We start from the raw sequence: 115,343 nt of genomic DNA on the forward strand, positions 1-115,343 counted from the left end.
AGCAGCAGGGTGAGCGCGGAGGCCGAGCCGACGATGGTCCGGGTGACGGGGTCGGGGCCCCGCACGTCGGGGGAGACACCGCCGTCCGCGGCGCGGGCCGCGCGGGCGTAGGCGTCCGGATCGGTGCCGTCACGCAGGCCCACGTGGTAGGCGATGGGCTTCTCGTCGGGCGCCAGCGCCGTCAGCGTGGACCAGTCGGCGACCACGACCCTGGCGTTGCTCTGCATGAACTCCCCGACCACACGGACCCGTTCGGTACGCCCGCCGTGCTCCAGGCCGACCCGGTCACCGACCCGTACGCCGTTCTGGCGCAGGAAGGCCGAACCGGCCACGACCTCACCGCTGTCGCGTGTCCAACGGCCCCGGGTGAGCACGCTGTCCAGCTGCGGCCGGTCACCGCGGCGCCCCTCCAGCATCACCGGGTGCGCGGAGCCGGCCAGGCGTACGTCGATGTTCCCTCGGGCGGTGACCGCGCTCGCGCCCGGCAACCGGCGCAGGAGCGAGGCGAGTTCGCGGTCGTCGTGCTCCGGCTGGATCTCCTTGCCGTCCTGGTGGCGGGAGGCGTACACCGTCACCTGGTAGGCGTCCGTTCCGGCCTCCCCGAACCGGGTCATCGTGGTGGCCAGTCCGGAGGCGAACGTCACGGTCGTCACACCGAGGACGACGGCGGCGAGCGTCAGGACGCTGCGTCCGGGCCGGGCGAACGGCAGTCCCATGCCGAGGCTCACCGAGCGCGGCAGCCGGCTGCCCGCCAGCCGGCGCTGGACGCGCAGGGCGCGGCCGGCACGCGGGGCGCTGCCCGTGCTGATCGCGCGTGCCGCCGACATCCGGTGGGCCCGCAGCGCGGGCACCAGCGCGGCGAGCACGCAGACGCCGGGCATCCCGAGCAGGGTGAGGGCGTCGATCCAGGGCGCGACGGTGACGGTGTCGTGGAAGACCCCCGCGTCGGGGCCGGTGAACACGGCACCGAACAAGGGCCGTGCGAGCAGGTTGCCCATGACGGTGCCGAGCGCGCAGCCGAGCACCGCGGGCACGCAGACCATCGTGAGGTGGACGGCGACGACCTGCCACGGAGTGAACCCCAGGGCCTTCAGCACGCCGATGTGCCGGAACCCGGAGATCACAGCACCGCTGACGACATGGGCGATGATGAGGACCGCCACCGCGATCCCGAGGATGCCGAAGGCCATCAGGTAGGGCGTGTACGCCCGGGCCGCGGCGCTCACCTGGTGCTTGAGGGCGAGATACGACCGTGAGGCCGTGAGCGCGCCCGACGGGAGCCCTTCGGTCACGGCGGCCGTCTGTGCGCGCAGCCGGCCGTCCGAGGAGGCGTCGGGGAACCGCAGCAGCAGCTGGGCGGCCGTGGGGTGCAGGGCGTCGATCTGTGCGGGCGCGACCCAGGCGTCCGCGGTCCGGCTCAGGTCGAAGGCGAAGCCGACGATGGTGAGGGCGGGGCCGCCCGACGCCGGCCTGAGCTGCTTGCCCAGGTCGTCGGGCGCCCAGTCGGGCTGCCGGTGCAGGACGACCTCGCCGGGACGGGTCGCCCAGCGGCCCGCCCACAGGTCCAGCCGGCCCACGGGGCCGCCGGGACCCGCGCGGCCGACGACCGTGATCTCACTGCCGATGCCGAGGCCGAAGTTCGGTGTGTCGTCGGGGAGTCGGACGGTGGCCTGTGCGAAGGGCCCGGCGCCCGCCTCGACGCCGGGCCGCCGTACCGTCTCGGCCAGCCGGGCGTCCGAGACCTTCGCGGGATCGAACAGGGCCACGACGTGGGGGCCCCGCTGATCGGCGAACGTCTTGTCGAAGGGGGCGGAGGCCGCGTCGATCAGGCCCAGGGCGACCACCATGGCCGTCGTGGAGGTCAGGGTGACCAGTGCGATCACGAGGGTCTGGAGCCTGCGTCGCCGTACCGCCGCGCGGGCGGCGCGCCACACGGCCCTCATGCGGACGGCTCCAGGGTGTACTCGCCGGTCACCCGGCCGTCGGCGAACTCGAACAGGCGGCTGGCGCAGCGCCGGGCGAGATGCTCGTCATGGGTCACCAGGACCAGCGTCTGCCCTATCTGGTTGAGGTCGAGCAGCAGGTCCATCACCTGCTCTCCGGCGCGGCTGTCGAGGGCACCGGTCGGCTCGTCGGCCAGCAGCAGGGCGGGGCGGTTCATCAACGCGCGTGCCACGGCGACGCGTTGGCGTTCACCACCGCTGAGCACCGCCGGGTAGGCGTTGCGCCGGTCGGCGATGCCGAGTTCCTCGAACAGCTCCAGCGCGCGGCGCCGGGCCGGCCGGGCGGGCGTGCCGGTCAGCTGGGCGGCCAGGGCGACGTTGTCGAGCGCCGAGAGGTCGTCGATGAGGTTGAAGAACTGGAAGATCATGCCGATCCGGCGCCGCCGGTACAGGGCGAGTTGCTTCTCGCTCAACTCCCCCACGTTCTCCCCGTGGACGACGACCGTGCCGCCCGTCGGCCGGTCCAGCCCGGCGATCATGTTGAGGAGCGTGGACTTCCCGCACCCGGAGGGCCCCATCACCGCGACCGCCTCCCCGGCGCGGATCCGCAGCGACACCCCGGCCAGCGCCGTCGTCTCGCCGTACTCCTTGCGCACGCCGTCGAGCCGTACGACGACTTCTTCCCCGTCGTGCACGTGTGACCTGTTGTCCTCAGTGACCATGGGCAGGACGCTACGAGGCGGGCCGGGGGCGGGGCATCCCCCGGCGGATGGCAACCGGCGCCGCGTCTCATCCCGCAGATGCAGCACCTGCATCCCGGGGCTGATGCGGACCCGGTGATCGTCTGCCAAGGTGAACCCCATGGGGGACTGGGAGACGAGCGGGCTCGCGGCGGCACTGGCCGTGGCGTGCGCGGCCGTGGTGGCGCTGACCGCGGCCCTGCTGCGGACGCGGCGGCGCTGGCGGGAGGCCGTCGGGGAGCGCGGCTGGCTGCTGGAACGGGAACGGGAGAGCGCGACCCGTGCCGCGATCGCCGCCGAACGCGACCGCATCGCCCGCGAGTTGCACGACATCGTCAGCCACAACGTCAGCCTCATGGTCGTCCAGGCGGGTGCCGCCCGGGAGGTGCTGGGCACCATGCCGGACGAGGCCGTGACGGCCCTGCGGGCGGTCGAGGACGCGGGACGCGGCGCGATGACGGACCTGCGTCATCTGCTGGGGCTGTTGGCGCCGTCGCCCAGCGGCGCGGACGACGACCTCGACGAGGGGCCGCGGAAGGGCCCGGGCCCCTACGGCGACGACACCACCGCCGACCTGACCCCGCAGCCGGGCCTCGACCGGCTCGGCCAACTCGTCGACCGGGTGTCCTTCGCGGGGCTGCCGGTCGAGGTCCGGATCTCCGGAGACCCGCGCCCCCTGCCCCAGGGGATCGGCGTGACGGCGTACCGCATCGTCCAGGAGGCGCTCACCAACGCGCTCAAGCACGGCGACGGAGGCAGCGCCGAGGTCACCGTGCGGTACGCGGACCACGCGCTGCGCGTGGAGGTGCTGAACAGCGGGCCGAGCGTGCTCACCGGCGGCACGCCGTCCGCGGGGCCGCGCCCGGCCCCGCAGCACCGGGACGGCGCCGGGCGCGGCCTGCTCGGGCTGCGCGAACGGGTCGCGGTCTACGGCGGTGACCTGGACGCCCGGCGCCGGCTCGGCGGCGGCTACCGGGTGCGGGCACGCATCCCCCTGGACCGGCCGTGACGACGGCCGGGCCGCCCACGGCGGCGCCCCTGCCCGAGCGGTCTCCTCGTGTGCTCGTCGTCGACGACCAGACGCTGATCAGGACCGGGTTCCGGCTGATCCTGACCGTACGCGGCATCGAGGTGGTCGGTGAGGCGGCGGACGGGGTGGAGGCGGTGGCGAAGGCGCGTGAACTCGTCCCGGACGTCGTGCTGATGGACATCCGCATGCCGGCCATGGACGGCCTGGACGCCACCCGCCGCATCCTCCGGGAGATTCCGGGCTGCCGGGTGCTGATGCTCACCACCTTCGACCTGGACCGCTACGTCTACACGGCCCTGTCGATCGGCGCGAGCGGCTTCCTGCTCAAGGACGTCACGCCCGAGCATCTGGCGGCGGCCGTACGCCTGGTCAGCACGGGTGACGCCCTGCTGGCTCCCTCCATCACCCGCCGCCTGGTGGAGCGCTTCGCCCCGGACCCCGCGGCGGGACCCTCCGCCGTCCCCGTCGACCTGGAGTCCCTGACCCCCCGCGAACGGGAGGTCCTCACGCTCCTGGGCCGTGGCCTGTCCAACACGGAACTCGCGGCGCACCTCACGCTGAGCGAGGCCACGGTGAAGTCGCACGTGGCACGGATCTTCGCCAAGCTGTCCCTGCGCGACCGCGCCCAGGCCGTCGTACTGGCGTATGAGACGGGGCTGGTCCGCCCCGGCCACGGCGGCGGGGCCGGGGGCGGGCATTAGCATCCTGCCCAGTCATCCCAGGTTTCCCCGGCCGGAAGGACCCCATGGCCCGCGCAGGACTGACCGCCGACCGCCTCACCGCGGCCGCCGCGGAACTCGCCGACGAGGTCGGGTTCGAGAACGTCAGCCTGTCCGCGCTGGCCCGGCACTTCGGCGTGAAGGACGCGAGCCTGTACTCGCACGTGCGGAACCTGCAGGACCTGCGGACGCGGGTCGCCCTGCTGGCCGGCGGCGAGATGATCGACCGGATCGCCGCCGCCGTCGCCGGACGCGCCGGCAAGGACGCGCTCACCGCCTTCGCGGACGCCTACCGGGACTACGCCCTGGCGCATCCCGGGCGGTACGCGGCGACCCAGATCCGGATCGACCAGGCCCTCGTCGCCGACTCCCCGGCCGTGCGCCGCACCGCGGAAATCACCTACGGCATGCTGCGCGCCTACGGCCTGGAGGAACCCGACCTCACCGACGCCGTCCGTCTGCTGCGCAGCACCTTCCACGGCTACTGCTCCCTGGAGTCGACCGGTGCCTTCGGCGCCCCCCGTGACGTACGGCGGTCCTGGGAGCGTGCAGTCGACGCGCTGCACACGGCGCTCGTGAACTGGCCCCGCAAGGAGCACGGTGTGCGGCCGCCCCAGCCGACCCGCTGACGACGCGCACTGCGAGCCGCGCCCGTATCTCCTGGTTCCCGCCTCCGACGAGGACTCGCGGCGGCTCGCCTCCGGCGGGTTCGCCGCCCGGGGCCCGCACCCAGAACGTCAGAGGAAGGGACCTCGGTGAGGTCCCCTCCCCTCCCCCACGCCTACGCCCTTGCGGTCCGCCCCGTCGGCTCGGTGACCGGCCGGTCCTCGGCCGCTGCCCCCGGCCGGACCAGCACCTCGCGTCCCGTGCTCCAGCGGACATGGACCTCACCGGACCGCACGAGACGCACCTGCGCCAGCTCGTGAAGCGGTGCGGGGTCGGTCTCGGCCGTGAGGCGGGCGAGGACGACGAACACGGTGGGCCCGTCGGCGGTGACGCCGGCCGGCTCCCCGTCCCCCGACAGACCGAGGACGGGGGCGATCTCGGCGTGCACGCCCTCACCCGCCGCCCACCCGGTGACGCGCACGGGCGTCCCGGGGGCGGCGCCCTCGACCTGGTGGACACGCACCTCCACCGCGCCCTCGACCACCACCACACTGGTGACGCGGACCCCGTCACCGGCCGAGTGCCGGGACGCCACCCAGCCCTCCCCCACCCCCAGCGGCACGATGTCCGTGCGGCTCGGGTCGTCGCCGACGATCACGCTGTTGTCGTACGACGGCGAGGGCGCCGTCGCGGTCGAGTAGGCGAGCCGCGTGTAGTACGGGTCGTAGCGGACGTCCTCGCTGCCGTGGTTGTGGAGGCGGACCAGACCGTCCGTACGCGTGGACTGCACCAGCCAGTTGGGGGCGGCGATCGCGGTGACGGCGTCCGCGCGCTCGACGGGGGCCGGTTCCTCCGGTGCCGTCCACACCTCGTGGTCCGGCGGCAGCAGCAGTCCGAGGAAGCCCTTGCTCGCCCAGTACGGGGACGCCGGGCCCGAATAGCCTTGCAGGACCGTCTCGTCGGGGCCGTGCCAGCCGAGGGTCAGCAGCCCGTCGGCATCCACCGCGCCCCGCTCCAGGAAGTACTTCAGCGCGCCGGAGGCCAGTCGCCGGGTCTCTCCCGGCGTGAGCGGCGTGCGACCCGTCAGGGCGCCGAGCCACAGCGGGGCCGTGGTCGCGAAACGGTAGGTCAGGGAGCGGCCCTGGTGCATGGGGGCGCCGTCGGCGCCGAACAGGCGGGCGTAGTCCTCCAGGTGGCGGGAGAGGCGGCCCCCGTACAGCTCCAGCAGCCGCTCGTCCCGCGCCAGCCAGGCGTGCAGCACCGGGTACAGGTGCATCGCCCAGCCGTTGTAGTAGTCGAACTTGCGGCCGTCGCCGTCGGTGTACCAGCCACCGCCGACGTACCAGTCCTCGATGCGCTCCAGTCCTCGGTCGATCGCCTTGCGGGACTCCTCGGCCGCGTGGCCGATCTCCTGGAGGAAGCCGCCCACCGTCACCGGGAACAACTCCCAGTTACAGGGCCAGGCTTCGGCGGTCACGGCGTCGGTGAGCCAGGCCGCCGCCCGCTGTCGCACCCCGTCGTCCAGCCGGTCCCACAGCAGTGGCCGGGTCAGCCGCAGCGCGAGGGCGATCGACGCGGCCTCGACCAGAGGCTGGCTGCGGTCCTCGATGCGGGGCCAGACCCCCGAGACGCCGGCCGCGAGTCCGTCGGCGTAGCGCTGCAACGCCGTCTCGTCCCGGCGGAAGGCGGCCAGGAGCAGCGTGCGGGCGTAGCCCTCCAGTCCGTCGGAGAGGCGTCCCGACCAGCTCTGGCGGTCACCGGGGAAGTGGTAGAGGGCCCGGTCCTCGGTGGCGTACGGCTCCACGGCGGCGAGCAGGGCGTCGGCCGCCGCATCCCAGTGGGCGCGGGTGCAGCCGGTGCGAGGGCTGAGGGTGCGGTCGTCGGGGGGCAGGTGCATCGGTTCTCTTTCTCACCGGCTCGGCTCGGACCTGGGACGCCCCGGTTCCGGTCGGGGCGCCCCAGGGGTTTCATCCCACCCGTACCAGGCCCTCGGGCACCAGACGCCGGGCGAGGAGTTCGTCGCGGACCAGGCCCGCGTACACCGTGGCGCCGTGCACCGAGGTGTGGGTGTTGTCCCGCTTCTCGTTGTAGAGGTACAGCGCCTTGGAGGCCTCGACGCCCAGGGACTCCACCAGCGCCTTCGTCTTCGCCGTCAGGTCGATCAGCGGGACGTCCTCGGCGGCGGCGACGGAGCGGATGACGGCCGGGTGGTCCACGCCCAGGCCGTTCACCAGCAGGGCCGTGCCGTTGTTGAGCGTGCCGTCGGCGTTGAACCAGCGGCGCACGATCGGGGTGACGAGGACCGGCTCGCCGCCCTTCTCGCGCACGCCTGCCACCAGGGTCTCCAGGTTGGCGCGGTAGGTCGCCTCGTCGGTCGTCTTGTCGTTGTGGGCGAGTTGGATCAGGACCAGGTCGCCGCGGCGGATCTGCGGCTGGACGGTGGCCCAGAGCTGCGGGTTCCCCAAGTAGGTGACCGTACTCTCGCCGGAGTCGGCGTAGTTGGCGACGGACACGCCCTTGCGGAGGTACTGCGGCAACTGCTGGCCCCAGCCGGAGTACGGGTCGCCGGGCTGGTCGCAGACCGTGGAGTCGCCGACGAGGAAGATCTGGCGTGCGTGCCGGGCCGGGGTGACCCTGATGTCGGCGAGTGCGGGCGCCGAGCCGCCGAGGGCCAGGTCCAGGCCGGGGGCGCCTGCGGGGCCCGTCGGCTCGCCCTCGGGTGTGCGGACGTTCACGGTGAAGCTGCGGGCGACGCGCTCCCCGGCGGGGGCCGCCGTCTCCTGGAGCAGCGCGCGGCGCGTCTCGCCGGTGACGCTCGTGCTGGACGCGGCCTCGCCGCCGAGGAGGACCTTCACGTCGTACGTGCCGGGTGGGACGTCGAAGTGGCAGGCGGTGGCGGTGCAGTTCTCGATGCCGAGGGGACGCTGAGCGCCGTACGGCTCATGGGCCTGAGCCGGTACGGCCGTCAGGACCGACAGGCCGGTGCTCAGCGTCACCGCCGCCAGGACGGCGCGGTTGAAACGTCTCATTCGTCGGCTCCTCCACAGGACGACATGGCCTGGCGCTGGACCGTACCCGTTTCTGCAAGCGCTTTCTAGACCTCAGTCCGGTTTCACAAGACTGCCAACTCCTCGGCGACGAAAGCCCTTTCGCGAAATCGATTCAACTGTCACCCTCGCTCTCACCCGCACCACCCCCACGTCTTCGAGCACCTCTCGAAGGAGGCACCCCCCATGTCCGGATCCACCCCCAGACCGGTCCGCCGCCGTACCTTCGTGCTCGGCACCGCGGCCGCCGCAGGCACGGCCGCGCTGAGCGGCACGGCCTCCGCCGCGGCCTTCGGCTGGAGTGACGACGGCTCGAACTACGTCGTCGACACCGGCGCCGACCTCGTCTTCAAGGTCAGCAAGACCAACGGCGACCTGACGTCGCTGGTCTACCGCGGCACGGAGTACCAGGGCTACGGCGGCATGAACTCGCACATCGAGTCGGGGCTCGGCACCTCCACCGTGTCGATCCGGCAGTCAGGGCCGACCATCCTGATCTCGGTCGCGTACGGCACGCTCAGGCACTACTACGCGGCCCGCAGCGGCGAGAACAACATCTACCTGTGGACCGACAAGGCCGACACGTCGGTCTCCGCGACCCGCTACATCCTGCGCGTGAAGAAGGGCCTGTTCCTCAACGACGAGCCCGACTCCTACACGTACACGAACAGGACCATCGAGGCCTCGGACGTCTTCGCGAAATCCGACGGCCAGACCCGCTCGAAGCACTACTCCAAGCTCCGGGTGATGGACTACGACTACGTCGGCTGGACATCGGGCGGCGTCGGCCTGTGGATCGTGCGCAGCAACCACGAGAAGGCGTCCGGCGGCCCGTTCTACCGCTCCCTGCTGCGGCACCAGAGCGCGGACGGCGGTGGCCTGTACGAGATCCTCCACTACGGACAGAACCAGACCGAGGCCCAGCGCTTCGGCCTGCAGGGCCCGTACGTCATCGCCCTCACGGACGGCGGGGCGCCCTCCTCGTCGCTGTTCCCGGGCACGCTCACCACCTCCTGGGCGGACTCGCTCGGCATGTCCGGGTACGTCGGCGCGAGCGGGCGCGGCAAGGTGGCCGGGGTCGGGATCTCCGGGCGCAACACGGCGTACCCGTACACGGTCGGGCTCGCCAACCCGGCGGCCCAGTACTGGGGTTCGGCGCGCTCCTCGGACGGCCACTTCTCCATCGGGGGTGTGCTGCCGGGGACGTACACCCTCACCGTCTTCAAGGGTGAACTCGCCGTCCACACGACCTCGGTGTCGGTCACGGCCGGTGGCACGACCACCCTCAACACGATCGCCATCCCGTCCTCGAACGACCCGAGCAACGCCACCGCCATCTGGCGGATCGGCGACTGGAACGGCACGCCGGGCGGCTTCAAGAACGCCGACCTGATGACGTACGCGCACCCCTCGGACGTCCGGGCGGCATCCTGGACCGGCAACGTGGTGATCGGCAACAACGAGACGGCGTCCTTCCCCTGCTACCTCTGGAAGGACGTCAACAGCGGGATCCTGGTGTACTTCAAGCTGACGGCGGCCCAGGCGGCGGCCGCGCACACCCTGCGGATAGGGGTGACGACGGCGTACGCCAACGGACGACCGCAGGTGTCGGTCAACGGCGCCTGGACGTCCGCCATCCCCTCCCCGCCCACCCAGCCGAACACCCGCTCGCTGACCAACGGTTCGTACCGGGGCAACAACCACACGTTCACGTACAGCGTGCCGGCGTCCGCCTGGCTGACGGACACCGGCCGGTACAACGTGCTGAAGATCGACGTGGTGAGCGGTTCGGGGACGACGGGCTATCTCAGCGCGGGCACGGCGATCGACGCGATCGACCTGCTCGCCTGACGACACCTCATGTCCCGCGCGCCCACTGCTGGTTCGTGCCGCCGTTGCACGTGTACGTGATGATGGCGGCGGAGTTGGCGGTGGACGCGCCGTTCACGTCCAGGCATTCGCCGGTCGCACGGGACTTGACGTTCACGTAGGAGCCGGTGGTGGTGAGCGACCACTGCTGACTGGTCGAGGAGGCGTTGCAGTTCTCCTGCGTCACCGTGTTCGCGTTCTCCTGGACGCACAGGGAGCTGCTCCTGACCATCAGTTGGTAGGAGCCGCTGCCCACCGACTTGAACCAGTACTTCTGGTTGTTGCCGCCGTTGCAGTCGTACTGCTTGATCTGCGCGCCGGCCCACAGCGACTGACTGGTGACATCGGCGCACCTGCCGCTGTGCCGAGCGACGAGCGTGTTGTACGTGGCGTTCGTCCCGCTGATCGACCCGGTGGCCGTGTCGATGGTGACCTCCGGGGACCAGGACATGGACATCGAGGTCGAGGAGGGGAAGGTCAGCGGCAGCCAGACGTAACGGGAGTCGTTGACGGTGCCGCCGAAGGAGTTGCCCCAGCGGTCGCCCATGTACAGGTACGAGGTCGTGGAGCTGCCCTGCACGGGAAGGACGTAGGCGGTCTGCGAACCGTACGTCGTGGAGTCGCCGATGTTCCTCATGGCCGACCAGGGGCCGGTGATGCTGGTGGCCGTGGCGTACTGCTGCTGGTTGGGGTTCCAGCCGGTGGCGCCCGAGGTCAGCATGAAGTAGACGCCGTTCCGCTTGAACAGCGCGGGCGCCTCGCGGTGACCGCCCGGCCAGGGGTTGGCGACCAGGCTCGCGATGCCGGTGTAGTCGGCGGTGAGGCGGTAGATCTGCAGGTCGTAGTTCTCGCGGGCCGCGGAGATCATGTAGCCGGCGCCGTCGGTGTCGACGAAGACCGTGATGTCCCGGGACATGTGCTGGCCGAGCGGCCGGAAGCTGCCCTTCCAGGTGTAGTTCCCGTCGACGGTGTCGGAGACGGCGACCGCGGCGCGGGCCTCGCTGTAGTCGGTGCCGTTCTCCTTGTGCATCCACATCACGAACTTGCCGGTGGCCGCGTTGTACATGACCTTCGGCCGCTCGATGTTGGCCGTCGCCAGCTCGGGGTCACTGGCCTCGGTCAGGACGTGGTTGCGGAACTCCCAGTTCTTCAGGTCGGTCGAGCGGTAGGCGTCCACGTACCGGAAGGTGTTGTCGGGGTTGCGGTGCTCGCCGAACCAGTAGTAGTAGGTGCCGACCTTGATGACACCGCCGCCGTGGGCGTGCACGGGATTGCCCGCGGTGTCCTTGAACTGCGCGCCGTTGGTGAGTGTCTGCGGCGCGGCCTGGGCGGGGCCGGCGGTGGCGAGGGCGCCGAACAGGCCGAGGCACACGGCGAGAAGAGTGGCGTACGCGCGTCTCATGTCATGCTCCTGCCTGCGCGGTATCGGCGACCGGGATGCCGAAGTCCGGTGTTCCGTCCGGCTTCCAGCCGAGCTTCTGGACACGGGTGTGGCGGTTGGGGTCGTTCAGGGGATCGCCGTCGATCTCCTTGTACTGGCGGGCGTGGTAGACGAGGACGTCGGTGCGGCCGTCCTCGGCGACGGTGAAGCAGTTGTGGCCGGGGCCGTACTGCTTGGTCGTGTCGTTGCTGGTGAAGACCGGCGTCGGCGACTTGGTCCAGCTCATCGGGTCCAGGAGGTGGCTGTCGGCGTCGGCGGTCAGCAGGCCCACGCAGTAGTTGAAGTCGGTGGCGCTGGCCGAGTACGTCATGAACAGGCGGCCGTTGCGCTTGAGGACGTACGGGCCCTCGTTGACCTTGAAGCCGATGCACTCCCAGTCGTACTCCGGTGTGGACAGGCGCACCTGAGGTCCCTTCAGGGTCCATGGGTTGGCCATCTCGGACAGGAAGATGCCGGTGTTGTTGGCCATGCCGGGCTCGTGCTGCGCCCAGGCGAGGTAGCGCCTGCCCCGGTGGGTGAAGGTGGTGGCGTCCAGGGAGAAGGTCTCCCAGGCCGTCTTGACCTGGCCCTTCTCCACCCAGGTGCCCTTGAAGGGGTTGGGGTGGGCGTTCTCCAGCACCCATATGCGGATCGCCCAGACGTCCTCGGCGGGCGCGGAGGCGAAGTAGATGTACCACTTGCCGCCGATGCGGTGCAGTTCGGGCGCCCAGATGTGGGCGCCCATGGGACCGGTGGGGTGGGCCCTCCAGAGGACGGACTCGTCCGCCGTGCCGAGTCCGCCCAGGGTGCGGGAGCGGCGCAGGATGATCCGGTCGTACTCGGGTGCGGTCGCGGTGAAGTAGTAGAAACCGTCCTTGTGCCGGTGGATGTGCGGGTCGGCCCGGTTGCGGACGAGCGGGTTGACGCAGGGGGCCGGCTCGGGCCGTCCGGCCGGGGTGGCCGCCGGGGCGGCTGTTGCGGCGGTGGCGGCACCGGGGACGGCGGCGAGGACACCGGCGGCTGCGGCGCCCATCAACAGCGCCCTACGGCTGGGGGGTTCGGGCAGAGCGTGGTCGCGGTCGCGGCTCATGCGGGGGGCCTGCCTCTCCATGGGGGGAAACACACGGCGTAATCACCTGATGCTTCGCCAGACATCAGCGATCGTCTGGTATTTCGAACACCATCTGTGATTACGAACGCCGAAAAGGTAAGGGGGTGGCACAAGGAGGTCAACGGGTCCGACGGTATGAACACGACTCGACCCGGCGGCCCTACGGCCGCTGGTGGTCGGCGGAGCCCATCGCTTCCACCCACCACGAACCCGGAGCCCGGTCGGCCGTCCGATTTTCTGTTTTTCTGTTATCCGTCACCCCGGTCCGCGTCTCCGGTACGTGCGCAGCCTCATCCACACCGCAGCAGCGGCCGTCGGCGCTCTCGCCGCGGTCGCCGCCCTGACCGTGGCCGCTCCCCCGGCGGCCGCCGCCACCCGCGACGCGACCGCCGACGTACTCGCCGGCCGGGACGTGACGCTCGACGGCGACACAGTGATCACCGTCCCACCGGGTACCACCACCTACGACGGCGTCCTGAGCGGCCGGGGCACGCTCACCGTCCGGGGCACCGGGACGCTGATCCTGACCAGGGACGGCGACTTCACGCTGCCCCGGTCCCGGCAGCGGCAGCACGTACGGATCCAGGGCGGGAACCACCCGTACGTCACCACGACGGACCCGGACCCGCCCGCGATCACGGTCGCGCGCGGGGCGACCCTCCAGTACGGCGACGGCGGCACGACCGGGCTGATCGGCCACTTCCCGTACGGCACCCCGGCGTTCCGGCTCAACCAGAACAACATCCGGGTCGACGGCACACTGCGCCTGGCCCTGAGGAGCGCCTACAACCTGGGCACCATCAGCGGCTCCGGCCTGATCACCCAGCCGCGGTTCCTGTGGGGCACGTGGGACCTGGCGGGCGCCCATCCCTTCTCCGGGGTGATCGACAACGGCACCCAGACGAACGCCGGGCGGCCCGAGTACGCGACCGCGCTGCCCCACGTCCGCAAGGTCCTCAACCAGGGGACCTGGACCGTGGACACCCCGCTGGGCAAGACCGTCACCCTGGGCATGGACTTCTACCAGCGCGAGTACGGCAGCGACATCAACGTCCAGTCCCGGCCGGGCGGCAAGGTCGTGCTGACCGGGCAGTACAGCTGGTCGGACCGGGGCGGGGACACCGACCCCTCGCTCAGCGACCCGTCCCTGAACTGGACGCCCGCGCGGAAGAACGTCAACAAGCGCGGCACCAACATCAAGGGCGCCGACGTCCAGTGGGGCGACGGGACGACCGACAGGATCTTCATGCCGGGCACGGCCGAGACGGTCTACATCAACCTGCTGGCGGCGCGCTCCCGGTCCCGCCTGACGTTCGACTACAACGGCCCGGTGACGCTGGGCGCCCCCATCGGCGGCGGCCGGTTCCACGACACGCTCGCGGCACCCGGCGCGGGGGACGTCGTCATCAAGGGGACACAGGGCAACGACGTCACCTTCGCCGCCGTCCAGTACTACGACGGATCGACGACCGTCGAGAAGGGCGCCGTGCTGCGGCTGGGCAGCGGCAGGCCCGGCGGAGACGGCGGGCTCTACACGCGCGGCGGGCACCACAGGGTCGTCAACGACGGCTCGCTGGTGCTGAACAACACCCGCAGGGCGCTGTCGCTGTCGCGGATCAGCGGCGGCGGGTCGCTCACGCAGGCGGGCACGGCGACGACGACCCTGACCGGGAGCGCGGTGACGTACACCGGCCCGACCACGGTCAGGAAGGGCACGCTGGCACTGCGCGCCGGGGCGACCCTCGGCCACAGCAGGGCGATCCGGCTGACGTCGGCTCGGTCGCGTCTGGACGCGGGCGCCTCGGGACTGCGGGTGACCTCGGCACTGACCGGCAAGGGCACCGTGAAGGGTGCGGTGACGAACGACGGCGCGGTGACGGGCGGACTGACCGTGTCCGGCTCGTACGCGCAGTCGGCGCGGGGCGAACTGGTACTGCGTGACGCTCCGTTGACGGTGACGGGAGCGGTCCGGCTGGCCGGGGACCTGGACCTCGCGTCCGTCGCGACCGCGTCGCGGCCCGCCGGGAGGATCACCATCCTGGACCACAGGGGCCGGTCGAGGACGACCGGCGCCTTCGACGGCCTGGCGGAGGGCGAGCGGCTGAAGCTGAACGACACGACGTACCGGATCAGCTATCGGGGCGGCGACGGCAACGACGTGGTCCTGACCGCCGTCAGCGCGAGCCCCTCCTCCGGCGCGCCCCGCGGAGCGGCGGACACCCTCGTCTCCCCCGACGCCCGGACCGCGGGCACTGCGACCGGCGGCCTCGGCTGGTGGCCGTATGTCCTGGCCTCGGGGCTGCTGGTGGGGCTCGCGGTACCGGCGACGAGGCTGGGCAGGAGACGACGCGGTGGCCATCGGGGCGGACGGCACGCGGCCTAGGGTGCCCGGTGGTCCGTCCCGCGTTCCGGGCACCGGTCCCGTCTCGACTACCGTCGTCAGCATGACCAGCACCATCACCCTCGCCGAAGCCCTCACCGCCGGGACCGTCGTACTCGACGGCGGCATGTCCAACCAGCTGGAAGCCGCGGGGCACGATCTCAGCGACGAACTGTGGTCGGCGCGGCTGCTCGCGGAGCGGCCCGAGGCGATCACCGAGGCGCACCTGGCGTACTTCCAGGCGGGGGCGGACGTGGCGATCACGTCCAGTTACCAGGCCACCTTCGAGGGCTTCGCGAAGCGCGGGATCGGGCCGGAGCGGGCGGCGGAGCTCCTCGCCCTGAGCGTGGAGCTGGCGCGCGAGGCGGTACGGCAGGCGGGCGCCGCTGGTGTCACCCGGCCGCTGTGGGTGGCCGCGTCCGTCGGGCCGTACGGGGCGATGCTGGCGGACGGCTCCGAGTACCGGGGGCGGTACGGCCTCGGCGTCGACGAGCTGGAGCGCTTCCACCGGCCCCGTCTGGAGGTACTGGCCGGCGCCCGGCCCGACGTGCTGGCCCTGGAGACGGTCCCGGACACCGACGAGGCCGAGGCACTGCTGCGGGCGGTGCGCGGGCTCGGCGTCCCGGCCTGGCTGTCGTACTCCGTCGCCGGTGACCGTACCCGTGCGGGGCAGCCGCTGGAGCAGGCGTTCGCCCTGGCCGCTAACGCCGACGAGGTGATCGCGGTCGGCGTGAACTGCTGTGCCCCCGAGGACGTCGACGGTGCGATCGCCACCGCGGCGCGCGTCACGGGCAAGCCGGTCGTCGTCTACCCCAACAGCGGCGAGGCCTGGAACGCCGAGGCCCGTGCGTGGGACGGGCGTTCCTCCTTCGCCACCGAGCAGGTGCGCGGATGGCGGCAGTCCGGGGCCCGGCTGATCGGCGGGTGCTGCCGGGTGGGTCCGGAGGCCATCGGCTCCATCGCGCGTACGTTGACTCAGGCGCCGTAGCCGCCGGCGGGCGTGACGCGCCCGGAGCCGGGTGCCCTGCCGGATCCGGCGCCGGCCCGGACGCGCGTCGTGCCGGCAACCGGCCGGATCGGCGGTGAGGCTGCCGCCACGTCAGTTTCCGGACATCGCCGACCGCGCCTCGCCGTCGTTCTCGAACGGTGATCGGATACTCTGACCGCGCCGTCGTGTGACGATCGCCGGGCAAACCCTGGGGGCCACTGATCGCCCGGCGGAACCACCGGCATCTGCGTCAGGACGCGTGACGTGCCCGTCCACCCGTCCCTTGGGGATGCATGTGTCGCGAGCGCGCACGAAGGAGACAGCCATGGGGGACCGAACGCCCGACACCAGCGTCCTCGGCCAGGACGACCCACCGACGCAGCGCTCCCGCGCGCAAGGCGATCAGGCCCGCACTCCGGCCGGCCCGGACACCGACCGCCCGTCGGACGATCCGGCGTCGGACTCGGCACCTGCGGAGACGCCGGGTGAGGCGACCGAGTCGGGGGATTCGGACGAGTCCGCGCCGGGGGAGCCGACAGGGACGCGGGAGACAGCCGCGGGAGCGGCACGGCCTGATGATCCGGAGGGGTCCGAGGCAGCGGGTATATCCGACGGGCCGCAAGAACCCGAGGCAACAAGCACCGCCGACGAGCCGCAAGAACCCGAGGCAGCAAGCACCGCCGACGGGCCGCAAGAACCCGAGGCAGCAAGCACCGCCGACGGGCCGCAAGAACCCGAGGCAGCGGATGCGTCGGGAGCTGCGGAGGAACCTCAGCGGACGACGGACTCCGTGGACGAGCCCTCGGACGTCGACGACGCCGACCAAGCGGACACGGCGCCCCGCCAAGGCACCGACGTCACCGAAGCCACCGCCGAAGACGACACCATCCCGCCACAGGCGGGCATCGACACGGCTGCCCGAAGCGGCGCCGCGACCTCGGACGAGACCGCCGAACCGACCGCCCGGGACGAGGACACGGCACCGGACGGGGGCGCCGAAGCCACCGCCGAGGGCGACGACACGGAGCCGGGCAAGGACGCCGAACCGGACACCGACGACGACGGCACCGCGACGGACAACGATGCCCAAGCAGCCCCCGACGGCGGCACGAAGTCCGGCCAGGACACCGAACCGGCCACCGAAGACGACGGCACCGCGACGGACAACGATGCCCAAGCAGCCCCCGACGGCGGCACGAAGTCCGGCGAGGACACCGAACCGGCCACCGAAGACGACGGCACCGCGACGGACAACGATGCCCAGGCAACCCCCGAGGGCGGCACGAAGTCCGGCCAGGACGCCGAAGCGGACGACTCCGAGCCGGGTGACGAAGCCGGACCGGCCCCTGAGGGCGACGGCGCGGAGCCGGACAAGGACACCGAACGCCCCGCCGAGGACAAGAGCTCCGGTTCGGCTGCCGCCGACGAGCCCGGCGACGCCACCCCGGCGGAGTCCTCCGAGAGCACGCGGACGGTCGCGTTGCGGCCGCCGAAGGACGTGGCCGGATCCGACAGGACGATGACGCTCGGCGTCGCCGACCTGCCGCCCGTGGAGCCGCGCACTCCCCCGGCCTCGCCCATCGACCTGCTCGCGCAGCTCACCAACACGCCGCCGCCACCGAACACTCCGGCCCGCACGGCCCTGCGCCGGGTCAAGATCTGGTCGCCCCTCGTGGCGCTGCTGGTGCTGGTCGCGCTGGTCGTGCAGGTGGTGCGCCCGTTGCCCGAGCCGAGCCTCGTGGTCGACACGAAGGCGGCGTCGTTCACCGTGGGCGGCGGTACGTTCAGCATGCCGTGGCCCGAGAAGGGGCAGGCCGCGGTCATGGTCGCGGGCTCGGGCAGCATCGGGGCGTTCGGGGAGCAGAAGCCCGTCCCGACGGCGAGCGTCGCCAAGATCATGACGGCGTACGTGATCCTCCGCGAGCACCCGATCGAGCGGGACGAGCCCGGCCCGACCGTCACGGTCGACGCCAGGACCGTGGAGGAAGGCAACGCCAAGCACGAGTCACGCATCGTGGGACTGCGGGTCGGACAGAAGTACAGCCTGCAGGACATGCTGAAGATGCTGATGATCCCGTCGGGCAACAACGTGGCCCGGCTGCTCGCCCGGTGGGCCACCGGAGCAGCGGACGAGACCGCGTTCGTCCGGAAGATGAACGAGGCAGCCAGGTCGCTCGGCATGAAGAACACGACGTACACCGACCCCAGCGGGCTGGACAAGGGGACCGTCAGCACGGCCGTCGACCAGCTCAAGCTGGCCGAGGCGGTCATGAGGTTCGACTCCTTCCGGATGGTCGTCGCCCTGCCGGACGCCGAGATACCCGGGGTCGGGCGCATCTACAACAACAACAGTCTGACCACGGCCGGACTGAGCGTCAGAGGTATCAAGACCGGCTCCAACACCCCCGCCGGCGGCACGCTGTCCTGGGCGGCGTACAAGACGGTGGACGGCGAGGACCGGCTGATCCTGGGCACGATGATGGACCAGCACGTCACGGGTCCGGACCCCAACGGCTCGAACAGCCTCGCGCTGGTGCTGGCCAACAGCAAGAAGGTCATCAAGGCGGTCCGTGACGCCCTCACGTCCGCGACGGCGGTGCGCAAGGGCCAGGTCGTCGGACACGTCGACGACGGCCTGGGCGGCCGTACACCGGTGGTGGCCACCAAGGACCTGAAGGTGGTCGGAACTCCGGGACAGAAGCTGAAGCTCACGTTCCGCGAGGGGGACAAGGACATCGTCGGCGGGATGAAGGCCGGGACCGTCGTCGGCGAACTCACCCTGGGGGGCGTCACGGGGGCGGAACGCGTCCCGGTGGCACTGCAGTCGGAGCTCCAGGAACCGTCTCTCGGGGCGAAGTTGACCCGGATCGGCTGAGGCGGGCCGGACGGCCGAAGCCGGCGGCCGGTTTCCTCGGGGAACCGGCCGCCCGGCAGCGGCGGAGTGCCGGCCCGCTTCCCCGCCGCCGCTCTTCATGCGCCGTCTGCGCGGGCATCGCCCACGGACCCGGCGCCCGACGGCCCCCCGTGTGAGGGGGCCGTCGCGGCCGACGCCGGACGTTCCTCAGTTCACTTCTGCAGGACCGCCGTCATGACGTCCCGCGCGATGGGTCCGGCCAGGCTGCCACCGGAGATGTCCTCACGCGAGATGTCCATGTCGGTGGGGTCGATGAAGACGGCCACCGCGACGGACTGGCCGTCGGGCTTCACGCCGTACGAGACGAACCAGCCGAAGGGGACCTGGTCGCGCACGTTCACACCGCGCTGGGCCGTGCCGGTCTTGCCCCCCACCGTGATGCCGTCGATGAGGGCCTTGCGGGCACTGCCCTCCTTGGCGGTGTGCTCCATCATCTCCCGGACCTTCTCGGCCGTGGACTCGGAGACCGCCTCGCTCATGACCTGGGGCTCGTGCTTCTCCAGCGAGGTCAGGTCGGGGGAGCGCAACTCGTCGACGATGTAGGGCTGCATCACCTTGCCGTCGTTGACGATCGCGGCGGTCACCATGGCCATCTGCATCGGGGTGCTGGTGAGGCTGCCCTGGCCCATGCCGGTCAGCGCGGTGCCGGGCTTGTCCAGCACCTCCGGGTAGAGGCTCTTGGTGGCCCGCAGGTCACCGAGGTCGGACGAGTAGACGTCCTCGTTGAACCCGAACTTCTCAGCGGTCTCGCGCATCTTGTCCGCGCCCACCTTCACGGCCGCGTCGAGGAAGACGTTGTTGCAGGAGTACTGCATGGCGGTCTTCATGGACGCCTTGTCGCAGACGCCGTCACCGGCCTGGCTGCCGATCCTGTTGGTCGACTGCGGCAGTTTGTACGGCGAGGCGGCGTCCGAGGCGGCGTCGATGTCCGTGACCACGCCGTGCTCCAGCGCCGCGGCGGCGGTGAGGATCTTGAAGGTCGAGCCGGGCGGGAAGGTCTCCCGCAGCGCGCGGTTGGCCAGCGGCTTCGCCTTGTCGGCGCCGAGTGCGCGGAACCTCTCGCTCTCCTTGAGGGAGTTGCCGGCGAACGTCGAGGGGTCGTAGGACGGAGTCGAGACGAGGGCGAGCACCTTGCCCGTCGCCGGGTCCAGTGCCACGACCGAGCCGCGGGCACCCAGTTCCACGAGGCCCTTGTATCCGGCTTCCTGAGCCCGGGGGTCGATCGTCGTGATCACGTCCCCACCGCGCCGCTCCTTGCCGGTGACGACGTCCGTGAAGCGTTCGAACGCCAACCGGTCGTCCTGGCCGCTGAGCACGCTGTCGTACGTGCCCTCCAGGAAGGTCATCCCCATGGACTGGGAGGCGTATCCGGTGACCGGCGCGTACATGGGGCCGTTCTTGTACTTGCGTACGAACTTCAGGTCCGACCCCTCGGACTCCACCGAGTCCGTGATGGCCTTCGCACCCACGATGATGTCGCCACGCTCCGCGGCGTACCGGTCGATCAGCACGCGGCGGTTCTCGTCGTCGGTGGCGAGTTCGTCCGCCTGCACGTACTGGAGCCAGTTGGCCCGGATCAGCAGCGCGAGCATCAGCAGCCCACAGAAGATGGCTATGCGTCTCAACGGCTTGTTCACGCGGGAGCACCTCCAGCGTCGGGCCCGCGGCCCGTCTGCCGGGCGGCGTTCGCGACCGGCTGAAGCCCTCTGGGCGGCGTCGACCGGGCGAAGGTCGGAGTGGGAATTACCATGGCAGCACCATAGTTGAGCGCATTGACGCAATCCTCGTCGACGGATCAGAACCAGCAAACCGAAGCCGCCGTGGCGGTGGGCGGAACACCTCGAAGGCGACCGGGCGTCGATGCCCCGGGTCCCCGACGTGCCCGACCTCTGCTCCGCACACGGCACGGGGGAAGACGAGGAGCGGTCGCCGACGGTTGCCGTGACTGCCGTACGACGAGGAGCACGAGCCGAAGCTCTCGCTGATGCGCGAGGCGCCGAAGCGGGGGGGGGGGGCTGGACCTCACGGCGGTCGTCGTCGCCACCGACATGGCCGCCGACGCGCGGACCCGCCTGCCTCCGGTGACCGCCGCTCGCGTCGTCGACGGATTGCGGGCCGCCGCGGACCGCTCGCCCGCCGCCTCGAAGACTCGGAACCGAGCCTCCGCGCCGTGGAGTCGACCGAGCCGTGGCCGCGGGGCGGGGCGACCGTCGTCAGCGCCGGCGCACTGAGCCGGGCAGCCGCAACCGCCGTACGACCGACCGCACATCCGCACTGCGCAGGGGTGAACCGTCGACGAGAGCCGGCGCGGGTACGGGTTGCGCGGGCGGGGCGGTGGCCGCCCACAGGGCGAGCTCCGCGTCGCGCGGGCCGTGCGCCGTATGCGTGTCACCGTCGCCGAAGACCCGCACCGGATGCGCGTCGTCCCACGCCGGCCACCCGGGGTCGCCCTCCGCCACGAACCGCACCCACGCCCCGTGCATCTCGTCCGCCAGTTCCTGCGGGGCGTCCTCACCGGCCAGCTTGCGGGACTCGGGAGCCGTACCGCTGTCGAAGACGAAGCCGAGTTCCAGCGCGTGGCAGGAGCCTAGGCCGGGGAGACCGGAGGGCCAGGCGAACTCGTACAGGTACGACGACCCGGGGCGGGCGTCGGCCAAGCGGTGCAGGGGACGGCGCAGCAGGTGGTCGGTGACCATCTGGCCGACGATCTCGGCGGTGCCGGCGTCGGGGTGCAGGGCGCGGTAGCCGCGGGGCACGTCGGCGCCCGCGCGGCAGCGGGCCATCGCGCCGGCGAGGGCGACGGCGCCGAGCCGGTCGACGCGCTCCTTGAGGCCGCCGGGCACCAGCCACAGCCGGTACTCGTCTCGGGTCCAGCCCATCAGCAGGTCGACGTCCCGGGCCGCGCCGCCCTCCGTGAGCGCTTCCAGGGGGTCGCGGGGGACGAGGTCGCCGTCGACGACGATGCCGAAGGCGGGTCCACCCAGCACGGGGCTGCTGAGCCTGCCCACTTCGGCCTGGGTGCGCAGCAGCAGGTCACGGTCGACCTCGGCGAAGGCGGCGGCGGTGGCCGGCGTCCGCAGCCGGGCGGCCATCCGGCGCACCATCCGCCGTACCTTGTCCCGCTCGGCCGCCTCGGGCGGCCCGCTCTGCAGGACGGCCCGCCGCACCAGGCCCTGGGCCTGCGGGGCGGCGAGCAGGGCGCCGACGCTGATGGCCCCGGCGGACTGCCCGGCGAGGGTGACGCGGCCCGGGTCGCCGCCGAAGGCCGCGACGGCTTCGTGGACCCAGTGCAGGGCGGCGAGCTGGTCGCGCAGCCCGGGGTTGGCGGGGGCGTCCGGGAACAGTCCGTAGCCCTCCACGCCCAGTCGGTAGTTGATCGAGACACAGACGACGCCGTCGCGGGCGAAGGTCTGCCCGTCGTACACGGGTATGCCCGATGATCCCCTGGTCAGGGCGCCGCCGTGCAACCACACCAGGACCGGGAGCCGGGCGCCGGGGCCCGGTTCGGGTGTCCAGACGTTGAGGTTGAGGCAGTCGTCGCCGGGCACGACGGGGTCGGACAGGTACTGCGCGAAGGCATCGGAGTACGGCGGTTTCGGCGCGGTCGGCCCGAAGGACCCGGCGTCGCGCACACCGTCCCACGGCTGGGGCGGCACGGGCGGCCGGAACCGACGGGGGCCGAAGGGGGGCGCCGCGTAGGGGATGCCCCGGAACACCGCGACGCCGTTCTCGTACCGGCCCCGTACGGCCCCGTACGGCGTGTTCACCACGGGGTCTGTCCGGACTGCTGCCATACGTCCACCAGCCTCCTCACCGCGCTCGTGCACCGTGAAGATCAGAGCACTTCATTGTGGCCCGATATTCCGGCGCACGGGCTGATGTGAGGGGCCGTTCGGCGTACCCGGCTCCTTCGCGGCCGGGCGGGCGTGGGTACGCACGTCGGTCCGGCGCCGGACTTCACCCGGCTCGCCGACGACCGCGGTCCCAAGCCGCGGGTGACCGGGCGACGGCCGGGATCGTGCCGTGGATCCCGTCGACTCCGCCTGCACGGCGGGTTCACGGGAGTCCGCCTCACCTGCTGGTGGCCGGGCGCCTGTTCGACGTTTCGAGAACCTTGGGCTGCGTCGGCGGCCCGTGCCGTCCCGCGAACTCGGCCCCTTCCGGAGCCATCCCGGCGAACCTAGGATAGGAAGCGCTTACTGTTTGCGCGCCGGTCGAAACTTTTCATGGCCCTCGGGCGGGCCGGAGAGGTGGTTCCCGATGGTCCGTACGGGCAGTGCGAGCGGGGCGGCCGGGCCGACCCTGGCGGTCGTCGCCCGCGAGGCCGGGGTGTCCGTGCCGACCGCGTCCAAGGTGGTCAACGGCCGCGAGGACGTGGCGCCCGAGACCCGTCGCCGGGTCACCGAGGCGCTGGACCGGCTCGGTTACGTCCGCAGACCCCGCTTCGACGTGGCGAAGGCCCCCGGGCTGGTCGACCTCGTCGTGCACTCACTGGACAGCTCCTGGTCGGGGGCGGTGCTGCACGGAGTGGAGGAGGCGGCGCACGACGCGGGACTGGAGGTGGTGGTCTCCGCGGGTCTGACCCGTACCAGGGGCGGGCGTCCCGAACGCGGCTGGCTGGACAAGCTGATCGCCCGGGGCTCGTCCGGCGTGCTGTTCAACCTGGCCGAGCTGACGGCCTCTCAGTACGCGTGGCTGGAGCAGCACCGCATCCCGTTCGTGATGATCGACCCGGTGCTGGAGCCCCCGCCCGGGGTGGTGTCGGTGGGCGCGGCGAACTGGCACGGCGGGGTGACGGCGACGGAGCACCTGCTCTCGCTCGGCCACGAGCGCATCGCGGTCGTGGCCGGGCACCAGCGCAAGATGTGCAGCGTCGCCCGCGTGGCCGGCTACCGCTCGGCGCTCGCCTCGGCCGGGATACGGCACCGTCCCGAGTACGTCCGGCACGCGGGCTTCGACGAGGACGTCGCCCACCGCCGGATGCTGGAACTGCTCGATCTGCCCGAGCCGCCGACGGCCGTCTTCGTGTGCTCGGACGGGATGGCCCTCGGGGTCTACGAGGCGCTGGCGGAACGGCGTATGCGCGTGCCGGACGACATGAGCGTCGTCGGCTTCGACGACCTGCCCGAGGCCCGCTGGATCACCCCGGCGCTCACCACGGTCCGCCAGCCGCTGTCGGAGATGGCGGCGACGGCGCTGCGGCTGCTGGTGCGGATGATGGACGGGGAGCGGCCGGAGAGTACGCGGACGGAGTTGTCGACGCGGCTGGTGGAGCGGTCCAGCACGGCCGTCCCGCACGACGGCTCCGGTTGAGGTGCCGTCGGCGATGCCGGCCGCCCGGATCGCGGTGTCGGGGAGCGACTGTCTCCGGGTATGTCGACGACGAGCGTGATCGACGCGTGGTGTCCGCTCTCGGTGTCCGGCAGGCGGTTGGTCGGCGAAGACCGGTGCGGCACCGAGTTCGCGCGGAGGGCGTGGACCGTGCCACGTCCGGTTCGGGGGCGTCGATGTCGAGGGGGACGGGCAGGGCCTCCTGGGCTGGTTCGACGGCTCCTGTCGCACGGTGGGTCCGGGCTCCTACGGACCCGCCGTCCCTGCCTCGTCGTAGCGGTGCCCAGGGCGCGGTCGAGTTCCAGGCCGTGCTGACAGCCGTCGTCGACGACGGACCGTCGCAACCGGCGGCCGTCCCGCGCGGCCGCCGTCGCGCCCTGCGGCGCACGGGTGTTCCGTGCGGGGCCCGGCCTGCGTAGCCTCGGCTGCGATGAACGCCATCCCCGCGCTCCTGGACCATCTCGTCCTCGCGACCCCCGATCTGGCCGCCACCGTCGCCGACTTCGCCCGGCGCACCGGCGTGACGCCCGCCCCGGGCGGTGTGCATGTCGGGCTCGGCACACGCAACCACCTGGTGTCGCTGGGCGGCAGCAGCTATCTGGAGATCATCGGCCCCGATCCCGAGCAGTGCCCGCCCGGATCGCCCCGCCCGTTCGCCGTCGACGGGCTCACCGCGGCGCGCACGGTCACCTGGGCGATCAGCCCGCCCGACCTGGACGCGGCGATCGCGCACGCGCGGGCGCACGGCTACGACCCCGGGCCGGCCCAGGCGATGAGCCGCCGCCGGCCCGACGGCACGCTGCTGGAATGGCGCCTCACCGACGGCGACGACGCCCACCCCTCCGGCCTCGTCCCCTTCCTCATCGACTGGGGCAGCTCGGTGCACCCCACCGCCACGGGCCTGCCCACCACTCCCCTGCTCTCCCTGTCGGCCCGCGCCCCCGACCCGGACGAGGTCCGGCCCCTGCTGGCGGCACTGGGCACGGACCTCGGCCTCACGACGGGCCCGGTGGGCTTTTCCTACACGCTGGACACACCGCTGGGGCCGGTGACCTTCCACTGACGTCTGTCCGAAACCTTCAAGACCGGCCGGTTCCCCGGTGCCTACGGTGGCGGCATGACTCCACGATTCGACGCCATCGGCCTCGTCGTCTCCGACATGGCCGCCTCCGTCGCCTTCTACCGCCGCCTCGGCTTCGCCTTCCCCGAGGGCTCCGAGGGCGAGCCGCACGCCGAGGCCGCGCTGCCGGGCGGGCTGCGGCTGATGCTCGACACCGAGGAGACCGTGCGGTCCTTCCTCCCCCGGTGGCAGCCCCCGACGGGCGACGGCCGGCACTCGCTGGCGTTGCGGTGCGAGAGCCCGGCGGAGGTCGACGAAGTGTACGAGGCGCTGGTGGCCTCCGGCTGCCACGGCGAACTCAAGCCGTGGGACGCCTTCTGGGGCCAGCGGTACGCCAGTGTGCGGGACCCGGACGGCAACGGCGTCGACCTGTTCGCGCCGCTAGCCACCCCGCCGGCCGAGTAGCTCACCCAGCGGCACACCCGCCAACTCCTTGACGTCCCGCGCCAGGTGGGCCTGGTCGGCGAACCCGGCACGGGCGGCCGCGTCCGCGTACGGCACACCCCGGCGGGCGAGGTCGAGAGCCCGCTGCATCCGCAGGATCCGCGCCAGCGTCTTGGGGCCGTACCCGAAGGCGCCGAGGCATCGACGGTGCAACTGCCGTGCCCCGAGGCGGAGTTCGTCGGCCGTGGCGGCGACGGGGCGGCCCGAGTCGAGAGCGGCGACGACCCGCCGCAGCAGCGGGTCGGGCGGTTCGGCGTCGGCGGCGCGCTCCAATGCCACGTCTTCGAGCGCGGTGACCGGGTCGACCGCGGCCGCGACACGGTCACGCAGGCGCCGTACCTCCGAGGCCGGCCAGAGCTCGGCGAGATCCACGCGTCGGTCGCGCAGTTCATGCGCCGGAAGACCCAGGAAGGCCGGCGCGGTACCGGGGTAGAAGCGGATGCCGGTCCAGGTGCCGCCGTCGCCCGGCGTGACGTATGCGCGCGTGTCGGGCCCGGCGACGAGCAGCCGCCCGTCCTTCCAGAGCAGGTCCATGCACCCGTCGGGCAGCACACGCCCCGCGCCGGGACCCTCAGGGGTGTTCGTCCACAGGACGGCACCCGGCAGCCGGGACGCCCGCTCCTCGTACACAGGGGCCAGGCTACCGCGACGCCCTCAGGGGGCCTGCCCCGCCGCCATCCGCCCCCGGTGCTCCTGCGGGCTGACCCCGTACACCCGCTTGAACGCGCTGGACAGCGCGAACGCGCTCCCGTAACCCACCCTCCGGGCGATGGCTTCCAGGGTGTCGTCGCCGTCCCGCAAGGCGTCCGCAGCCAGTCCCAGCCGCCACCCCGTCAGATACGTCATCGGCGGCTCCCCCACCAGGTCCGTGAACCGCCGGCCCAGCGCGGCCCGCGACACCCCGGCCTTCGCCGCCAGCGAGCCCACCGTCCAGGGATGCGCGGGGTCGTCGTGCACGAGCCGCAACACACGGCCGACGACCGGGTCCGCCATCGCCCGGTACCAGGCGGGCGCCTCCGCCTGCGGACGGGCGAACCAGGTCCTGAGCGCGGCGATGACCAGCAGATCGAGCAGCCGGTCCAGGACGACCTCCTGGCCGGGCTCGTCGCGGACGATCTCCTCCATGAGGTACGGCGTGAGCGGGCAGTCCCAGGCCTCGGCAGGAAGGGACAGCAGCGGCGGCAGCGCGTTCAGCAGCCGCCCGCTGATCTCGCCCTGCCACAGATACGTGCCGATCAGCATGACGGCCGAGCCGTCCGGCCGGTCGCCCCAGGTGCGTACGCCGAGGTCCATGGAGCCGTTGAGGGGGCGGCCGTCGGGGTAGCGGCACTCGGCGCCGGGGAGGACGAGGGCCTGGGGTGCGGTGCCGGGGTCGTCGGCGCAGGTGTAGGGGTCAGGGCCGCGGGCGATCGCGATGTCGCCGGGACGCAGCCGGATCCTCCCCCGGCCTTCGGCCGGGGGGACCCCCGTCTCGCTGCGCTCACCCCGGTCCGGGATCACCCAGGCGTCGCCGCGGACCATGACCATGACGGAGAGCGGGGCACGGTCCTCGACGCGGACGGCCCAGGGCGGCTCGAAGCACGCACGGATCATGAAGGCGCCACGCGCGCGTGGGCCCTCCAGCAGAGCTGCGAGAGCGTCCATGGCGTCAGCGTAGACGTCCGCTTATGGGAATGAGCCGTTCAGCGATGGGGCGTCCCGGCGCCGGGCCGTTGACTGGACCCATGACGCAGAACACGGCGGAAACGACGCGGAAGCAAGCGATGACGGTGGTGGTGACCGGTGCCTCGGGTCGTACGGGCAGCCGGGTGGTGGAAGCGGTCCGAGCGGCGGGGCTGACGGTGCGGCCGGCGTCGCGGGCGCGGGGCTTCGCCTGGGAGGACCCGGCGACCTGGTCCAGGGCGCTGCGGGACGCGGACGCCGCGTACCTGGTGTACCCGTCCGACATCGGCTCCCCGGCGGCGGCCGAGGGTGTCGGGGCGCTGGCCCGGGAGGCGGTCGGGCTCGGTGTACGGCGGCTGGTGCTGCTGTCGGCGCGCGGCGAGGACCAGGCGCTGCCGGCCGAGGAGGCGCTGGCGTCGTCCGGCGCGGACTGGACGATCGTGCGGGCCGCGTGGTTCGCGCAGAACTTCGGCGAGGGGCCGCTGGTGGCGGGGATGCGCCGGGGGGAGCTGGTCTTTCCGGCGGCTGAGGTGCGGGAGCCCTTCGTCGACGTACGGGACATCGCGGACGTGGTGGCGGCCGTCCTGACGTCCGGTGACCGGTACGCCGGGCGGATCGTGGAACTGACCGGGCCGCGGCTGCTGACGTGGCGGGAGGCGGTGGCGGAGATCTCCGCGGCGGCCGGAAGGACGCTCACGTACACGCCGGTCCCGACCCGGGCCTACGGCGAGGCGCTGACCGGCTTCGGGGTGCCGTCCGAGGAGGCCGAGCTCCTGATCGAGGTCTTCGAGACCCTCATGGACGGCCGCAACGCCCACGTCACGCACGACGTCCGCGAGGTGCTGGGCCGGGAGCCGCGCGACTTCGCGGACTTCGCCCGGGAGGCCGCGGCGGCCGGTACGTGGCGGGCGTGAGCCGGCGTGCACGCACCGCCTAGGAGTCCTCCGGCCTGTGCGGCGGGTGGTGGTGGTGCGGGTTCTTCACATGGGTGCGCAGCCGGGACGTCACGTCCTCCGGTGGCAGGAAGCGGGACCACCGCTCGGGGAACTCCGACGGCATGTCCGGGTCGTCGGGGTCCGACTCGCGGTGGGCGGCGGCGCGGGCCACGTACTCGGCGACCTGCGCCTCACGCATCCGCTCGTTCGCGGCGCGGGCCGCGGCCGTCGCGGCGGCCGGCCAGACGCGGTCGATCGCGGCGTTGACCGCGGCCCCGACGAGCACGGCGAACGCGGACACGCCGATCCACAGCAGGACGGCGACGGCGGCGGCGAGGGAGCCGTAGATCGTCGCTCCCTCGATGGTGTTGGTCAGGTAGATGCGCAGCAGGAAGCTGCCCAGCACCCACATGCCGAGGGCGACGAGCGCGCCGGGCACGTCCTCGATCCAGGGAGAGCGCACCGGCACGGACACGTGGTACAGCGTCGTCAGGAACGCGATGGACAGCACGATCACGACCGGCCAGTACAGGACCTGGACCACGGTCTCCGACCAGGGCACGATCCGCACCACCGCGTCCGGTCCCGCCACCATCAGCGGCAGCGCCACCGAGCCGATCAGCAGCGCCGCGATGAAGAGCAGGAACGCCACCAGGCGCGTCTTGACGATGCCGCGGACGCCGTCGAGGCCGTACATCACGGTGATCGTGTCTATGAAGACGTTCACCGCGCGCGACCCCGACCACAGCGCGAACAGGAAGCCGACGGAGATCACGTCGGGGCGGCCGCCGTTCATCACGTCGTCCAGGATCGGCTGGGCGATCTGACGCACCCCCTTGTCGGACAGGACGGTGCGCGAGGCTTCGAGGAGGTTGGTCTCCAGGCTGTTGATGGTGTCGGTACCGGTCCAGTCGTCGACGTAGCCGAGGAGGCCGATGAGGCTGAGCAGCAGCGGCGGCACGGACAGCAGCGTGAAGAAGGCGGCCTCGGCCGCGAGGCCCAGGATGCGGTACTCGATGCAGGAGTTGACGGTGTCCTTGAGCAGCAGCCAGGCGGTCCTGCGCTTGGAGACGTTCCGGTAGAGGACACGTGCCCTGTGGAGACGGCCGGAGTGCCGTTGGGGGGATTCACTTGCTGGCTGCACGACCTAACGGTATCCGTCGCGCGGGGGCGCAACCGCCGCGGCGCCGGTCACGCGCCCGCACCACCTGCCGGACCGCCCGCGCCACGGCCGCCAGGAAGGAGAGCACCACCCCGTACCGGGGTAGGTTCACAGCCATGGCAGGCAGCACGCACACCGTGACCAACCAGCCCCCGCCCCTGGTCCAGTACGACGTCTACAGCTCCGACCGGGCCCTGACGGAGGCCGTCGAACGCCATCTCGCCCCCGAGCTGCTGGACGAGGTCCGCTCGGAGCTGGCGGCGCTCGGCCGGTCCTGCGGCTCGGCGCAGCTCCAGGAGTGGGGGGCGCTGGCCAACGCGCACCCGCCGCGGCTGCGCACCCACGACCGTTACGGCCGCCGGGTCGACGAGGTCGAGTTCCACCCGTCCTGGCACCGGCTGCTCGGCAAGGGCGTCGCGGCGGGGATGACCGCGGCCTGGGCGCGGCCGGGCGGGCATGTGCGGCGGGCGGCCGCGTTCTTGATGTGGACGCAGGTGGAGGCCGGCAACGGCTGCCCGCTGTCCATGACCCACGCGGCGGTCCCCGCCCTGCGCACGGACCCCGCGCTGGCCGCCGAGTGGGAGCCGCGGCTGACGTCCATGATCTACGACAGCGACCTGCGGCCGGCCGGGCGGAAGGCCGGGGCGCTGTTCGGGATGGGCATGACGGAGAAGCAGGGCGGCAGTGACGTCCGCGCCAACACGACGGCCGCCACGCCGCTCGCCGAGGCCGGGACGTACACGCTGACCGGGCACAAGTGGTTCTGCTCGGCGCCGATGTCGGACGGCTTCCTGGTGCTGGCGCAGGCCCCGGAAGGCCTCACCTGCTTCCTGGTGCCGCGCGTCCTGGAGGACGGCAGCCGCAACGTGTTCCTCATCCAGCGGCTCAAGGACAAGCTGGGCAACCGTTCGAACGCGTCCGCCGAGGTCGAGTTCGACGGGACGTGGGCCCGCCGGGTCGGCGAGGAGGGCCGCGGGGTGCGCACGATCATCGAGATGGTCGCGGCGACCCGTCTGGACTGTGTGCTGGGTTCCGCGGGCCTGATGCGGCAGGCCGTCGTGCAGGCGGTCCACCACTGCACCTACCGCGAGGCGTTCGGCGGGCGGCTCGTCGACAAGCCGCTCATGCGCAACGTCCTGGCGGACCTGGCCGTCGAGTCCGAGGCGGCGACCACCCTCGCGCTGCGGCTGGCGGCGGCCTACGACGACGGCGGTGATCAGGAGCGGGCGTTGCTGCGGATCGCGGTACCGGCCGCGAAGTACTGGGTGACCAAACGGTGCGCGCCGCTGACGATCGAGGCGTCGGAGTGCCTGGGCGGCAACGGATACGTGGAGGAGTCCGGTATGCCCCGCCTGGTCCGGGAGTCACCGCTGAACTCCATCTGGGAGGGCGCAGGCAACGTCCAGGCCCTGGACGTGCTGCGGGCCCTGCAACGGGAGCCCGCCGCCTTCGACGCCTATCTCCAGGAGGTCGGCCGGGCGCGCGGCGCCGACCACCGCCTGGACGCCGCGATCAAGGCGCTCCTGACCGAACTCGCCGACCTGGAGGGCGTCGAGGCACGAGCCCGCCGCCTCACCGAACGCCTCGCCCTGGTCCTCCAGGGCTCCCTGCTGGTCCGCCACGCCCCACCCGAGGTCGCCGACGCCTTCTGCGCGACCCGACTGGGCGGCGACGGAGGGGCGGCCTTCGGCACCCTGCCCCACACCCTCGCCCTGACGCCGATCGTGGATCGAGCCGCGGTTCGCCTGCCCGCCTAGGGTCTGTCGTTTGGATCAGGTCGGCTGGGAGGAACTGCGCCTCTCGGCCCACCCGAGCGGGGTCTGGTGCGTGCAGCTGCAAGGCGGAGGAGGGCGCCGATGCGGAGCATCGGCAACCGACGACAACGCGGCAGATGCGCGTGCCGGACCCCGCGACGCCGGCATGATCCAAACGACAGACCCTAGGTCGGCAGGGGCCGGCCGCCGGGGTGGGGGTGGTGCTGCGCCGACACGGCACCACCCCCGCTCATGGCCCGTTCGAGGCCGCGAACGCCGCTCGGGACGGCGTTGCTCAAGTTTCAATCAGGTCAGGGCGGTCCACCAGGGTTGCAAGGGGTTGCAACTCGTGGGTTTCTGTGTGCGGACTGCGTCCTTCCGCGAGCGGCGAGCGGCACTATGAAATTGCACAGTCGTTTCGCGCAGCCGCGACGAGTCGAACCGGAGGACCCTTGGCGCTCTCGCCGACAGACGTGACGCAGCTGGCCGCCGTGGACGCGGGGCGGGCGGCGCGGGTGCTCAGCGAGGTCCGCGCCGCCACGCTCTCCGGGGGGCGCGGGCCGGTCCCCCCGCGACCGGTGATCGAGCAGTCCTGGGAACGCATGATGCGCAGCGGGCTCGATCCGGACCTCGACGTCCGCTCGGGTCTGCTGTCCCGCGAGGAGGTGCAGCGGCGCCGGGAGACCACCGCGCTGCGGCATGTGCTGCCGGTGCTGCGTGAGGGGCTGTTGTCGGTCGCGGACGTCGCCCACCACATCATGGTCGTCGCCGACCACGAGGCCCGGGTGCTGTGGCGGGAGGGCCACCCCTCCGTGCTGCGCAAGGCCGACGGCCTGGGCTTCGAACTCGGGGCCGACTGGCGGGAGAGCGTCGTCGGCACGAACGGCGTGGGCACTCCGGCGGTGGTGCGCCGCCCCGTGCAGGTGTTCGCCTCCGAGCACTTCCAGCGCTCCCAGACCTCCTGGACCTGCACCGGCGCGCCGATCACGGATCCACGCGACGGCCGGCTGATCGGCGTGGTGGACGTGAGCGGGCCGCTGGAGACCATGCATCCGGCCACGCTGGCCTGGGTCGACTCGGTGGCCAAGCTCGCCGAGGCCCGGCTGCGCGAGCTGCATCTGACCTCGCTGGAGCGGCTGCGGGCGGTGGCCGCGCCGGTGCTCGCCCGGATCACCGGACGGGCACTGGTGGTGGACCGGGACGGCTGGACGGCCGCGGTGACCGGGATGCCGTACCAGAACCGTGTCGCGCTGCCCAAGTCCCTGTCGCCGGGGCGGCGGTGGCTGCCGCCGCTGGGTCTGTGCGCGGTGGAGCCGCTGGCGGGCGGCTGGCTGCTGCGGGCGGCCGACGAGCCGGTACCGATCGGGGCCACGCGCATCACGCTGGATCTGACGCAGCCGCGCCGCTGGTCGGTGACGGTGTCCGGCGGCGCGGGTTCCTGGAGCCATGAACTGAGTCCCCGGCACGCCGAGTTGCTGTATCTCCTGGCCCTGCACCGCTCCGGCCGCAGCGCCGCGGAGCTGGCCGAGGACATGTTCGGTGACGCGGGCCGCACGGTGACGGTGCGGGCCGAGATGTCCCGTGTACGGCGCTATCTCGGGGCCTTCCTGGAGCACCGCCCGTACCGGTTCCGTGAGGACGCCGAGGTCGGGGTGGCGCTCCCGGACGACCCGCGCGATCTGCTGCCGCACTCCACGGCACCGGCGGTGGCGCGGCGGCGCGCCTCGGTTTGAGCGCCCTGAGCGTGCTGAGCGCCGTGAGTGTCCTGAGCGCGCTGAGCGCAGTGAGCGCCCTGAGCGAGAGTGGCATCTTCCGCATATTTGCGGGGTCTTAGTCCGCAAGGGTGCTCCACTGCCGTAGCATCCCCCTACGGGCCACCCCACCTGCTCTTTTGGTCAACACACAGACCTTTGGCGGCAGTTGGCTCGTCTCGGGAGGTTTGATGAAGCACCGCGGCAGACACCGTCGACGCAAGCAGGGGCGCGCGCTTCGCGCGTTCCTGGCCGGAACCGCCCTCGCACTCACCGCAGCGGCCACGATGATCAGCGCCTCACAGGCCACCGTCGGCGACGACCCGGGGGCGTTGGAACCCCTCACCAGGGCGGGCGAGACGCGCCCGCTGGGACTGCGGGAGCAACTGGTTCCGCAGCCGGCACTCGACGAACTCGCCTCCCGGATGGGCAAGCCGGTCGGGGTACGCGCGGTCCTGGAGAGCGCCGACCGCGGCCTGAGTGCCGGATCCGGCTGTACGGCCGAGGACCGCAAGGCGCTGCCGGTCGCGCCGGCCGCCACGCGCGCGTACTGCTGGGACCCCGCCGACACCGGGTCCTGGCGGGCGGGCGCGGTCACCACCTCGGGCGACGCCGACGACGACGGCTGGTGGAACGACCGTCGGGTGATCCTCTCCGGCTGGAGCCAGGGCGGCGCCGGCCGGGGTCTCGCCCGGGTCGCCTTCGTCGACGCGAACGACATGGATCACCTCCGGTACGCCTCGGCCCTCCTCGTCGTGCCGGTGGACGGGGGGCGGGACTACCGCGCCCTGAGCTCCCGGCTGTCCGGCATGGTCTGGTACCAGGACAAGCTGCTGGTCACCGCCGCGGACGGGCTGTACGTGTACGACATGAACCGCGTCCAGCGCACCACGGTCGACAGCGCTTCGGTGGGCCGGGTCGCGGGCGGCTGGTCGGCCCACGGCGAGCGCTTCGTGCTGCCGGCCGTCGGCTCGTACCGTCTGACCGGCACGGGCGGTGCTCCGCGGCTCGGTGCCGTCTCGCTGGACCGCAGCACGGCGCCGGACAGCCTGGTCGCGGGCGAGTGGACCCCGGCGGACAGTGAGCGGCACGCCCGTCTGTGGCGCTACGACTTCAGCAAGGACCCGGCGCGCCCCGGTCTGCTGGCCACCGACGCCACCGGCTTCTCCCCCGTCGTGGAGGCGTACGAGACGGAGGCCTCCGGCATACGGGGCGTGCTGTCGCGCCGGGCCACCGGGGCGGACCGCGCCGACTGGTATCTGGGCCGGGCCCCGGGCACCACGGACCGGCAGGGCAGCCTGTGGCGCCAGGACACCGAGGGCGCCGAGGCGACCCGCTGCGGTTCGGAGGACGCCCCGCGCTGCTGGGGGGCCCGGGTCGGCCCGCTGTCGTACTGGGAGGCGACCGGCGAAGTGTGGTCCCAGTCGGGGCGAATGCTGTTCGCCGTTCCGCTGACGTCGATCGACCGGGCGCTGGGGTAGCCGGGCGGCTGGGCGATGCCTCGCCGAGCCACCCGCGGACGCCGGTCGACAGATCGGCCACTCGGATGATTCGCTGACGGCCATGAGCAGTGTCCCCGTGACCACCTGGTCCCTTGAGCAGACCTCCGCCATCGACGTCCTCCCGGCCGCCGCTCCGGAGGGCGACGTGCGGATCGTCCGGGCCGAGGTGCCCTCGCCCGAGTTCAGTCGGTTCCTGTACGCCTCGGTCGGCGGGGACATCCGGTGGATCGACCGGCTCGGCTGGACGTACGCGCGGTGGCGGGAGTACCTGGAGCGGCCCGGCGTGGAGACATGGGTCGCCTACGAGCGCGGAACCCCGGCGGGCTACGTGGAGCTGGACCCCCAGGACGACGGGGTCGTGGAGATCGCCTACTTCGGCTTGATTCCGGCTTTCCGTGGCCGGCGCATCGGCGGTCACCTGCTGGCGTACGGCGCCGCCCGCGCCTGGGACCTCGCGGACCGCTGGCCGGGGGTCGCGCAGACGAAGCGAGTGTGGCTGCACACCTGCAGCAAGGACGGCGAGCACGCCATGGACAACTACCTGCGCCGGGGCTTCAAGCTGTTCGACACCAAGGTGGAGGAGGAGACCGAGGTGGCCGCGCCCGGTCCGTGGCCGGGTGCCTACCTCGCCTGAGCTGGACGGACAAGGCCCTGAACGGGCCATGTGACCGACACCACTCCTGTCTCACACCTCGGGACAAAGGTGTCCGCATGGCGGACGAAGCTGGACTGTGTCCAGATCGCCGTGACACGCTTCCGTCATGCCTGGAACTGGAATTGCCTTGGTGAGTCGGCGGCACGTCGACCTCGGCCGCATGTCCAGCGCCATCTGTCCGGCGCGCTGAGCAAGCCAGCTGCGCCCGACCTCCCTTTTTTTTCGCCTCATTCCTGCGCAATGAAGCGCACGTATGCCCATGCGCCCGTACGCGCAGGTCAGAGCCGCTTTCCGCCTGTCCCGAAGGACGTAACAACCATGGCCGCCACCCCGCAGAAGCCTGCCGCCGCGACTCCCCGCCGCAAGGTGAGCCGTCACCGCGGCGAGGGTCAGTGGGCCGCGGGGCACTTCACCCCGCTCAACGGCAACGAACAGTTCAAGAAGGACGATGACGGTCTCAATGTGCGGACACGCATTGAGACGATCTACTCCAAGCGCGGCTTCGACTCCATCGACCCCAACGACCTCCGTGGCCGGATGCGCTGGTGGGGGCTCTACACGCAGCGCCGCCCCGGGATCGACGGCGGCAAGACGGCGATCCTGGAGCCGGAGGAGCTGGACGACGAGTACTTCATGCTGCGGGTGCGGATCGACGGCGGTCGGCTGACCACGCGGCAGCTGCGCGTGATCGGCGAGATCTCGCAGGAGTTCGCGCGGGGCACCGCGGACATCACCGACCGGCAGAACGTCCAGTACCACTGGATCCGGATCGAGGACGTGCCCGAGATCTGGGAGCGGCTGGAGGCCGTGGGCCTGTCCACCACCGAGGCGTGCGGGGACACGCCGCGTGTCGTCATCGGCTCGCCGGTCGCCGGCATCGCCGAGGACGAGATCGTCGACGGCACCCCCGCCATCGACGAGATCCACCGGCGGTACATCGGCAGCAAGGAGTTCTCCAACCTGCCGCGCAAGTTCAAGACGGCGATCTCCGGGTCCCCGCTGCTCGACGTGGCGCACGAGATCAACGACGTCGCCTTCGTCGGCGTCCACCACCCCGAGCACGGCCCCGGCTTCGACCTGTGGGTCGGCGGCGGCCTGTCCACCAACCCGAAGATCGGTGTCCGGCTCGGCGCCTGGGTGCCGCTGGACGAGGTCCCGGACGTCTGGGCGGGCGTGATCGGCATCTTCCGCGACTACGGCTACCGGCGTCTGCGCACCCGCGCCCGCCTGAAGTTCCTGGTCGCCGACTGGGGCGCGGAGAAGTTCCGCCAGGTGCTGGAGGACGAGTACCTCAAGCGCAAGCTCGCCGACGGTCCCGCACCCGCCCAGCCCGTGCAGCGCTGGCGCGACCACGTCGGCGTCCACCGGCAGAACGACGGCCGTTACTACGTCGGCTTCGCCCCGCGCGTCGGCCGTGTCGACGGCACGACCCTGACGAAGATCGCCGACCTGGCGGAGGCACACGGCTCCGGCCGGGTCCGTACCACCGTCGAGCAGAAGATGATCATCCTCGATGTGGAGGAGGGCCGGGTCGACTCGCTCGTCGAGTCCCTGGAGGCGCTGGACCTCACCGCCAAGCCCTCCCCCTTCCGGCGCGGCACCATGGCCTGCACCGGCATCGAGTACTGCAAGCTCGCCATCGTCGAGACCAAGGCGCGCGGCTCCTCGCTCATCGACGAGCTGGAGCGCCGCATCCCGGACTTCGACGAGCCGATCACCATCAACCTCAACGGCTGCCCGAACGCCTGCGCCCGTATCCAGGTGGCGGACATCGGTCTCAAGGGCCAGCTGGTCCTGAACGACCAGGGCGAGCAGGTCGAGGGCTACCAGGTGCACCTGGGCGGCGCGCTCGGCCTGGAGGCCGGGTTCGGCCGCAAGGTGCGCGGCCTGAAGGTCACCGCCGACGAACTGCCCGACTACGTCGAGCGCGTCCTGAAGCGGTTCCAGGCCGAGCGCGAGGACGGCGAGCGGTTCGCCACCTGGGCCGCGCGCGCCTCCGAGGAGGCCCTGTCGTGAGCGAGCGGGCCGCCCCCTTCTACTGCCCCTACTGCGGCGACGAGGACCTCCGTCCGAGCGAGGCCCTCGAAGGCAGCCACGGCGCCTGGGAATGCGCTGCCTGCAACCGCGCATTCCAGTTGAAGTTCCTCGGGCTGCTGGCCCGGGGCCTTCAGCCCGACGACGCAGGGGGAGACGCGATATGACGACGACTCGGAAAGAGCGCACGGCCGAGGAGCTCAAGGCGCTCGCCGAGCAGGCGGGCCGTGACCTGGAGGACGCCTCCGCGCTGGAGATCCTCCAGTGGGCGGCCGACACGTTCGGCAAGCGCTTCTGTGTGACCTCCTCGATGGAGGACGCGGTGGTCGCCCACCTCGCCTCGCGCGCCATGCCCGGCGTCGACGTGGTGTTCCTCGACACCGGCTACCACTTCGAGGAGACCATCGGCACCCGCGACGCGGTCGAGGCCGTGATGGACGTCAACGTCATCACGCTCACCCCGCGCCGGACGGTCGCCGAGCAGGACGCCGAGTACGGCCCCAAGCTGCACGACCGCGACCCGGACCTGTGCTGCAGGCTGCGCAAGGTGGAGCCGCTGGAGCGGGGCCTGAAGGACTACGTGGCCTGGGCGACCGGTCTGCGCCGCGACGAGTCCCCGACCCGGGCGAACACCCCGGTCGTCGGCTGGGACGACAAGCGGCAGAAGGTCAAGGTCTCCCCGATCGCCCGCTGGACCCAGGACGACGTGGACGCGTACGTCGCCGAGCACGGCGTCCTCACCAACCCGCTGCTGATGGACGGCTACGCCTCCGTCGGCTGCGCGCCCTGCACCCGCCGGGTCCTTCAGGGCGAGGACGCGCGCGCCGGCCGCTGGGCGGGCCGCGCCAAGACCGAGTGCGGGCTGCACGGATGACGACGACCACCACGACCACTGCGACTCAGGAGAACCAGGTGACGAGCGGAGCCACCGTCTGGCTCACAGGTCTGCCGAGCGCCGGCAAGACCACCATCGCCCACGAGCTGGCCGGCCGGCTCCGCGCCGAGGGCCACCGCGTGGAGGTGCTCGACGGCGACGAGATCCGCGAGTTCATCTCCGCGGGCCTCGGCTTCAGCCGCGAGGACCGGCACACCAACGTGCAGCGCATCGGCTTCCTCGCCGACCTGCTGGCCCGCAACGGCGTCAAGACGCTCGTCCCGGTCATCGCGCCGTACGCCGACAGCCGGGACGCGGTCCGCAAGCGGCACCAGGACAGCGGCACGCCGTACCTGGAGGTGCACGTGGCCACGCCGGTCGAGGTGTGCTCCGTACGGGATGTGAAGGGCCTGTACGCCAAGCAGGCCGCGGGCGAGCTGTCCGGGCTGACCGGGGTCGACGACCCCTACGAGGAGCCCGAGTCGCCCGATCTGCGGATCGAGTCCCAGGACCAGACCGTGCAGGAGTCCGCGGCGTCGGTGTACGCCCTGCTCAGCGAAAGGGGTTTGGCATGACGACCACGGTTGCCACGGTCAAGGGGGGCGAGGACGGTACGGACTCCCCGTACGCCCTCTCGCACCTGGACGCGCTGGAGTCCGAGGCGGTGCACATCTTCCGCGAGGTGGCGGGCGAGTTCGAGCGGCCGGTGATCCTGTTCTCCGGCGGCAAGGACTCCATCGTCATGCTGCACCTGGCGCTGAAGGCGTTCGCCCCCGCGGCGGTCCCCTTCTCGCTGCTGCACGTGGACACCGGGCACAACTTCCCCGAGGTCATCGACTACCGGGACCGCACCGTCGCCAGGCACAACCTGCGGCTGCACGTCGCCTCGGTGCAGGACTACATCGACCGCGGGGTGCTCAAGGAGCGCCCGGACGGCACCCGCAACCCGCTGCAGACCGTGCCGCTCACCGAGAAGATCCAGAGCGAGAAGTTCGACGCCGTCTTCGGCGGCGGCCGGCGCGACGAGGAGAAGGCGCGGGCCAAGGAGCGCGTGTTCTCGCTGCGGGACGAGTTCTCCCAGTGGGACCCGCGCCGGCAGCGGCCCGAGCTGTGGAACCTGTACAACGGCCGGCACGCGCCCGGCGAGCACGTCCGGGTGTTCCCGCTGTCCAACTGGACCGAGCTGGACGTCTGGCAGTACATCGCCCGTGAGGGCATCGAGCTGCCGGAGATCTACTTCGCGCACGAGCGCGAGGTCTTCAAGCGGTCCGGGATGTGGCTGACCGCCGGGGAGTGGGGCGGGCCCAAGGAGGGCGAGACCGTCGAGAAGCGGCTCGTGCGGTACCGGACGGTGGGCGACATGTCCTGCACCGGGGCCGTCGACTCGGACGCGGTGACGCTGGAGCAGGTCATCACCGAGATCGCCGCCTCCCGGCTCACCGAGCGCGGCGCCACCCGCGCCGACGACAAGCTCTCCGAGGCCGCGATGGAAGACCGTAAGCGCGAGGGGTACTTCTAAGCATGAGCACCATCACGACCGAGGAACTCTCGGCCACGACCCTGCTGCGGTTCGCCACCGCGGGCTCCGTCGACGACGGCAAGTCCACCCTCGTCGGCCGGCTGCTGCACGACTCCAAGTCGGTGCTCGCCGACCAGCTGGAGGCCGTGGAGCGCGCCTCGGCCAGCCGCGGCCAGGACGCCCCCGACCTCGCGCTGCTCACCGACGGTCTGCGGGCCGAGCGGGAGCAGGGCATCACGATCGACGTGGCGTACCGTTACTTCGCCACTCCCCGGCGCCGGTTCATCCTCGCCGACACCCCCGGCCATGTGCAGTACACCCGCAACATGGTCACGGGCGCGTCGACGGCCGAGCTGACGGTGATCCTCGTCGACGCCCGCAACGGCGTCGTCGAGCAGACCCGCCGGCACGCCGCCATCGCGGCCCTGCTGCGGGTGCCGCACGTCGTGCTCGCCGTGAACAAGATGGACCTGGTGGACTACCAGGAGTCCGTGTTCGCCGCGATCGCCGAGGAGTTCACCGCGTACGCGCTCGAACTCGGCGTCCCGGAGATCACCGCGATCCCGATCTCGGCGCTGGCCGGCGACAACGTGGTGGACCCGTCCGCGAACATGGACTGGTACGGCGGACCGACCTTCCTGGAGCACCTGGAGACGGTCCCGGTCAGCCACGACCTGAGCCACTGCCACGCGCGTCTCCCCGTGCAGTACGTGATCCGGCCGCAGACCGCCGAGCACCCCGACTACCGGGGTTACGCCGGGCAGATCGCCGCCGGTTCGTTCCGGGTCGGGGAGTCGGTGACCGTGCTCCCGTCGGGCCGTACCTCGAAGATCTCCGGCATCGACCTGCTGGGTGAAGCGGTCGACGTCGCCTGGACCACGCAGTCGGTGACCGTCCTGCTGGAGGACGACATCGACATCTCGCGCGGCGACCTGATCGTGCCGACCAAGGACGCGCCCGCGACCACGCAGGACATCGAGGCCACGGTCTGCCACGTCGCCGACCAGCCGCTGGTGGTCAACCACCGGGTGCTGCTCAAGCACGGCACCCGCACGGTCAAGGCGATCGTCAAGGACATCCCCTCCCGTCTCACGCTCGACGACCTGTCCCTGCACCCGCACCCCGGACAGCTCGTCGCCAACGACATCGGCCGGGTGAAGATCCGCACCGCCGAGCCGCTGCCCGTCGACTCCTACGCCGACTCCCGCCGCACCGGCTCCTTCATCCTGATCGACCCGAACGACGGCACCACGCTCACCGCGGGCATGGTCGGCGAGTCCTTCGCCTCGCCGGAGCCGGTCAAGGACGAGGCCGAGGACGACGGGTGGGACTTCTGAGATGAGGGCCCTGGACTACTACTCCACGTTCGCGAAGGAGGGCGGCCGCGTCGGCAGCGGCGCCCTCGGGAGCGGGCAGGGCGGAGTGCCGCGATGTGCGCGCTGACCCGCGCGCACCGGATGCGCGCCGCTCCGGACGAACCTGCCGACTCCCCGGCCACGACCTGGTAAGGGCGTGAGAGCCGGGCCACCGAGAGGAACCCCTCCCGTGCCTGCCACCCCCGCCCTGCGACGGACGCTCACCGTCCTGGCCGCGTTCCCGCTGCTCGCCCTCGCGGCCTGCGGCTACGGATCCCAGGCGAAGGAGAACACCGAGCAGGCCATCGCCGGGGCGCCCAAGGTGGACGGCCTGGACTCGGTGAAGATCGGCTACTTCGGGAACCTCACGCACGCCACCGCTCTGGTCGGCCGGCACGAGGGGCTGTTCCAGAAGGAGCTGGGCGGGACGAAGGCGGAGTACTCCACCTTCAACGCCGGGCCGTCGGAGATCGAGGCGCTGAACTCCAAGTCCATTGACATCGGCTGGATCGGCCCCTCCCCCGCCATCAACGGCTACATCAAGTCGGGCGGCCAGAACCTGCGCATCGTCTCCGGCTCGGCCTCCGGTGGTGTGAAGCTGGTCGTCGACCCGGAGAAGATCAAGTCCCTGAAGGACGTCAAGGGCAAGAGGATCGCCACCCCGCAGCTCGGCAACACCCAGGACGTGGCGTTCCTCAACTGGGCCTCCGCACAGGGCTGGAAGGTCGACGCGGAGAGCGGCCAAGGTGACGTCTCGGTCGTCCGCACCGACAACAAGATCACCCCGGACGCCTACCGGTCCGGTTCGATCGACGGTGCCTGGGTTCCCGAGCCGACGGCCTCCAAGCTGGTCGCCGAGGGCGCGAAGGTGCTGCTCGACGAGGCCGACCTGTGGCCGGACAAGAAGTTCGTGATCACGAACGTGATCGTGTCGCAGAGTTTCCTGAAGGAGCACCCGAAGGCCGTGGAGGCCGTGCTGCGGGCCTCGGTGAAGACCAACGCGTGGATCCAGGACCACCCGGAGCGGGCGAAGGCCGCGGCGAACGCCCAGCTGAAGGCCGACACCGGCAAGCCGCTGCCGGCCGACGTCCTCGATCCGGCGTGGCAGTCCATCCAGGTGACCGACGACCCCCTGGCCGGCACGCTCCGCACCGAGGCCGAGCACGCGGTGAAGGCGGGCCTGCTCCAGAAGCCGGATCTGGCCGGCATCTACGACCTGACCCCGCTGAACAGGGTCCTCAAGGCCGAGGGCGAGCCCGAGGTCGACGACGCCGGGCTCGGCGTGACGTCGTGAGCAACGTACTGATCCCGATGAGTTCCAGGAGGTGACGACCATGGCAACCGCCCTCGCCAAGGCCGCCGACACGGATGCGTCCGTGGAGCACGCCGCGCGCATCGAGCATGTCTCGAAGTCCTTCGCCGGCCCTGCCGGGCAGCAGCTCGTCCTCGACGACATCACGCTCGATGTCGCGCCCGGCGAGTTCGTCACCCTCCTCGGGGCGTCCGGCTGCGGCAAGTCGACCCTGCTGAACCTGGTGGCCGGGCTGGACCGGCCCAGCGCGGGCAGCATCACCACCGACGGCCGTCCGGCGCTGATGTTCCAGGAGCACGCGCTGTTCCCGTGGCTGACCGCGGGCAAGAACATCGAACTCGCCCTCAAGCTCCGGGGCGTGGCCAAGGGCGAACGGCGCGGCCGGGCCGAGGAGCTGCTCGAACTCGTCCGGCTGAAGGGCGCCTACGGCAAGCGGGTGCACGAGCTGTCCGGCGGTATGCGGCAGCGGGTCGCCATGGCCCGCGCTCTCGCCCAGGACAGCAAGCTGCTGCTGATGGACGAGCCGTTCGCCGCGCTGGACGCGATCACGCGGGACGTGCTGCACGACGAGCTGACCCGGATCTGGCGCGAGACGCAGCTGTCCGTCCTGTTCGTCACGCACAACGTGCGCGAGGCGGTGCGGCTGGCTCAGCGGGTCGTCCTGCTGTCCTCCCGTCCGGGGCGGATCGCACGCGAGTGGACGGTGGGCATCCCGCAGCCGCGCCGCATCGAGGACGCCGCGGTGGCGGAGTTGTCCAGGGAGATCACCGAAGAACTGCGTGGGGAGATCCGCCGACATGGCCAGCACTGAGACGAGCGCCGCCAAGGACGGCGGCGATCTCGCCGGGCTCGAAGCGGGGCTCGACGCCCTGGAGACGGTCCAGACCGGGCGTACGCCGCTGCGGCGGACCCTGACCCAGAAGGTCCTGCCGCCGGTCGTCGCCGTCGCCCTGGTGCTGGCGGTGTGGCAGTTCCTGGTGTCGTCCGGGATCTCCGGCGACCCGACCAAGCTGCCCGCACCGTCCGACGTGTGGGGCGAGCTGCGCGAGTCCTGGCTTCAGGGCACGCTCCACGAGTACGTGTGGACGTCCGTCTCGCGCGGTCTGCTCGGCTTCCTGCTGGCGCTGGCCCTCGGTACGCCGCTGGGGTTGCTGGTGTCGCGGGTGCGGTTCGTGCGGGCGGCGATCGGGCCGATCCTGTCGGGTCTGCAGTCGCTGCCGTCGGTCGCGTGGGTGCCGCCGGCCGTGATCTGGCTGGGCCTGAACGACAAGATGATGTTCGCGGTGATCCTGCTCGGCGCGGTGCCCTCGATCGCCAACGGGCTGGTGTCCGGTGTCGACCAGGTGCCGCCGCTGTTCCTGCGGGCGGGCCGCACACTGGGCGCGACCGGTCTGAAGGGCACCTGGCACATCGTGATGCCGGCCGCGCTGCCCGGCTATCTGGCGGGTCTGAAGCAGGGCTGGGCCTTCTCGTGGCGTTCGCTGATGGCCGCGGAGATCATCGCGTCCTCGCCCGACCTGGGCGTGGGTCTGGGGCAGTTGCTGGAGAACGGCCGCAACACCAGCTCCATGTCCATGGTCTTCTTCGCGATCCTGCTCATCCTGATCGTCGGTATCGCCATCGACCTGCTGATCTTCAGCCCGCTGGAGCGGTGGGTGCTGCGCAGCCGCGGTCTGCTGGCCAGGAGCTGAGTCACTGTGTTCACCAAGCCGGTCCTTCTCGTCATCGCCCACGGCAGCCGTGACCCGCGGCACGCCGCGACGGTGCACGCCCTGGTACGCCGGGTGCGGTCGATGCGCCCGGACGTGCGGGTGGAAACCGGCTTCCTGGACTTCAACATCCCGTCGGTGCAGGGGGTGCTGGAGTCGCTGGCGGCGCAGGGCGTGCGGGATGTCGTGGCGCTGCCCCTGCTGCTGACGCGGGCCTTCCACGCGAAGGCCGACATCCCGGCCGTGCTGCGGGACGCGCCGCCGCAGCTGCGGATACGGCAGGCGGAGGTGCTGGGGCCGTCGCCGCTGCTGCTGTCCGCCCTGGAACGCCGGCTGTACGAGGCGGGGCTGACGCCCGCCGACAAGTCCTCGACCGGGGTCGTGCTGGCCTCGGCGGGGTCCTCCGACCCGGAGGCGATCGCAGTGATCGCAGAAATCGCGCGGGAGTGGCGGCACACCGGTTGGTGCGCCGTGCGGCCTGCGTTCGCCTCCGCATCTCTGCCCCGCACCCAGGACGCGGTGCGCGCACTGCGGGCGCTGGGCTGCGGGCGTGTCGCCGTCGCCCCGTACGTCCTGGCGCCCGGGTTCCTCCCCGACCGGATCGCCCGCGGCGCGGTGGAGGCGGACGTGTCGGGCGACGTGCTCGGCGCGGCGCCCGAGGTGGCGCGGGTGCTGCTGGAGCGGTACGACACGGCGGCGGTGCCCGTACTGACGGCCGTGGGGGCCTGACAGAGCCTCAGGCCCTGCGGCGCCCTGCCCGGTCGCAGGCGGCGTCCCCGGCTCGGCGCGACCCCCGCGCCGACGCCGGTGCCGACGGAGGGGAACGCCCCGGCAACGGGGCCGACACCGACGGTCGCAGGGACCCGGCAGAGCCCCCGGGACCCCGCCGGAACGGCACAGGTCGGGGTTGGGCGGGGCGCGTCGCGGTCGGACTCCTCCGGATCCGGAGACCGAGGTCGGCCGACACCCGTCGGCAGAGCCCGTGGGGAGTCGCGTGCCGGCGGCGCCGGGATCAGCCGGTGCCCGTCACACGGTGGGAGCCGCGGCGTCCGTCTCCTCCGCCAGCCGCACCACCTGCGCCACCGGCATCGAGCCGGCGGGCCGCCGTTCACGGGCGAAGGTGTTGGCGAGGCGCTGCAGGAGGTCGTTCAGCGGCGTCGGGACGCCGTGCAGGCGGCCCAGGAGGGTGATCTCGCCGTTGAGGTAGTCGGCCTCGATGGTGCCGGTGCCCCGGGCGAGGGACTGCCAGGACGAGCCGCCGCGGTGCGAGGCGCCGTCGAGGGGGACCAGGGTGACCTTGTCGCCGCGTGCCGCCCCCTGTTCCTCGGCGTCCACGTAGGCGATCCCGGCGGCGTCGAGCACGGCGGCACCCTCGGCCCGCACGCGCCGCAGCAGGGCCGCGGCCTCCTCGCTGTCGACGGGACCGGTCACCGCCTCCAGTGCGTTGCCGAGGTTGCCCAGCAGCTTGGCGTACTGCCAGCGGGCCACGTCCGGCACCACCGGTGCCTCGAAGTGCGACTTCTCCAGGTCGGCGGCGATGAGACGGGCGGTCTCGTCGGTGCCGTGCGGGTGGCGGCCGAGGTGCAGGATGCCGGTGAGGGGGCTGCCGGCCGCGGAGACGACGCCGGGTTCGACGTACGTCGACGGGAGCCAGACGCAGACGCCGTACACCCGCCGGAACAGCCGCAGCGCGAGGCGCTGGCTCTCGACGCCGTTCTGCGCGCACACCAGCGGCAGCCGCTCGGCGGCCGTACCCCCGCCCGCGACCGGGACCGGCCCCCAGGTCTGCAGCGCGGCCACGCTGTCCTGGGTCTTCACCGCGAGGACGAGGACGTCGTCGGGGCGCAGTTCCCCGAGTGCGGACGGACCGTCGACGACCGGGAGCCGGTGGGTCAGTTCGCCTTCCGGCACCCTGAGCCGCAGCCCGCGGTCCCGCAGCGCCTCGAAGTGCGCGCCCCGCGCGACCAGGACCACCTCGTGTCCCGAGCCCGCGAGCCGTCCCCCGATGACGCCGCCGACCGCTCCCGCCCCGATGATGATGTAGCGCATACGACGAGCTTCGCACAGACGTACGCCGACTCGGTCACGCTTCCTGGGTGTCGAAGGGCGTCCCCTGGTGGAAGTACATCTGCCACCCGTCGTCGGTCCGCAGCCACAGTGAACTGCGGTGTGCGTGCACGCCGTCGTACTCCGTGTCGAAGGTCAGATGGACGACGTCCGGGGCCAGTCGGACGCCCTGGATCTCGGAGGTGACCACGTATCGGTCCGTGGGATCGGACGGATCGGTGTCCACCGGCAGACGGGCCAGGGTCGACGCCCGGTCCCAACGCCGCCCCGATGAACCGAACTCGTGGAAGTCGGGGTGCAGCAGCGCCCCGAGCAGTTCGGCCGAGCCGCGCACTCGGGGGTCGAGCAGCCTGAGCTCGCCCTCGATGGCTGCCCGCACGGCGGCATCATGTTCACTCACGTGTCATCTCCACGAGTTTCACGACGGTGTTCCAGTTGCGGCTGGTGGCGATCAAACCCTTGTTGAGCCGGGGCCGCGACAGGATTTCCGCGAGCTTGGAGCGGCCCAGGCCGTTCGGGGCGTACAGGTACAGCGCTCGGTCGCCGAGGCGGAACTCCTCCGGGAGGTGGGCGGTCCGGTCGATCTCCGCGAAGCGGTCGGCGTCGACCGGGGCCGAGAAGTAGGTGACGTGGAGTTGCTTCGGCTCCAACTCGACTGCCGGGAAAGGGCAGTTGTCGGCGATGGCCTTGAGGTAGGCGTGGTCGCGCACGATCACGTCCACCGCGAAGCCGAAGTGCTTCTCGATCGCCGACGCGAGTTCCGCGGCCAGTGACTCCTCGTCGCCGTGGTCGGCGGTGAACACCGCCTGGCCGCTCTGGAGGTAGGTGCGTACGCCGTCGTGGCCGAGGCCGGTCAGCAGGGTGCGCAGGTCGGCCATCGGCACTTTCCTGCTGCCGCCCACGTTGATTCCGCGCAGCAGCGCCGCATACGTCGTCGTCATCCGGCCACCTTAGGACGGCCCTGTGACAACCCTCGTCCTCCTCCCTGATCTTCATCCCCGACATGGCCGGATAGATGTAAGGGACCCTCATCCTCCCCAGTGACGAGAAGCCGCGCACCGAGCGGATGAGTTCCGGCCGCCGTACTTCACCGGGCAGCACGACGAGATGGCTTTATCTGCCCCATACCTTCGAACAGAAGGAGGCGGCAGGGGGCCGCCACCGCAACCAAGGGGGCAAGCCCGTCATGGGGAACGGAGACAAGCGAGTGCGGGGTCTCGCCGCCCGCGCCGGCGGCTGGAGCGCCCGCCATCGATGGGCTGCCGTCGGCATCTGGGTGCTGTTCGTCGCCCTGGCGATGGGGCTCGGTTCGGCGGCCGGCCGGGTCGACGTCAAGAACAGCGACCAGCTCAAGGGCGAGACGCACACCGCAGCCAAGATCATCGAGGACGCGGGCATCGAGGAGCCCGCCAGTGAGACCGTCCTGATCCAGGCGAAGGACGGCGGCCCCAAGGCCACGGACGCCGAGTTCAGGGCGGCGGTCACCGCGGTCGTGAAGGCGGTCGAGGGAACCGGCAAGGTCACGGACGTGACGTCGCCGTACGACACACGGACGATCTCCAAGGACGGCCGCAGCGCGCTGGTGCAGTTCGACATGCGCGGCGAGTCGGACACCGCGGGCGAGCGTGTGGAGCCCGTGCTGAAGGCCGTCGAGGACGTCCAGAAGGACCACGAGTCGCTGCGGATCGAGGAGATCGGCGGCGCGAGCATGATGAAGACGTTCGACGACGCGTTCGGGGACGACTTCCAGAAGGCCGAGTACTCCGCGGTGCCGGTGGCCCTCGGCATTCTGCTCATCGCCTTCGGCGCGGTGGTGGCGGCCCTGCTGCCGGTGCTGCTGGCGATCACCGCGATCATGGCGACGATGGGCCTGATGGGTGTCGTCAGCCATGTGATGCCGATGAGCGACACCGCGAACTCGGTGATGCTGCTGGTCGGCCTGGCCGTCGGCGTCGACTACTGCCTGTTCTACCTGCGCCGCGAGCGTGAGGAGCGCGAGGCCGGCCGGGACGCGCAGACCGCCCTGCGGGTCGCCGCCGCCACCAGCGGCCGCGCGATCATCGTCTCCGGTGTCACGGTGTGCGTGGCGATGGCGGGCATGCTGTTCACCGGTCTCGCCGAGTTCGAGGCGATGGGCCTGGCCTCGCTGATGGTCGTGGCGGTCGCCATGGTCGGCTCGGTGACCGTGCTGCCGGCGCTGCTGTCGCTGCTGGGCGAGCGGGTCGAGAAGGGCAAGATCCCCTACCTGCACCCGGAGAGCAAGCTCCGCCGCAAGCGCGGGCGCGGCACCCGCGAGAGCCGGTTCTGGACGGCCGTGCTGAAGGGTGTGCTCGCCAAGCCGGTCATCTCGGTCGTCGTCGCCGCCGGTGCGCTGCTCGCCATCACGGCTCCCGCGCTCGGCATGAAGACGCAGCAGCTCACTCTGGACCAGGAGTTCGGCGACTCGCTGCCCATCGTCCAGACGTACAACCGGCTCAACGAGGCCTTCCCGGGCGGTTCCGAACCGGCCGAGGTCGTCGTCAAGGCGAACGACATCAACACCCCCGAGGTGAAGTCCGCGCTCGCCGACTTCCGTGAGCGGGCGATCAGTTCGGGTGCCTCGCGCGGCCCGGTGGAGATCAAGCTGCACGACGACAAGAACATCGCCTTCGTGTACGTCCCACTGGTGGGCGGCTCCGACCTGGACAAGGCGGGCGAGAGCCTGGAGAAGCTGCGCGACGAGGTGCGGCCGGCCACACTCGGCAAGGTCGCCGGCGTCGAGTCGCCGATCACCGGGCAGGTCGCCGGTTCGAAGGACTTCAACGACCAGGTGGCGGGAGCGGTCGTCCCGGTCTTCGCGTTCGTCGTGGTCTTCGCCTTCGGGCTGATGCTGCTGTCGTTCCGCTCGCTGACCATCGCCGTCACGTCGATCGTGCTGAACCTGCTGTCGGTGGGCGCCGCTTACGGCATCCTCGTCGCCGTCTTCCAGCACGGCTGGGGTGCGTCCCTGGTGGGCGCGGAGGGCGTCGGCGCCATCATCACGTGGCTGCCGCTGTTCCTCTTCGTGATCCTGTTCGGCCTGTCGATGGACTACCACGTGTTCGTGGTCTCGCGGATCCGCGAGGCGCGTCTGCGGGGCCGCAGCACGAAGGACGCGATCCAGCACGGTGTGGTCACCACGGCCGGTGTCGTCACCAGCGCGGCGGTCATCATGGTCGCCGTGTTCGCGATCTTCGGCACCCTGTCCATGCAGTCCATGAAGCAGATGGGCGTCGGCCTGGCGGCCGCGGTCCTCATCGACGCGACGATCATCCGGGGTGTACTGCTCCCGGCGGTCATGGCGCTGCTGGGCGAGCGCAACTGGTATCTGCCGAAGTGGCTGAACCGCCTGCCTGACCTGACGCACGACGAGGCGCCGGAGGCCGTGACGCGGGAGGCCGCCCGGGAGGGTGAGGGCGAGCGGGTGCCCGCCTGATCCCACCCGACCGCAGAGGGGCCCGTCGACTCGGGGAGTCGACGGGCCCCCTGCCGTCCGGCACCGCTTCGCCCGCATCGCGCCGGCTGCTACCAGTCGTCCTCGTCGTCCTGCCCATAGAGGTTTTCCAGGGCGCCGACGCACTTCTCGGCGACGGTTCCCGCGAACCGCGCGCACGTCCACGCCTGCACGCTGTGGGCTCCGCCGGCGGGCGGGAACTCGTCGGGGGCGTAGAAGTGCGGCATCCCGTCGCGGAAATCCCCGGCGTCCAACGGCGGGTGGGCGTCGGTGTGGGCGCACCGCTCGGGGCGGGGAGCGGCGGCGGCCGTACGCATGATCGCGAGGATGTCGCGGGCGACGGCGTAGGGCGGGGCCGGATAGGAGATGGTCATGGCCTGGTGGGCCGTCAGCAGCAGGACGGCCCGCTCACGAACCCGCCGAACCCTTTCCAGGCCCTGGCCGAGATCCTCGGACCGCCCCAGCCGGTCGTACCGGCGTGCCGCCCACAGACCCAGCTCGTCGGCGTACCGCTCGTTCCAGCTCACGTTCCGGAGCCGATCGGTGATCTTCTCGATGTCGAGAAGGCCGTCCGCGCGGAGATACTCGGCGTCGAGGTGGGAGGTGTCGCGCGGGCTGAAGAGCTTGTCGCGGCCCGCGCGGAGTTCGGTCAGCGTCTGCCGGGCTACGTCCGCCATGAATGCGGGGCACACCAACTGCTCCAGCGGGGCGCCGTCGCCATAATGGCCGGGGTTGCGTTCGTACAGGCGGCGTCCGGCGGGACTGCTGAGGACGATCCCGAGTTCGGCGGCGTTCGTGCTGTGGTCGCTCAGCTTCGGGTGCTGCGCGTGGTCGCAGGTCGCTGCGGCGAGGTCCGGCAGCACCTTCTCCACACCGCTGATGAGGCGGTCGAGCACGGACCTGTCCTGGATCATGCCGGAGACGGCGTGCCAGCTCACGGCCCTGACGACCTGGAGGCGTCCGGGACGCTCCGCGGGCTCCGCGTGGTAGAGGTACCCGCCCTGCGAGGCGATCTCGTCGGCGACATCCGTCCCCGCCTTGGGGTACAGCTCCAGCAACGCCTCCAGTGCCTCGATGTCCTCGCGGTCCTGCAGGGACAACCGGGGTGGGACGTCGTCGACCTCACCCGGACGCAGGATGTCGAGGGCGATCCGCGCGAAGCCGGCGACATTGCGCGGACAGCGCCACGTCTCGCGGGTGTGGTCCTGCTCGTACCATTCGGCGCGCTCGTCGGCGATGCGGAGCAGCAGGTCGGGCAGTGCGGCGTCGGCGTGGTGGCCCTCGTGGGACTCGTACGGGTGGGTGTCGTGGTCACAGGGCCGGACACGCTGCGCGGCGTCCGCGGCCCGCAGCGCCGCCTCGGCCTCCGCCCGGGAGCCCACGCCCGACCGGTTCGTACAGGGGGCCATCATCGTCAGCCCCAGGACCCACACGTACGCGTCCCCGGCGCCGGGATCGGCGGCGAGCCGGGCAGCGCAGTCCAGGACCGTCCGGTCGTGCTCACCGTCGGGGGCCCAGAAGTCGTACTCGTCCTGGATCTCCTCCCAGGACTGCACCAGATCGTGGAGGGGTGTGCCATTGGTTTCCGTCACGATCTTGCCGACGCCTGGAAGGGCCGGGAGGTTCCCCGCCCCTTCGCGGTCGCCGCGCGGCAGGCGAGCCGCCTCGGACCACGCCACACAGGCGCGTGACCGAGGGCGGTAGCGCGGGGCGGCGGCGCCTACGGGTGCGCCGGTGCGTCGCGTACGGCGGCCAGTTCGGCCTCGATCAGGTCGGCGGCCCGCCTGGTGCCGCCCTCCTCGGCCATCTCGGCTCGGATGTCCTTCAGGCGGCGGGCGACGTCGGGGTCGGCGACGAGGGCGAGGCCCGTCTCGCGCAGGGTCTCGGCGGTGGCCTCCTGCGCCGGGACGTGGCGGGCGACACCGAGCGCCTGGAGCATGTCGGCGTTGCCGAACTGGTCCACCGCCTGCGGTACGGCGATCATCGGGGTGCCGGTGGCCAGCCCCTCCCGGCTGCCGCCGGCGCCTGCGTGGGTGACGAACAGGTCGGCCTGCTTCAGGATCGCCAACTGCGGTACCCAGGAGCGCACTTCGACGTCGGCCGGTACGTGCCCCAGGTCGGCCGGATCCACGTGCCGGCCGACCTGGAGCACCAGGTGCCAGCCCGGCAGGTCTGCGAACGCCTTCACGCATTCCCGGTAGAACGCCGGCTGCTTGGTGAAGGCCGAGCCGAGGGAGACGAGCACGACCTTCTCGGCGCCCGCCGGACGCCGCCAGCTCTCCTCGGCGGTGCGGTCGGCCTGGCAGGCACCGACGAAGGTGTGCACGGCCTCGTCCACACGGCCGGCGTTCGGCTGGAGGGCCTTGGGGATGAGCACGACCGAGCGGGACGGGCGGCCGGCGAAGGGATCCGGGTGCTCGCTGATCCCGTTCGACTCCAGCCAGGACCGGAACCGCCGGTAGTAGGCCTGGCCGCGTTCGGTCTTCCTCGGCTCCTGCCACATCGGTTCGGCGACCTCCTGCTCGTAGCCCTCCCAGGCGACCATGCAGGGCGAGAGCGAGATGGCGGGCACGCCCCAGCGATGGGCGAGGACGCGTGCTCCGTAGGCCGCGATGTCGTACAGCACGAGGTCGGGCTCGTCGCCCTCGTACGCCTCGACGAGCTGCGGCAGCGCCTGGATCGCGTCGTCGAGGAACGGCTCCACATGGTCCAGAAGCGTCTCGCCCCAGGCTTCGGGGTCGGCGTCCGGGCCGGGCAGCGTGGAGTTCCAGAGCTTCGGCTCGGCACCGGACTCGGCGACCTTCTCGGCGAAGGCCGGCGGGATCGCGTACGTGACCCGGTGGCCGCGCGCCACGAGCTCGCGGATCACCTCAAGGCTCGGGTTCACGTGGCCGTGGGCGGCGATGGAGAACATGGCGATGTGAGCGGCACTGGTCATGACGGCCACCCTAAGCGAGACGATACGTCTCGTGCAACTTGTTTCCGGCTGCCAGCCCCCCGTACAGCCTCAGCCACGCCTGAGGCGGTACCTCACCCACCAGGACCTCCGTGTCCAGACGCGCCGCACGGAACGCCGCGTCGACCCGTCGCCTCGGGTGGACCCGGCGCAGCGACGCGTGCAGGCAGCCGCCGACGCCCGAGAAGCCGAGTTCCACCAGTCGCCCCCAGTCCGCGTACGCGCCGGCGTCGAGCAGCGGGGTGCGGCGGCGCTCGATCCGCACGATCCCGGCGTCCACACGCGGCACGGGCCGGAAGCTGCGCCGGCCGACCCGGCCCACCAGGCGCCAGTCGTAGCGGGGCCAGGTGCGGATCGTCAGCCGGGTCCAACTGCCGTAGTCACCGGTGCGCTTGCGGGCGTACTCGATCTGGGTGAGGAGCGTGGCGTCGGTGAGGGCGGGCGCCCGCAGGCACCAGTCGACGATGGCGGCGGTGCGGGAGAAGGGCACGTTGCCGGCGACGGAGAACGGCGTACGCGGGGCCCGTGCGGTGAGGAAGTCGGCGCCGACGACCCGGACCCCGGGGGTGTCCGCGAAGCGCGTGCGCAGTGCGGCGACGAGCCGTGGGTCGATCTCGTAGGCGTGGAGGCGGCGGCAGCGCGGGGCCAGCAGCTCGGTCAACGCGCCTTTGCCCGCGCCGACTTCGAGCAGCAGAGGAGTCTCGCGTCCGTGCGGTACGGCGAGCCGGGCGAGTTGCCCGGCGGCGGCGCGGTCGGCGAGGAAGTTCTGGGAGAGCGCGCGGGATGCGCGGGTGGGGCGGGCCATGGCCTGCGGTCCTTGTCTTCCGTGGAGCGGGAAAGGGCGAACAAAGGCCCTGACCGGAAGACAGGAGGGAACGGGAAACAGCGGGTCCCGCGTGGAACAGGTGCTCAGCGGCGGGGGCGGCTCTCCGGGCCGGTCAGGGCGACGGGGCCACGGCGCATCCGTACGGAGTGCGCGCAGGCCCGGCCGTGACCGGTGACGAAGATCGCGTTGTTCGCTGCCACGTACCGCACGCTAGGTGCCGTGAGCGGGCGCGTACAACCGAATTACGCCGGCGCGACGAGCGGCCGCGCGGCTTCGGCGCCGGCACGGCCGCGCCGCTTCGGCGCTACGGCGGTCGCGCCGCTCACGCGCTACGGCGGCCGCACAGCACACGCGCTACGGCGGCCGGCTCGCACCGGCACGGCCTCAGCGCTGGTATCGCGCCAGCACCAGGTTCCCGTCCCGCTCCAGGCGCTCGCGCAACTCCCCGAGTCCGATCGCTCCGCTGTAGTACTCCTGGAAGGCGGGCGTGGCCACCTTGTCCTTCCACTCGGGATAGCCCCGGACGGACTGCGCGGGCGCCGGGCGCAGATGCCCGGCGAGGGCCGTCCCGGTGGCCCAGTCGTGCTCGGAGGTGTGCAGGGCCGGGTCCTTCAGTGCCTCGGTCCCGGTGGGCAGCATCCAGTCGCCCAGCGCCAGGCGCACCATGTTCTTCGGCCGCAGCAGGAAGTCGATGAACTCGGCCGCCTCCCGCTGGTGCGGGCTGTCCGCGGCGATGGACAGGGTCTGCGGGCTGACACCCTGCGCGAGGCCGTCGGCGCCCGCCGGGGCGGGCAGCACCTGCCAGTCGAAGCCCTTCGGCGCCTGTTGCGCGATCTGCTGGCGGTAGGAGAAGCCGAGCGGCACCATCGCGTACCTGCCCCCGAAGAAGCCGGGCAGGGTGTCGGAGCCACCGCTGCCGAGCGTCGTGGGTGAGGCGCTGCCGTCGGTGTTCGCCTGGTCGTGGATCGTACGCGGCACGACCTGGTCCCCGGTGCCGAACCGGATCGTCACCTTGCCGTCGGCGCCCCGGTGGAACAGCTGTCCGCCCGCCGACAGGGACAGGTTGAGGGTGGCGGATACGGGCTCCTTGAGCGGCCAGGCCACGCCGTACCGGCCGTGCCCGCTCAGCCGCTCGGTGATCTCCCGGAACTCCGCCCAGCTCCAGGGGTGTTCGGGCGTGGGAATGCGTACCCCGGCCCGCTTCAGCCAGTCGGCGTTGGCGACGAGCACACGCGGCTCCTGCAGGAAGGGCACACCGTAGACCCCGTCGCCGAAGGTCGTCGTCTCCCAACTGCGTTGGGGGATTTCGGACTTGATCCGCTCGGGCAGCAGGTCGGTCAGGTCCGCGAGGTAGCCGCCGTACGCGAAGTCCGCGAGATCGTCCGAGGCGTCATGGATGATGTCCGGGGCCTCACCGCCCTCGAAGGAGGTGAGCAGCTGGTCGTGGATGCTGTCCCAACTTCCCTGGACGTACTCGACCTTGACGTCGGGGTGGTCGGCGTTCCACTCCTTCACGAGTGCTTTGTTGACCTCGACGGACTCCTCCTGCCAGGCCAGGGACTGGAAGCGCAGGGTGACGGGCCCGCCGGGATCCCGGTCGCCGTCGCCGGTGCATCCGGCGAGCAGCAGGGCGAGGGCGGCGACGAGGGCCGACAGCGGTCTCGTTCTCGTTCGCATCAGCTCTTCACCGCCCCGGCGAGCATGCCGCCCGTGATCCGCCGCTGGATGAGCGCGAACACCACCAGGGAGGGCAGCGTCGCGAGGAACGCGGCTGCGGCCAGCGGGCCGAGGTCGGCCACGCCCTCCGCGCCGATGAAGTGGGTGAGGACGACCGGCAGCGTCTGCTTCTGCGCTGTCTTCAGCAGGACGAGCGCGAAGAAGAACTCGTTCCAGGCGGTGACGAACGCGAAGAGTGCCGTCGCCACGATCCCCGGCGCGAGCAGCGGCGCGGTCACCGACACCAGGGTCCGCAGCCGTCCGGCCCCGTCGACCGCCGCCGCCTCCTCCAACTCGGTCGGCACGGCTCGGACGTATCCGGTCAGCATCCACAGCGCGAACGGCAGCGCCCACACGACGTACACCATGATCAGCCCGGGCACGGAGTTGATCAGCCGCAGGTTCTTCAGCACCAGGAACAGCGGAATGATCACCAGCACGAGCGGGAACGCCTGGCTGACCACCACCCAGCCGGTCGCCACCCGCGTGAGCCGGGTGCGCCGCCGGGCCATGACATAGGCCATCGGAGTCGCGAGCACTACGGCGATCAGTGCGGCGCCCAGCGCGGCGACCAGGGAGTTGAGGGCGGCGTGCAGCAGAGGCTGTTCGTCGATGGCCTGCCGGAAGTTGGCGAGCGTGGGGTCCTTCGGGATCCACGTGGGATGCAGGCTGGCCAGTTCCCGGGGTGGCTTGAAGGCGGTGGAGATCAGCCAGAGGAAGGGGAAGGCGAGGAAGAGGAGATAGGCGAGCAGGGCGGCGTACTGGCCGGCGCGGCCGGTCCGGCTGGTCCTCACGTGTCGTCGCCTCCCCGGAGCCGGCCCACCAGGAACAGGGCGAGAAGTACCGAGATCACCGCGACCATGACGCACCCCATGGCCGCGGCGTAGCCGAACTGCCCGTAGCGGAAGGCCTCTTCGTAGGCGAAGAGCATGGGCAGCCGGGTGCGTCCGCCGGGGCCGCCGCCGGTGAGCACGTAGACCAGGGCGAAGGAGTTGAAGTTCCAGATCAGGTTGAGTGCCGTGATGGAGAGGGCGACGGGTCTGATCGCGGGCCAAGTGACGGTGCGGAAACGGCGCCAGGCACCGGCGCCGTCCACGGCCGCCGCCTCGTGCAGTTCGCGCGGGGTGTTCTGCAGGCCCGCGAGCAGGGCGACCGTCGTGGTCGGCATCCCGGCCCAGATCCCTACGACGATCACGGCGGGCAGGGCGGTGCCGAGCCCGCTGAGCCAGTCGCGGCCGTCGCCGAGTCCGAGGCCCCGGAGCGTCTCGTTGAGGATGCCCGCGTCGGGGTTGTAGACCAGCCGCCACATGACGCCGACGACGACCTCGGGCATCGCCCAGGGCACGATCGCGAGGGCGCGGGCCAGCCATCTCAGGCGCAGGTCCTGGTTGAGCAGCAGGGCGAGGCCGAGTGCCAGCAGGAACTGCGGCACGGTGACCCCGACGGCCCAGACCAGTCCGATCCGGAACGACTCCCAGAACAGGGTGTCGTGCAGCAGGTCCCGGAAGTTGAGGCCGCCGATCCATCGGGTGGGCTGGGTGCGTCCGGACTGGGCGTCGGTGAAGGACAGCAGGATGCCGTAGAGCAGCGGTCCGACGCTCAGGACGAGGATGGGGATCAGCGCCGGCAGCACGAGGAACCAGGCGCCGTGGTCCGCGGCCGTCCGGCGCCTGTCCGCGTCGGGCGTCCGCCCCACCGACCTCTCCGCCTCGGTCACCGATGTCACGTGATCAGCCCCTTTTGCGCAGCCCGGCTGGGACGGCCCCGTCATGGTCGTGAAGGGGCTGTGCCCCGTCAAGGCCGGACGCACACGGTCCGACCTGTGGGAATGCGACACTGTCGGGCGAGTGGCGGGATCAGGACAGCCACATGCGGTCGGATCAGGACTCCGTATGCGGTGGGATCAGGACAGCCGCATGCGGTGGGATCAGGACTCCGCGTGCGGTGGGATCAGGACAGTCGGCCGACGGTGGCCGGCGCCTTGGGTACGGATCGACGCGGCGGCGGGCCGGGCGGGACACGGAGGCGGACGATGGACGAGGCGCGGGCGCGGGACGTACTGGCCGCGGCGGGAGTACTGCCCGGTCCGGCGCGGGACGCCCGTCTGCTCGCTCTCGGTGAGAACGCGGTGTTCGCCGCCGGTGACCTGGTCGTCAAGGTGGGCCGCGACGCCGAAGTCCTGGACCGGGCGCGGCGCGAGCTGGACATCGCCGTGTGGCTGGCCGACGCGGGCGTTCCGGCCGTGCGGGCGGCCGGGCCCGAGGCGCTGCTGGTCGAGGGGCACCCGGTGACCGTGTGGCACCGGCTGCCCGATCCGGTACGCCCCGCCGGGCCCCGGGATCTGGCCGAACTCCTGCGCCTGGTGCACGCGCTGCCCGCGCCCTCGTTCCCGCTGCCGCCGCGTGAGTTGCTGGGAGGCGTGGAGCGATGGCTGCGGCTCGCCGGTGACGCGATCGACCCGGCCGACGCGGCGTACCTGCGCAAGCGGCGGGACGGGTTCGCGGCCGCCGCGGCCGGGCTGACGCCGCGTCTGGCGCCGGGCCCGATCCACGGGGACGCGTTGCCGCGCAATGTGCATGTCGGCCCGGACGGTCCGGTGCTGATCGACCTGGAGACGTTCTCGGCCGATCTGCGGGAGCACGACCTGGTGGTCATGGCCCTGTCCCGGGACCGGTACGGACTGCCCGCTGCGGACTACGCGTCGTTCGTCGAGGCGTACGGCTGGGACGTACGGGACTGGGACGGCTGTGCGGTGCTGCGGGGCGCACGGGAGACGGCCAGTTGCGCCTGGGTGGCGCAGCACGCGCCGAGCAACCCGAAGGCCCGGGTCGAGTTCGAGCGGCGGGTGGCCTCCTTGCGGGAAGGGGACGAGGCGGTGCGGTGGTATCCGTTCTGAGCGCCTGTCGCCCTCCGGGAAAAGCGACGTGAGCCGCCGGGGTTCGCACCGCCCTGCTCCGGTCCTCGCGCGCCGGGCCCGTGGTGCGGCGACAAGTCTCGGGCGCAGCGGCTGAGTCGGTCGGTCACGCGTTGCCGAGTGGCCGGAGGGGTCAGGTGGCGGGGCCCGCGGTGGCCCGCGTGCCCGGGGCGGTCGCGTCCCGTTCCCGGATCGTTCGCGCGGCGTGGCGCAGCTCGGCCAGGACCGTGCGGATCGCTGTGCGGGCCGTACGCTCGGGGCGGTAGAGGGCGTCGATGTGGCGCCTGGCCTGGACGCCGCTAAGGGGTCTGAGGACCAGGGCGGGATGGGGGCGCATCGTCCAGCGCGGCATCAGCGCGATGCCGCCCCCGGCGGCCACCACCTCGGCCACCACCGCGAACTCGTTGATGCGGTGGGCGAGACGGAGGCGGCGGCCGGCCGCCGCGGCGACGGCTTCGACGACCGCGAGGACCGGGAAGCCGTCATGCACGGCGATCCACGGCTCGTCGGCCACGTCGCGCGGGGTGACCCGGCGTTTGGCGGCAAGGGGATGGCCGGCCGGCATCGCCACGTCCAGCGGCTCACGCAGCAGCGTCGACGCGGCCACCGTGTCCGGCCAGGGCGGGGCGAAGTCCAGCCGGTGGGCGAGCACGATGTCGTACTCCCCGGTGAGCCGGGGGAAGTCCTCCTGCGGTACGTCCTCGTCGACCAGCCTCGGCACCGGTCGCCCCGGACCGGCCAGCCCACGGAGCAACAGCGGGAAGAACGCGGCGCCCGCGCTGTGGAACGCCGCCACGGACACCTCCGCGTCCGGCCGCTCGACGAACTCCTCGACCGTGTGCCGCGCCCGCGCCAGGGCCGTCTCCACCTCCACGGCCGCGGCCGCCAGCGCCTGCCCGGCGTCGGTCAGCGCCAGTCGGCGTCCCTGCCGCTCGGTGAGCGGGACCGGGAGGGCGCGCTGCAGCAGCCGCAGCTGCTGGGAGATCGCCGAGGGTGTCACCAGCAGCGCCTCGGCGACCGCCGTGACACTGCCCAGTTCGCCGAGTTCCCGCAGGATCCGCAGCTGCCGTTCGTCCATGGCCGCAGTCTAGGACGACGATGTAGCACTACTGAATGATCGTTGTAGAAGGTGGTACTGGGCTTCAAGGATGTCTCCGGTGCACCGTGGAGCGGTGTCCGACGTCCGCCGTACCGATGCGGTACTCCTCCTTGTCGCGCTCGTCTGGGGCTCCAGCTACCTGTCCGCCCAGACGGCCACCGCCGCGCTCCCCGTCCTGCTCGTGCTGTTCGCCCGCTACGCCCTCTCCGCGTCGGCCTGTCTCGGCGTCGTCGCCGCGCGGCGGCGCGGGCCGCGCCGGTGGACGCGAGACGAGTGGCGGGCCGGTGTGCCCCTGGGCGTGACCCAGGCCGCGGTCCTGCTCGTGGAGACGTACGGTGTCGCCCACACCAGCGCCGCCAACGCCGGACTCATCATCAGCCTGACCATCGTCCTCACCCCGCTCCTCGACCGCGGTGGCCGGCGCGGGCCACTGCCTCCCGCCTTCTTCGTCGCGACCGGTGTCTGCACGGTGGCCGTCGGGCTGCTGATGTCCGGCAACGGCTTCCAGGCCCCACGCCTCGGTGACCTGCTGATGCTCGGTGCCGCGGTCATCCGGGCCGCCCATGTCGCCCTCGTCGGCCGCCTCACCGTGGGGCGGGCCGTCCGGCCGCTGCACCTGACGACCGTGCAGACCCTCGTCGGCACCGCCCTGTTCCTGCCGGCCGCCGCAGGGGACCTGCCGACGCTGGCCCACGCGGATCCGGCGACCTGGGCGCAGCTGCTCCATCTCGCCCTGTTCTGCAGTGTGTTCGCCTTCCTCGCCCAGACCTGGGCCGTGCAACGCACCTCCGCCAGCCGGGCCAGCCTGCTGCTGGGCACCGAGCCGGTCTGGGCCGTCGCGGTGGGCGCGGCCCTCGGCGGTGAGCACCTCACGCCGCTCACCGGCCTCGGGGCGGCCCTGATGGTCGCCGGCACCTACTGGGGTCAGGCGGTGGAACGCGCCCACCGGAACGCACCGCACCCCCGGCTCTCCCCGGCCCGCCCTTCCGACCTCGACAAGGACTCCCCGTGCCCGACCACGCCCGTCACGACACCTACGACCACCTGATCTCCCTGCTCGACTCCTGCCACGTCGACTACCGCCTCCTCGACCACGCACCCGAGGGTGCCACCGAGGCCGTCTGCGCGCTGCGCGGGCACCCGGCCTCCGAGGCCGCGAAGTGCATCGTGCTGCGGGTGAAGGTGGACCGTCGCACCACCCGGCATGTCCTCGCGGTCGTCCCCGGTGACCGGCGCGTGGATCTGGACGCCGTCCGGACCCTGTTCGCGGCCCGCTACGTCGGCTTCAACGATCCCGCTACCGCCGAGCGGCTCGCGCGCGCGGTCCCCGGCACCGTCCTGCCGTTCAGCTTCGACCCGGAGCTGGAACTGGTCGCCGATCCTGATGTCGTGGCCCAGCCCAGGCTGTACTTCAACGCCGCCCGGCTCGACCGCTCGCTGCTCATCTCCGGTGCCGACTACGCGCGGTCGGCCCAACCCCGCGTCGAGCGCATCGCGGCACCGGCGACCGCCTCGGCGCAGACATAGGCGCACGCATAGGCGCAGGCGCAGGCGCAGTCATAGGCATAGGCGTAGGCGTACGCGCACGCGCAGAGGCAGACGCAAGCTTCAGGCGAGCGGCTGCCCGGCCGGCTCCCTGAGCGGCCACGTCCCGTCGACCACCGCGGTCGGGTCGCCCTTGCGGCGCAGGAAGTTCTGGAAGTCCGCCGCCCACTCGGCGTACCACTCGATCTGGCGGCGGTGCAGCTCGGCCGGACCAAGGGTCGCGATCTTGGGGTGGCGGGTGGCTATGGCGCAGGCCAGGCGGGCCGCGGCGAGGGCATCGGCGGACGCGTCGTGCGCGGAGTCGAGGACGACGCCGTACTCCCGGCAGACCGCTTCGAGGTTGCGTTTGCCGCGGCGGTAGTGGTCGGCCCAGCGGTCGATGGTGTACGGGTCGATGACCGGAGCGGGGGCGAGGCCACCGAGGCGGTCGCGCAGGGACGGCAGTTCGTACCGTCGTAGTTCGGCGGAGAGCAGGCTCAGGTCGAAGGCCGCGTTGTAGGCGACGACCGGTACGCCCGTCCTCCAGTACCCCGTCAGGACGTCCGCGATGGCGTCGGCCACCTGGTCGGCCGGGCGGCCCTCCGCCGTCGCGCGCTCGGTGCTGATCCCGTGGACCGCCACCGCGTCCGCGGGAATCTCCACCCCGGGATCCGCCAGCCACTCCTTGTGGCCCAAGGGCTGCCCGGCCCTGACCTCGATCACGGCGCCTGTGACGATGCGCGCCTCGCGCGGGTCGGTCCCGGTCGTCTCCAGGTCGAAGCCGATCAGCAGCTCACGGTGCCAGCCCATGGGCGGTCCCCCTTCTTGGTGGTGCGTTCCCCCAGTGGTCTCCACCTTCCCATGAGCCACTGACAATCAGAGGACCGCATTCCGCTTCCGCGTCGACACCGGTCCACGGGGCGGTTCGGGACCGGATGATTCAGGACACCGGCCTCGAATCCGCCCACATCAACTCGAACTCCTCGCGATACGTAGGGAAAAGCCCACCTTCGTCGATCTCGTCCGACTTGACCAGTCTGCCCGCGTTGCGCAGCACCAGCACCGGGGCCTCCAGTCCGCGGGTCCGCCGCAGATAGGACTGCACGACCGCGATGCCGTCGGAACCGTCGCCGTCGACGAGGTACGCCGTGAAGCGGGGCGTCTCGTCGAAGACCTGGATCTCGAAGGCGCCCGGGTCCCGCAGCCGGGACCGCACCCGGCGCATGTGCAGGATGTTCATCTCGACCGCGCGGCTCAGCTCGCCCCGCTTGATGCCCAGTTCACGCTCGCGTCGCTTGACCGCGCTGGAGGCCGGGTTCAGGAACAGCAGCCGTACCCGGCAGCCGGTCTCGGCGAGCCGTACCAGTCGCCGCCCGGAGAAGTTCTGCACCAGCAGGTTGAGGCCGATGCCGATGGCGTCTAGGCGGCGCGCCCCGCCGAAGATGTCCTCGGCCGGGAACTGGCGCAGCAGGCGGACCCGGTCGGGGTGCACGGCGACCACGTCGGCGTACCGGTCGCCGACCAGGTCCTCGACGGCGTCGATGGGAAGCCGCCGGGCGGACGGGACGTCGCCGCCGGCACCGAGGACCTCGATCAGACGCGCGGACGCCCGTTCGGCCTGGTTGAGCACCGCCTCGGACAGGGCCCGGTTGCGTGAGACCACGTTACGGGCCACTTCGAGTTCGTCCAGCGCCAGTTCGACATCGCGGCGGTCGTCGACGTACGGCTCGAAGCACGGCCAGTGCTGCACCATCAGCTCCCGCAGCTGCGGCAGCGTCAGGAAGCTGAGGACGTTGTCGTCGGCCGGATCGAGCAGGTAGCCCTTGCGACGGCTGACCTCGCGTACGGCGACCGCGCGGTTCACCCACTCCTGGCCGGCCGGCCCGGCCGCCGCGACCACCCAGTCGTCGCCGTGGACCGGTTCGTAGATGGGGCGCAGCACCGCGGCCACGACCGCGCGCAGCCGCTGTTCGACGAGGTTCAGCCAGATGTACGCCCGGCCGGCCCGCTGGGCGCGCGTACGCACCTCGCGCCAGGAGTCGGTGTCCCAGTCCAGCTCCGGGCCGATGGAACTGGTCTCCATCGGCCTGGCCAGGGACACCGCACCGGGTGGGACCTCTGTGGAGCCCCCCTCGTGACCCTCGTCACCAGGGGGCAGCTCCAGCCCTCCCGAGCCCACCCGCGCACCGCCTTCCGCTCCCCCGAGCACTCCCCGTCCCAACGATCAAGGAAGGGTACTCCGGGAGCGGTCGGCGGTGCAGCCGGATGGACAGGGTCGTTTCTCAACTACGCGGACGCCAGTGCCCGTTCTGCCAGGCGAGCTCGCTCGGAGTGAGCGGATTCATAGCCGTCACGTCCCGCGGGACGATGGAGAATCCCTGCCAGTGGACCGGCATGGGCTGCTGGTCCTCGTCCCTGGCTATGTGGTGGAAGCCCACGTTCGTCCAGACGATCGGGTGCGTCAGCGTCTGACCGCCGACCCACTTGTCGACGGACTTGGGGTGGGTGTTCCCACAACCCGGATTGTGGGTGGCGAACTTCTCGCACTTGTTGTACTCGGTGACGTACACGTCGTGCTTGGTGTAGCTGCGGCCCGGGTACTTGGTGCTGACGCCGGGCACGATCTCGTACGAGCGCGCGTGGCCGTCCTTGTTCTTGCCGGTCGCGCTGACCATGCGCCACCAGCGGTACGCCTTGGCGTCGCCCGCGAGTTCCTTGGTGACCTTGGTGCGGGTCGTCTTGGTCGTCGGGGCGCGGTCGCCGGCGGTGGGCGCGGTGACCGCGGAGTCGTACTGCTCGACCTTGTTCTTGGTGGAGCCGTCCAGGCCGAAGTCGAGCCGCCAGAAGACGTTGTGGCTGTGGCTGGTGGCCTTGGCGCGGTCCCCCTTGCCGATGGGCCAGCCACGGCCGTCACCGGCGTCGTAGTCGTCGTAGGAGAGGCTGCCGGTCGCACCGACGTTCATGGTGACCGTGCCGTCGTCCTGGAAGCGCCACTCGGTCATGTACTCGTACCAGCCGACCTGGTTGACCGTGTAGACGAGCAGGTCCTTGCTCTGGGCCTGGTAGACCTTGTTCGCGCTGTCGCCCTGCATGCGGTAGGCGTGGCCGCGCGCGCGTGTCGTCGTGCACAGGCCCTTGACGTTCGCGTTCTGCGGGTCCCATGCCTCGGGGACCTTGACGGACTTGATGGTTCCGCCCGGGCACTCGCTCGGCGCCAGGGTCATGAGCCCCTGGGCGAAGCCGAAGCCGGTCAGGTCGTCGTACTCGACGCTTCCGTCGTCGTACGGGACGTGGATCTGGCCGAGCCTGGCGCTGTTGAGCACCTTGATCGGCTGGGCTTCGCCCTTGGGCTGGTAGGAGATCTTTTCCAGGACGAGGCCGGCCTTGCCGTCGTAGCGCCAGCACATCCGCCAGGTCGTACCGCCGGTGAGCTTCTGCTCGATGCGGTAGGCGGCGCTGCAGTCGGCGGCCGGCGCCGGGGCGGCCTTCGGCTGGGCCGAGGCGGATCCTGCGCCGGTCGTCGCGCCGGCTGCCAGGGCCGCCAGGGACAGGCCTACGGCCGCGCCCTTGCGGGCACGGCTCATTCTGTTCACGCGCATGAAGAAATGACTCCCTTACAGGAGGTGCAAGTACATGAGAGGCGAGTTGGACAAGCGAACGGAGGCGTCTCAGCCGATGTCGAGCCTGGCGACCTTGCGGGCGCTGAGGTCGATCACGAAGGACCGGGCGTCGATCCAGGGCCCGTTCTTGACCTTCGGGAAGAGCCGCACGCACCGGTGGTCGCCGCACTTGTCGAGTACGGCGGGCTGGGCGCCCGCGACGGCCCGGTACACGGCGCCGTTGAGCAGCAGCTGGTCCGGCGAGGTGAGTTCCTTGCCGGTGGCGTCCTTGTAGTCCGCCTTCATGTCCGCGCCCAGCGGGTCGGCGATCAGCAGCTTCGCAGCCTCGGCGTACTCGGCACGGCTCAGCGGCGGCTGCACGCCACGCTCGGTGGTGGTCTGCTCCACCTTGCCGGTGTCGAGGTTGACGGTCCGGGTGACGAGCGCGTCGGCCTTGTAGTCGTAGAACGTCACCTCGGCCCGACGCGGTGCGTCAGCCCTGTCCGTCTCGTCGGCCTCCGCCTCCGCGAGGTCGACGCCGATGCGCTGCGGTCCGCGCTCCCCCTCGACGTTCTCGCCGGCGCTGCGCATCTGCGGGCTCGCGGCAAGCTCGGCGGCCCGTTCCATCTCGTCGTCGGTCAGCGGGTCGTTGCCCGTGCCCTTGTCCCCCTCGGTCGGGGCCTCTTCGACGACGCCGGGCGGCGCCGCGCCGGCTCCCTGCCCCTGGGCGGCCTGCTGGGCGGCCCGACCACTGGTGTTTCCGCCGTTGTCATCGGCCCCCGCCGTTCCCGGCAGGGTGATTCCGACCATCACGGCGGTTCCGGCCACCGCGATGGCCGTACCTGCCACCACCTTGCCCAGATGGCGGCGCATCATCTCGCGCACATCTTCCCCTTACTCCCCCAAACGTCCCCGGGAGTACCTGTTGGCCCCACACTGGTTCGGCATACCGCGTATGCACTGGTCGACCGGTAAGAGGGACGTAAGTCATGGGTGGTTGCCTCACTTTCGGGGAGACTCGACTTCAAGGCTCCCCCGACGGCGCGCTCGAACTGAAAGAGTCGTATCCATGCAGGTCTGGCCTGGAGAGGCATATCCACTCGGTGCCACGTACGACGGCGCCGGCACCAACTTCGCGGTCTTCACCGAGGCCGCGGACCGAGTAGAGCTGTGTCTGCTGCACGACGACGGCTCGGAGACGGCGGTGGAACTGCGGGAGAGCGACGCGTTCGTACGGCACGCGTACGTGCCGGGCGTCATGCCGGGACAGCGGTACGGGTTCCGGGTGCACGGCCCGTACGCCCCGGAGCGCGGCTTGCGCTGCAACTCGGCGAAGCTGCTGCTCGACCCGTACGCCAAGGCGGTCAGCGGCTCCATCCGCTGGGGCGAGGAGGTGTACGGCTACCACTTCGACGAACCCGAGCGGCGCAACGACCTGGACTCGGCGCCGCACACGATGTCCTCGGTCGTGGTCAATCCCTACTTCGACTGGGGTGACGACCGGCGGCCCCGTACGGACTACCACCACACGGTCATCTACGAGGCGCATGTGAAGGGCCTCACGATGCGGCATCCGGGGCTGCCCGAGGAGCTGCGCGGCACCTACGCCGCCCTCGCGCACCCGGCGGTCATCGAGCATCTCACCGAGCTGGGCGTGACCGCGCTGGAGCTGATGCCGGTCCACCAGTTCGTGAACGACCACCGGCTGGTCGACATGGGCCTGAACAACTACTGGGGCTACAACACGATCGGCTTCTTCGCCCCGCACAACGCGTACGCCTCCTGGGGCGACCGCGGCCAGCAGGTCCTGGAGTTCAAGTCGGCGGTGCGGGCGCTGCACGAGGCCGGCATCGAGGTCATCCTCGACGTGGTCTACAACCACACCGCCGAGGGCAACCACCTGGGCCCCACCCTGTCCTTCCGCGGCCTGGACAACCCGCAGTACTACCGCCTGACCGACGATCCGCGCTACTACATGGACACCACCGGGACCGGGAACTCGCTGCTCATGCGGTCCCCGCACGTGCTCCAGCTGATCATGGACTCGCTGCGCTACTGGGTCACCGAGATGCACGTCGACGGCTTCCGCTTCGACCTCGCGGCCACCCTGGCCCGGCAGTTCCACGAGGTGGACCGGCTGTCGTCGTTCTTCGACCTCGTCCAGCAGGACCCGGTGGTCTCCCAGGTGAAGCTGATCGCCGAGCCGTGGGACGTCGGCGAGGGCGGCTACCAGGTGGGCAACTTCCCGCCGCTGTGGACCGAGTGGAACGGCAAGTACCGCGACACCGTACGGGACCTGTGGCGCGGTGAGCCGCGCACGCTGGCGGAGTTCGCGTCCCGGCTGACGGGCTCGTCCGACCTGTACCAGGACGACGGGCGGCGCCCGCTGGCCTCGATCAACTTCGTGACCTGCCACGACGGGTTCACGCTGCACGACCTCGTCTCGTACAACGAGAAGCACAACCACGCCAACGGCGAGGACAACCGCGACGGCGAGAGCCACAACCGGTCCTGGAACTGCGGGGCGGAGGGCGAGACCGACGACCCGGCCGTCCTCGCGCTGCGCACCCGGCAGATGCGCAACTTCATCGCCACGCTGATGCTGTCCCAGGGCGTGCCGATGATCAGTCACGGCGACGAGTTCGCCCGCACGCAGCACGGCAACAACAACGCGTACTGCCAGGACAGTGAACTGGCCTGGGTGGAGTGGCCGCAGGACGAAGGGGGTGGGGGCGACGGCCCGGACGGCGATGCAGCCGGGTTGTCGCGTGAGCTGCTCGCCTTCACGCGCGCGATGGTCTGGCTGCGGCGGGACCACCCGGTCTTCCGCCGACGGCGCTTCTTCCACGGACGGCCGGTGCACGGCACCCACGACGACCTCTCGGACATCGCCTGGTTCACCCCGCAGGGCAAGGAGATGACCCAGCGGGACTGGGACCGGGCGCAGGCCTCGGCCCTGACGGTGTTCCTCAACGGCAACGCGATCTCGGAGCCCGGACCGCGCGGCGAGCGCATCAGCGACGACTCGTTCCTGCTGATGTTCAACGCCTCCCCCAAGACCCTCGATTTCGTCGTGCCGGTCAACCACGGCCGCCAGTGGCAGGTGGTCGTGGACACGGCCCGGGCGGACATGGTGCCGCCGGAGACGGGGGCGAAGGTGCAGGCCGGGGATCGGTTGACGCTGGTGGATCGGAGTCTGACGGTGTTGCAGCGGCCGGTGTAGGGAGGTTCGGGGCGTCGGGACGAGACCGGCTTGTCGCGTCGGCGGAGTCGGGACGGGACCGGAGCGTTGGGGCGAGGCCGTCGGGACGGGACCGGAGCGTCGTCCCGGCGGCGTCGGGACGGGACCGGAGCGTTGGGGCGAAGCCGTCGGGACGGGACCGGAGCGTCGGGCCACGGGCGTCGCGACGGGACGGCAGCGTCGTCCCGAATCCGTCCGAACGGAACCGGCTCGTCCCACCGCCCGCGTCCCGACGGCACTGCAGCGTCGCCCCCCACGCCCTCCCTCCCTCTCTCCCTCCCCTCCCGCACCATCCCCCGAATCCAGCCCCAGACTGAGGTCCACGTGGCGGCGCCGATGACACGAAGGGCGGCAGGACGGGTACGTAGCTCTCCATGACGCCTGAGCGACCCGACCCCACGCTGCCGACCGCCACCTACCGGCTGCAGCTGCAGCCCTCGTTCCCCTTCGCGTCCGCCGAGGCGGCCGTGCCGTACCTGGCCTCGCTCGGCGTGTCGCACCTGCACCTGTCCCCCGTCCTGGAGGCGGTCCCGGGGTCGGGGCACGGGTACGACGTCGTGGACCACGCGCGTGTGCGTGAGGAACTGGGCGGCGAGGAAGGGCTGCGCGCGCTGGCGCGCACCGCTCGTGAGCACGGCCTGGGTCTGGTCGTGGACCTCGTGCCGAACCACATGGCCATGGCCCCGCGTCACAACCGCGCCCTGTGGGAGGTGCTGCGCGAGGGGCCCAAGTCGCCGTACGCGCGCTGGTTCGACATCGACTGGGAGGCGCAGGGCGGTCGGGTGCTGCTGCCGGTGCTGGGGCATCCGCTCGGTGAGGAGCTCGGTCGCCTGGAGGTCGACGGCGATGTGCTGCGCTACTACGACCAGGTGTTCCCCTTGCGTGAGGGCACCGAGGACCTGCCGCTGCCGCAGCTGCTGGACGCCCAGTGGTACCGCCTCGCCTGGTGGCGGCTGGCCCGTACGGAGCTGAACTACCGGCGGTTCTTCAGCATCTCGGAGCTGATCGGAGTGCGCGTCGAGGACCCGGACGTGTTCGAGGCCACGCATGCCAAGATCCTCCAGCTGCTCCACGAGGGCGTCATCGACGGGTTGCGCATCGACCACCCGGACGGCCTCGCCGACCCCGACGCCTATCTCCAGCGCCTCCACGAGGCGACCGGCGGGCGCTGGACGGTCGTGGAGAAGATCCTGTCGGACGGGGAGCACCTGCCGGCCTCCTGGCCCGTCGCGGGCACCACCGGCTACGACGCCCTGCGGCACGTCGACGGCGTCTTCACCGACCCGGCCGGGTTCGGGGAACTCCTCGGCCAGTACCGGCGGTTCGCGGCCCCGCAGACGGACCGGGGCGGGGACTGGGAGGCGACGGTGCGGCGGGCGGCGTACAAGGTGCTCACGCACGAGCTGGCCGCGGAGACCGACCGGCTGACGCGGGTGGCGAGCCGGGTGTGCGCCGCGTCCCCGGAGCTGGCGCTGCGCGACCGGGCGCCCTGGGCGCTGCGCACCGCTCTGCAGGAGCTCCTCGTCCGGCTGGAGGTCTACCGGCCGTACGCCTCCGGTGACGCGTCCCTCGTGGTCACCGAGGAGGCCGCCGCCGAGGCCCGGCTCGCCTTCGCCGTGCCCGAGGAGGCCGGCGCCGTCGATGTCGTGCGCGACCTGGTGCTCGGGCGGGCCGGTGACGGGCCCGACCATGTGGAGTTCCGGACGCGGTTCGCGCAGACGGCGTCGGCGCTGCGGGCCAAGTCGGTGGAGGACACGGCGTTCTACCGCTATGTGCCGCTGCTCTCGGCGACCGAGGTGGGCGGGAACCCCGGGAGTCCCGCGGTCCCGCCGGACGAGTTCCACGCGTACTGCGCGCGCGTGCAGCGTGACTGGCCGGTGACCGGGACGGTCGCGTCGACGCACGACACCAAGCGCAGCGCCGATGTGCGGGCCGCGCTGGCCGTGCTCACCGAGTGCCCGCAGCGCTGGGCGGACGTCCTGGCGGAGGTGACCCGCGAGGGCGAGGGTGTGCCGGACGCGCAACTGGCGTGGGCCGCCTGGCAGACGGTGTTCGGGCTGGGCGAGGCGGACGTGGACCGGGTGCGGGATGCCCTGCTGAAGCATGTGCGCGAGGCCGGGCTGTACACCAGCTGGACGGAGCAGGAGCCGCCGTACGAGGAGGCGGTGGCGGCGTTCGTCGCGGCGGGGCCGTGCTCGGTCCCCGGGGAGCGTGTGGCCGCTCTCCGGAGCCGCCTGGCACCGCACATCAGGGCCAACGTGCTGGGCACGGCCCTGGCCCAGCTGACGATGCCGGGCGTCCCGGACGTGTATCAGGGCACCGAGGGCGAGTACCGGGCGCTGGTGGACCCGGACAACCGGCGGGCCGCGCGCTTCCCGCACGAGGATCCGGGCGAGAAGGGTGCCCTGACGGCGGCGGCGCTGCGGTTGCGCGGGCGGCGCCCCGAGGTGTTCGGCGACTCGGCGTCGTACGCGCCCTTGACCGCCGAGGGGCCGGCGGCCGCCCACTGTCTGGCCTTCGTTCGCTCCGGGGAGGTGGTGACCGCCGTGACGCGCCTGTCGCTGCGGCTGGCCGAGGCGGGCGGCTGGCGCGACACGACGCTGCCGCTGCCTCCGGGACGGTGGGCCGACGTACTCGATCCGGGGCGGGAGTTCTCCGGACACGCGCGCGTGGAGGAGTTGTTCGCGCGGCTGCCGGTGGCGTTGCTGGAGCGGGTCGTGGAGGAGTCGCCGTAGGGGTCGCCGCCCACCGCCTCCGGGCGGCCAGGGCGGCTCGTCCGCCGTGCTGCGCGCCTCCTCACCCGCGGCCGACGTCCTCACCCGCCGCCCTCCACCGGCCCGTCCGCAACGCCCGCGGGCACGTACGGCCCCGCCGCGCGCCCTGACTCGGCGTAGGCGCCCGGCTCTGGCCGCGCGCGCTCCAGGAGCGCATGCCGTGCGGTCGGCGCCTGGTGACCAGGGGCAGCGCTCTCCTCGGACGTACGCCTCGCTGCTCGCTCCCTCACCGGATGTCCACCCTCGTCACACGGCGGGACGGTCCCGGCGCTCCCCTGAGGCCGGCGGCATCCGCCTCCCCGCGGTCAATGCTTCTGGGCGCCCCCTCCGGGCGCCCCTCGAACTCCTTGACACCTCAACGAGAGCGTGGGGTACTGCGGATTGCGAAGCCGGGCGGACGGACGTGACGGGGGTGAGTCTCCTGCCGGAGCTGCGCTACCTCACCCTTGCCGAACTCGTCGTGGCCGCCCGGGCGCTGGCCGCGCACCGACCCGGCCTGTGCACTCTGAGACAAGTCGGGGCCTCCCGGGCCGGCAGGCCACTCCACCTGCTGTCCATAGGCCGCGCCCGACGGGCCGTCCTGGTGGTGGCGGGAGCGCACGCGAACGAGCCGACCGGGGGCTCCACGCTCCTCGCGGTCGCCGAACGCGTCCTGCACGAACCGGAGTTACGGGCCGACATCTCCTGGCACTTCCTGTTGTGCGCCGATCCCGACGGAGCATGCCTGCACGTCACCCCGGCGCCCCGCAGCCTGTACGACTACCACCTCGGCTTCTTCCGGCCCGCCGCCCAGGAGCAGCCGGAGTGGGCACCGGCGGCACTGCCGAGCGACCGGTTGCCGCCCGAGACGCGCGCACTGACCCGCGTCATCGACGAGGTGCGTCCCTACCTTCAGGTGACCCTGCACGGCACCGATCTGGGCGGCAGCTGGGTGCAGCTGACGAAGGACGTGCCGGGACTGGCCGAGCCGTTCGCGAAGTCGGCGGCGGAGTTGCACATCCCGGTGGAGACCGGGGCGTCGGACGCGGCGGGCTGGCCGGCATCGGGGCCCGGTGTGCATGTGATGCCGGCGCCGGGCGCGGGCGCGGCGTACCCGAGCATGCCGGACGACGCGCGCAGCAGCACCTGGTACCACGTGCATCGCTACGGTGGTCTGACCGCGGTCGTCGAGGTGCCGATGTGGGCGAGCGACCTGGTGGACGATCCGGCGCCGCATCCGGCGCCGGACCGGGCGCTGCGGCGGCTGGCGGTCCGGCTGCGGCGGGACGCGCGGGAGGTCGAGCGGGTGCTCGGCGAGGCGCTCCCTCGCCTGGACGGCTTCGACGGGCCCCTGTTGCGGGCGGCGAAATGGGCGCTGGAGCTGGTCCCGGGGCTCGCCGCCGACTGGATGCACACGCCTCCGGCCGACGGCACCATGGCGTACGTCGGGAGCGTGGACGCCTTCGGGCGACGGCTGCCACTGCGCGCCGCGGCGATGCTGCTGCGCGTCCTGCGGGAGGCCGACGACAGCGCGGCGCCACGGCTTGAGCACCTCGTGGCGACCTGGAGCGATGCCTTCGCCGAGCGTTTCCGGGCCCGCTGGGTGCCGTTGGAGCACCAGATCGAGCACCAGTCCCGGACGGTCCTGGCTGCGGCGCTGCACGCGCGTGACCGTTCCGCGTGACGCGCTCCGGCCACGCGCGCGCAGTGCCGCAGGTCGTCGGTGTCAGCCGTCCACGGCGAACACGGCGCCCGTGCGGGCCGCCATCCCGCACCCGTTGGAGAACGTCTCGTGGTATTCGATCGGGTGTCCGTTCCATTCCCCGCGCGCGTGGGCGGTGACCGGCGCGTAGATCATCGGGCAGAAGGCGTCCTTGCGCTCCAGCCGGCGGATGTCGCCGCCGACCTTGTCGAGGTCCGCGCAGGCTTCGGCCGCCTTCCGATGGCCTTGCGGCGGGTCGCAGAGCAGCAGCCGGCCGGGCGTCTCGGCGTGGCGGCCCTCTCCTTGGGCGACCGATACGAAGAGCCAGTTGCCGGTGTCGTGGTTCTGGGCCGCCGCCTGGGGCGGGGCCGTACCGAGAGCGAGGGCGGTGGCGGCCGCGGCGAGCAGACCGCCTCGTAGCGCTGCGATGTGTCGGGGCGTTCCCGATGCGGAGGTGATGCGTTGCGTCATTCCCGATGCATCGGCACGGCGGCCCCGGCATTCCAGCCCGACTCACCCGAACGGGAGCACGCGGGCGCGTACCGCCCGGCGAGTTCGAACGTGGCGAGCACGACCCGCGACTGGTACTCCACCTGGCGTGCGACGGGGATCCAGCGTGCCCCACAGCCGTCGCGGTAGTCCTCGCACCACTCGTCGAGGAGCCGGTCCAGTTCCGGCAGCACCCCGGCCGGGTCCCGCCCGGCGCCCGTGACGAGCTGGTGCAGCAGTCCGGCCGTGCGCAGGGCCAGGCGGCGCCCGGCGATGCGCAGGGCGGCCAGGTGGGCGGTGCTGAGCGGGGGAAGGGGACGGGTTCCGACGAGGACCGGGACGTCGGGGTCCCAGGTGTCGGCGAGCCCGGGGCAGACCAGTAAATAGTCGTCGACCGGGGCGAGCAGCCGGGCCGTCTCCGACTCGGCGGGGAGGTGCGGACGCAGGCGCTCCAGCAGCCGGTTCAGGACCCGGGCGTCGTGGCGCAGGGTGTGGCTCACCCTGCGCAGGACCGTTTCCTCATCGGCGTGCGCGGCACCGTCCTCCACCGCGGGCACGCCCCACATGGGGGCTTCGACGACCGCCGTGACGGTGCCGTGCCGGTGCGGGTGGAACCAGGTCGACTCGACGGCCGCCTCGGTGATGGCGGCGGCCAGATCGCCCCGGCGCGGGATCGGGATCCGGTAGACGGCGGGTCCCAGTTCCGGCCAGTACAGGGTGTCGTACGGGCCGAGTTCGCGCGGTATGCCCAGGCGGGCGGCGGCGTGTGCCACGCGCCGGGCGAGGCCGGGCAGGTCGTGGGTCAGCTCGACGAAGCCGCCGCCGACGTCGACGCCGTGCAGGGAGCACTGAAGGAAGGGCCGCAGTTCGTCCTGCAGTTCGAGCAGGGCGCGGGTCTCCGGCAAGGTGACGGCGTCGGCGCCGTCGGGCAGCCATTCGGGCTGTTCCAGAAAGCCGGGCCGGAAGAAGTTCCGGAAGTAGCCGCCGAGCGCGTAGGGCCCGTGCAGCCAGCCCTCGTTGCGGCGCAGGCCGTCGGGGTCCAGGCACAGCAGCAGGTTCCAGGTGGCGTCGGCGCCCTCGTGCAGGCGCGGGTCGGCCAGGACGCGTTCGGCCAGCCGCAGCACGGTGGCACCGCCGACCGGTTCGTTGGCGTGCGGGCCCGCCACCACGAGGGCCTGGCGGCTGCCGTGCCCGACGGACAGCAGCCACAGGGGGGTGCCGGCGCGGGACGTCCCCACGCGGCGCAGCCGCGCGTCACGGGGTCGGCGGGCGACGAGCGCGGCCGCGCGGGCGCCCAGCTCGTCGACGGTCGGGTAGCGGAGGAGTGGCGGCAGGGCACACCTCCACAATGTGGTGCCGTCGATTCACCTGGTGTGCATGGTGTACGCACAGTCAGTCACGACTTGACGGGTACGTCAACACCGCAGAGGGTCAAAGGGATGTGACCCGGCGCCTCGGGTAAAGCCAAGGCCTGGAGCCGAGGTTCGGCTCAGTGCGCGGCGAGGCGGAACGACATCCGGCCGAAGCCGACCTGGTCGCCCTCGCGTACCACGACGGCGCCGACGACCCGCCGTCCGTTCACCGTGGTGCCGTTGGTGGAGCCCAGGTCGCGCAGCACCCACAGGCCGGCCTGATGGCTCAGTTCGGCGTGCACCCGGGACACCGTCTCGTGGGTCAGTCGCAGCCCGTTGGCGGGGTCCCGGCCGATACGCAGCGGATGACCGGTCCCCGGGTGGGGCAGCAGCAGTTTGGGCAGCCGCTCGGCCTGCCATGCCCGGCGCAGCCGTACGGTGAAGCCGGAGATCGCTTCGACGGTGCCGAACACCACGCGCGACATGCGGCTCTCGACGGGCAGGTCGGCGGTGAGCACCGCGAGCTCGTCGACGCGGCGGGCGGCCAGGGCGAGTTCCATACGCCGCACGAACGTGTCGTGCGACAGCCGGCCCATGGCGACGCCGTCACGGAGCACCTTCAGCGCCTTGTCGCGCTCCGCGTCGGAGAGCCGCGCGGGGTACGTGTTGAACTCGAAGGACGACGTCACGGTGCTGATTGTCGGTCAGTGAACCCGAGCTGTCCAGAAAACGGGGAAACGGCCGCCACGCGCGCGTGAGGGGCGGACGAGCCACGACACCCGCCGCGAAAGGGAGGATTCAAAAGCGGATCGATCTCGTTTGGAGCACCATGGACGCGCTACATCACGGTGAGCAGACGAAGGGGAACCGTCCGTGCAGTTCGAGGTGTGGGCACCGCAGGCCGGCCGTGTGACGCTGCATTGCGAGGGCGTCACGCGCGCGTTGGAGCGCGATCCGGATCGCGCCGGATGGTGGTGGGGGGAGGCAGAGGCGAGGGACGGGACGCGGTACGGCTTCTCGCTGGACGACGGACCCGTACGGCCCGACCCGCGCTCCCGCCGGCAGCCGGACGGACCGGACGGGCTGAGCGCGGTCGTGGACCACGGACGGTACGCGTGGCGGAGCGAATGGGTCGGGCGACCGCTGCCGGGCGCGGTGCTGTACGAGCTGCATGTGGGCACGTACACGCGCGAGGGCACGCTGGACGCGGCCGCCGAGCGGCTCGGACATCTCGTGGAACTGGGCGTGACCCATGTCGAGTTGATGCCGCTGACCCCCTTCCCCGGCCGGCACGGCTGGGGCTACGAGGGGGTCTCGCTGTGGGCCGTGCACGAGCCGTACGGCGGCCCGGAGGCGCTGAAACGCTTTGTCGACCGGGCGCACGAGCTGGGCCTGGGCGTGATCCTCGACGTGGTGCACAACCACTTCGGCCCGTCCGGCAACCACCTGCCCGCCTTCGGTCCCTATCTCACGGACACGCATCACACGCCCTGGGGTTCCGCCGTCAACCTGGACGCGCCGGGCTCGGACGAGGTGCGCACGTACCTCGTGGAGAGCGCGCTGGCCTGGCTGCGGGACTACCGGCTGGACGGGCTGCGCCTGGACGCGGTGCACGCGCTGGTGGACACGCGCGCGTGCCACTTCCTGGAGGAACTGTCGACGGCCGTCGACGCCTTCTCCGCCGACGTCGGCCGACCGCTGTTCCTGATCGCCGAGTCCGATCTCAACGACCCTCGCCTGATCACCTCGCGCGACGAGGGCGGCCTGGGGCTGCACGCCCAGTGGAACGACGACTTCCACCATGCCCTGCACACGGCGCTGACCGGGGAGTCGCAGGGCTACTACGCCGACTTCGCCCGCGCCCCCATGGCAGCCCTCGCCAAGACTCTGACCGGCGGCTACTTCCACGACGGCACGTACTCCAGCTTCCGGGGCCGCAGCCACGGGCGCCCCTTGGACCGTACGCGCGTGGCGGGGCACCGTCTCCTCGGCTACAGCCAGACCCACGACCAGGTGGGCAACCGGGCCCAGGGCGACCGGCTCGCGGCCGCCCTCCTGCCCGGCTCCCCCGGCCTGCTGGCCTGCGCGGCCACCCTCACGCTGACCGCGCCGTTCACGCCGATGCTGTTCATGGGCGAGGAGTGGGCGGCGGGCACGCCCTGGCAGTTCTTCACCGACCACACCGATCCGGAGCTCGCCGAGGCGGTACGCAGGGGCAGGCGCCGTGAGTTCGCGGCGCACGGCTGGGCGGAGGAGGACGTGCCCGACCCGCAGGACCCGGCGACCAGGGAACGCTCCTGCCTGGACTGGTCCGAGCTCGAAAGGGAGCCCCACGCGCGCGTGCTGGCCTGGTACCGGCTCCTTCTCGCCCTGCGTCACGAGCATCCCGACCTGACGGATCCCGACCTGGCCGACACCAAGGTGGCCTACGACGAGCGCGGACGGTGGCTCGCCTTCCGGCGCGGTGACGTACGCGTGGCCGTGAACCTGTCCAAGGAGCCCGCCGCGATCCCGCTGGGGCCCCGGCAGGCCACCGTACTGGCCGCCTGGGAGCCCGTGGAGGCACCGGGCGCGGACGGGGTGCTGCATGTGCCCGGGGAGTCGGGCGTGGTGCTGCTGCAGGGGTGAGCCGCCCACCGGAGGGAGTTCGACCGTCGAAACAGCCCTAGGGGGTTTCGTCGTCCCGGAACTCCGTCACCCGCTCCAGCAGGATCGCCTCCCACGCGTGCCGGAGCTGTGCCCGCAGCAGCGGGAGTGGTGTCCCGCCCTCGCCGTCGAGACGGTCGGCGAGGCGAAGGACCGCGTCGCAGCGGGCCAGCCAGAGGCCGCGCAGGCAGGGGCGGGCGCCGTAGCCGGCGAGGGTGGCGGCGCGGACCGCGGCCGGGGAGCCGACGGCGAGCGCGAGGCCGGCGATGTCCTCGGCGGGGTCGCCGAGGACGCTGTCGGCCCAGCCGAGGACACCGCGCACCCGGCCGTCGGCGCTGACGACGAGGTGGTCCCCGGTGAGGGCGTGGTGGACGAGGATCGCGGCGCCGGGCTGGGCGGCGAGCTGTACGGCGGCCTGCTGGGTCAGCTGGCGCAGGCGGGTGGCGTCGAACTCGTCGGCGGCGGTGAGGCGCCCGGCGGCGTTCTCGGCGGCCCGGCGCAGGGTGTCGAGGGAGCGCGGGGCGGCGCGGGGCACGCCCAGCATCTCGGCCTGCCGTACCGGCACCTCGCGCAGCCCGGTGAGCAGTCCGGCCAGGTCGGCCTCGCCGACGGCGGAGACGTCCTGCTCCCCGCCGGACCCGCCGGGCACCTTGGTGTCCAGCGTGTAGGTGAGGCCGGGCGCCCACTCCCCGTGCGCGACGCTCGTCGGGACGGCGACCGGGACGTACGGGCGGACGAGATCGCGCAGGCGCAGTTCGCGGCGCTGGCGGGCGGCGGCCTCGCGGTGGGGGGCGAGGCGCAGCACATGGCGGGTGCCGACCAGCCAGGTGGCGGGTTCGGCGCCCGGCGCGGCGGGGCGGACCTCGGGTCCGGCCGAGTGGGACGCGCCCTCCTTGAGCAGGGAACGAACCAGTCGGCGGACGGTGTCCGCGGTGGGTGTCGGTGCCTGGGTCATGGTCGCGCCGTTGTCGCTCGGGGGTCTACGGGGGCTCCTTGCGCCGGGATCGGTCGCCGGGTCAGTCCACTATGACCATCTCCCGGGTCGTGTCGTTGAGCCGTCGGCCACCGTCCTCGGTGACGGTCACGATGTCCTCGATGCGCACTCCGAAACGGCCGGGCAGGTAGATGCCGGGCTCCACGGAGAAGCACATGCCGGGCACCAGGGGCTGCTCCTCGCCCTCGATCATGTACGGCGGCTCGTGCGTGGTGACGCCGATGCCGTGCCCGGTGCGGTGGATGAAGTACTCGCCGTACCCGGCGTCCGTGATGACCGCGCGGGCGGCCCGGTCGACGTCCTGGCAGGCGACGCCGGGCCGTACCGCCCGGTAGCCGGCCTCCTGGGCCTGGCGCACGAGGTCGTGGACCCGGCGTTCCTCGTCGGTGGGTTCCCCGACGTGCACCGTGCGGGAGGTGTCGGAGCCGTAGCCGTCCTTCAGGCCGCCGAAGTCGAGGACGACCATGTCACCGCGTTCGATCACGCGGTCGCCGACCTCGTGGTGCGGATCGGCACCGTTGGGGCCGGAGGCGACGATGGTGAAGTCGACCTGGGAGTGGCCGAACCGGCGCAGCAGGTCGGCCAGGTCGGCGGCGACCTGCGATTCGCGCCGGCCGCCGAAGGGAACCTTCCGGATCTCCTCGAACGCCGCGTCGGCAGCCGCTCCCGCCGCCGCCAGCAGCTCCAGTTCGGCGGCGTCCTTGACGGCCCGCAGCATCGGCAGGGCGTCGGTGAGGGAGGCGTAGGAGGTGCGGGGCAGCGCCTTCTGCAGGGCCAGCAGGTGCATGGCCCAGGCGTTGTCGCTGATGCCGAACCGGCCGCTCGCGTCGAGGAGGTCGGCGGTGGTGGCGTAGGGGTCCTGGCCGTCGGTCCAGTCGCGCAGGGTCAGACCTGGGGCGCCGGTGGCCTTGGCGGCGTCGGGGGCCTCCAGGGCGGGCACGACGAGGACGGGGTCCTGGCCGGGGACGAGGACCAGCAGGGTGAGGCGTTCGGTCTCGGCGGGGGGCGCGTAACCGGTGAGCCATACGAGGTCCGGGCCCGGTGCCACGAGGAGGCCGGCCAGTCCGGCGTCCGCGGCCGTCCGTGCGGCACGTTCCATACGGGCCCCGTAGTCGTCGGCGGTGAAGGGCGCGGGTGCGGTGCCGGTCATCCGGGCCTCCCTGGGCGCTGATAAGGACTACGGGCAGCATCCTGCCCGGACGGAGGGGGCGGCGCGAGCCGGTCGACGGGTCTTTCGGGTGGCAGACCTCGTACGGCGTCAGCTCTCCAGGGCCATGCGGACACCGAGGAGCAGCATCACGCCGCCGGAGACCTGTTCCAGGCGCCTGCGCACGCCCGCGCGGGACAGCACGTTCTTCATCCGGCCGACGAACCACACGTACAGGCCGTAGTAGCCGACCTCGTAGACCGCCCAGAGCGCGGCGAGGCCGACCATGGTGGGCAGGTGTGGGGCTCCCTCCGGCACGAACTGCGGGAGGAAGGACATGGCGAAGACGGCGGCCTTGGGATTGGCCAGGTTCAGCAGCAGCCCGCCGCGGTAGGAGGCCCAGCCGCTCTTGTGGGTGCCCTCCCGGGCGACGTCGTCCGAGCCCCCGTCCCGCTTGGCGCGGCGCGCCTGGCGCAGTGCCTGGACGCCGAAGCCGACGAGCACGACCGCGCCGACGAACCGCATCACGTCGTAGGCCACCTGGGATGCGGTCAGCAGGGCGGTCAGGCCGAAGGCGGCGAGGACGCCCCAGACGAAGACGCCGGTCTCGTTGCCCAGCACGGTCAGGAATCCGGAGCGCCTGCTGTGCAGTGACTGCTTGATGATCAGCACGGTGCTGGGGCCGGGGGAGGCGGCGACGAGGGTGCAGGCCCCCAGGAAGGCGAGGAGAGTGGTCGGCATGGGGTCATGGTGACCCTGCCCGCCGAACGTGACCAGTGTTTTTCGCCGGCTCGTCGTGCGCGGGGGCGCGGCTCAGACGACGACGCCCGGGACCACCGTCAGCTGCTGGTAGCCGCCGCTGCGGTGGCGCACGGTCAGCACGGCCCGGCGGCCCGGACGGGCCTCGGCGACCGCTCGCGCGAGGTCCGCGGCCGTGTCGATGCGGGTCCTGCCGAACGCGAGGATCACGTCGCCTCGGATCAGGCCGGCCGCGTAGCCGGGGCCGGGGACGTGGACGCCGACGAGTCGGGCGCCGGGCTTCTCGTCGTCCACGGCCTCCACGCCGAGGGTCGCGACGGCGGGCGCCGGTGCCGGGGGTGGCGAGGTCGGGGAGCCGGTTGGTGCCGAGGCGGTCGGGCTCACGGGGACCGTGGGCCCGGTCTGCCGCTGCAGCTCGGCGAGCCGGCTCATTCCGATCAAGGTCGCCCCTGCGGTGCCGAGTCCGATCCCGGACAGGAGCAGGACCAGGCCGAGGAGCAGGGCCGCGAGGACGGCGGTGAGCCGTCGGCAGCGCCGGCGGGGCACGGTGTGCGGGCGGGGTGCGCCGGGGCCGGCGCCGGTGTCGTCGTCGGGCCGCTGACCTGGCAGCTGACCTGGCATGGGCTTGGGTCGCAACGCAGTCTGTTCCATCCGATCGCCTCCGGCTGGTGACTACCCTGCGCAGCGGTGCGCAACGAGCCACGATCGAGTGAGACTGACCGGCGCGGTCCGGTGCGCGGCCCTCGGCTGCGTGACCGGTACCGCGAGCGTGCGGCCTCGGACGCCCCGGGGCACCTCGATGGCCGCCCGGCGGGGCAGCCGGGTCAGGCCGTGCCGGAACCCGCGGCCGCCGTTCGCGGCGCGCGGGTGGCTGGGCGAGGAGACCGCCGCGCGGGTGCGAGGGCTCAGCGGAGGGCAGGTACGGCGGGCGGGCGGTCCGGCAGGAAGCCGTGGGCCCGGCGGGCCAGGTACGGGGCCTTGTAGCGGTCGACCTCCCGGTGCCAGTTCAGGATGCCGGACAACCAGTTCTGAAGGTCGGTGACGTAGTTCCCCATGATCTCCCGGGCCTCGTCCGAGAGCCCGAAGTCCTCGTACATGATGGGCAGTTCATGCGCTGCCACGTGCTCGAACTGCTGCATGCGCTGGGTCATCAGGTCGTGGACCACACGCAGGGCGGTCGGGTAGTCGATGCCGAAGAAGTTCTGCACGACGAGGATGGCGTTGTGGATCTCCCCCTCGTACTCGATCTCCTTCTGGTACGAGAAGACGTCGTTGAGGAGGCAGGCGTAGTCGATGGCGGCGTTCTCCAGGGAGCGCACCGGGCCGCTGCGGTACACCTCCGGCGGGACGGCGGGGCCGTGGCCCATCCGGCACAGGCTCAGGGTGAGGTCGGAGCCGAAGGTGGCGCGGCGCATCTCCAGGTAGTCGACCGGGTCGGGGATGCGGTTCTGGAGTTGGTTGGACAGCTCCCACACCCAGCTCTCCGTCATGGTGTCGACCGCGTCCTTCAGGAAGCGCCGGTGCTCCTGGGACATGGCCGCCGTGGTGCGCGCCCACAGGTCGGCGAGTCCGCGTTCCATGGCGTTGACCGGGACGACGGCCTCCTCGCCGGTGAGGGGCATGCAGGCCGAGAGGCGCTGTGTGGTCAGCCGGGCGGCGGCCAGGTCGCGGCGGTGGCCGTAGACGAGCGGGTAGTAGTCGTCGCCGTAGGTGCCCCAGGCCAGCCACTGCGAGCTGAGGTCGAGTTCCTCGGGTGTGGCGTCCGGGTCGAGGCCGGCCGCGCACAGCGGGAGGTCGTAGGCGGCGAGCTTGTCCTCGTCCCAGACGCACTCCTGGAGGATGCCCATGCGGTGCGACCATTCGGTCAGACGGCCGCGGGCCTCGTTCAGATGCGGGCTGAGTTCCACCTGGAAGGGCATGTGGAACTCGGGCAGGATCGACGGGCCCACCTTCTGGAACGGCACATGCGTATAGGCGCGCAGCCGTTCGGCACCGGCCGCCGCAAGCAGGGCGCCGACATCGGCCGCGGAGGTGCCGGGGCCGGTCAGGGCCCGCCAGGGCGCGGTGGGTTCGGCTCGGCCGTTCATGTACCGGCTGGAGCGCATGTGCCACTCGTGGCCGCCGGACTGCCAGTCCTGCAGCCCCTGGGTGTAGGCCGCGACGGCGGCGACCTCCTGGGGGGTCAGCCCCTTCTCCAGTGCGACGGCCGGGACTTCCGTGAGCGCGGTGTGCTCGAACTGGTGGAGGCGGGAGGTGAGGACGTCGTTGACGGTGTCGGCGGCTTCCTGGGTGGTGCAGCCGAAGAAGGTCTCCAGAACCAGCACGCCGTTGCTGAGTTCGCCTTCGTCCTCGACCTCGCGCTGGTAGGAGAACAGGTCGTTGCGCAGGTGCACGGCGTCCGAGAACGTCTCCATCAGAACCCTGAGCGGCCTGGACTCGGCGACCGAGGCGGGCACTTCGGCCGTGGCGTACTCCACGAGCCCGGACGACCAGGGGGCGCCGCCCACCTTGCGGCGCATCTCGATGTACTCGACGGGGTTGGCGATGCGCCCCTCGTTGATGTTGGACAGCTCCCACAGCGACTCGTTGAGGAGGTGCTCGGTGGCGACGGCGAAGCGACGGCGCCAGTCGACCGACATCGAGGGCACCGTGCGCGTCCACAGGTCGGCCAGGCCCGCCTCGACCGGGTTCTGCGGTTCCGGCATCGGAGTCGACAGGTCCATCGGCATGAACAGGGGCAGCCTGTCCAGGTGGGCCCTGCCGCCGACGCGGTCCTGGGTGCGCTTGAAGAGCTCCAGGAAGTGGTCGTCGAAGAAGAAGACCCACACGTACCAGTCGGTGATGAGGGAGAGGGCGGGGCCGTCGCAGTCGGGGTGGGTGTAGGCGCACAGCAGTCCGTAGTCGTGCGCGTCCAGGTCGGCCTGCTCCCAGACCCCGGACCCCTCCAGCATGCCCATCTCGCGCGCCCACGCGGCCGAATGGGCGCGTGCCTCGTCGACGTGAGGGTTCAGCCGCGCGGGATACGGCATGTAGAAGTGCGGGAGTTCGAAGGGCTGCTGCGTCATGGCCGGGCCCTACCCCCGGCCCTCGACGGGCATCCACGGCCCGGGACATGATCACACCATCGCGTGAATCACCGGTGAACCCGGGAGTTCCCAACGGGCCTTGTGGCGTTCCTGCCCCGCGCACGCGGACTTTCCGCACGCGAACCTTTCGAGCTCCGCCCGAGCGGGGCTCGCCTGCACACCCGCCCGGCACACGTCAATCTGTCGGTCCGCACCGAAGTACGCCACCTTGGTCGCATGACCTCCTTCTCGCTTCCGCACGAGGTGCACGGTGAGGGCGCCCACAAGGTGTTCGCCGTGCACGGCTGGTTCGCCGACCGGTCCGCGTACGCCGCCGTCCTCCCCGACCTCGACCGTACGGACTTCACCTACGTCCTCGTCGATCTGCGCGGCTACGGCGGCGCCAAGGACGCGGCCGGTGCCTGCACCACCGCCGAAGCCGCTCTCGACCTGGTGGAGCTGGCCGACCGGCTCGGCTGGGGGCGGTTCTCGGTGGTCGGGCACTCCATGGGCGGTGCCGTCGGGCAGCGCCTCCTCGCGGTCGCCCCGCACCGGCTGCGCAGGCTGGTCGGGGTGTCACCGGTGCCGGCGTCGGGGCTGGCGCTGCCGCCGGAGCAGTGGGAGCTGTTCGCGGACGCCGCGCACAAGCCGGAGAACCGGCGCGCCATCATCGACGTCACCACGGGTGGCCGCCGCCCCGCCGCCTGGCTCGACCGCATGGTCGCCCGTTCGCTCGCGGTCAGCGACCAGAAGGCGTTCCGAGCCTGGTTGGACTCATGGGCCACGGAGGACTTCCACGGCCGGGTCGAGGGCTCCCCGGTACCCGCGCTCGCCGTCGCCGGCGCCTTGGACCCCGCTCTCTCGGCCGATCTGCTGCGCCACACATGGATGACCTGGTACCCCCGGGCCGAGCTGTGTGAACTGCCCGCCGCGGGCCACTACGCGATGGACGAGACACCGCTGGAGCTGATCCGGGTGATCGAGGACTTCCTGCGCGCGGACGACGCGGCCGGCGCCGGGGGCGAGCAGTGAGCGTCCACGACGCTCCCGCGGTCCCCGACGTCTTCGACCCCCGGCGTTACGCCAGCGGCGTGCCCTACGACGCCTATCGCGTCCTGCGCGACCACCACCCCGTGGCCCGGCAGGAGGAGCCCGAGGTGCTGGGATGGCCGGGCGGGCCGGGGTTCTGGGCGGTCACCCGGCACGCGGATGTGGTGCGGGTGCTCAAGGACTCCACCACGTACTCCTCGTACCTCGGCGCGACCCAGATCCGCGACCCGGACCCGGACGACCTGCGGTTCATCCGGCGCATGATGCTCAACCAGGACCCGCCGGACCACGGCCGGTCGAGACGGCTGATCAGCCGGGCCTTCACTCCCGGCCGGGTCGAGCGCTTCGCCCGGATCGCGCAGCGGCGGGCGCGTTCGCTCCTCGCCCGAGCCGTGGACACCGCTCGCGCCACGGACGGCACCGTCGACCTGGTCACCGCCGTGACCGACGACTACGCCCTGCTCAACCTGGCCGACCTGCTGGGCGTGCCGGAGGCCGACCGCGGACTGCTGCTGCACTGGACGCAGCGGGTCATCGGCTACCAGGACCCCGACGAGGCGGGCTCCCCCGTACTCGACGCGCTGGGCAGGCCCGTCAATCCTCGTTCACCCGCGATGCTGCGGGACATGTTCGACTACGCGCGCCAACTGGCCGCGCACAAGAAGCGGTTCCCCGGCGACGACGTCATGACCGTCCTCGCGCACTCCCGTTCGCCAGCTTCGTCCGAACCGGGCCGCACCCCGGCCGCCGAACTCGGCGGCCCCGAGCTGGAGATGTTCTTCTTCCTGCTCACGGTCGCGGGCAACGACACCGTCCGCAGCGCCGCGCCGGGTGGCCTGCTGGCCCTGGCCGAGCGTCCGCAGGTGTACGCGCGGCTGCGCGCCGGGGAAATGGAACTCGACCCGGCGGTGGAGGAGTTGCTGCGCTGGCATCCGCCGGCCCTCACCTTCCGCCGCACCGCCGCGTACGACACCGTGCTGGCGGGCCGGCGGATCCGCGCCGGGGACAAGGTCGTCGTCTTCCACGCCTCCGCCAATCGCGACGAGCGTGTCTTCGCCGCCCCGGACCGGCTGGACCCGTCCCGCAGCCCGAATCCGCATGTCTCCTTCGGGGACGGCCCGCACGTCTGCCTGGGCGCCCACTTCGCCCGGCTGCAGCTGGGCGTCCTCTACCGGGAGGTTCTGCGGGCGCTGCCGGTCCTGCGGCTCGCCGGGTCTCCCGAGCGGTTGGTGTCGAACTTCATCAACGGTCTGAAGTCGCTGCCCGTGCGGCTGATGTGACGTAGGGGCGGGTGTGTGCGGTCGTCACGTCCGCACCTGGATCAGGGCATGCGTCCCGCCGGTCCGCCATTTCTGCCCCTCCGCCTCGACCAGTGCCGCCTCCGTGCCCGCGTCCAGTCCGGTGATCACATCGGACTTCAGGGTGCGCAGGGCGGCGACCGGGCCCGGGAAATAGGCGGTGACCTCGGCGAACGGCGTGGTCGGCGGCCAGCGCCGGTCACCGACGAGGCGGCGGTAGTTGAGGTCGCCCTTGACGACGGTCAGGGTGGCGGAGGCGATGTCCTCGCGCAGGTCGTCGGGCATCGCCGCGAACGGCAGCGGGGCGCTGGAGAAGGGATGGGCGCGGACGGTGAGACGGCCGTCGGTCATGGCCGACCACAGGACACGGCCGTATGTCGCGGCGGCCCCCTGAGCCGCCGTCAGCCGACGCAGGGCGTCGAGGACGTCGGCGTGCGTGGCGTCGGAGACGTAGTAGGGGTACGGCTTGACGTGCAGGATCGCTCGTCCGACGCGCCCCTGGGCGAGGAGACGCGCGATGAGGAGAAGGTCGGGGACGAGTTCGCGGCCCGCGTTGTCGGCGATCAGGCACAGGGTGGCCGCGCCCGAGGGCGGGAGCAGGGACCACAGGGACGCGCTGTCGTCGGCGACCAGCGGCGGGCTGTCCGAGGAGGTCGCGCCGTGCGTGGCCGACAACCGGAAGCCGAGGTCCGCGCGGTTGCCCCACAGGGAGCCGTGCAGCAGCGCCCGGTCCTGCTCGTCGGCCGGGCGGCCGTCCAGAGCGTCGAGGGCGGCCAGTTCCCGATCCGTCTCCGGGGCGTCGAGTTCGGCCAGCTTGGCGGGCCGGAAGGGGTCGATGCCCTGCCAGGGACCGGCGGTGAAGTAGCCGACGGCCTGGAGGAGTCGGCGGTAGAAGTAGCTCTCCGACCACAGCCACGGTACGTCGAACCAGGACCGGCCGGTGTGGGCGTCGGCGCCCCAGGCCTGCCAGCGGTCATGGTCGTGCGCGTCGGCGGGGAGCGGTTCGATGACGCCCTCGGCGCAGCTCGCGAGCAGTGCGTCCAGCGCGCGCTGCTGCTCGGGGCCGTAGGGGAAGGACTCCCGTACCTGCCGGATGATCGCGGGATGGCGTTCGGCGAGGACGCCGTGCGGGAACGAGCCGGGCTCGTCGCCGAGGAGTACGGGCGCGATCGGGGTGTGGGGCCTGTCGGGCATACGGCTCACGGTATCGCGGGCGTCACACGGCCGATCTCGCGCTCCAGCTGTGTCGCGAGCGCGAGGTAGCGCGGTCGGCGGGGTACCGGGACCAGGCCGCGGATCGTGATGTGCCACATCTCGGCCACTCTGCGGGGCTGGCGTGCGACGGGTTCGAGGGAGCGGCCCACGACGCGGGTGCCGACGAAGAAGCAGACCAGGGAGTGGGCTGCGGCCTCGATGTCGACGTCGGGATGGATGTCGGACTCCTTGGCGGCGCCCAGGAGTTTGCGGGTGGTGAGGTCCAGGAGTTCGAGGTAGGGGTGCCGCAGGGGCGGTCGTATCGCCACTCCCCCGATGGCCAGGCGCAGACCGGCCCGGGGGATCGGGCCCTCGACGGAGAGACGGGTGATGCCGAACGTCGTGCGTATCAGGCTCTCCAGGCAGGAGTGGCCCTTGACGTCCATCTCGCTCGCCACCTGCCGCGACGCCCTGGCCTGCAGTTCCATGATGGCCTGGGCGAGGTCCTCCTTGGCCGCGAAGTGGAAGTACAGGGCACCCTTGGTCACTTGGGCCTGCTCGACTATGTCGCTGAGGCTGGTGCACTCATAGCCCTGGCGGTCGAACAGTTCGGCGGCGGCTGTGAGGATCGTGGTGCGGGTCTGTTCGGCGCGTAACTGCCTCACCATCGGCTGGACACTCCTGGGGGACTGAAAAGAACGGGTCATGCCGTTTGTTTTTTACTCCCTGTACACGATAACTCACTCCCCTCCGGTTCCGACGACACACTCGAAGACCGTCGATCCCCCTTGTCGTCCCACGACTTGGGTCTCGGTGCCACGCGCTCCCGGCCTGTCGGCCGCCTCGATCCAGGTGGGCCGGTCGAGTTCGGCGTACTGGTGGAAGAAGGAACGGAACGAGACAGGTGCCCGGCGGTCGTGCGGGCCGCGGGCCCGTATCGCCTGGCGCACCGCCTCCAGGAGGAGCATGCCGGGCACGTGGTCGAGCGGATGGTCGAAGAAAACAGCGTGGGCGGTATCGACACGCAACTGCCAGCGGTCGGTTCGGCCGGTCGGGGCGAGGACGACGTCCGCGGGCAGGGCGCGGTCGACCGCGGCGGGCGGCAGTCCGGGCGGCACGGGCAGCGCGGCCACCGTGTCCGCGGTACGGCCGCCGCGCAGCCGGCGGTACACGGCCGCGCTCGTCCAGGTGGTGACTATGCGCGCGGTCGCCACGCGCTCTCCGTCGAGCCGTATGTCGGCGTCGTAGCCGAACCCGGCCAGGCGGCCGCCGCGATGTTCGAAGTCGGAGACGGTGATGTGCAGGACGGCTTCGGCGGGGGCGGCGCCGACGGCCAGTCGTTCGGGACGGGTGGTCAGGGACAGTTCCTTGAGCACGAACCGATGGTCGAGCGGGACGCCGTACGCGGTGTGGGCGAGCAGTGCGCCGCACTGGCGGACCGTCTCCGCGACGAGCAGCGGTTCGTAGGCCGACCGGTCCGGCGACACGTGTAACTGATGAGCGCGCGGCCACTGGGCGAAGACCGTGTACCGGTCGGTGCCGTCGCGGGCTGCCCCCACGAGCAGGGTTTCGGCCACCGAGGCGCGATGCACCAACTGGCGCGGTACGGTGGCGGTCAGGTCTTCCACCCCGGTCGCAGGGTCGGCCAGCAGGGCCGTGGCGAGCTGCTGCGAGTGAGGCATGTCCCCCTCCTTGGGTCCCCCGTGTGTGCGTTGACAGACGGCGAGGTTCCCGTGCCGCGAGCGATAGAGTACGAGGCGACCGGTTTGTTTTCAATGCGGCCTCGGGTCGCCCGGCCGTGCCCGAAACCGCTCCGGCGCACGCCGCGCACCCTGGTCGACTCAGCGCGGCGGAGGGGCTGTTGTGGCGATGCAGGAGCGCGCCATCAGAACGCGAAGGCTGATCCTGGAGGCCGCGGGCGCGGTCTTCGACGAACACGGGTACACCGCGACCACCATCGCGATGGTCCTGGAGCGGGCCGAAGTGACCAAAGGGGCCCTGTACTTCCACTTCCCCTCCAAGGAATCCCTGGCCCAGGCCGTACTGGACGAGCAGCTCTCGCTCGGCGCGGTCCCTGCGCAGCCCTGCAAACTACAGGAACTCGTCGACATCACCTTCGTGTTCGGGCAGCGACTGCTCGACAACCCGCTGCTCAAGGGCAGTGTGCGACTGGCGGTGGACCAGAGCGCGCCGCCCGGTGTCGACCATGCCGGACCGTTTCGGCAGTGGGCGGACCATCTGACCGAGGTGCTCGAACAGGCTGCTGCGCAGGGTGAGTTGCTGCCGAGCGTCGATCCCAGGCAGACGGTGGAGCTGCTGGTCGGCGCGTTCGCCGGAGTGCAGCTGATGTCGCGGGCGCTGACCGACCGGAGCGATCTGGCGCAGCGTATCTCGGTGTTGTGGGGACACTTCCTGCCGAGCATCGCGGTGCCGGGCATGCTGACCGCCATCGACCGGGAGCCCGACCGCGGCGCCCGGGTGCTGGCCGCGCTGGAAGCCGGGGACGGCGTACGGGCGGGGATGCGTCTGTCGGCGCGCTGAGCACGCGGGACCGACCGGGAAGTCGGTTTCGGTGGCGTTCGGCCGGCGAAAGCATGACGGGTTCGGTGGCGTTCGGCCGGCGAAAGCATGACGGGCCGGCCGATGCCCCATCCGCACCGGCCGGCCCGCCCGTCTGTGGTGCGCGCCCGCTCAGGGCACGCGCTCACCTTCCTCTCAGAAGGTCAGCTTCCAGCTGTTGATCCTGCCCGTGTCCTGGGCCGCGGTGTCCTGGACCCGCAGCTTCCAGGTGCCGTTGGCGCTCTCGGCGGAGGCGTTCACGGAGTAGGTGGTGATCACGTTGTCCGCGGAGTCCGAGGAGCTGGCGGCCTTCAGACGGAAGCTCGTTCCGTCCGGGGCGACGAGGTCGATGACCAGGTCCCCACGGTAGGTGTGGGTGATGTCCACGCCGACCTGGAGCGCCGACGGGGCGTTGCCGCTGCGGCCGCTGACGGTGATCGGGGACTCGACGGCGGAGCCGTTGTCCGGGATGGAGACGGCGGACGTGCTGGCGAAGGTGGTGCCCCCCGTGGAGCCGCCGGAGCCGCTCACCGCCTGCACCGTCTTGGCCGCGTCCGCCAGGCCCGCACCGCAGCCGCCCGAGCAGGTCCCGGGCAGCGCCCGGGCGTTGGTCTTGATCGCCGACTCGATCTGCGCCGGGGTCAGGGACGCGTTGGCCGACTTCATCAGCGCGGCGAGGCCCGCGACGTGCGGGGCGGCCATGCTGGTGCCCTGGTAGTAGTCGTAGTTCTCGGAGGACGGGCCCTGTGCGCCGGAGTTCAGCGTGGACAGGATGCCGTTCGTGGTGACGGAGTTGGTCTCTCCGCCGGGGGCGGCGATGTCGACGACCGTGCCGTAGTTGGAGTAGTAGGAGCGGTTCCCCTGGCGGTCGGAGGCGGCGACGCTGATGACGTTGTTGCAGCTGGCCGGCGAGTAGTTGGCGGCGTTGGCGTTGCTGTTGCCCGCCGCGACGACGACCGTGGTGCCGCGGTTCACGGCGGCGTTGATGGCGCTCTGGGTCGCGGCGGAGCACGCGCCGCCACCACCGAGGCTCATGTTGATGACCTTGGCGACGTTGGTGTTCGCCGGGACCCCGGAGACGGTGCCGCCGGACGCCCAGGTGATGGCGTCGACGATGTCGGAGTCGTAGCCGCCGCACTTGCCGAGCACACGCAGCGGGGAGATCTTCGCGCCGTACGCGATGCCGGCGACGCCCTTGCTGTTGTTGGTGGCGGCGGCGATGGTGCCCGCGACGTGGGTGCCGTGCCAGGAGGACGTGGAGGCGGGGTCGCCCGACTGGCACTCGTTCGCGGCGGTCCAGTCGCCGGGGTCGGCCGGGTTGCTGTCGCGGCCGTCGCCGTCGTTGCCGACCGTGGCGTCGGAGATGAAGTCGTAGCCCGCGACCATGTTGGCGGCGAGGTCGGAGTGGCTGACGTAACCGGTGTCGATGACGGCCACGGTCACGCCGGTGCCGGTCGCGACGTCCCAGGCGCCCGGCACCCGCATGCCCGCCGTGGTCTCGAACAGGTCCCACTGCTTGGTGTACTCGGTGTCGTTGGGCGTGGCCAGCGGCTTGTTCAGCCGGTCCGGTACGACGTAGGCGACCTGCGGGTCGGCCTGGTACTCGGCGACGACATCGGCGACGTCCGCCTTGGTGAGGTTCTCGCCCAGGTCGACGAGGGCGGCGCCGGAGCCGAGGCGGCGCCGGAAGTCGAGGTCCTCGCCGGCCTCCTTGCCCTTGGCCGCGGCGTCGGCCTCCGCGGCCTTGTTCGACTTGGCCTCGGCGGCCTGGGACTTGTAGCCGACGATCAGGCGCTCGGCCGGGGCGCCGGGAGCGGCCTCGGTCTGTGCCGCCGGGACGGAGGCGGCTTCCTGGGGAGCGGTCTCCTGGGCCACGGCGACCGTGGTGGCGGCGGTGAGGAGGGCGGCGGAGGCCGCGGCGACGGATATCAGCTTCCGTCTGGAGGATGGGGAGGTACGCAAGGGCTTGCCTTTCGTAGCCGGCCGTACTCCGGTGCAGAGCGGAGCGGCGGTCGATGTCGCTTCGTCCTCGAAGCGGAGGGGGGTGCCGCCACCGGGTGGTGTCCGGCCGTTCCCGTCCGTCCGAAGGGCGGGCTCGGCGGCGTCTGTGGGGCGAGCGTGCGTGCCAGACGTCGCCGGGCAGGCGGGAGCGGTCGGACCCCGCCCAGGGCGGGTGGGGGCCATACGAAGTGCGGGGGCGCGGCGGCCGGCCTGGCGCGAACCTGACCCGTTGGGGGTTACCCGTGGGTTGGCTGTGGTCGAACGATAGGCAAAGAGAAGGTCAGCGGGATACAGGGGAAACCCTCGATCCGGCTGGAAAACCACCCTCTACGACGAAGGGTTGACCGGTTATACCGGACTTCACCCGGCTCGTCGCGTGGTGAACGCGCCGGGCCCGTCTCCCGTACTGCACGAGGACCCTGCCCGAGCCGGCCGAGGAGACGTTCCGGATGTCCCGGATGCCCTGGATGAGATCGCATCGCACCGCGCTGGCGGCCGTAGCCGTCACGCCACTGCTGCTCACGGTGTGGACGGCGAGCCCTGCCCGCGCGCACGGCGCGCCGACGGATCCGGTCAGCCGCGTGTACGCGTGCTCCCCCGACGGCGGCGGCGCCTCCGGCTCGGCGGCATGCCGGGCGGCGATCACCTCGAACGGCGCGCCCTTCACGGCCTGGGACAACCTCAGGATCGCGAACGTGAACGGACGCGACCGGCAGATCGTCCCCGACGGTCGGCTGTGCAGCGGTGGACTGCCCGCCTACCGGGGTCTCGACCTCGCCCGCGCCGATTGGCCGTCGACCCGGTTGGCGCCGGGCTCGTCCCTGACGATGAGGTACGTGTCGACGATCCCGCACACCGGCACCTTCCGGATGTACCTGACCAGGCCCGGATACGACCCGACGAGACCACTGGCCTGGTCCGACCTGCCGGAGCGGCCGTTCGCGGAGGTCAAGGACCCGGCGCTGAGGGACGGGGCGTACCGGTTCACGGTGCGGCTCCCGTCCGACCGGTCGGGGCGCCATGTGCTGTACACGATCTGGCAGAACAGCAGCACGCCGGACACCTACTACTCCTGCTCGGACGTGGTGTTCCCGGTGGACGGGGACGGCGGCGGGCGCGGCGAGGAGAACGGTGGTGACCGCACGACCTCGCCGGCCGGGGAGTCCGACCGGGACGCAGGCAGCAGGACCGCCGGCCCGGCGCCGGCGGACGACACCCGCGCGCCATCCTCACCGGCGCCCTCCTCACCGGTGGACGCGAAGGCGCCGCGCTCCCGGAGCGCGGACACCCCCGACGGCACGCCGGTGGCGTCCACCGGCGGTACCGGTACGGGGGTCTCGGCGCCCCTGCTGGCGGGCGGCGCCGCCGCGGTGCTGGTGCTCACCGGGGGCGCCGCCCTGGCACTGCGGCTGCGCCGGAGGTGAACTCCGGTCAGCCGAGCGTCAGTTGACGTACACGGCCTCGCCGCTGCCCGTCACCGGGGCGTACTTGGCGGTGAAGTAGCCGTTGGCGAAGCACAGGGACGAGCCGGAGACCTTCGCGAACTGCTGGCCGGTGAAGTTGATGCTGTTGTCGGCGTTGCTCGCCGTGCCGCTCAGGCTCGGCGCCTGGTAGACGCAGTTGATGCTGCCCAGCAGGGTGCGCAGAACGACCGTCGTCTGGATGGTGGAGCCCGCGGCCGGGGTCACGGTGACGGCGCCGTCGGAGGACACGGCGGCGCTGTAGGGCAGGTTGTTGACGGTGATGCTGGTGACACCGAGCACGCCGAGGACGTTGGTGGTGCAGCTGGCGGGGTCGAAGGTGTGCGCGGTGACCGACTCCGTGGCGGTGCCGGGCGCACCGGGGTTGTCGGTGACGGTGGCCGTGAACTGCGACTTCGTGCAGGAGATGCCGCTGGTGCCGGTCGCGCTGGAGTAGAAGGTGGCGGCCGTGCCGCCGGCCAGCGGAGCGGTGAGGACCTCCCCGGCCGCGACGGCCGTACCGCCGACGGAGCCGGTGGTCAGGACGGCCCCGTCGGCCGCGGAGGCGGGGCCGGCCAGGGGGAGGGTGAGGGCGGCGACGGTGCCGGCGAGGGTGAGGAGGGTGCGCGTACGCATGCGGGTACCTCGGCTTTCGTTGCGGGGGTGTGCCCTGAGGGGATCAGGGGGTTCGGGGGTTGGGGGGGCGGGTCGACGGGCGCCGTTGCCGGTCCGTGACGCCTTCTCCGTACGACACGGACCGGCAACGACGGGCGACCGGTGACCGGCCGGAACCATGGGGGGATCCCGGCCGGGCCGGGCGGGGCCCCGGCACGGAGCGAGGGGGGAGCGACCGTGACGGCGCCGGGGAGAGAACTCGCGGAACGTGAAGGACATCAGGTCCCAGAACGCGGGCGGAAGGCCACGCGGCGGCGGATCCGGCGCCACGGATCCAGGGGGGAGCCAGGGAGAGTTGTAGACCTGAGCCTCAGTCAACGTCAAGGAGTCGCAAGCGAGTTGCCGTCCACGGCGACAACCTTTCGAGGGGCACGGGGATGCGCGACGCGCAGGCGGCACACAATCAACACCCTTTTTCCACAACCATCTTGACCCTCGGGTGTAACCACCGGTAACTTCCGGGCTCGGCTACTGCGGAGTACGAGAAAGCCCTTGCACCCGCCGGGAGTGGCAAGGGACGTACACCGCGGGCGCTGTCCGCGCCAGGACAACGTGCCGCTGATGCCCTACCCGCACTTTCCTGCACTGGGAGCAGTTATGGCCTCGTCCTCGGACATCACCCACACCCCTGAGAACCCGGAAAGCGGTTCCACCCCCGAAGCCTCCGGCGCCCCCGAGGGCCCCGCGAGACGCGGTCGGGTCCGGGCGCGCCGGGCCGCCGTGATGGCGGTTCCCGCCGCCCTGGCCGCCGGCGCCCTCGCGGTCCTCACCGCCGAGGGTGCGCTCGGCGTGCAGTTCGCCATCTCCGGCATGCCCTTCACGGTCACCGCGACCGAGCTCAAGGGCACCGGGTTCGAGCAGTTCGGCGGGCTCGACCACATGGCGCCGGGCAGCCCCAACGAGGGGGACACCGGCGGTCAGGTGCTGGTCGTCACCTCCGCGATCAAGAACGCGACACTCACCAAGCTGTGCCAGAGCGTCGACCTCGGCGGCGTGAACCTGCACATCACCGCGGGCGGCGGGAGGGAGAAGGTGACGGCCACCGATCTGACCACCGACTCCACCGAACTGTCGGGTGACGCGGCGTTCGGCGGCATCGAGATCGGCAATGACGCGAGCACCTTGACCAAGGCCGGGGTGAAGGGGCCGATCGGTGTGTTCAGCCAGCAGGCGGACACGGTGTACATCGCGAATCTGCGGCAGACCAACTACGCGACCACGGCGGGCGTGTTCAAGCTCCCCGGCCTCAAGCTGCGCTTCAGCGAATCGGGGTGCTGATGCGCGCGGGTACGGATGTGCGGTCGGCCTTCCGGCGCTGGAGGGCCGACCGGCCGTTCTGGGGCGGGGTGCTGCTCACTCTGGGCGGGGCGGAGATCCTGCTCACGATGAAGGCGTCGCTGAAGGTCGTGCTCCATGTCGGGATGCAGGGGTTGGCGGGCTATCTGCTGCCGACGCTGATGGTGCTGCTGGGACTGTTGACGCTGTTCCATCCGACGCAGAGGCTCTTCTACTCGATCACCGGGGTCCTGGTCTCGCTGGGGACCTGGCCCACGTCGAACCTGGGCGGCTTCTTCGTCGGGATGTTGCTGGGCGTGGTGGGGAGTTCCCTCGCTTTCGGGTGGCTGCCGGACCAGGAGCCTCGAAGGAGCCGGCGGGAGCGTCGCCGAAGCGCCCTGGGAGCTGGTTGAGCGCGGCGGGGCGCTCCATGTCCGACGGTTGGGTCGCGTCCACTCGGCTCGGTCCCTGCGGGCCGGGGAGATCGAACCCCTGCCGGCGACCGCAGCCCGCGCCCCGGGCTCGGGCGCGGGCCCCGCGACCGGTCGAGGGAAGGACGGCGTACGCCTGAACCGCCCCGCGGGACCCGGCGGCCGCTGTGGACGCGCCGGCGTTCCGCGGGACGCGCGATCCCGGTGAGCCGGTCGCGCTGACCGTCATCGCTGTCGTGCACGTCCCGCTGGACGAGCACGACGCGGTCGGGCTCGTGCGGCGACCGCTCGACCCGCTGCCCGGGTGCCGCAGCTGTCCCGCGATGTCCGCCGGTGCGACCTCGCGCCGGACGCGGCAGGCCGGGCCGCCCGGGAGTGCGCGGCGCGAGGCGCGCGGACGCGGACGCGCGATCCCGACGGGACCGAGGAATTCTTCACCGGTCTGGACCTCGTCGGACCAGGGGCCGTCCAGGCCCGCGCGTGGCGTGCGGACGGCGCCGGTACCGCGTTGCTCCGGGAGGCGGGCATCGCAAGGCGCGCAGGGGTGGTACGCACGCCGAGTTGATCCGGTTTGCGAGCGCAAGCGATGCGGACGAGCCGACTCCGGTCTGCCTTCCCGCCAGCGGTTCATCACGATGTGGCAGCGACAACTCACACGGTGTGGTTGCGCACTTGACTACCGCTGGTCACACACGATTTGCTCCGCCCCAGCGGGAGTTCACCAGGTCGGCGCACTCGCGTACGGTTTTGGCCGTACTCTCGTTCGTTCCTCCGGCTCGGCCGCACAGCGAGGTGCCGCACCCTCATGAAGACTCCATCCCCCTCCTCCGCCTGCGCTCGCGTCGTGGCCCTGACGGCCGCCACCTGTCTGCTGCTGACCGGTTGCTCCGGCGGCGGCGGGGCCGACGAGGCATCGGGTGCGGAGGCGGGCGGCCCGCGATGGAAGATCGCGCTGATCACTCACGGCGGCAAGGGCGACGCCTTCTGGGAGCTGGTGCACAGGGGCGCGCAGGCCGCGGCCGCCAAGGACGGCATCGACCTGACCTTCGCGAACGACTCCGACCCCGCGGGCCAGGCCGCGTTGGTGCGGGACGCCGTCGAGCGGCGGGTCGACGGCATCGCCGTGACCCTCGCCAAGCCATCGGCGATGGCCGGCCCGGTCAGGGCGGCCCGGGCGGCCGGCATTCCCGTGGTCGGTCTCAACTCCGGTATGGATGTATGGCGGTCGGCGGGGCTGCTGGGGTACTTCGGCCAGGACGAGAGCGTCGCGGGCCGGGCCGTCGGCGACAAACTGGACGCCCTCAAGGCCCGGCACACCCTGTGCGTCATCCACGAGCGTGGCAATGTCTCCCTGGAGGCGCGCTGCGCGGGTGTGAAGAAGGCGTTCGGCGGCAGGACCGAGAACCTGTACGTGGACGGCACCGACATGGACGCGGTGACCGACGCCGTCGCCGCCCGGCTGTCCCAGGACTCCAGCATCGACGAAGTGGTCACGAACGGGGCGCAGTTCGCGCTGGTCGCCGTGAAGGCGGCCCGGGAGGCCGGCGGCAAGGCCCGTGTCGCGACCTTCGACCTCAACAAGGACCTGGTCAAGGCGGTTCGGGACGGGGACGTGCAGTTCGCGGTCGACCAGCAGCCGTATCTGCAGGGCTACCTCGCGGTGGACTCCCTGTGGCTGTACCGGACCAACGGCAACACGCTCGGCGGCGGCGAGGCACCCGTCCTCACCGGCCCGGCGTTCGTCACCAAGGCGAACGTGGCCGCGGTGGCGAAGCCGGCCGCCGCCGGTACCCGTTGACGGTCGCTTCGCACCGACGTGTCCCCAAAGATTCGGTCACGTATGACGCGCGCGCTCACCTGTGCGGCTAGCATCCTGCGCACCCCCCGGTGACGTACCGGACACGCCGCCACCCCCGGCGCCCGTCCCCCATCCGCTCCCCCTCCGCTGATCGCCCTAGGACGACGATGTCTGCACGGACAGGTCCCCGGCGCCGCCTCGGCTCCATACGTCTCTCCCTGATCCTCCTCGCGCTGGTGCCCAGCGTCATGCTCGCCGCCGTCTGGAGCGTGACGACGATCCAGATGTTCTCGGAGGGACTGCGGCTGCGCGATCAGACCGGGCTGAGCAGGTCGACGGGCGCCATGGGCACGGAGGCCACGCTCGCGCTCCAGCGGGAGCGCAGCTTCTCGGCCGTCTGGCTCGCCTCCCGCGAGGAGGGGGCCCGCGCCGCGCTGGAGGCGCAGCGCCGCGAGACCGACAAGGCGGTCGCGAAGCTCCTCGGCCGGTCCGACGAGATCCAGCAGGCGCCGCCCCGGATCAAGGACCGGCTGTACTCGGTCGTCGCGTCGGTGAGCAGCCTGGAGTACTACCGGGGCCAGGTGGACAAGCCCACCGACATCACGGCCGTGCAGGCACTCGGCCAGTACACGTCGATCATCGACGACCAGATCCACGCGTTCCAGGAGCTCTCCCAGGTCGACGACGGCGACCTGACCTCGCAGGCGGGCCCGCTCGTCTCCCTGGAGCACGCGGCCGAGCTGGTGTCCCAGGAGGACGCGCTGCTGACCCTGGCGGGGCCGAAGTCCAGGATGGACGAGAAGACCTGGGTCGAGTTCGCGAAGTCGGTGAACACGCATCGCTGGCTCGTCGAGGACCAGATCCTGCCCGCGCTCACGGGGAGCGCGAAGTCGCAGACCGAACGGATCCTGCGAAGCCCGCACTGGCGCACCCTGGAGTCCGTCGAGGACCGGGTGCTCGCGGCACGGGCGGCGGCCGGTGACTCCGGGAACATCGTGATCCCGGAGGTGCAGAAGCAGTGGCGGGCCGCGCTGATCGAGGTCTCGGACGCGTACTCGGTGCTGATCCGGCAGCAGACGGCGGCGTTGCTGCAGCACAGCGCCGACGAATCGCGCAGCCTGCTGATCAAGGCCGCGGCCCTGAGCGCCGGCGGTCTGGTCGCGCTGCTGCTGTGCGTGTGGATGTCCTGGCGGATCACCCGCTCGCTGTCCCGCCGGCTGCGCGGCCTGCGCGAGGCCACCCTGAGCCTGGCCCAGGAGCGGCTGCCCGACGTGGTGGCCCGGCTGGAGCGGGGCGAGAAGGTCGACGTGGAACTCGCGACCCCGCCGCTGGACTACGGCCACGACGAACTGGGCCAGGTCGCCGAGGCGTTCAACACCGCCCAGCGCACGGCCGTGCACACCGCCGTCGAACTCGCCGACACCCGGCGCGGCTTCCAGAAGATCATCCTGGGCATCGCCCGGCAGAGCCAGAACCTGGTCAACCTCCAGCTCACCAAGCTCGACGCGCTGGAGCGGGTGCACCAGGACCCCGAGGTCCTCAAGGGCCTGTACGAACTGGACTCCACGGCGAGCCAGTTGCGCCGCTACGAGGAGAACCTGGTCATCATCAGCGGTGAGCGCCCCGGCCGCAGCTGGAGCGAGCCGGTCGCGCTGATCGACATCCTGCGCAGCGCGGTCGGCGAGGTCGCCGAGTACCAGCGGGTGGAGGTGGACACCGAGGAGGAGGTGCACCTCGCGCCGCCCGCGGTGGCCGACGTGATCCATCTGCTGGCCGAGCTGATCGAGAACGCCACCCTGTACTCGCCCGCGCCCGCACCGGTCGGAGTGCGGGCCGCGATGGTGGCCAAGGGACTGGCCGTCGAGGTCGAGGACCGCGGCCTCGGCATGTCGGAGGAGGACTACGAGTCCTTCAACGCCCAACTGGCCGAGCCCCCGCAGTTCGACGTGGTGGCCCTCGCCGACGACCTGCGCCTGGGCATGTTCGTCATCGGCAGGCTCGCGCACCGGCACGGCATCACGGTCACGCTGCGCTCCTCGCCGTACGGCGGCACGACGGCGATCGTGCTGATCCCGCACGACATCGTGGTCCGGGACATGCCCGCCCCGGACCACGACGAGGCGGAGCACGCCGGGGCCGCCGAGCCGGAGGAGCCCGTACGGGAGTCCCGCCCCGTCGTCCCGGCCCGCACCGGCCCCGAGCCGACCGCCGCGCCCGCGGCCCGGCTGGGCGGGCCGACCCCGCTGCCGCGCCGGGTGCCGCAGACCAGCCTGGCCGCCGAACTGCGCGAGGAGGCGCCGCTCGCCGAAGCGGACGACGGCGCCGACGACTTCACCGCCGAACGTGCCGCCTCCTCCCTCGCCTGCTTCCAGCGGGGCACGCTCAGGGCCCGCGACGAGAGCGGCGACGGCGACACCGAGGCGCCGGACGCGCCCGAGGCCGCGAGTCCGCGGCTCCCGGCCGCTCGGGGGGCGGATGCCGACGGCAGCCGTGCAAAGCCTCCGGCGTCCGGCTCGGTCTCCGCCTCCTCCCCCACGTCCTCCACCCCGCCCGCCGACCGTTCATGAAGGACATCGCCATGACACGCCCCACCCCCGCCACGGACACCCAGCTCGACCAGTTGCTCACCGGACTCGTGGAGCGGGTCGCCGACGTCAACCACGCCGTGGTGCTCTCCGAGGACGGGCTGGTGGTCAGCAAGTCCACCGGGTTCCTGCGCGACGACGCCGAGCGGCTGGCCGCGACCGCGTCCGGCCTGATGAGCCTCAGCAAGGGCGTCAGCCTGGACTTCCGGGGCGGCCCGGTGCGCCAGGCGCTGATCGAGATGGCCCACAGCTATCTGATCCTCACCTCCGCCGGGCCCGGCGCCCATCTCGTCGTGCTCACCAATCAGGGCGCGGACGTCGGTGTGGTGGCGTACCAGATGAACATGCTGGTGAAGAAGATCGGCGAGCATCTGTCGGCGGCGCCGCGGGCCCATGTCGGCCCGGGCGCGTGAGGTGAGCGCTGACGATACGGCGGGCCGCCTGGTACGTCCCTTCACCCTGACCGGCGGCCGGACCCGGCCCAGCCGCACCGACTTCACGCTCATCACGACGGTGACGGCGGTGGACCCGCCGCCGGAGCGGGCGCCGCGTCCGCAGCCGGAGCAGACGCGGATCCTGCGGCGCTGCGCCCGGCCGCTCGCCGTGGCGGAGCTCGCGGCCCACCTCGACCTCCCGGTGAGCGTCGTGGCGATCATGCTCTGCGATCTGCTGGAGGCGGGCCTGATCACCGTGCACCCACCGCACCCCGTCACCCCCCGCACCCCGGACCTGGACCTGCTGCAGAAAGTGAGGGACGGCCTTGGCCGGCTCTGACACCACCGCGACGGCCCTCGCGCCGCCCGACACGGTCAAGATCCTCATCGCCGGCGGCTTCGGGGTCGGCAAGACCACCCTGGTCGGGTCGGTCAGCGAGATCACCCCGCTGCGCACCGAGGAGCCGCTGACCGCCGCGGGGTTGGGCATCGACGACCTGGACGGCATCGAGGAGAAACGGGCCACGACCGTGGCCCTGGACTTCGGCCGGATCACCATCAGCCGGGAACTGGTGCTGTATCTGTTCGGCACCCCCGGGCAGCAGCGGTTCTGGTTCATGTGGAACGACCTGGCGATCGGCGCGCTCGGGGCCGTCGTCCTGGTGGACGTGCGGCGGCCGGAGTGCAGCTTCGCGGCGATCGACTTCTTCGAGCGCAGAGGCATCCCCTTCGTCGTCGCCGTCAACGGCTTCCACGGTGCACACCCTTACCCCGCCGAGGACATCCGGGACGCCCTCGCGCTCCCGGCGCACGTACGCGTACTGCTGTGCGACGCGCGGGAGCGCGAGTCGTGCCGGGACGTACTGATCGCCCTGATCGACCAGCTGATCGCGGACGCCGGCAACGCGAACTGAAGGGGAGCCGTCTCCCTGACCGAGGAGAACCGAGCGGGGTGACTCCCGCCCCGGCGCGATCGCGTGGCGAGAATGCGCCAAGGCCGACCGGGCGATTGACGCGCCCCCGACACTCTCCTACCTTCTGGCCGATCAACCGAACTCAGTTCGATATACCGACCGTCGATGGCACCGGACGGCGCTGTCCCGTCCTAAGGCCCGCACCCCACCTCCCTGGAGAGCGCATGACGAAACACCTTTCCCGCAGACAGGTCCTCGGCATGACGGCGACCGTTCCGCTGGCCGCGACCGGCGCCCTGACGCTCGGCTCGGGAACCGCCCACGCCGCCGACTCGGCGTACGTCATGGCGTACTTCACCGAGTCGACCACCATGCTGGAGGCCGACTACGGCCTGCACCTCGCCGTGAGCACCGACGGCCTGCGCTGGATGCCTCTGAACCAGAACAAGCCGGTGGTCACCCCGACCTCGGGTGCGGGAGGGCTGCGCGACCCGTTCGTGCTGCGCAAGCAGGACGGCACCTTCGTCGTACTCGCCACCGACCTCAAGGGCACCGACTGGAACCGCGACAGCGTCCACATCCACGTCTGGGACTCGGCCGACCTGCGGTCCTTCACCGGCTACCGGCTGCTGAAGCTGCACGACATGACGAACACCCACAGCTGGGCACCGGAGGCCTACTGGGACGCCGGGCGCGGGCAGTACGGCATCCTCTACTCGTCGGTGAACAGCAGCGGCCACAACGTGATCATGGTCAGCTACACGACCGACTTCCGGACGACGACGAGCCCACAGGGCTTCTTCGACCCGGGCTACGACGTCATCGACGGCAACCTCACCATCGGGGTGAACGGCGTCAACTACCTGTACTTCAAGCGGAACCAGACGCTGGTGGGAGCCCGGTCCACGTCGCTGAACCCGGGCAGCTTCACCGCGTTCGGCACCGCCGTCTCCCACGGCGGAACCGAGGCCCCGACGGTGGTGAAGTCCCTGGCCTCCGACACCTGGTACCTGTGGGGAGACACCTACACCCCCAACGGGGTCTTCTACGCCTGGCAGTCGACCGATCTCGCGTCCGGCACCTGGACGCCGCTCGACCAGCGCCTCTACACCCAGCCGCTCAACTCCAAGCACTGCGGCATCCAGCCGATCACCAGGACCCAGTACGACAACCTGGTCGCGCGCTGGGGCGCTCCGGCCTGGAACCGGCTCAAGTCCTACAACTTCCCGGCGCGTTACGTCCGGCACAGCGGCTTCGCGGGCCGGATCGACGAGTACCCCTTCGACCCGTTCCCCGACTCCCAGTGGAAGCTGGTGCCGGGTCTCGCCGACCCCGCCGGGGTGTCCTTCCAGTCGGTGAACTACCCGGCCCGCTACCTACGGCACTACGACTACGCCCTGCGGCTGGACGAGAACGACGGCACCTCCACGTTCGCCGCGGACGCCACCTTCCACCGCACGGCCGGGCTCGCCGACGCCTCCTGGGCGTCGTTCCGCTCGCACAACAACCCGACCCGCTACATCAGGCACGCGAACTACGCCCTGCGCATCGACCCGGTCTCCACGGCCACCGACCGGCAGGACGCCACCTTCCAGGTCGGCTACTGAGCCGCCGCGCGTCGGGGTCGTGGCGGTACCCGCCGGACACGACCCCGACGCACGGCGGGTGTCAGTCCAGGCCGGCCGACTTCAGCCAGGCCTTGGCCACGTCGAGCGGGTCCTTGTTCTCCAACTGGACCTGTGAGTCCAGCTCCAGGAGCGTCTTGGTGTCCAGCTTGGCCGAGACCGCGTCGAGCGCGGCGACGCCCTCCTGGGAGAGACCGCTCTTGTGGACCAGCGGAGTGACGTTGGCGTAGCCGAAGAGGTTCTTCGGGTCCTTCAGGACGACGAAGCCCTCCTTGGTGATGGTCGGGTCCGTGGTGAAGATGTCCGCCGCCTGGACGGTGTTCTTCGTCAGCGCCGCCTGGGTCAGCGGGCCGCCCGCGTCCAGCGCCTTGAACGACTTGAACTTCAGGCCGTACTCGGTCTCCAGGCCCTTCAGGCCCTGGTGGCGGGTCTGGAACTCCGGCGAGCCGCCGATGACCAGGTCCGCAGCGATGTCCTTGAGGTCGGCGAGGGTGGAGTCGGCGGTCAGGTCGTACTTCTTCGCCGTCTCGGCGTTGAGGCTGACGGAGTCCTTGTTCTCGGCCGGTGAGGACTGCAGGATCGTCAGCTTCTTGTCCAGCGCCGCCTTCACCGCGGCGTCCACGGCCTCGGCCGACTTCTGCTCCGCCTTCGGGTCCAGGTAGGCGAGCAACGAGCCGTTGTACTCCGGCAGAACGGTGACGGAGCCGTTCTTGAGCAGACCGTAGGTCGTCTCCCGGCTGCCGATGTTGGGCTTGTAGCTGACCTTGATGCCCTTGGCCTTGAGAGCCTCGCCGTAGATGTCGGCGAGCAGGACGCTCTCGGCGAAGTTGTTCGAGCCGACGACGACGGTGTCCGCGCTCGCCTCGCCCTCGGCGAGCGGATCGGACTTGTCGGAGGAGGAACATCCCGCCAGCAGCGCCGCGGTGGCGGCGAGCGCGACGGCGGCCGCGCCGGGATGGTTCCTGAGGGACCTGCTGCGTGGGGCGGTGAAAGTCACGATTCCCGTTCCGAATATAGGGGGTTGGGAGAGCACTACAACTGATCCAATCCAGCTGGTTCTCTGTCAGTCAAGGGCATGCAGGTCACCGATTGGCTTCGAAAACCGGAAGGTAACGGGCAGTTGCGTTCCTGGGACGAAGGGGACCGGCCGGGGCGCGCGGGGCCTTGACGGAATCTTGACGTACAGTTCCGGTCACGGTGATCAACGGGCGGTACTGTCCCCGAAAAGAGCCGAACCGTACTCGAACAGCTGCGGTCACGTGAGACCTCGCGCGCCGTGCGACGCCCACGAAGGAGGCAACTCGGTGGCCACGAACGAGGCAGGCGCGCCCCGCCCGCGTCGTCTGCGCGGTCTCGCCGACCGCTGGCCCTTCCGGCGCAAGCTCAATCTGCTCGTCGGTGTACCGCTGACCGCGGTCGCGGTGCTGCTCGCCTACCTCATCGCCGAGCAGACGGTGCAGTCGCGCAACGCGGCGGACGCCGCCTGGCTGGTCCGCGAGAGCGCCGAGGTCGCGACCCTGGTCGACAAGCTGGCCGCCGAGCACCAGCAGGCGGTCCTGCTCTCCGTACGGCACGAGGCGACCGAGAGCGGCCCGCCCTCCGCCGCCGCCTACCGCACCGCGCAGTCCCTGGTGGACGCCCAGGTCGAGCGGGTGCGTGAGGCGTTCGGGGAGCGCCTGCCGCAGAGCGAGGCGCACGCGCTGCGGGCCGTCGAGGGGCTGAGCAGCCTGCGCGACACCGTCGAGCAGGGATATGTGCCCGCCGAGAACATCGACCCCGCGTACACCCACGCCGCGCAGGGGCTGATCGACGGCCTGGGGCTGGACCGCAACCCCGATCTCGCGACCACCTTCACCGGCAACCTGCTGGACTCCCTGCTGCGGGCGGGCGCCGCGCACAGCGCCTTCGTGACCGGGGTCTTCTCCGCGTCGACCGGGGACTCCAACGCGCTCATCGAGTTCATCGGCGCGATCGGGTCCTACGACGAGTACACCCACCAGGCCGACCGTTTCGCCCGGTTCGCCACCGAAGCGCAGACCGCTCAGCTCAACGGGATCAAGTACACGGCCGCACAGGCCACCATCAGCCGCCAGTACGCGGAGCTGCAGATCGACCCCGGCTCCGTGCAGGCCCGCTCGCCCGCCGAGATCCGCGAGTCACTGAAGGCGGCGCTCGACTCCTACCCCGCCTACCGCGACCAGGCCGCCACCCGTCTGGCGATCACCACCTCGCTCATCGGCCAGATCGCCGACCGGGCGGACCACGCCTCCGAGGAGGCGGCGTGGCGTGCCGTGCTGCTGCTGGGGCTCGCGGTGTTCGGCTTCGCCGTCTGGCTGGTCCTGGCGATGCTGGTGCGGCGCTCGGTGGTACGCCCCGTGCAGGCCCTGACGGGAGCCGCGCGGCAGGTCGCCGAGGTCGCCGAGCGCGAGCTGGCCCGGGTGGCCGACGACGACGCCGAGGACGACGGTCCGCCGCGGCTGCGCGCGATGCCGGTCACGGCACGCGACGAGATCGGCGAACTCGCCGAGACCTTCAACCAGGTGCAGGCGATGGCGGCCGCGCTGCTGGAGCGGCAGGTGCTCAGCCGCCGCAACGTCGCGGAGATGTTCGGCAACGTGGGCCGCAGGGTCAGCAATCTGACGACACGTCAGCTCGCGTTGATCGACGCGGTGGAGCGGGGCGAGACGGACCCCGCGCTCCTGGAGCGTCTCTACTCCATCGACCACATCGCGGTACGTCTGCGTCGCAACGCCGACAGCCTGATGCTGCTCGCCGGTATCCACGAGGCGGACTTCGACGCGGGGCCCGCCGCGCTCACCAACGTCGTGCGCGCCTCACTCGGACAGATCGAGGGCTACCAGCGCGTGGAGCTGCGGGCCCGCACCGCAGCCGTGGTGGAGCCGGAGGTCATCGGCGACCTGACGCTGATGGTGGCCGAACTCGTGGAGAACGCGGTGTCGTTCTCACCGCAGGGCAGCCCGGTCGAGGTGACGGTGGCGGACGGCGAGCGCAGGGACGCGGTGATCGTCGTCGCCGACCACGGCCTGGGCATGAGCCCCGAACGCCTCGACGAGGAGAACGCCCGCCTGATCCGCCGGGAGCGCCTGGACCTCGTACCGACGAAGGTCCTGGGCCTGTTCGTGGTCGGCACCCTGGCGCGCCGCTGGGACATCGCGGTCACACTGTCGCGCACGCCGGGCGGCGGTGTGACCGCCGAGGTGTCGGTGCCGTCGAAGCTGCTGGTGACGGACAGCGTGACCGAGGGGACGCCCACGGCGGCGCTGGCGGCCGTGGCCGGGGGCGCGGCCCGCGGTACGGCGGTCGCCGCGGAGGCCGAGGCGGACGCGGACGTAGCCGCAGACGCAGCCGCAGCCGCAGCCGCAGACGCAGCCGCAGACGCCCCGAGCGTCGCACCGGGCGGCGGCGCCCCGCTGCCCCAAGGCACGCCCCCGTCGCGCCCGGTGTCCGGACCCCGCGCGTCGACCGCCGCACCCACGGAACCCGCACCCACGGACCCTGTACCGGCCGACCCGAACGCACCGCGGCCCCTTCCCCGCCGGGTGTCCCAGCGGCAGGTCACCGCGGCCGACACGGCTGCGACCTCCGGTCCTGAACCGGCCGTCCGGGCCGACCGGCGCTCCCCGGTCGGCGCCGCCACGACGCCCCCGGCCTCCCCGGCCTCCGGCGATGCGTCCGCCGCCCGTCCCCTGCGGCGCCGCGTCCGCGGCGCGACCCTGCGTGCCGACGCCGGGGACGCCGCCCCGCAGGCGGCGCTGCGGCAGGGTGGGCGCACCACGGACGCGGAGGCCGTGCGGGCCGCGATCGAGGAGTTCGAAGCGGCCGTGGAGCGCGCACACCGCGACTACAGGAACGGCGGCACCGCAGACCGTTCCACCACAGTCCCGCACCCGACCCCCCATATGCACGACCAGAACGACCTCCCGGAAGGAGCGCAGCAGTGAGCACGTCGACAGGTGGCACCCCGGCGGAAGGCGTCACACCGGCCGAACTGCAGGCCGCCGCAGCCGACTTCGCCTGGCTGCTGAACCGCTTCGCTACCGAGACGGCCGGTGTCGTGGACGCCATCGCCGTCTCGTCGGACGGGCTGCTCATCGCGGTGTCCGAGCTGCGCGAGCAGGCGGACTGCGAGCGGCTCGCGGCGATCGTCTCCGGTATCACCAGCCTGGCCGCCGGCGCCTCCGGCAACTACGGCCTCGGCGCCCTCAACAAGGTCATCATCGATCTGGAGGGCGGACATGTCCTGGTTTCCGCGATCGGCAGCGGCGCCGTGCTCGGCGTGGTCACCGACAAGGAGGCCAAGCTGGGCAACATCGCTTACGAGATGACGGTGTTCGCCAACCGTGTCGGCGCCGCCCTCAGCCCGCAGCTCGTGCTGGAGCTGAAGAACAGCGTCGGCGCCTCGTCGTCCCGCTGACCCCGTACGGACGACAGGACTCCCCATGGCGGACGGCACCGAAGCACCGGACCCGGGCGGCCCGGACCCGGTGGGTCCCGCCTCCGCCGTACGGCCGTTCCTGCTCACCGCCGGCCGGGTGGCGGACGGTGCCGACGGCCGGTCGATGCCCGTCGAGACCCAGGTGGTGGCCACCGCCGAGGGACTCGACGCGCTCGACCGGCTCGCCTTCGAGCACCACGACATCGTGGCCGAGTGCCGGCTGCCGCAGTCCATCGCGGAGATCGCGGCCCGGCTGCGGCTGCACCTGAACGTGGTGCGTGTCCTCGCCGAGGACCTGCGCGCCGCGGGACAGTTGACGGTGCATGTGCCCGACGCCGGTCTCGTTCATGACGCTTCCGTACTGCGCAGGGTCATCGACGGACTGCGCGCCATCCCCGACGCACGAGGTATCCAGTGACACCGACCGAACCGGCCACCGTACGACCGCCGCTGCCGGTGAAGATGGTGATCTCGGGTGGCTTCGGCGTGGGCAAGACCACGGCCGTGGGCTCGATATCCGAGATTGAGCCGCTCACCACGGAGGCCGCCATCACGGAGGTCGCGGCGGGCGTGGACGACCTCTCGCACACCCCGCGCAAGACGACGACCACCGTGGCCATGGACTTCGGCTGCATCACCGTCGACCCGACCCTGAAGCTGTACCTGTTCGGCACGCCCGGTCAGGAGCGGTTCGGCTTCATGTGGGACGACATCGTCGAGGGCGCGGTCGGCGGGCTCGTCATCGTCGACACCCGCCGCCTCGACGACTGCTACGCCGCCGTCGACTACTTCGAGCACAAGGGCATCCCTTTCGCGGTCGCCGTCAACGCCTTCGACGGCAGGGTCGAGCACACGCTGGAGGAGGTCCGCTGGGCGCTCGACGTCAGCGACGGCGTCCCGGTCGTCGTCTTCGACGCCCGTGAGACCGGGTCGGTGCGGGACGCCCTGCTCGTCGTACTGGAACTGGCGCTGGCCCGCGCACAGGCCTGAAGCCCCCGCCGTACTGCCTCACCGTGCGGCCCGTACGGCCGCCGCGGCGGAGGCGATGTCGGCCCACCTGTCGCACGTAGGGCGCACCCGGCGGCCCCGGTGGTCCCGCCTCAGGTGCGCCTGCGCACCCCCGGTGACGTCGCCAGCCGTCCCAGCAGCCAGAAGACCGCGAGGGTCACCAGGGCCATCAGGGCGACCAGGGTGGCGCCGCCCACGACCTTCTCGTAGTCGCGCTGGTAGAGGCCGTCGATGATGTAGCGGCCCAGACCGCCGAAGCTGACGTACGCGGCGATGGTGGCCGTCGAGACGATCTGGATGGCGGCCGAGCGCAGGCCGCTGAGGATCAGCGGGAGGGCGACGGGCAGTTCGACCCGGAACAGGATGCCGGTCTCGGCCATGCCCATGCCGCGGGCGGCGTCCACCGGTGCCGGGTCGACCGAGCGCATGGCCTCGTTGGTGGTGACCAGGATGGGCGGGACGGCCAGCACGACCAGGGGGATCATCACGGGGGCCATGCCGAGGCCCAGCAGGATGAACATCAGCACCATCAGGCCGAAGCTGGGCAGCGCCCGCGCCGAGGTGGCGATGAGGGCGAGCGTGTTGCCGCCGCGCCCCGTGTGGCCGGTGAGCAGGCCGATTGGCAGTGCGACGGCGGCGGCGATGCCGAGCGCCATCAGCGTGTACTCGACGTGCTCGCCGACTCGCGACGGTATGCCGTCGTAGCCCTGCCAGTGGGCGCTGTCGCTGAAGAAGGCGCTGATGTGGCTGAGGACGTTCACCGGGCGCCCTCCTTCGCGACGCGGGTACGTGAGGAGGTGCGGGTGCCGCGCGGCATCCAGGGCGTGAGCAGGGTGCGCACGCCGATCAGCAGGGCGTCCACGAGGATCGCGAGGACGGCCGTACCCACCACCGAGAGCCACACCAGGCGCGGCTGGCCGTACCTCATGCCGGCGTCGAGCATGTTGCCGAGGGCGCCCTCGTTGCCGATCAGCATGCCGACGCTGACGAGGGAGATGCTCGACACGGATGCCACCCGCAGCCCGGCGAGGATCGCGGGCGCCGCGATCGGCAACTGCACCTGGACGTAGCGCCGTACCGGTCCGAAGCCCATGGCGGTGGCGGCGGCCAGCGTCTCCTGCGGCACCGAGCGCACGCCGTCCACGATGGCCGGGACCAGCACCACCAGGCTGTAGACGGCCAACGGGATCATCACCGTGAGTTCGCTCAGGCCGGTGTAGTCGATGAGCACGACGAAGAAGGCGAGCGACGGGATGGCGTACAGGACGGTCGTCACCCACAGCACCGGCGGGTACAGCCAGCGGAAGCGGACGCACAACTGGGCCACCGGCAGGGCCACGACCAGCCCGGCGAGCACCGGGAGCAGGCCCTCGCGCAGGTGCAGTGCGACCAGGCCGAGGTAGCTGTGCTCCAGGTAGCTCGGCATGTCCAGGAGCTCGGTCACGGAGCGACCTTCCGGACGTCGTCGTCCGTACGTCGCCGCTCGGCGTGCGCCCCGCGGACGGCCTCGCCGATGCTCTGCTGGGAGACGACGCCGGTGGCCCGGCCCTCGTCGTCCACGGCGACGGCCCATCCGGTGGGCGAGAGCACGGCGCAGTCCAGCGCGGCCCGCAGCGAGTCGGTGCCGGCGACGAACGGGCGTCCGTACGGCAGCAGTCGGTCCGTCCTGATCCCGCCCGCCACGAGGTCGTGCGGCTCGCTCCAGCCGAGGGGCCTGCCGTCCGGGTCGGTGACGAGGAGACAGGGGGCGTCGTCCGCGCCGGCGGCGGCGATCTGCTCGGCGGTGGCGTCGACGGCCACGATCGGCGCGGTCAGCAGGTCCAGGCCCGTCGAGGGGAAGAAGGACAGCCGTCGGATGCCGCGGTCGGCGCCGAGGAAGTCCTCCACGAACGCGTCGGCGGGGTGGGACAGCAGTTCGGCGGGCGGGGCGAACTGGGCGAGCCGCCCGCCGGTGCGCATCACCGCGACCATCGTGCCGAGCTTGACGGCCTCGTCGATGTCGTGAGTGACGAAGACGATGGTCTTGCCCAACTCCTCTTGGATGCGCAGCAGTTCGTCCTGCAGGCCCTTGCGCACCACGGGGTCGACAGCCGAGAACGGCTCGTCCATCAGCAGCACCGGAGGGTCCGCCGCCAGCGCCCGAGCCACCCCGACACGCTGCTGCTGGCCCCCGGACAGCTGGTACGGGTACCGCTTGGCGAGCGCCCCGTCGAGCCCCACCCGGTCCATCAGCTCGCGCGCCCTCGCCCGGGACTTCTCCTTGCCCCAGCCGAGCAGGCGGGGCACGGTGGCGATGTTGTCGAGGATCGTGCGGTGCGGGAAGAGGCCGGCGTTCTGGATGACGTAACCCATGGACCGGCGCAGGGTGTTGACGGGTTGCTGCCGGCTGTCCACGCCGTCGATGAGGATGGTGCCCTCGCTGGGTTCGACCATCCGGTTGATCATGCGCAGCGTGGTGGTCTTGCCACAGCCCGAGGGCCCCACGAGCACGGTGATCGAGCGGTCGGGTATCTCCAACGAGAGCCGGTCGACCGCCACCGTGCCGTCCGGGTACCGCTTGGTGACTGACTCTATCCGTATCAAAACGCCGAACACCCTTCGCGGCTGACAGACTTGGCTCGCTTCCGGTTTCGGCCGAGCGGGCCGTCCGCCGAGTCTAGACCGCCGCTGTTCGAGCGCCTCGTCAGGCGTCGGTCACGCCGCCCGCACCTGCGCTCCCGCCACCGGGAACCCCTCCGTACGCAGCACCCGCCGCTCGGCGTCCACCGCGAAGACCTCGCAACCCGCCCGTGCGGCGGCCCACTCGACGCCTTCCGTGCCCATCGCGAAGGCGGCGGTGGCCGTCGTGTCCGCCAGGGTCAGGGACGAGGCCACGACGGTCAGGGAGAGCAGGCCGGTCGCCGGGCGGCCGGTGCGGCCGTCGAGGATGTGGTCGCCGCGTTCGTAGCGGGCGGACGTCGCGATCGCCCCGTCGGTCAGTTCGGCGACCGTGCAGACCTTGTCGGCCTGCTCGGGGTGGCGTACCCCCACCCGCCAGGGGCCGCCGGAAGCGACCACGTCGCCCCCGGCGTTGAGGACGAAGCGCCGCGCGCCCGCCGCCTTCAGCAGGTCGGCGGCCCGCTGCACGGACCAGCCCTTGACCACCGCGCACGGATCCAGCCCGCGCCCGGGCAGCCGTACGTCGAAGGCACCGCCCGTGGCGATCCGGTACTCCTCGCACAGGTCGAGGACTTCGCGCAGGTCGGCGCTGATGTCACCGGGTGACAGCTCGCCCCGGTCCAGTCGGCACACCTCGCTGTCGGCCCTGAACGGGCTGAAGCGGGCGTCGACTTCACGCAGCCACGCGAACACGGCGTCCCCGATCGCCGTTGCGATGTGGTCGTCGTCGACCCGCAACGACACCGGGAACCCCATCACCTGCTCGACGCGGTGCACGTCAGGCGCCCTTCGCGTCGATGGCGGCCTGGAGGGACTCCTTGTAGCCCTCGCTCGTGATCGTCGCCCCCGACACCGAGTCGACGTCCGCGCTCTGCGCCTCCAGGGTCCCCGCGATCAGCTTCGGTACCGCGGCCGTCGTCTGCGGATGGTTCGGCTGCTGAAGCATCCGCACCGACGCGATCCTGGAGCCCTCGAAGGTCACCTCGACCTGCACGGGGCCCTTGTCCGTCCGCACCGTCGAGCCCTTGACGACCGTGCCGCCCGAGGCGGGGGCGGAGGCCGGCGAGGACGGTGCGGGGGCGGGGGCCGCGTCCTCCGTCGCGGGGGCGCCGAGGGACGGTTCGTAGCGCCAGACGGGGATGAGGCCCGCGACGCTCAGGACCAGGACGGGTATCGCTCGCTTCATGGTGTCTTCCTCGTCCTCTCAGCCGGCCAGGCTGAAGCGCTCGAAGTGAACCTGCTGCTTGGGCACTCCCAGCTCGCGCAGGCTGCCGATGACGGCGTTCATCATGGGCGGCGGCCCGCACAGGAAGACGTCCCGGTCGGTGATGTCCGGCACCAGCCGCGCCAGCTCGGCCGGGCCCAGCTTGTCGGGGACCGACGGACCGGTCACCAGGTGCAGCTCGGCGCCCTTGGCGTGGGCGAGTTCCGTCAGCTCGCCGTAGAGGACGGCGTCCCGGTCGGTCGCCACCCGGTAGATCACGACGGCGTGGCCGTGCAGTTCCTCCAGCAGCGCCCGGATCGGGGTGACGCCGACACCGCCGGCGATGAGGACGGCCTCCGGCCGGGTGCGGTGCAGTGCGGTGAAGGCGCCGTACGGGCCCTCGGCGAAGACGCGGGTGCCGACCTCCACGTGCCGCAGAGCCGCCGAGCCGTCGCCGGCCGCCTTGGCGGTGAGCCGGAGCTGGGTGCCGTCGGGCGCGGCCGACAGGGAGAAGGGGTTGGCCTGCCACCAGCGGTCCTTCGTCAGGAACCGCCACAGGAAGAACTGGCCGGCCCGCGCCGGGAGCTTGTCCAGGTCGCGGCCGGTGATGTAGATCGAGACCACGTTGTCGGACTCGGGGACGACCGCCGACACGCGCAGCCGGTGGCGCAGGTTGCGCCGGAGCGGGAGGACCAGGCGGCCCACGAACACCGCGCCGAGCGCCACGCCCCACAGCCCGTACCAGTACGCCGTGGCGGCGGAGGACGAGGTGAAGGACGTTCCGACCGCGACCTGGTGCGAGAAGGCCAGGACCACCGCGACGTAGGTGTACAGGTGGATGAAGTGCCATGTCTCGTACGCCAGCCGGCGCCGTGCGAACCGGGCGGAGACCACCCCGATGACGAGGATGATCCCCAGGGCGACTACGGCGCGCAGGACGCCCTCGACCGTCTCGGCGAGGTCGATCAGCTGGTTCACCGGGTCCAGCGAAGAGGATCGGGCGTAGCCGAAGGTGATGAACACGGCGTGCGCGAGCAGAGCCCACAGGACGCCGAACCCGGTCCAGCGGTGCCAGGAGGTCAGCCGGTCCATGCCGATCCGGCGGTCCAGCCAGGGCAGCCGGGCCACCAGCAGCAGCTGGAGCGCCATGAGCAGGGCGCCGAACAGGCCGGCCAGCCGGCCGAGCACGATGAGCGCGTTGGAGGCGAAGCCGGCGGCGAAGAAGAAGTAGAGCACCACGGCCACGTTCGCGGCGCACACGGCGTACAGGCCCGTGCGGGCGACCACCCTGGGGCGTATCGCCGTGGGGGGCGCTGGGGGCGAGGGGACGGTCGTCGTCACGGGCGGCAGCTCCTTGATCTCGTCTGGGACACCGAGCTTGTCCGGCGGCGGCTGTCGAAAAGCTGTCGTACTTCTTTCAAGTGGTTATCGATGTGGTCGCGGCGCCCTCCCCGCCGCCGGGGAGGGGTGCCGGGTGCCGCAGTATGAACGGGTGGAGAAAGTACGCCTTCTGGTGGTGGACGACGACCCGCCCATCGCCGACCTCGTCGCGACGGTAGCCCGCTACGAGGGCTGGGAGGCGGTCACCTCGAACTCCGGCGAGGAGGCGCTGCGGCTGGCCGCCGAGTTCCGTCCGGACATCGTGGTGCTGGACCTGATGCTGCCCGACGTGGACGGCTTCGGTGTCCTGGACCGGCTGCGCCGTGCCGGGACCATGGTGCCGGTGGTCTTCCTGACCGCGCGCGACGGAGTGGCCGACCGGGTGGCGGGGCTGACCCGGGGTGGTGACGACTATCTGGTCAAGCCGTTCGCGGTGGAGGAGCTGATGGCGCGGCTGCGCACGGTGCTGCGGCGCGCCGCCGGCCCCGGCTTCCAGCGCTCCGTGCTGCGGGTGGGCGACCTGACGATGGACGAGGACACCCGCGAGGTCCGCCGCGGCGACAGGCTGCTGACGCTCACGCCGACCGAGTACGAGGTGCTGCGCTATCTGATGCGCAAGTCGCCGACGGTGCTGACCAAGGCGCAGATCCTGGACCATGTGTGGGAGTACGGCTTCGGCGGACGTTCGAACGTGGTCGAGCTGGTCGTCAGCCGGTTGCGCCGCAAGCTCGACGAGCCCGACGAGCCCGGCGACGGCAGGGCACCGCTGATCCACACCGTGCGCGGTTTCGGGTACGTGATCCGGCAGGCGGCCGAGTGAGAGGGCGGCTGCGGCGGACGTACGGCAGGCTGCGGCTGGGCACCAGGCTCGCGCTGGGTCTCGGCGCGCTGTCGCTGGTGGTGTTCGCGGTCGTCGGAACGGCTCTGACCACGTACATGCGGGACTACCTGTCGGCGCAGCTCGACACCCAGCTGGCGCAGGCCCAGATCGCCCAGTCCAAGAGCATCGCGGACTACGGCACGCTCACGGGGAAGAAGTACTACAGCTGGTTCTACGCCGTGTACGACGTGGCGGACGGCACGCCCGAACTGCGCAGGCCCGAGGACGCCGCCGACCTGCCGAAGGACGTCGACGACTTCACCGCGCTGGCCAGGGCGCAGACCACCGCGCACAAGGAACTGGTGACCACCGAGCGTCTCGGGGACGCGGGCCTGTACCGGCTGCGCGCCTGCGAGGTGGAGCCCGGCGTGATCCTCGTCAGCGCGGCGCCCATGGACGAGATCTCCGACACCATGCGTCAGCTCGTCACGATCCAGGTCGTGACCTTCGGGCTCGCGCTGCTGGCGCTCGTGGTGTTCGGTCGGGGGATGCTGCGGCGCGGCCTGAAGCCGCTGAGCGAGATGGCGCACACGGCCCGCGACATCACCTCGCACGACCTGACGGACTCGGGGCGGCTGCCGATGCGGCACGACGCGCGCGGCGGCGGGCCCGAGGTGGAGGAGCTGCGCACCGCGTTCAACACCATGCTGGAGCACATCGACGACTCCCTCGCGGTGCGCGCGGAGGCCGAGCAGCGGCTGCGCCGGTTCGTGGCGGACGCCTCGCACGAGCTGCGTACGCCCTTGATGTCGGTACGCGGTTACGCGGATCTGTTCCAGTACGCGGCCGCCAACGCGCCTCAGGAGCGCGACCGGCATCTGGCCCGGCTGCGGGCCGAGGCCGCCCGGATGGGTTTCCTCCTCGACGACCTGCTGCTGCTCGCCCGTCTGGACGCGGCCGAGGTCGAGACGCCGCTGCGGCTGCGCGAGGCGGACCTGGTGGAGCTCGCCGAGCAGGCCGTGGACGCGTTCCGCGCCACCCACGCCGACCACCCCCTGACGGTGGCGCCCGGCCCCTCGTCCCTGAGGCTGCGCCTCGACCCGCAGCGCGTGCGGCAGGTCCTGGACAACCTGCTGACCAACGCGGCGATGCACACCCCGGCCGGGACACCGGTGTCGCTGGCGGTGTCGGTGGTGAACGGCACGGCGCAGGTCCGGATCGCGGACGCCGGTCCCGGTATCCCGCCCGCCGACCGGGAACGGGTCTTCGACCGCTTCTACCGGGTCGACAAGGCCCGCAGCCGTGACCGCGGCGGCAGCGGCCTGGGGCTGGCGGTCGCCCGGTCCCTCATCGAGGCCCACGGGGGCCTGATCGAGGTGACCAGTGAGCCGGGGGCGACGGTGTTCACGGTGACGATTCCGCCGGCCTTGGTGGACACGACACGGAGAGGAGATAAGGTTAGCCTTACCTAATTAGAGGGGTCGTCATGCCTGCTGTCACCTGCCCTGAGCCGACGCCCGCCGAGCGCGCCCGCTCGGTGCTGGCGGCGGCCGGCTCGCTGACCGTCACCACGCACGGTCACCGGGTCGAGCTGATCGGCCTGCACACCGTCGACGCCGCCGCACGGCTGCTCCTGCAGAACCCGCCGGACGCGCACCTCGCCGCCGAGCTCGCCGTGGCACCCCGGGGCGCCCTGACCGCCCTCGTGGAATTCACCGACGTGGCCCCGGTCGCCGTACGGGAACGGGTGCGCGCCCGGGTGACGCTGGGGGGCCGACTCACCGCGCTCGGCCCGAAGGCGCTGGTCTTCGCCCCGGCCCGGGCCGTGCTCACCGACCACGACGGGACGGCCACCCTCGACCTCGACGAACTGACCCTGGCCGCCCCCGACCCCCTGGCCACCCACGAGGCGGAGATGCTGGCCCGGCTGGACGCGGCCCACGCCCACACCGTGGCCCCACTGGCCCGTCTGCTCCCGTCCCGTCAGCGGCTCGGCACGAGGGACGTACGGCCCCTGCGGCTCGACCGGTACGGGCTGGTGCTCCGCGTGCAGACGCCGGACTCCCACTCCGACACCCGCCTGCCGTTCGGCACCCCCGCCACGCACCCCGGCGAGGCGGTGCGCCAGATCCACGCGCTGCTCGCCGAGGCCACCGCCCGGCCCGTCGCCGGCACCTGCCGACCACCACGTGGGCGAACTCCCGAACCGCCGGGCGCCTGAGGGGTCCTTTCACCATGAGCGTCCGATCAGGTCGCGTGGTCTGGTGCCGTGCATCGCAAGGCGCCTAAGCGCCCTCGTGGCGGAGCCACG

General features: G+C 71.8%; 97 protein-coding genes and 2 pseudogenes (1 of these 99 cut by a window edge). 54 read left to right on the forward strand and 45 right to left on the reverse strand.

Annotated elements, in window-relative coordinates:
• Both ACFYNL_RS30120 and ACFYNL_RS30125 read right to left on the reverse strand, forming a co-directional pair.
• On the reverse strand, positions 1-1,943 hold the 5' portion of the coding sequence (locus tag ACFYNL_RS30120; protein WP_388808633.1) for an ABC transporter permease. The gene continues 379 nt to the left of window position 1, outside the view; 1,943 of the gene's 2,322 nt are visible here — the first part of the coding sequence; the start codon lies at positions 1,941-1,943; its stop codon lies beyond the left edge, outside the window.
• Complete coding sequence (locus ACFYNL_RS30125) at positions 1,940-2,665, reverse strand: ABC transporter ATP-binding protein (protein WP_388808635.1); 726 nt, start codon at positions 2,663-2,665, stop codon at positions 1,940-1,942. Before ACFYNL_RS30125 ends, ACFYNL_RS30120 begins: the two co-directional genes overlap by 4 nt.
• Before the next feature lie 139 nt (positions 2,666-2,804).
• On the opposite strand from ACFYNL_RS30125, the gene ACFYNL_RS30130 reads away from it, so the two are divergent.
• The 3 genes from ACFYNL_RS30130 to ACFYNL_RS30140 are packed head-to-tail and all read left to right on the forward strand — an operon-like array spanning position 2,805 to position 5,061.
• Positions 2,805-3,692, forward strand: coding sequence for a sensor histidine kinase (locus ACFYNL_RS30130; RefSeq protein ID WP_388808636.1), 888 nt, complete (start codon positions 2,805-2,807; stop codon positions 3,690-3,692).
• Positions 3,689-4,414 (forward strand): response regulator, encoded by a 726-nt coding sequence (locus tag ACFYNL_RS30135; protein ID WP_388808638.1) that lies wholly within the window; start codon positions 3,689-3,691, stop codon positions 4,412-4,414. The genes ACFYNL_RS30130 and ACFYNL_RS30135 overlap by 4 nt, the downstream gene beginning before the upstream one ends.
• A gap of 44 nt (positions 4,415-4,458) precedes the next feature.
• Complete coding sequence (locus ACFYNL_RS30140) at positions 4,459-5,061, forward strand: TetR/AcrR family transcriptional regulator (RefSeq protein WP_388808640.1); 603 nt, start codon at positions 4,459-4,461, stop codon at positions 5,059-5,061.
• 152 nt (positions 5,062-5,213) lie between these two features.
• Here the strand turns inward: ACFYNL_RS30140 and ACFYNL_RS30145 are convergent, their stop codons facing one another.
• Both ACFYNL_RS30145 and ACFYNL_RS30150 read right to left on the reverse strand, forming a co-directional pair.
• Positions 5,214-6,935: a DUF2264 domain-containing protein gene (locus ACFYNL_RS30145; protein WP_388808642.1), complete on the reverse strand. Its 1,722-nt coding sequence runs from the start codon at positions 6,933-6,935 to the stop codon at positions 5,214-5,216.
• Between the two features lie 70 nt (positions 6,936-7,005).
• Positions 7,006-8,067 carry a rhamnogalacturonan acetylesterase gene (locus ACFYNL_RS30150; protein ID WP_388808644.1) on the reverse strand — a complete coding sequence of 354 codons (1,062 nt, stop codon included), beginning with the start codon at positions 8,065-8,067 and terminating at the stop codon, positions 7,006-7,008.
• A gap of 204 nt (positions 8,068-8,271) precedes the next feature.
• On the opposite strand from ACFYNL_RS30150, the gene ACFYNL_RS30155 reads away from it, so the two are divergent.
• Entirely contained in the window at positions 8,272-9,936 is a 1,665-nt protein-coding gene (locus ACFYNL_RS30155; RefSeq protein WP_388808646.1) for a rhamnogalacturonan lyase B N-terminal domain-containing protein, read from the forward strand.
• A 7-nt stretch (positions 9,937-9,943) separates the two neighbouring features.
• Here ACFYNL_RS30155 and ACFYNL_RS30160 read toward each other — a convergent pair whose 3' ends face one another.
• Positions 9,944-11,356: a family 43 glycosylhydrolase gene (locus ACFYNL_RS30160; RefSeq protein ID WP_388808649.1), complete on the reverse strand. Its 1,413-nt coding sequence runs from the start codon at positions 11,354-11,356 to the stop codon at positions 9,944-9,946.
• A 1-nt stretch (position 11,357) separates the two neighbouring features.
• Positions 11,358-12,464 carry a family 43 glycosylhydrolase gene (locus ACFYNL_RS30165; RefSeq protein WP_388808651.1) on the reverse strand — a complete coding sequence of 369 codons (1,107 nt, stop codon included), beginning with the start codon at positions 12,462-12,464 and terminating at the stop codon, positions 11,358-11,360.
• Between the two features lie 301 nt (positions 12,465-12,765).
• Here ACFYNL_RS30165 and ACFYNL_RS30170 point away from each other — a divergent pair, with 301 nt between their 5' ends.
• The 3 genes from ACFYNL_RS30170 (at position 12,766) to ACFYNL_RS30180 (ending at position 18,728) form a co-directional block, all read left to right on the forward strand.
• Entirely contained in the window at positions 12,766-14,868 is a 2,103-nt protein-coding gene (locus ACFYNL_RS30170; protein ID WP_388808653.1) for an autotransporter, read from the forward strand.
• Between the two features lie 61 nt (positions 14,869-14,929).
• Positions 14,930-15,853, forward strand: a complete 924-nt coding sequence (gene mmuM / locus ACFYNL_RS30175; protein ID WP_388808656.1) for a homocysteine S-methyltransferase — start codon at positions 14,930-14,932, stop codon at positions 15,851-15,853.
• Positions 15,854-16,643: 790 nt separating this feature from the next.
• Positions 16,644-18,728, forward strand: a complete 2,085-nt coding sequence (locus ACFYNL_RS30180; protein ID WP_388808659.1) for a serine hydrolase — start codon at positions 16,644-16,646, stop codon at positions 18,726-18,728.
• Between the two features lie 191 nt (positions 18,729-18,919).
• On the opposite strand, the gene ACFYNL_RS30185 is transcribed toward ACFYNL_RS30180, so the two are convergent.
• Both ACFYNL_RS30185 and ACFYNL_RS30190 read right to left on the reverse strand, forming a co-directional pair.
• Positions 18,920-20,404 (reverse strand): peptidoglycan D,D-transpeptidase FtsI family protein, encoded by a 1,485-nt coding sequence (locus ACFYNL_RS30185; RefSeq protein ID WP_388808661.1) that lies wholly within the window; start codon positions 20,402-20,404, stop codon positions 18,920-18,922.
• 576 nt (positions 20,405-20,980) lie between these two features.
• Positions 20,981-22,561: a carboxylesterase/lipase family protein gene (locus ACFYNL_RS30190; RefSeq protein WP_388808664.1), complete on the reverse strand. Its 1,581-nt coding sequence runs from the start codon at positions 22,559-22,561 to the stop codon at positions 20,981-20,983.
• Between the two features lie 466 nt (positions 22,562-23,027).
• Here ACFYNL_RS30190 and ACFYNL_RS30195 point away from each other — a divergent pair, with 466 nt between their 5' ends.
• From ACFYNL_RS30195 to ACFYNL_RS30205, 3 genes are all read left to right on the forward strand, one after another.
• On the forward strand, positions 23,028-24,080 hold the full coding sequence (locus tag ACFYNL_RS30195) for a LacI family DNA-binding transcriptional regulator (RefSeq protein ID WP_388808666.1): 1,053 nt from the start codon (positions 23,028-23,030) through the stop codon (positions 24,078-24,080).
• Between the two features lie 448 nt (positions 24,081-24,528).
• The gene (locus ACFYNL_RS30200) at positions 24,529-25,161 is read left to right on the forward strand and encodes a VOC family protein (protein ID WP_388808668.1); all 633 of its coding nucleotides are present in this window, start codon (positions 24,529-24,531) and stop codon (positions 25,159-25,161) included.
• A gap of 54 nt (positions 25,162-25,215) precedes the next feature.
• Entirely contained in the window at positions 25,216-25,623 is a 408-nt protein-coding gene (locus ACFYNL_RS30205; protein WP_388808671.1) for a VOC family protein, read from the forward strand.
• Here ACFYNL_RS30205 and ACFYNL_RS30210 read toward each other — a convergent pair.
• Positions 25,600-26,292: a helix-turn-helix domain-containing protein gene (locus tag ACFYNL_RS30210; RefSeq protein ID WP_388808673.1), complete on the reverse strand. Its 693-nt coding sequence runs from the start codon at positions 26,290-26,292 to the stop codon at positions 25,600-25,602. The two genes, ACFYNL_RS30205 and ACFYNL_RS30210, sit on opposite strands and share 24 nt — an antisense overlap.
• Positions 26,293-26,316: 24 nt before the next feature.
• Positions 26,317-27,306, reverse strand: coding sequence for an AraC family transcriptional regulator (locus ACFYNL_RS30215; RefSeq protein WP_388808675.1), 990 nt, complete (start codon positions 27,304-27,306; stop codon positions 26,317-26,319).
• A gap of 80 nt (positions 27,307-27,386) precedes the next feature.
• Between ACFYNL_RS30215 and ACFYNL_RS30220 the strand changes: the two genes are divergently transcribed.
• Complete coding sequence (locus ACFYNL_RS30220) at positions 27,387-28,238, forward strand: NAD(P)H-binding protein (RefSeq protein WP_388808677.1); 852 nt, start codon at positions 27,387-27,389, stop codon at positions 28,236-28,238.
• Between the two features lie 19 nt (positions 28,239-28,257).
• Here the strand turns inward: ACFYNL_RS30220 and ACFYNL_RS30225 are convergent, their stop codons facing one another.
• Positions 28,258-29,403, reverse strand: coding sequence for a YihY/virulence factor BrkB family protein (locus ACFYNL_RS30225; protein WP_388808679.1), 1,146 nt, complete (start codon positions 29,401-29,403; stop codon positions 28,258-28,260).
• A gap of 134 nt (positions 29,404-29,537) precedes the next feature.
• Between ACFYNL_RS30225 and ACFYNL_RS30230 the strand changes: the two genes are divergently transcribed.
• The 15 genes from ACFYNL_RS30230 (at position 29,538) to ACFYNL_RS30300 (ending at position 44,615) form a co-directional block, all read left to right on the forward strand.
• Positions 29,538-31,178 carry an acyl-CoA dehydrogenase family protein gene (locus ACFYNL_RS30230; RefSeq protein ID WP_388808682.1) on the forward strand — a complete coding sequence of 547 codons (1,641 nt, stop codon included), beginning with the start codon at positions 29,538-29,540 and terminating at the stop codon, positions 31,176-31,178.
• Between the two features lie 449 nt (positions 31,179-31,627).
• Positions 31,628-32,908, forward strand: coding sequence for a GAF domain-containing protein (locus ACFYNL_RS30235; RefSeq protein WP_388808685.1), 1,281 nt, complete (start codon positions 31,628-31,630; stop codon positions 32,906-32,908).
• Between the two features lie 209 nt (positions 32,909-33,117).
• Positions 33,118-34,407 carry a hypothetical protein gene (locus tag ACFYNL_RS30240; RefSeq protein WP_388808687.1) on the forward strand — a complete coding sequence of 430 codons (1,290 nt, stop codon included), beginning with the start codon at positions 33,118-33,120 and terminating at the stop codon, positions 34,405-34,407.
• Between the two features lie 82 nt (positions 34,408-34,489).
• Entirely contained in the window at positions 34,490-35,062 is a 573-nt protein-coding gene (locus ACFYNL_RS30245) for a GNAT family N-acetyltransferase (RefSeq protein WP_388808689.1), read from the forward strand.
• Between the two features lie 127 nt (positions 35,063-35,189).
• Complete coding sequence (locus tag ACFYNL_RS30250) at positions 35,190-35,273, forward strand: putative leader peptide (protein WP_310887545.1); 84 nt, start codon at positions 35,190-35,192, stop codon at positions 35,271-35,273.
• 128 nt (positions 35,274-35,401) lie between these two features.
• A complete protein-coding gene (locus ACFYNL_RS30255) occupies positions 35,402-37,099 on the forward strand; it encodes a nitrite/sulfite reductase (protein ID WP_388808691.1) in 1,698 nt (565 codons plus the stop codon).
• Positions 37,096-37,284: a hypothetical protein gene (locus ACFYNL_RS30260; RefSeq protein WP_388808693.1), complete on the forward strand. Its 189-nt coding sequence runs from the start codon at positions 37,096-37,098 to the stop codon at positions 37,282-37,284. Before ACFYNL_RS30255 ends, ACFYNL_RS30260 begins: the two co-directional genes overlap by 4 nt.
• Positions 37,281-37,991, forward strand: a complete 711-nt coding sequence (locus ACFYNL_RS30265) for a phosphoadenylyl-sulfate reductase (protein WP_388808695.1) — start codon at positions 37,281-37,283, stop codon at positions 37,989-37,991. Before ACFYNL_RS30260 ends, ACFYNL_RS30265 begins: the two co-directional genes overlap by 4 nt.
• On the forward strand, positions 37,988-38,566 hold the full coding sequence (cysC, locus tag ACFYNL_RS30270; RefSeq protein ID WP_388808698.1) for an adenylyl-sulfate kinase: 579 nt from the start codon (positions 37,988-37,990) through the stop codon (positions 38,564-38,566). The genes ACFYNL_RS30265 and cysC overlap by 4 nt, the downstream gene beginning before the upstream one ends.
• Positions 38,563-39,510 carry a sulfate adenylyltransferase subunit CysD gene (gene cysD / locus ACFYNL_RS30275; protein ID WP_388808701.1) on the forward strand — a complete coding sequence of 316 codons (948 nt, stop codon included), beginning with the start codon at positions 38,563-38,565 and terminating at the stop codon, positions 39,508-39,510. Before cysC ends, cysD begins: the two co-directional genes overlap by 4 nt.
• A gap of 2 nt (positions 39,511-39,512) precedes the next feature.
• Entirely contained in the window at positions 39,513-40,847 is a 1,335-nt protein-coding gene (locus ACFYNL_RS30280; RefSeq protein WP_388808704.1) for a sulfate adenylyltransferase subunit 1, read from the forward strand.
• Positions 40,848-41,055: 208 nt separating this feature from the next.
• Positions 41,056-42,159 (forward strand): aliphatic sulfonate ABC transporter substrate-binding protein, encoded by a 1,104-nt coding sequence (locus ACFYNL_RS30285; RefSeq protein WP_388808707.1) that lies wholly within the window; start codon positions 41,056-41,058, stop codon positions 42,157-42,159.
• Positions 42,160-42,199: 40 nt separating this feature from the next.
• Positions 42,200-42,988: an ABC transporter ATP-binding protein gene (locus ACFYNL_RS30290; protein ID WP_388808710.1), complete on the forward strand. Its 789-nt coding sequence runs from the start codon at positions 42,200-42,202 to the stop codon at positions 42,986-42,988.
• A complete protein-coding gene (locus ACFYNL_RS30295; protein WP_388808711.1) occupies positions 42,975-43,868 on the forward strand; it encodes an ABC transporter permease in 894 nt (297 codons plus the stop codon). Before ACFYNL_RS30290 ends, ACFYNL_RS30295 begins: the two co-directional genes overlap by 14 nt.
• Before the next feature lie 6 nt (positions 43,869-43,874).
• On the forward strand, positions 43,875-44,615 hold the full coding sequence (locus ACFYNL_RS30300; RefSeq protein ID WP_388808714.1) for a sirohydrochlorin chelatase: 741 nt from the start codon (positions 43,875-43,877) through the stop codon (positions 44,613-44,615).
• 297 nt (positions 44,616-44,912) lie between these two features.
• On the opposite strand, the gene ACFYNL_RS30305 is transcribed toward ACFYNL_RS30300, so the two are convergent.
• From ACFYNL_RS30305 to ACFYNL_RS30315, 3 genes are read right to left on the reverse strand one after another with little or no spacing between them, the layout of a single operon-like run.
• Positions 44,913-45,935 carry a ketopantoate reductase family protein gene (locus ACFYNL_RS30305; protein WP_388808716.1) on the reverse strand — a complete coding sequence of 341 codons (1,023 nt, stop codon included), beginning with the start codon at positions 45,933-45,935 and terminating at the stop codon, positions 44,913-44,915.
• 34 nt (positions 45,936-45,969) lie between these two features.
• On the reverse strand, positions 45,970-46,353 hold the full coding sequence (locus ACFYNL_RS30310; RefSeq protein ID WP_388808719.1) for a DUF4440 domain-containing protein: 384 nt from the start codon (positions 46,351-46,353) through the stop codon (positions 45,970-45,972).
• Entirely contained in the window at positions 46,346-46,894 is a 549-nt protein-coding gene (locus ACFYNL_RS30315; RefSeq protein ID WP_388808721.1) for a DUF1697 domain-containing protein, read from the reverse strand. Before ACFYNL_RS30315 ends, ACFYNL_RS30310 begins: the two co-directional genes overlap by 8 nt.
• Positions 46,895-47,139: 245 nt before the next feature.
• Here ACFYNL_RS30315 and ACFYNL_RS30320 point away from each other — a divergent pair, with 245 nt between their 5' ends.
• A complete protein-coding gene (locus tag ACFYNL_RS30320; protein ID WP_388808723.1) occupies positions 47,140-49,407 on the forward strand; it encodes an MMPL family transporter in 2,268 nt (755 codons plus the stop codon).
• A gap of 89 nt (positions 49,408-49,496) precedes the next feature.
• On the opposite strand, the gene ACFYNL_RS30325 is transcribed toward ACFYNL_RS30320, so the two are convergent.
• The 6 genes and pseudogenes from ACFYNL_RS30325 to ACFYNL_RS30350 form a co-directional block, all read right to left on the reverse strand.
• Complete coding sequence (locus ACFYNL_RS30325) at positions 49,497-51,017, reverse strand: hypothetical protein (protein WP_388808726.1); 1,521 nt, start codon at positions 51,015-51,017, stop codon at positions 49,497-49,499.
• Between the two features lie 128 nt (positions 51,018-51,145).
• Positions 51,146-52,418: pseudogene (mgt, locus tag ACFYNL_RS30330) on the reverse strand (macrolide-inactivating glycosyltransferase).
• Positions 52,410-53,186, reverse strand: a pseudogene (erm, locus tag ACFYNL_RS30335) (ErmE/ErmH/ErmO/ErmR family 23S rRNA (adenine(2058)-N(6))-methyltransferase); the annotation flags it as partial. The pseudogenes mgt and erm, both read right to left, overlap by 9 nt.
• Before the next feature lie 405 nt (positions 53,187-53,591).
• Positions 53,592-54,884 (reverse strand): ABC transporter substrate-binding protein, encoded by a 1,293-nt coding sequence (locus ACFYNL_RS30340; protein ID WP_388808728.1) that lies wholly within the window; start codon positions 54,882-54,884, stop codon positions 53,592-53,594.
• Complete coding sequence (locus ACFYNL_RS30345; protein ID WP_388808731.1) at positions 54,884-55,717, reverse strand: carbohydrate ABC transporter permease; 834 nt, start codon at positions 55,715-55,717, stop codon at positions 54,884-54,886. The genes ACFYNL_RS30340 and ACFYNL_RS30345 overlap by 1 nt, the downstream gene beginning before the upstream one ends.
• Positions 55,714-56,649, reverse strand: coding sequence for a carbohydrate ABC transporter permease (locus tag ACFYNL_RS30350; protein WP_388808733.1), 936 nt, complete (start codon positions 56,647-56,649; stop codon positions 55,714-55,716). Before ACFYNL_RS30350 ends, ACFYNL_RS30345 begins: the two co-directional genes overlap by 4 nt.
• Positions 56,650-56,955: 306 nt before the next feature.
• Between ACFYNL_RS30350 and ACFYNL_RS30355 the strand changes: the two genes are divergently transcribed.
• Complete coding sequence (locus tag ACFYNL_RS30355; RefSeq protein WP_388808735.1) at positions 56,956-57,819, forward strand: phosphotransferase enzyme family protein; 864 nt, start codon at positions 56,956-56,958, stop codon at positions 57,817-57,819.
• A 151-nt stretch (positions 57,820-57,970) separates the two neighbouring features.
• Here ACFYNL_RS30355 and ACFYNL_RS30360 read toward each other — a convergent pair whose 3' ends face one another.
• Positions 57,971-58,915, reverse strand: a complete 945-nt coding sequence (locus ACFYNL_RS30360) for a LysR family transcriptional regulator (RefSeq protein ID WP_388808738.1) — start codon at positions 58,913-58,915, stop codon at positions 57,971-57,973.
• A 94-nt stretch (positions 58,916-59,009) separates the two neighbouring features.
• On the opposite strand from ACFYNL_RS30360, the gene ACFYNL_RS30365 reads away from it, so the two are divergent.
• Entirely contained in the window at positions 59,010-59,984 is a 975-nt protein-coding gene (locus ACFYNL_RS30365; RefSeq protein ID WP_388808740.1) for a DMT family transporter, read from the forward strand.
• Positions 59,945-60,463 carry a YbaK/EbsC family protein gene (locus tag ACFYNL_RS30370; RefSeq protein ID WP_388808742.1) on the forward strand — a complete coding sequence of 173 codons (519 nt, stop codon included), beginning with the start codon at positions 59,945-59,947 and terminating at the stop codon, positions 60,461-60,463. Before ACFYNL_RS30365 ends, ACFYNL_RS30370 begins: the two co-directional genes overlap by 40 nt.
• A gap of 81 nt (positions 60,464-60,544) precedes the next feature.
• Here the strand turns inward: ACFYNL_RS30370 and ACFYNL_RS30375 are convergent, their stop codons facing one another.
• From ACFYNL_RS30375 to ACFYNL_RS30390, 4 genes are all read right to left on the reverse strand, one after another.
• Entirely contained in the window at positions 60,545-61,270 is a 726-nt protein-coding gene (locus ACFYNL_RS30375) for a 3'-5' exonuclease (protein WP_388808745.1), read from the reverse strand.
• A 130-nt stretch (positions 61,271-61,400) separates the two neighbouring features.
• Complete coding sequence (locus tag ACFYNL_RS30380; protein WP_388809100.1) at positions 61,401-62,639, reverse strand: SAV2148 family HEPN domain-containing protein; 1,239 nt, start codon at positions 62,637-62,639, stop codon at positions 61,401-61,403.
• A 103-nt stretch (positions 62,640-62,742) separates the two neighbouring features.
• On the reverse strand, positions 62,743-64,059 hold the full coding sequence (locus ACFYNL_RS30385) for a copper amine oxidase (protein ID WP_388808747.1): 1,317 nt from the start codon (positions 64,057-64,059) through the stop codon (positions 62,743-62,745).
• A 69-nt stretch (positions 64,060-64,128) separates the two neighbouring features.
• Entirely contained in the window at positions 64,129-64,944 is an 816-nt protein-coding gene (locus ACFYNL_RS30390; RefSeq protein WP_388808749.1) for a Tat pathway signal sequence domain protein, read from the reverse strand.
• A gap of 184 nt (positions 64,945-65,128) precedes the next feature.
• Between ACFYNL_RS30390 and glgX the strand changes: the two genes are divergently transcribed.
• From glgX to ACFYNL_RS30405, 3 genes are all read left to right on the forward strand, one after another.
• Positions 65,129-67,282, forward strand: a complete 2,154-nt coding sequence (gene glgX / locus ACFYNL_RS30395; RefSeq protein WP_388808752.1) for a glycogen debranching protein GlgX — start codon at positions 65,129-65,131, stop codon at positions 67,280-67,282.
• A gap of 392 nt (positions 67,283-67,674) precedes the next feature.
• Positions 67,675-70,035, forward strand: a complete 2,361-nt coding sequence (gene treY, locus ACFYNL_RS30400) for a malto-oligosyltrehalose synthase (RefSeq protein WP_388808754.1) — start codon at positions 67,675-67,677, stop codon at positions 70,033-70,035.
• A 451-nt stretch (positions 70,036-70,486) separates the two neighbouring features.
• A complete protein-coding gene (locus ACFYNL_RS30405; protein ID WP_388808757.1) occupies positions 70,487-71,737 on the forward strand; it encodes a M14 family zinc carboxypeptidase in 1,251 nt (416 codons plus the stop codon).
• Between the two features lie 42 nt (positions 71,738-71,779).
• Here ACFYNL_RS30405 and ACFYNL_RS30410 read toward each other — a convergent pair whose 3' ends face one another.
• From ACFYNL_RS30410 to ACFYNL_RS30420, 3 genes are all read right to left on the reverse strand, one after another.
• On the reverse strand, positions 71,780-72,226 hold the full coding sequence (locus tag ACFYNL_RS30410; RefSeq protein WP_388808760.1) for an SSI family serine proteinase inhibitor: 447 nt from the start codon (positions 72,224-72,226) through the stop codon (positions 71,780-71,782).
• On the reverse strand, positions 72,223-73,593 hold the full coding sequence (locus ACFYNL_RS30415) for a M14 family zinc carboxypeptidase (RefSeq protein ID WP_388808762.1): 1,371 nt from the start codon (positions 73,591-73,593) through the stop codon (positions 72,223-72,225). The genes ACFYNL_RS30410 and ACFYNL_RS30415 overlap by 4 nt, the downstream gene beginning before the upstream one ends.
• 140 nt (positions 73,594-73,733) lie before the next feature.
• Positions 73,734-74,285: an FHA domain-containing protein gene (locus tag ACFYNL_RS30420; RefSeq protein ID WP_388808765.1), complete on the reverse strand. Its 552-nt coding sequence runs from the start codon at positions 74,283-74,285 to the stop codon at positions 73,734-73,736.
• Positions 74,286-74,469: 184 nt separating this feature from the next.
• On the opposite strand from ACFYNL_RS30420, the gene treZ reads away from it, so the two are divergent.
• Positions 74,470-76,224 (forward strand): malto-oligosyltrehalose trehalohydrolase, encoded by a 1,755-nt coding sequence (gene treZ, locus ACFYNL_RS30425; protein ID WP_388808767.1) that lies wholly within the window; start codon positions 74,470-74,472, stop codon positions 76,222-76,224.
• A gap of 37 nt (positions 76,225-76,261) precedes the next feature.
• Here the strand turns inward: treZ and ACFYNL_RS30430 are convergent, their stop codons facing one another.
• The 5 genes from ACFYNL_RS30430 to cyc2 all read right to left on the reverse strand — a co-directional run bounded on the left by ACFYNL_RS30430 (position 76,262) and on the right by cyc2 (position 82,207).
• Positions 76,262-77,197, reverse strand: a complete 936-nt coding sequence (locus ACFYNL_RS30430; protein ID WP_388808770.1) for an aminoglycoside phosphotransferase family protein — start codon at positions 77,195-77,197, stop codon at positions 76,262-76,264.
• A gap of 61 nt (positions 77,198-77,258) precedes the next feature.
• Complete coding sequence (locus ACFYNL_RS30435) at positions 77,259-78,386, reverse strand: aminopeptidase P family protein (RefSeq protein ID WP_388808773.1); 1,128 nt, start codon at positions 78,384-78,386, stop codon at positions 77,259-77,261.
• A 108-nt stretch (positions 78,387-78,494) separates the two neighbouring features.
• Positions 78,495-79,124, reverse strand: coding sequence for a LysE family translocator (locus ACFYNL_RS30440; RefSeq protein WP_388808776.1), 630 nt, complete (start codon positions 79,122-79,124; stop codon positions 78,495-78,497).
• Between the two features lie 72 nt (positions 79,125-79,196).
• The gene (locus tag ACFYNL_RS30445; protein ID WP_388808779.1) at positions 79,197-79,793 is read right to left on the reverse strand and encodes a PDZ domain-containing protein; all 597 of its coding nucleotides are present in this window, start codon (positions 79,791-79,793) and stop codon (positions 79,197-79,199) included.
• A 254-nt stretch (positions 79,794-80,047) separates the two neighbouring features.
• Positions 80,048-82,207: a germacradienol/geosmin synthase Cyc2 gene (gene cyc2 / locus ACFYNL_RS30450; RefSeq protein ID WP_388808781.1), complete on the reverse strand. Its 2,160-nt coding sequence runs from the start codon at positions 82,205-82,207 to the stop codon at positions 80,048-80,050.
• Positions 82,208-82,444: 237 nt separating this feature from the next.
• On the opposite strand from cyc2, the gene ACFYNL_RS30455 reads away from it, so the two are divergent.
• On the forward strand, positions 82,445-83,239 hold the full coding sequence (locus ACFYNL_RS30455) for an alpha/beta fold hydrolase (RefSeq protein WP_388808784.1): 795 nt from the start codon (positions 82,445-82,447) through the stop codon (positions 83,237-83,239).
• A complete protein-coding gene (locus tag ACFYNL_RS30460) occupies positions 83,236-84,537 on the forward strand; it encodes a cytochrome P450 (RefSeq protein WP_388808786.1) in 1,302 nt (433 codons plus the stop codon). The genes ACFYNL_RS30455 and ACFYNL_RS30460 overlap by 4 nt, the downstream gene beginning before the upstream one ends.
• A 24-nt stretch (positions 84,538-84,561) precedes the next feature.
• On the opposite strand, the gene ACFYNL_RS30465 is transcribed toward ACFYNL_RS30460, so the two are convergent.
• The 3 genes from ACFYNL_RS30465 to ACFYNL_RS30475 form a co-directional block, all read right to left on the reverse strand.
• Positions 84,562-85,749 (reverse strand): damage-control phosphatase ARMT1 family protein, encoded by a 1,188-nt coding sequence (locus ACFYNL_RS30465; protein WP_388808789.1) that lies wholly within the window; start codon positions 85,747-85,749, stop codon positions 84,562-84,564.
• Between the two features lie 5 nt (positions 85,750-85,754).
• A complete protein-coding gene (locus ACFYNL_RS30470; protein WP_388808792.1) occupies positions 85,755-86,417 on the reverse strand; it encodes a ScbR family autoregulator-binding transcription factor in 663 nt (220 codons plus the stop codon).
• A gap of 72 nt (positions 86,418-86,489) precedes the next feature.
• Positions 86,490-87,431 (reverse strand): ScbA/BarX family gamma-butyrolactone biosynthesis protein, encoded by a 942-nt coding sequence (locus tag ACFYNL_RS30475; RefSeq protein ID WP_388808793.1) that lies wholly within the window; start codon positions 87,429-87,431, stop codon positions 86,490-86,492.
• Between the two features lie 181 nt (positions 87,432-87,612).
• Here ACFYNL_RS30475 and ACFYNL_RS30480 point away from each other — a divergent pair, with 181 nt between their 5' ends.
• Positions 87,613-88,290, forward strand: a complete 678-nt coding sequence (locus ACFYNL_RS30480) for a ScbR family autoregulator-binding transcription factor (RefSeq protein WP_388808795.1) — start codon at positions 87,613-87,615, stop codon at positions 88,288-88,290.
• 174 nt (positions 88,291-88,464) lie between these two features.
• Here ACFYNL_RS30480 and ACFYNL_RS30485 read toward each other — a convergent pair whose 3' ends face one another.
• On the reverse strand, positions 88,465-90,270 hold the full coding sequence (locus tag ACFYNL_RS30485) for a S8 family serine peptidase (protein ID WP_388808798.1): 1,806 nt from the start codon (positions 90,268-90,270) through the stop codon (positions 88,465-88,467).
• A 497-nt stretch (positions 90,271-90,767) separates the two neighbouring features.
• Between ACFYNL_RS30485 and ACFYNL_RS30490 the strand changes: the two genes are divergently transcribed.
• A complete protein-coding gene (locus ACFYNL_RS30490) occupies positions 90,768-91,733 on the forward strand; it encodes a lytic polysaccharide monooxygenase (protein ID WP_388809103.1) in 966 nt (321 codons plus the stop codon).
• A gap of 18 nt (positions 91,734-91,751) precedes the next feature.
• Here ACFYNL_RS30490 and ACFYNL_RS30495 read toward each other — a convergent pair whose 3' ends face one another.
• Positions 91,752-92,405, reverse strand: coding sequence for a Tat pathway signal sequence domain protein (locus tag ACFYNL_RS30495; RefSeq protein WP_388808801.1), 654 nt, complete (start codon positions 92,403-92,405; stop codon positions 91,752-91,754).
• Between the two features lie 636 nt (positions 92,406-93,041).
• Here ACFYNL_RS30495 and ACFYNL_RS30500 point away from each other — a divergent pair.
• From ACFYNL_RS30500 to ACFYNL_RS30540, 9 genes are all read left to right on the forward strand, one after another.
• A complete protein-coding gene (locus tag ACFYNL_RS30500; protein ID WP_388808803.1) occupies positions 93,042-93,722 on the forward strand; it encodes a DUF6230 family protein in 681 nt (226 codons plus the stop codon).
• Positions 93,722-94,132: a DUF6114 domain-containing protein gene (locus ACFYNL_RS30505; protein WP_388808806.1), complete on the forward strand. Its 411-nt coding sequence runs from the start codon at positions 93,722-93,724 to the stop codon at positions 94,130-94,132. The genes ACFYNL_RS30500 and ACFYNL_RS30505 overlap by 1 nt, the downstream gene beginning before the upstream one ends.
• Before the next feature lie 322 nt (positions 94,133-94,454).
• Positions 94,455-94,715, forward strand: coding sequence for an SAM-dependent methyltransferase (locus ACFYNL_RS30510; protein ID WP_388808808.1), 261 nt, complete (start codon positions 94,455-94,457; stop codon positions 94,713-94,715).
• Positions 94,716-94,955: 240 nt separating this feature from the next.
• A complete protein-coding gene (locus ACFYNL_RS30515) occupies positions 94,956-95,948 on the forward strand; it encodes a substrate-binding domain-containing protein (protein WP_388808811.1) in 993 nt (330 codons plus the stop codon).
• A 167-nt stretch (positions 95,949-96,115) separates the two neighbouring features.
• Positions 96,116-98,515 carry a nitrate- and nitrite sensing domain-containing protein gene (locus tag ACFYNL_RS30520; RefSeq protein WP_388808814.1) on the forward strand — a complete coding sequence of 800 codons (2,400 nt, stop codon included), beginning with the start codon at positions 96,116-96,118 and terminating at the stop codon, positions 98,513-98,515.
• A gap of 11 nt (positions 98,516-98,526) precedes the next feature.
• The gene (locus tag ACFYNL_RS30525) at positions 98,527-98,946 is read left to right on the forward strand and encodes a roadblock/LC7 domain-containing protein (RefSeq protein ID WP_128431111.1); all 420 of its coding nucleotides are present in this window, start codon (positions 98,527-98,529) and stop codon (positions 98,944-98,946) included.
• Positions 98,927-99,307 (forward strand): DUF742 domain-containing protein, encoded by a 381-nt coding sequence (locus ACFYNL_RS30530; protein ID WP_388808817.1) that lies wholly within the window; start codon positions 98,927-98,929, stop codon positions 99,305-99,307. Before ACFYNL_RS30525 ends, ACFYNL_RS30530 begins: the two co-directional genes overlap by 20 nt.
• A complete protein-coding gene (locus tag ACFYNL_RS30535; RefSeq protein ID WP_388808820.1) occupies positions 99,294-99,881 on the forward strand; it encodes an ATP/GTP-binding protein in 588 nt (195 codons plus the stop codon). The genes ACFYNL_RS30530 and ACFYNL_RS30535 overlap by 14 nt, the downstream gene beginning before the upstream one ends.
• Before the next feature lie 224 nt (positions 99,882-100,105).
• Positions 100,106-101,488: a glycoside hydrolase family 43 protein gene (locus ACFYNL_RS30540; protein ID WP_388808821.1), complete on the forward strand. Its 1,383-nt coding sequence runs from the start codon at positions 100,106-100,108 to the stop codon at positions 101,486-101,488.
• 61 nt (positions 101,489-101,549) lie between these two features.
• Here the strand turns inward: ACFYNL_RS30540 and ACFYNL_RS30545 are convergent, their stop codons facing one another.
• The gene (locus tag ACFYNL_RS30545) at positions 101,550-102,503 is read right to left on the reverse strand and encodes an ABC transporter substrate-binding protein (protein ID WP_388808824.1); all 954 of its coding nucleotides are present in this window, start codon (positions 102,501-102,503) and stop codon (positions 101,550-101,552) included.
• A 307-nt stretch (positions 102,504-102,810) separates the two neighbouring features.
• Here ACFYNL_RS30545 and ACFYNL_RS30550 point away from each other — a divergent pair, with 307 nt between their 5' ends.
• Genes ACFYNL_RS30550 through ACFYNL_RS30565 form a run of 4 tightly spaced genes read left to right on the forward strand, consistent with a single transcriptional unit; the run spans position 102,811 to position 106,952 of the window.
• Complete coding sequence (locus ACFYNL_RS30550; RefSeq protein WP_388808827.1) at positions 102,811-105,468, forward strand: ATP-binding protein; 2,658 nt, start codon at positions 102,811-102,813, stop codon at positions 105,466-105,468.
• On the forward strand, positions 105,465-105,941 hold the full coding sequence (locus ACFYNL_RS30555; protein ID WP_388808829.1) for a roadblock/LC7 domain-containing protein: 477 nt from the start codon (positions 105,465-105,467) through the stop codon (positions 105,939-105,941). Before ACFYNL_RS30550 ends, ACFYNL_RS30555 begins: the two co-directional genes overlap by 4 nt.
• Before the next feature lie 25 nt (positions 105,942-105,966).
• Positions 105,967-106,380 (forward strand): DUF742 domain-containing protein, encoded by a 414-nt coding sequence (locus ACFYNL_RS30560; protein WP_388808832.1) that lies wholly within the window; start codon positions 105,967-105,969, stop codon positions 106,378-106,380.
• Positions 106,377-106,952 carry an ATP/GTP-binding protein gene (locus ACFYNL_RS30565; RefSeq protein ID WP_388808834.1) on the forward strand — a complete coding sequence of 192 codons (576 nt, stop codon included), beginning with the start codon at positions 106,377-106,379 and terminating at the stop codon, positions 106,950-106,952. The genes ACFYNL_RS30560 and ACFYNL_RS30565 overlap by 4 nt, the downstream gene beginning before the upstream one ends.
• 110 nt (positions 106,953-107,062) lie before the next feature.
• On the opposite strand, the gene ACFYNL_RS30570 is transcribed toward ACFYNL_RS30565, so the two are convergent.
• The 6 genes from ACFYNL_RS30570 to ACFYNL_RS30595 form a co-directional block, all read right to left on the reverse strand.
• Positions 107,063-107,731 carry an ABC transporter permease gene (locus tag ACFYNL_RS30570; protein ID WP_388808836.1) on the reverse strand — a complete coding sequence of 223 codons (669 nt, stop codon included), beginning with the start codon at positions 107,729-107,731 and terminating at the stop codon, positions 107,063-107,065.
• Complete coding sequence (locus ACFYNL_RS30575) at positions 107,728-108,414, reverse strand: ABC transporter permease (protein ID WP_388808838.1); 687 nt, start codon at positions 108,412-108,414, stop codon at positions 107,728-107,730. The genes ACFYNL_RS30570 and ACFYNL_RS30575 overlap by 4 nt, the downstream gene beginning before the upstream one ends.
• A complete protein-coding gene (locus tag ACFYNL_RS30580) occupies positions 108,411-109,553 on the reverse strand; it encodes an ABC transporter ATP-binding protein (protein ID WP_388808840.1) in 1,143 nt (380 codons plus the stop codon). The genes ACFYNL_RS30575 and ACFYNL_RS30580 overlap by 4 nt, the downstream gene beginning before the upstream one ends.
• Positions 109,554-109,664: 111 nt before the next feature.
• Entirely contained in the window at positions 109,665-110,405 is a 741-nt protein-coding gene (locus ACFYNL_RS30585) for an FAD:protein FMN transferase (RefSeq protein ID WP_388808843.1), read from the reverse strand.
• A 1-nt stretch (position 110,406) separates the two neighbouring features.
• Positions 110,407-110,814: an FMN-binding protein gene (locus ACFYNL_RS30590; RefSeq protein WP_388808846.1), complete on the reverse strand. Its 408-nt coding sequence runs from the start codon at positions 110,812-110,814 to the stop codon at positions 110,407-110,409.
• A gap of 18 nt (positions 110,815-110,832) precedes the next feature.
• A complete protein-coding gene (locus tag ACFYNL_RS30595) occupies positions 110,833-112,119 on the reverse strand; it encodes a ferric reductase-like transmembrane domain-containing protein (RefSeq protein ID WP_388809106.1) in 1,287 nt (428 codons plus the stop codon).
• Between the two features lie 205 nt (positions 112,120-112,324).
• Here ACFYNL_RS30595 and ACFYNL_RS30600 point away from each other — a divergent pair, with 205 nt between their 5' ends.
• Genes ACFYNL_RS30600 through ACFYNL_RS30610 form a run of 3 tightly spaced genes read left to right on the forward strand, consistent with a single transcriptional unit; the run spans position 112,325 to position 115,253 of the window.
• A complete protein-coding gene (locus ACFYNL_RS30600; protein ID WP_388808849.1) occupies positions 112,325-113,032 on the forward strand; it encodes a response regulator transcription factor in 708 nt (235 codons plus the stop codon).
• Complete coding sequence (locus ACFYNL_RS30605; RefSeq protein WP_388808851.1) at positions 113,029-114,504, forward strand: sensor histidine kinase; 1,476 nt, start codon at positions 113,029-113,031, stop codon at positions 114,502-114,504. Before ACFYNL_RS30600 ends, ACFYNL_RS30605 begins: the two co-directional genes overlap by 4 nt.
• A 14-nt stretch (positions 114,505-114,518) precedes the next feature.
• Positions 114,519-115,253 carry a DUF2470 domain-containing protein gene (locus ACFYNL_RS30610; RefSeq protein ID WP_388808853.1) on the forward strand — a complete coding sequence of 245 codons (735 nt, stop codon included), beginning with the start codon at positions 114,519-114,521 and terminating at the stop codon, positions 115,251-115,253.
• Positions 115,254-115,343 lie beyond the last annotated feature (90 nt).

Source organism: Streptomyces sp. NPDC007808 (assembly GCF_042868655.1).
Classification (GTDB): Bacteria; Actinomycetota; Actinomycetes; order Streptomycetales; family Streptomycetaceae; genus Streptomyces.

Bases quoted from the DNA above. Each gene is read 5' to 3' on its own strand.
- ACFYNL_RS30455 (WP_388808784.1), top strand. From the start codon at position 82,445: ATGACCTCCTTCTCGCTTCCGCACGAGGTGCACGGTGAGGGCGCCCAC.
- ACFYNL_RS30315 (WP_388808721.1), bottom strand. From the start codon at position 46,894: ATGACGACGACGTATGCGGCGCTGCTGCGCGGAATCAACGTGGGCGGC.
- ACFYNL_RS30200 (WP_388808668.1), top strand. From the start codon at position 24,529: ATGAACGCCATCCCCGCGCTCCTGGACCATCTCGTCCTCGCGACCCCC.
- ACFYNL_RS30295 (WP_388808711.1), top strand. From the start codon at position 42,975: ATGGCCAGCACTGAGACGAGCGCCGCCAAGGACGGCGGCGATCTCGCC.
- ACFYNL_RS30505 (WP_388808806.1), top strand. From the start codon at position 93,722: ATGCGCGCGGGTACGGATGTGCGGTCGGCCTTCCGGCGCTGGAGGGCC.
- ACFYNL_RS30435 (WP_388808773.1), bottom strand. From the start codon at position 78,386: ATGACCGGCACCGCACCCGCGCCCTTCACCGCCGACGACTACGGGGCC.
- ACFYNL_RS30360 (WP_388808738.1), bottom strand. From the start codon at position 58,915: ATGGACGAACGGCAGCTGCGGATCCTGCGGGAACTCGGCGAACTGGGC.
- ACFYNL_RS30150 (WP_388808644.1), bottom strand. From the start codon at position 8,067: ATGAGACGTTTCAACCGCGCCGTCCTGGCGGCGGTGACGCTGAGCACC.
- ACFYNL_RS30470 (WP_388808792.1), bottom strand. From the start codon at position 86,417: ATGGTGAGGCAGTTACGCGCCGAACAGACCCGCACCACGATCCTCACA.
- ACFYNL_RS30475 (WP_388808793.1), bottom strand. From the start codon at position 87,431: ATGCCTCACTCGCAGCAGCTCGCCACGGCCCTGCTGGCCGACCCTGCG.
- ACFYNL_RS30305 (WP_388808716.1), bottom strand. From the start codon at position 45,935: ATGCGCTACATCATCATCGGGGCGGGAGCGGTCGGCGGCGTCATCGGG.
- ACFYNL_RS30590 (WP_388808846.1), bottom strand. From the start codon at position 110,814: ATGAAGCGAGCGATACCCGTCCTGGTCCTGAGCGTCGCGGGCCTCATC.
- ACFYNL_RS30320 (WP_388808723.1), top strand. From the start codon at position 47,140: ATGGGGAACGGAGACAAGCGAGTGCGGGGTCTCGCCGCCCGCGCCGGC.
- ACFYNL_RS30280 (WP_388808704.1), top strand. From the start codon at position 39,513: ATGAGCACCATCACGACCGAGGAACTCTCGGCCACGACCCTGCTGCGG.
- ACFYNL_RS30290 (WP_388808710.1), top strand. From the start codon at position 42,200: ATGGCAACCGCCCTCGCCAAGGCCGCCGACACGGATGCGTCCGTGGAG.
- ACFYNL_RS30155 (WP_388808646.1), top strand. From the start codon at position 8,272: ATGTCCGGATCCACCCCCAGACCGGTCCGCCGCCGTACCTTCGTGCTC.
- treY (WP_388808754.1), top strand. From the start codon at position 67,675: ATGACGCCTGAGCGACCCGACCCCACGCTGCCGACCGCCACCTACCGG.
- ACFYNL_RS30515 (WP_388808811.1), top strand. From the start codon at position 94,956: ATGAAGACTCCATCCCCCTCCTCCGCCTGCGCTCGCGTCGTGGCCCTG.
- cysD (WP_388808701.1), top strand. From the start codon at position 38,563: ATGACGACCACGGTTGCCACGGTCAAGGGGGGCGAGGACGGTACGGAC.
- ACFYNL_RS30445 (WP_388808779.1), bottom strand. From the start codon at position 79,793: ATGGAACAGACTGCGTTGCGACCCAAGCCCATGCCAGGTCAGCTGCCA.
- glgX (WP_388808752.1), top strand. From the start codon at position 65,129: ATGCAGGTCTGGCCTGGAGAGGCATATCCACTCGGTGCCACGTACGAC.
- ACFYNL_RS30220 (WP_388808677.1), top strand. From the start codon at position 27,387: ATGACGCAGAACACGGCGGAAACGACGCGGAAGCAAGCGATGACGGTG.
- ACFYNL_RS30355 (WP_388808735.1), top strand. From the start codon at position 56,956: ATGGACGAGGCGCGGGCGCGGGACGTACTGGCCGCGGCGGGAGTACTG.
- ACFYNL_RS30165 (WP_388808651.1), bottom strand. From the start codon at position 12,464: ATGAGCCGCGACCGCGACCACGCTCTGCCCGAACCCCCCAGCCGTAGG.
- ACFYNL_RS30495 (WP_388808801.1), bottom strand. From the start codon at position 92,405: ATGCGTACGCGCACCCTCCTCACCCTCGCCGGCACCGTCGCCGCCCTC.
- ACFYNL_RS30560 (WP_388808832.1), top strand. From the start codon at position 105,967: ATGGCGGACGGCACCGAAGCACCGGACCCGGGCGGCCCGGACCCGGTG.
- ACFYNL_RS30145 (WP_388808642.1), bottom strand. From the start codon at position 6,935: ATGCACCTGCCCCCCGACGACCGCACCCTCAGCCCTCGCACCGGCTGC.
- ACFYNL_RS30385 (WP_388808747.1), bottom strand. From the start codon at position 64,059: ATGCGCGTGAACAGAATGAGCCGTGCCCGCAAGGGCGCGGCCGTAGGC.
- ACFYNL_RS30265 (WP_388808695.1), top strand. From the start codon at position 37,281: ATGACGACGACTCGGAAAGAGCGCACGGCCGAGGAGCTCAAGGCGCTC.
- ACFYNL_RS30375 (WP_388808745.1), bottom strand. From the start codon at position 61,270: ATGGGCTGGCACCGTGAGCTGCTGATCGGCTTCGACCTGGAGACGACC.
- ACFYNL_RS30230 (WP_388808682.1), top strand. From the start codon at position 29,538: ATGGCAGGCAGCACGCACACCGTGACCAACCAGCCCCCGCCCCTGGTC.
- ACFYNL_RS30530 (WP_388808817.1), top strand. From the start codon at position 98,927: ATGTCGGCCCGGGCGCGTGAGGTGAGCGCTGACGATACGGCGGGCCGC.
- ACFYNL_RS30500 (WP_388808803.1), top strand. From the start codon at position 93,042: ATGGCCTCGTCCTCGGACATCACCCACACCCCTGAGAACCCGGAAAGC.
- ACFYNL_RS30440 (WP_388808776.1), bottom strand. From the start codon at position 79,124: ATGCCGACCACTCTCCTCGCCTTCCTGGGGGCCTGCACCCTCGTCGCC.
- ACFYNL_RS30255 (WP_388808691.1), top strand. From the start codon at position 35,402: ATGGCCGCCACCCCGCAGAAGCCTGCCGCCGCGACTCCCCGCCGCAAG.
- ACFYNL_RS30250 (WP_310887545.1), top strand. From the start codon at position 35,190: ATGCCTGGAACTGGAATTGCCTTGGTGAGTCGGCGGCACGTCGACCTC.
- ACFYNL_RS30430 (WP_388808770.1), bottom strand. From the start codon at position 77,197: ATGACCCAGGCACCGACACCCACCGCGGACACCGTCCGCCGACTGGTT.
- ACFYNL_RS30205 (WP_388808671.1), top strand. From the start codon at position 25,216: ATGACTCCACGATTCGACGCCATCGGCCTCGTCGTCTCCGACATGGCC.
- ACFYNL_RS30125 (WP_388808635.1), bottom strand. From the start codon at position 2,665: ATGGTCACTGAGGACAACAGGTCACACGTGCACGACGGGGAAGAAGTC.
- ACFYNL_RS30215 (WP_388808675.1), bottom strand. From the start codon at position 27,306: ATGGACGCTCTCGCAGCTCTGCTGGAGGGCCCACGCGCGCGTGGCGCC.
- cyc2 (WP_388808781.1), bottom strand. From the start codon at position 82,207: ATGACGCAGCAGCCCTTCGAACTCCCGCACTTCTACATGCCGTATCCC.
- ACFYNL_RS30490 (WP_388809103.1), top strand. From the start codon at position 90,768: ATGCCCTGGATGAGATCGCATCGCACCGCGCTGGCGGCCGTAGCCGTC.
- mmuM (WP_388808656.1), top strand. From the start codon at position 14,930: ATGACCAGCACCATCACCCTCGCCGAAGCCCTCACCGCCGGGACCGTC.
- ACFYNL_RS30190 (WP_388808664.1), bottom strand. From the start codon at position 22,561: ATGGCAGCAGTCCGGACAGACCCCGTGGTGAACACGCCGTACGGGGCC.
- ACFYNL_RS30410 (WP_388808760.1), bottom strand. From the start codon at position 72,226: ATGACGCAACGCATCACCTCCGCATCGGGAACGCCCCGACACATCGCA.
- ACFYNL_RS30240 (WP_388808687.1), top strand. From the start codon at position 33,118: ATGAAGCACCGCGGCAGACACCGTCGACGCAAGCAGGGGCGCGCGCTT.
- ACFYNL_RS30245 (WP_388808689.1), top strand. From the start codon at position 34,490: ATGAGCAGTGTCCCCGTGACCACCTGGTCCCTTGAGCAGACCTCCGCC.
- cysC (WP_388808698.1), top strand. From the start codon at position 37,988: ATGACGACGACCACCACGACCACTGCGACTCAGGAGAACCAGGTGACG.
- ACFYNL_RS30140 (WP_388808640.1), top strand. From the start codon at position 4,459: ATGGCCCGCGCAGGACTGACCGCCGACCGCCTCACCGCGGCCGCCGCG.
- ACFYNL_RS30340 (WP_388808728.1), bottom strand. From the start codon at position 54,884: ATGCGAACGAGAACGAGACCGCTGTCGGCCCTCGTCGCCGCCCTCGCC.
- ACFYNL_RS30520 (WP_388808814.1), top strand. From the start codon at position 96,116: ATGTCTGCACGGACAGGTCCCCGGCGCCGCCTCGGCTCCATACGTCTC.
- ACFYNL_RS30465 (WP_388808789.1), bottom strand. From the start codon at position 85,749: ATGCCCGACAGGCCCCACACCCCGATCGCGCCCGTACTCCTCGGCGAC.
- ACFYNL_RS30160 (WP_388808649.1), bottom strand. From the start codon at position 11,356: ATGAGACGCGCGTACGCCACTCTTCTCGCCGTGTGCCTCGGCCTGTTC.
- ACFYNL_RS30130 (WP_388808636.1), top strand. From the start codon at position 2,805: ATGGGGGACTGGGAGACGAGCGGGCTCGCGGCGGCACTGGCCGTGGCG.
- ACFYNL_RS30195 (WP_388808666.1), top strand. From the start codon at position 23,028: ATGGTCCGTACGGGCAGTGCGAGCGGGGCGGCCGGGCCGACCCTGGCG.
- ACFYNL_RS30540 (WP_388808821.1), top strand. From the start codon at position 100,106: ATGACGAAACACCTTTCCCGCAGACAGGTCCTCGGCATGACGGCGACC.
- ACFYNL_RS30610 (WP_388808853.1), top strand. From the start codon at position 114,519: ATGCCTGCTGTCACCTGCCCTGAGCCGACGCCCGCCGAGCGCGCCCGC.
- ACFYNL_RS30525 (WP_128431111.1), top strand. From the start codon at position 98,527: ATGACACGCCCCACCCCCGCCACGGACACCCAGCTCGACCAGTTGCTC.